A 115,343-nucleotide genomic window follows, 5' to 3' on the forward strand; every position below is an offset into this window, starting at 1 on the left:
AGTACAAACATGGGTAAAATCACGCCTGACGAAGAAGTTCAGCGCGAAATGGAAATCGGACCGAACCGCTGTGCAGTCCGTTAATTCTTAATCAAAAATTCAACTAAAAAAACAGAAACTCAAAGGAGAGAATACGATGAACGCAGATAAAGTATTAGATGCAAAAGGCTTGGCTTGCCCAATGCCGATCGTCAAAACAAGAAAAGAAATGAAAGACATGGAATCTGGCCAGGTGCTCGAAATTTTGGCCACCGATAAAGGGGCAAGAGCGGATTTGACTGCTTGGGCGAAATCCGGCGGCCATGAATTACTTGAAATTCAAGAAGAAGGCAATGTCCTTAAATTCTGGATCAAGAAAGGCTAAGAGTTGGAGGGCATCAATTCGATGCCCTTTTTCTTTTCGAAAGGTGGAAGTGCAATGACTATCGATTTTATCATCGTGATTTTCTTGATTGGGTTTATTGGATCCTTCATCTCAGGCATGGTGGGCATCGGCGGTTCCATCATCAAATATCCGATGCTTCTCTACATACCGGTGATGTTGGGGTACACGGCATTCAGCGCCCATGAAGTGTCCGGCATCAGTGCCATCCAAGTGTTTTTCGCGACGATAGCCGGTGTTTGGGCATACCGCGGCAGCGGCTATATCAATAAAACACTTATCGCCTATATGGGCGGCGCGATTCTGCTGGGGAGTTTTATCGGCGGCTACGGTTCTACCTTACTGTCAGAACAGGCGATCAACATCGTCTATGCGATTCTTGCGACCATTGCCGTCATCATGATGTTCATGCCGAAAAAAGGAGTCGACGATATCCCGCTTGATGAGGTCACGTTCAATAGATGGCTGGCTGCAGGATTAGCGTTTATCGTCGGAATAGCAGCGGGCATTGTCGGGGCAGCGGGGGCCTTTATCTTGGTGCCAATTATGCTCGTGGTCTTGAAGATTCCGACCCGCATGACCATTGCGACTTCACTCGCCATTACGTTTATTTCGTCGATCGGTTCGACGGTCGGAAAGATCGTGACGGATCAGATTCTTTATGGACCCGCAGCGGTCATGATTGTAGCGAGTATTTTGGCTGCACCGCTTGGCGCAAAAATCGGCCAGAAAATGAACACAAAGTATTTGCAGTGGATATTGGCACTCTTGATCCTTGGAACAGCGATTAAAATTTGGGCGGATATTTTGTAATTGGACAGAGGGTTATTGAAAAGGAGACAGCACATGGCTGTCTCCTTTTTATATTAGATTACGGTTTGCACTGTGTTTCTTCTTCGACAAATCCAGAAGGATAAACCACTTGGCCTGATTGTTCATAGTCGGCCGATGATTCGCCTGCATAGATGATTTCGTCGCCCTCATCTGCTTGTTTATACATGTCTCGGGCTAATTGGATCAACTCTTCTTCTGTTTGTGGAACCGGCACATCAGATTCATCGATCTCTAAAATTGTCGTCTGTCTAATCACAAATTGGGTTCCTTCCGAATTTGTTACAGTCTCATATGAGGTTAAAGCGTTTTCGGCACAAATCAGCTGCTCTTCATTTAATTGACTGTTGGAAATTAATGCGGAATCTTTAAATATAATCACGTAAAGAGCAGCCGATATAAATACAACAATTGCCCACCTAAACAATTTCTTCAAGCTATCCTCTCCATTTCTCTTTGGAAAATAGAAACGCTGCGAACCAACTGAACATCCAACTTATTGACCATGATCATACCATTTAAATGGATGGTATAGGAGGATTTCTAAAAAAATATTTGGTTCTAAGCTTTATCGATTAACGAAGAAAGGGCTTTCAATAATATTGTTATATATAAAATAGTAATTGAAAGACATAGTTATTAACGCGAAATTTGAATACAGGCAGATTAAAATTTACATAGGCCAAATACCCTTGATTTTCCTAATTATATAAAAGCTTTTATTATTTTATAGTTCAGGCTCTCAGGAAATGTATTGACAACGAAAGCTTAGAAAACTATAGTAACAATAATGATATTGATAATCATTATCAATGAGAAGAGGGGAATTACATAATCATGAATAAGTCTGGAAAATTTTTAGCAGCGGCAATAAGCTTAGCGATAGCGATTATACTAGGAGGCTGTTCGGACAATAAAGCCGAATCTGCTAGTGGAGCTTCAGCAGACAATTCCATCACAATCTCCTGGCCAAGGGATATCGGCACGATGAATCCCCATGTCTACAACCCATCGCAGCTATTGGCCCAATCAATGATTTATGAACCGCTGGTCAGCTATAATGAAGGCGGAGAAATTCAGCCGCATCTGGCAGAATCCTGGACGATTTCCGATGACGGGTTAGAATACACTTTTAAGATTCGTGAAAACGTTAAGTTTACAGACGGCTCGGAGCTTACAGCAGCTGTAGTCAAAAAGAACTTCGATGCAATTATGAAAAATTCAAGTTCCCACAGTTGGCTTGGCGTGATCAATGTGTTGGAAGGAACCGAAGCCGTTGACGATCAGACTTTTAAGATGGTGCTAAAAGAGCCGTACTATCCGGCACTTCAGGATCTGGCTGTTGTTCGTCCGGTGCGATTCCTGGGCGAAGCTGGATTTCCGGAAGACGGCGACACATCTAAAGGCATCACCGAGCCTGTCGGTACAGGACCATGGATGCTGAAGGATTATAAAAAAGACGAGTATGCGGTGTTCACCCGCAATCCCGATTATTGGGGAGAAAGCCCAGAGCTTGAAGAAGTGAAAATCAAAATTATCCCCGATGCTGAAACCCGGGTTCTGGCATTTGAAAAAGGCGATATGGATTTGATTTACGGCGAAGGCGTCATCAGCATGGATTCCTTTAATCAGTTGAAAGAATCCGGTGAATACCAAACCGCTCTTTCCGAACCAGTCGGAACAAGAAGCTTGCTGTTAAATACAACAAATGAAAAATTGGCCGATTTGCGGGTGCGGAAAGCTCTTCAGCACGGTTTCAACAAACAGGCGATGGTCGAAGGCGTCACATTGGGTTTGGAAGAAAAAGCGGACAATATCCTATCGACAAATTTCCCGTATACGGATCTTGAAGTAGAACCATTTGACTACGATGTGGAAAAAGCTGCGGAATACCTGGAAGAAGCAGGCTGGAAGCTGCCTGCCGGAAAAGCAGTCCGTGAAAAGGACGGCCAGCCTCTCGAATTGGAATTAATCTACGACAAGACCGATCCTATTCAAAAAGCGATGGCTGAAACATTGCAGGCCGAATGGTCAGCACTCGGCATTAAGCTGAATATTAGCGGGCTTGAATTGACCACTCAAATCGAACGCCGGAAAGCCGGAGATTTTGATGTCGATTTCTGGTACAACTACGGTGCACCTTACGATCCGCATTCGTTCATCAATGTTGTAGCAGAAAAAGGATGGGGCATTGCAGAAGCCCATTCGAACTTGCCGATGAAATCGGATTTGGACCAGCAAATAAAAGAAACGTTGGGGTCTACGGATGAAGCGAAGCGCCAGCAATTATACAGTTCGATTCTTGGAACCTTACAGGAACAATCTGTTTTTGTGCCCATCTCCTATATTAAAAAGTCGGTCATTTATCAAAACGATGTGGAAGAATTTATCTTCCCGGCAAACCGGGATGAACACCCTTTCAACGAAATGAAATCCAGCAAGTAACTGCGGGGAGGACAAGTCATGGCAACCTATATTACAAAACGGCTCCTTGCTGTCATCCCCATCGTTCTCTTTGCCATTTTTCTGATGTTCTTACTCATCCGCCTTTCGCCGGTTGATCCTGCAGAAGCGTATCTTTCCGCTGCTCATATTCATCCAACGGATGAAATTCTGGCAGAAAAAAGGCATGAATTCGGTTTGGACCAGCCGTTATGGATGCAGTATGTCCGAACGGTCAAAGGAATTGTCCTACTGGATTTTGGCAATTCGTTTGTAACGAATACTCCTGTTTGGCAGGAGATTGCAGCAAGAATGCCAGCAACCATCCAGCTCGCCCTCAGCAGTATACTGTTGGCCATTGCCATCAGCATACCGCTCGGCTTTTTGTCAGCGGTATACAAAAACGGGGCGATCGATCATTTTAGCAGGCTGCTTTCTTTTTTAGGTGCTTCCATCCCTCAGTTCTGGCTGGGGTACCTATTGATTTTTCTCTTTTCCGTCAAACTGGATTTGTTTCCGGTGGAAGGGAAAGGGACGTGGCAGCATTTTATCCTGCCCAGTCTCACTTTGTCCCTGGCATTGATTGCCGTCTACACCCGCTTGCTCCGGGCCAGTGTGCTGGAAGAGCTGGATCAGCAATACGTCTTATATGCGCGGACGCGGGGAATCAAAGAAAAAGCCATTATGGGCAAGCACGTCTTAAAGATTGCAATCGCTCCTATGATGACGGGACTTGGCATGAACCTTGGAAAACTTTTGACCGGTACGATTATCATCGAACAAGTTTTTTCATGGCCGGGTTTTGGCCGGTACTTTGTAGAAGCCATATTTAACCGGGACATTCCTGTTATTCAATGCTACGTGATGTTGGCTGTCTGCTTATTTGTCATATGCAACTTGATTGTGGATATTGTGCAAATGTATATGGATCCACGCATTGCAATGAAGGGAAGGGCTCAGTTTTGATTTCCAGCATACGAATCGCAAAAAAGAGCCAGGCGGCCATCCTCATTGGCTCTGTCACACTGGCCGCATTCTTCCTGATCGCTATTTTAGCTCCTTGGATTGCGCCGAATGATCCCATCCAAGTGAACCTGGCATTTAAACTGTCGCCACCTTCTTTGGACTACCCTTTGGGAACGGATCATTTAGGGCGCTGCAACCTGTCTCGACTTTTATATGGCGCGCGCGTCTCGTTAGGCTTTGCTTCTTTAATTTTTGTGGCTGCTTTAGGTTTCGGTTTGGTGATTGGCACAATTGCCGGATACAAAGGCGGCGTAATTGATGCTGTATTGATGAGATTTTGCGAAGGCGTTATGGCGTTTCCGAATCTTGTGCTTGTTCTTGGCATCGTCGGACTGCTTGGCCCCGGGCTGTGGCAGGTGGTGATGGCGCTGATGATGGTTCAATGGGTATATTACGCAAGAATGATCCGCAATATGATCGTCGGTTTGAAAGAACAGAATTTTATACTGGCTGCCCGCTTCAGCGGATCTTCTACAGGAAAAATAATCAGGCGCCACATGATTCCAAATGTGCTGCCTCCGGTTCTGGTTATGGGCACGCTTGAAATGGGATGGGCAATCATGGACCTGTCGGCACTGTCATTTCTCGGGCTCGGCGTCCAACCTCCGACTCCCGAATGGGGTGCCATGATTCTGGAAGGCAAAAACTTCATCCGCAGCCAGCCTGAATTGATGCTCTACCCAGGGATCATGATACTGCTCGTTGTGATTTCTTTTAATGTAGTTGGTGAATCTTTATCAGAGAAATACGGCATTAAAAAATGGTAGTGGAGAGGGATGATTGGATGGACAACCAGCATTACGTACTGCAGGCGAAGGATGTAAATATCTCAGTAAACTCAACTCAAGGAAGGCTGCCCCTCGTTCATGACCTGCATTTGAGTTTAAAACCCGGAAAAGTTCTGGGACTTGTAGGAGAAAGCGGGAGCGGCAAGACCATTACGTGTATGGCGCTGCTACAACTGTTAAATCCAAAAACCACCCGGATAGGCGGCAGCATCCAGCTCAATGGCCGTGAACTGAATGGGCTGAAGCCTAAAGAAATGCGCAACGTTCTCGGGAAAGAAATCGGCTATATTATGCAAAATCCCATGAATGCTTTTACGCCCGTTTATACAATCGGCAGCCAATTTGTAGAAACGATCCGCACGCATACACCTCTTACAAAAAAACAGGCGATTGAATTGGCGGTTTCGTCTATGGCCGCAATGGATTTGCAGGAACCCGATCAATTAATGCGGATGTACCCTTTTCAGCTGAGCGGCGGAATGCTGCAGCGGGTCATGATCGCGATTTCGATGTGCCTGCGTCCATCTGTGCTGATTGCGGATGAACCGACAACCGCACTTGACGTAACAAGCCAAATGCAGGTTCTTTCAGAACTGGACCGGCTTCGAAAAGAATGCGGCACTTCGATCTTGCTGATATCGCACGATTTAGGTGTTATTTCAGCTCTGGCTGACGAAGTGGCAGTGATGCAAAAAGGGCGGATTGTGGAAAAAGCGGATGTCTTCCAATTGTTCGATCAGCCGCAGCATCCCTACACGAAAAAATTGCTGCAGGCCAGACCTGTGTTGCCGATGGAATACGAACGTGAAAAGCTGGTCATATAAACTAATTGGCCGATAAAGTGAGATGAGGGACACGATGAATTTACTAGAAGTGGCAGGTGTGACGCATACATATGGCTCGTTCCGTTCGTTTCGCCGTAAAGAAAAAGCGGCGCCTGCCCTTTCCGATATATCCCTTTCTATCGGAGAAGGCATGTGCCTGGGGCTTCTCGGAACAAGCGGAGCCGGCAAAAGTACATTAGGGAAAGTGATTTTGGGTGTTGAAAAACCGACAAAAGGAACAATCCTATTCGAAGGCAAAGATCTCTATACAATGGAGGCTGCTGCCCGAAGGCATTTTCGCAGGGACCTGCAAGTCGTTTTCCAGGACAGTTTTTCATCGGTGAATCCGAGAATGACGGCGGAAAAGATTATCAGTGAGCCACTGGAAAACTATGAGAGACTTTCTCCTTCGGAACTGAAAAGGAATGTGGCGCAATTATTGGAAGTTGTCGGATTGCATGCGGAAGACATGAAAAAATTTCCGATGCAATTCAGCGGCGGACAGCTGCAGCGGATCAATATTGCGAGAGCAATTGCCCTAAAGCCGAAGATGCTCGTTTTGGATGAACCTGTCAGCAGTCTGGATATAGTCACCCAGGCAAATATCTTAACTTTATTGAACGAGTTAAAAGCTAAGTATGGCCTTTCGTATTTGTTTATTACACACGACATCAGAGCAGCATATTCGGTTTCTGATGCACTTGCAGTAATGGATAAGGGAAGAGTGGTCGAAATGGTTCAAGACAAGGACGAAATCTTTTCTTCCGAGCAGCCCATTGTGAAGAAATTGGTGTCTTCTATACTTCCTGAACATCCGCGAAACCGGACGCTATTAAACCGGGAAGTTTTTGTGTAATCAAGATGGGACCATTCAAAGTCATTAAGGCGTTTGGTCAATGAAGTAAAATGCAACTGAAAAGTGTATGGCTGCGAAAAGTGGACATTGCCAATAAACCGCCGAAGAGAAACAGACTTTGTTTTTCTTCGGCGGTTTTTCCTTTAACTACGGGTAGGAAATAAAAGGAATTATTGGTAATCTAAAATAGTACGAATATCCATTAAAAAGAAGTAGATTCAGTACGAAGTACAACGCAATTGCCGAATGGAGCTTAACTAGTCGTTTTTAGTAAAAAGGAGGAACTCATGAAGCAACGCCTGGAACTTTCAATCATTTATTTTTTTGTGTTAGGCTCGGTTTCGATTTCCAGTATGAAATTCATAGGCCAAACGGCAAAGTCTGTATTTTTTGGAATCGGCATGGCTGTCTTGATCGTCATTGGAATCATGAACATCTACAAATATATCCAAAAAACCGCTGATAATACTTAAGCGAGAGGCATCCAATGCAGATGCAAGCTAGGCTTTGAAGGAGGGAGGCTGAAATGGAAAGGTTCGAGATGAGTTTTAAGAACAAGCGGGTGCGGATCTGGTTTTCGGTGATTTTGCCAATAAGTGTCTTGGCAATTCTTTTAACCATTTTTCTTCCTGTCGAACTGCAAATCATACCTACACTGCTCTTATTGTTCACGTTAGTCATCTACTATGCCTGGGTTTTTATAAGCCAGAGAAAGAATAAAGGCTGAGCAAGAAAAAGGAGTAGCGCCTAAATCTTCCGAATAGAAAGTGTGATTTTAATAAGAAACAAGCTGAAAATATTTTTGATTTTCATAATGGGAATAATTGCAAGTTTTATCATATCGTATTTTTTTAGAATCTAAAAAATGGTGTTTCTTGATAAGCAGGAAGGGAGAATGCATTGAAGAGGATAGAAGAACAGTTTGGCATCTTGTTTTCCGCGGAGCAAAGCCCTTATTTTCAAGCGCAAGAAGAGCGCCGAATGGTTATCCTGCATCAGGAGTTAAAAGAATGTGCGGGTTTTATGCAGAGAATCATTACTTTCTTGTTTGAAGAGGATTCACGAATTGATTTGACCTTCCTTAAATCATATATGCCATACGGCTTTAAAAAGCCCCGCTTCTTTGAGAAGCAGGCCTTGCACCAGTCATTTGTTATCCGCAATTGGAAAGAGGAATACTTAGACAGGCAAGAAACCGAAGCAGTTTTGCATTACGCCACGGTAAAGTCAGTTTCTTCAGTAGAGGTTTTTCAATATGTAAAAGGAATAATAATAGGGAAGCAGCCCTCTTTGATCGCCTTCTATAATGACCACTACATGCTTGACGTGAACAGCGATGAGGTGGTCATCATTGCAAAAAATAAAGAAGACATCCATGCGCTGCGGAAATTTCTGCAGAAAGGATAAAACACATGAAAAATTATCAATTTTATCGTACCGCACTTATTATCTTATTTACTGCAGTCCTAATTTATGAACTAATGACGAAAGGTTTTATCTTAACTTTAAGTGCGGCCATCCTTTGTACCGTCCTATTAATGGCGATGGATAAGAAAAAGAAGAGCTCGAACAAGGCGGAGAAGCATTCTTAAATGAAAGCAAATGAGGATTCGGAGGAGGAAACGCAATGGACGGTCAAAGAAAAAGCTGGAATGGTGCAGCGGCGTTGATAATGCCGAAACATAAGCTGTTAATGATAAAAGCGAAGGAATCCGGCAAATGGAGCATCCCGTCTGGCGGAATTGAAGAAGGAGAGTCGCCTGAACAGGCTTGCATACGGGAAGTATGGGAAGAAACCGGCTTTACAGTACAAACGATTGGCTCCATACATACGAAGAAAGCCGTCATTAAAGATTACGACGTCACCACCTCATATTTTCAATGCAAATTAGTGAAAGGGCAGATAGCGTATCACGATCCGGACGATGCCATCGAAGAAATTGCCTGGAAAACAGATAAAGATCTGTTGCATCTGGACCTTGAATACCCCGAAGACCGGGAACTCCTGCTGTCCCACTTTAACCGCAAGGCTGTAGAAATGTGATCCTTTTGAAGAACTAGATAAGAAAAACTCACCTATCCTTATCAATCCAACGAGCCGCTTTAATCAAAGCGGCTCGATTTTTTTATTTAGATATGATGAATTTCATATATCTCTGTTCAACATGCGCAGCCCATTCAAAATCACCAGAATCGTGCTGCCTTCATGGCCGATGACGCCATAAGGAATGGTAATCGACTGCATAAAATTGAGGAATACAAGAACAATAATAACTCCCACTGAAAAGTACATATTCTGTTTGACGATTTTCTCCATTTTCCGGGCCAAGCGGATGGAGTAAGCGATCCGTGATAAATCGTTTTTCATCAAGATGACATCGGCTGTTTCCAGTGCCACATCGGTGCCTTCGCCCATCGCAATGCCGGTCGTAGCGGTTGCCAGTGCAGGCGCGTCGTTAATGCCATCGCCGGTCATGGCCACGAATTCGTAGTCGGTGATCAGTTTCTTCAGTTCTTTCACTTTGTCGCCCGGCATACAGCCGCCGACATAGGCATCCACGCCGCTTTCTTCCGCAATGGCTTTAGCTGTTTTCTCGTTGTCGCCCGTCAGCATAATGCAAAAAATGCCGGCTTCCTGCAATTCGTGAATGGTGCTTTTCGTGTTGTCCCGGATGGTGTCTTTTAAGGCAATTGCTGCCGCTATGCCTTGGCTGTCCCGGACAAACGTGACGGTTTTGCCTTCATTCGCCAATCGGGTTAATAAGCCCCCATGAAAAGCTTCGGCTTCATCCTCTCCGGCAAATGCCGGTTTGCCGATTTTAATTTCTTCCCCTTGAATGATCGATTTCAATCCGTTGCCGGGTACGTCCGTAATTTGGAGATTGGCCAGCGGTTCAATCTTTTGGGCCGTGATGTATTCCGTAATGGCTTTAGCCAGCGGGTGGTTGGATTGCTTTTCAATTCCTGCAATTTTCTCCATCAATTCCTTAGGAATGAGTCCTTCGCGCAGAACGAAATCCGTAACTTGCGGCCGGCCGCGTGTTAGAGTCCCAGTCTTGTCAAAAGCGATGGCCCGGACAGAACTCAGATTTTCCAAATGGACGCCGCCTTTAAAAATGATGCCGCTTTTAGCACCATTCGATATGGCTGCCAAAGTCGCAGGCATGATGGATGCCACAAGCGCGCAGGGAGAAGCCACAACAAGCAGGAGAATCGCCCGGTAAAAAGTGGTGTTCCAGTCCCAGTTGAATAGGTAGTGGGGAAGGAAGAGCATCAGCGCAAAGACCGCGAGCACAACGTTGACATAGTTTCCTTCAAAACGTTCGATAAATTGCTGGGAAGGCGGTTTTTCACTTTGGGCGGATTGTACGAGATCGATAATCTTTTGGACCAGCGTGTCAGAATTCGGCTTGGTCATTTCCATCGTGATGGCGCCGCTCAAGTTGACCGTCGATGCGAATAAATAATCAGGCGGATCTTTGGATACAGGAATCGACTCACCGCTTATGGTCGATTCATCGACTACGGTATGCCCCTTTACTAACTTGCCATCAGCCGGTATCCGTTCGCCCGGCTTCACAACGAGCTTGTCGCCTGGTTTCAGCGTTGAAATGCCGACGCGGACTGTTTCTTCCCCTTTCAACAGCCACGCTTCTTCCGGTTGGATTTTCATCAAAGCGGACAACTCATGCCGGCTTTTGTTGACGGTATAAGTTTCCAAGGCGCCGCTGAGCGAAAAAATGAAAATCAGGATGGCACCTTCTGTCCAATAGCCGATGAGAGAAGCTCCGATAGCAGCCAGTACCATCAATAGCTCGACATTGGGTTTTCGGTCTTCCAAGGTTTTTTTCAACCCGTACTTTGCTTTGGCATAACCGCCGATGCCAAAGGCAAGCAGATAGGTAACGGCCGACAAGCTGGCAACCCCCGAAGTCTCCAGCAGATAAGCGATGACAATTAAAACTCCGGACACCACGGCGGCAATCAGTTCAATATGCGTTCTCCAGTTTCGCATACAGCACCTCCTCGTTTATGATGGTTTTAAGTTCGCGTAAATAGACATCAGCGCTAAAGTGTTTTTAATATTCTGATTAAAAAATGTTATGTTCATCTTACTACGAATGAGCATAAAAGATAAGGAGGACTATAACAAATGGCGGGAAGATGCTGCCGAAAAGAAAGGGCGTAAAAGGAAATATCCTGTTGCACGAATTGGCAACGGTGGAGTGGAGAAATACAAGCCGTAACGATTATGAAAAATAAAAAACAGCGAAGCCACCTAATCGGTGGTTTCGCTGTTTCCTCTATACTATTCATTTTCAAAACCGAAACTGCTTAGTGAAGCATGGAAGAATCGGTTGAATCGGTCGTGCTCTTAGATGCGTTACTGCTATCGCCTTCTTTAGAGCTTGATACTTTATCTTTTACTTGATTTGTTGCGTCTGTCGCTTTTTCTTTCGCCTGTGTCGCGAGTTCAGTCGCTTTTTCTTTAACTTGGGCGATTTTTCCGCTGCCATCGCTTGAAGAATTGCTGCTGGCCAATTTATCTTTTACCGTTACTTGCAATTCCTTGCCGCTTTTTGGTGCCATTAGAAGGGCAAGGGTAGATCCAATTGCTGCTCCGCTTAAAAGACCCGCGAAGAAACCGCCGCCGGATTTGCCTTTTGCCGCGTTCGGCTGGCCGCTGATTTTTCCTGCCCGTTGAAGGCGCTCTTCCACTTCAGCCACAATTTCTTTAACCGAACTGCCGCTGACTTCTACTAAAGAACCTTCAAAGCTCAGGTAATCGTAGCTGTCTGAGTTCCGCACGACAATTACATCGTAGCGGATTGCGTCTGTTTTCTGATTGACCATATCGGCCTGATACCCTTTTTTCTGTAAAGCTTTTTGAATGTCTGTAAATGGATGTTCTACTGCAATTCTTACCATATTACCAACCTGCTTTCTATTTAGAGTCATGACTGTCTTTTTCCCTCTTTGACCCCCTTCTTAAACATAAGGCATGTTTTAAGATAGAAGAGCGGAAAAAGAAACAAAGGGAAAGACAATTCTTTTTCCCGAGTAAACAAATAAGAATTATAAAATTAGTTGTTGACTCTTAGTTGTTTTAATATTATGATTATTTTAACTTCATACATCTTATCCAGAGAAGCCGAGGGACTGGCCCGTTGACGCTTCAGCAACCTCTGACATTTGTCAGAAAGGTGCTACTTCCAGCAAGGATTTCATTCTTGGGAGATAAGAGCGGGACGGTAGCTATACTTAACCTTCTTTTCTCTTTCCGGGAAAAGAAGGTTATTTATTTTTGTCAAAACAACGCAACCAAAGGAGAGGGAAATTATGACACGCAAACGAATTTATTTGAACGCTTTTGACATGAACTGCGCCGGCCACCAGTCGCCGGGGCTCTGGACGCATCCGGAAGACCAGTCGCATCAATACAAAGACAGCGAATACTGGATCGAACTTGCAAAACTACTGGAAAGAGGCAAGTTTGACGCCATTTTCATCGCTGATGTACTTGGTACATATGATGTCTACAACGGTTCAAGAGACGCCGCAGTCCGGCAGGGAGCCCAGTCGCCGGTCAATGATCCTTTGCTTGTCGTGCCCCTCATGTCAGCAGTGACCAAACATTTGGGCTTCGGGGTCACTGCATCCGTCACCCATGAGCATCCTTACACCTTTGCCCGCCGGATTTCGACGCTCGATCATTTGACGAAAGGCCGGGTCGGTTGGAATATTGTTACTTCTTATTTAAAAAGCGCTGCGTTGAATATCGGCAAAGAAGACCAGATCAAGCACGACGAACGCTACGACATTGCCGATGAGTATTTGGAAGTTTGCTATAAGTTATGGGAAGGCAGCTGGGAAGATGGTGCGGTCATTGTGGACAAAGCGAATGGCATCTACGCCGATCCCGGTAAAGTGCACGATATCAATCATGAAGGAACGTACTATAAAGTGCCGGGTGCCCATTTGTCGGAACCGTCGAAACAACGGACGCCGGTATTGTATCAGGCAGGCGCATCCAAAAAAGGCGTGGCGTTTGCCGGGAAACACGCGGAATGTGTCTTCATCGGCCCGCCGAATATCGGTATTGCCAAACAAACGGTCACAAAAATCCGTACTGAAGTTGCAAATGCCGGACGTAATCAAGAGGACGTGAAAATTCTTTCCTTGATGACACCGATTGTCGGCAAGACGGAAGAAGAAGCCATTGCCAAATATGAAGATTATAAGAAACACATCAGCCATGAAGGGGCGCTGGCATTATTCGGAGGTTGGACGGGTGTGGATTTGTCCGGCTATGCTCCAGAGCAGCCACTGGAATATATCGAAAACGATGCCATCCAGTCCGCATTGGAGAACTTCACCAAAATACTGCCGGGCAGAAAACCGACCGTCAACGACATCAAGGAATACGTTGGCATCGGCGGACTGGGGCCATTTACGGTCGGTTCCCCGGAACAAGTAGCAGATACATTGGAACGATGGGTAAATGAAGCAGGCGTCGATGGCTTCAACATCGCCTATGCGATTACGCCGGGGACTTTTTCCGATTTTATCGAACTGGTCGTGCCGATTCTGCAAGAGCGCGGCCTTGTCCAAAAAGAATATCAGGGCAGTTCTTTGCGGGATGCCTTGTTCGAAAAAGGAGATCATCTTCTGCAGGCGCATACAGGGAAACAATACACGAGAGTGCCTATAACGGCAGCCAAATAAATAGATGCATAATAAAGAAGAGGCTCATTTTAAGGCTTCTTCTTTTTGTTGCTCTTTGACAAAGGAAGTTTATGCTAAAATTAATATAATGGATTTATTCTCGTTCAAACCGGTATAGGCCTTGCAATTAGCAGCAACAGGGGAAATCCTTACTCTTCAAAACAGGAGGAAACTATGTGCAGCTTATCAAATGATCTTGTAACACCGGAAAGTTTTGGTGAAACCTTTTTAAACGGAAAGCCGGAAACTATTTATGCACAATGTGTAAAAGAGTTTAAAGAAATGATTTCACTTCAGCAATTCACTGAACTTGTCAGAGACTTCAATGCTGGAGTAGAGCATTATGCTATAAACAGCACTTCAATGATTGGATTTCAAACACAGTATGTTTGGCTGGATAGCCGCCAAGAGAAAGCCGTTTGCGTGGTTTTTGATTCTGTCCATCAAATCCACAGGTTGCTGATCAAACCGTATTTGACTTTCCCAAAAAGCGATCAGCGGTACACACAAAACTTATATACGATGCCAATTCAGGAGGAATGGTTTGTTTTCTGGGGCGGCAAGGATGAATTTTTAAATTATCATTATTTATATGAATCTCAAAGATACGCATACGATTTAATCATGATGAAAAATTATCAGAGTTACAAAGACAATCCGATGCGCAATGAAAATTATTATGCATTCAATCAGGAAGTTGTAGCACCAGCGAACGGCCAAATTGTAAAAGTGATTAACCATCTAAAAGATAATGTACCAGGTGAAATGGATGAAACTCAGCCGGCAGGCAACTATGTAGTCATCAAGCACCTAAACAACGAATATAGCTTATTGGCTCATTTCAAACAAAACTCCATACAACCTAAAGAAGGCGAATTAGTACAACAAGGCCAATTTATTGGATTATGCGGAAATTCAGGGAACTCTTCAGAGCCGCATATTCATTTTCAAGTGATGGATTCGCCTGACTTGAACACGTGCAAATCGATTTGCATCCGTTTCGCCGATGGCACAGAGCCGGTTCAAGGAGATACCGTGAGTTTAATGACACCAGACAATGATTCGGGCCGCTCACAATCCAAGGGGTTGGATAAATTCGACAAAGCCGAAATCGCTTTTTCATTTACGGACGTATTGCTGATCATTCCTCGTTTATTTGCTCAACTGTTTAAATAGATCAAAAAAAAGCATTAATTCCGGTTGGAATTAATGCTTTTTTGTTGTGGAACTTATTATGTCGGCAATGTCTTGCCAATCGGATTAAGGCTTCTTTTGATACATCAAGTTGATTTGGTGGGCAATGTATTCGGAACTGTAATAAGTTCCGTCCTTGATCCACCACAAAATAACCCCCATCAGCGAAGCGGCAAGGAGGTCCAAGGACACAAGATCATCTGACTTCTCGATTCCTCTCGTATTTCTCCGCTGCTGGATAAACTCTTTAATCACTTCATGCATCTTCACTTTAAAACGGGGCCCTTCAAACAGCACGGCGAACAATTTCCGGTGCTGGTAGAAATAGTCGAGGAATGCCAAAAGGCGTTCTTCGTTTTTCAGCTCTTTCACTTCCAGCAATGGGGTTAAAGTCTGCGACAAATCGTTGAAGATATCCTGTGCTATATAACGCAGCAAATCATTGATGTCCTGGAAATGAAGATAAAAAGTTGCCCGGTTCAACTCGGCTTTGTCGGCTATTTTTTGGACAGTTAACGATGTCACATCAGGATTTTCATTGAGAATCGAGATGACGGCCTCTTTCAATACCCGTTTGGAACGGAGAGCCCGCGGGTCCGGTTTTTTGTGTGCCATTATATTACGCTCCTTTGTCTATAATCTGGCATTTCTGCGACAGTATTAGGCGGTTTGTTGTTTAGTTGACGGATTGTCCGGCATTGTTTATAGGCAGGATTAAAACGAATTGCTATTATATATTTTATTGACATTGTGTTGTAAAAGCAATGAAGAAAGGGATTTTATATGGCATCAACTATTAACAAAAAAGTTTTATTGACAGTTATGATTTTAGGCTGTTTTTTATCAACGCTTAACCAGACCTTGCTAAACGTCGCTTTAAGCAGCTTTATGGACATATTCTCTGTGGAAGCCTCTACTGTGCAATGGCTGTCGACTGGATTTATGCTCGTGAACGGCGTCTTGATTCCCGTTACGGCGTATTTAATGAAACGTTTTTCGACTCGCCAACTGTTCATCGCCTCCATGTTGTTTTTGCTGGCAGGTTCGATTCTTTGTGCTGTTGCGCCGAGTTTCTCGGTTCTACTGGCTGGCCGCATGATCCAAGCGGTGGGTGCGGGAATCATCATGCCGCTCATGATGAGTGTGGTCATGTTTATCTTTCCGGTGGAAAAACGGGGAAGTGCGATGGGGCTGATCGGTTTAGCGATTATTTTCGCACCAGCCATTGCCCCGACACTTGCCGGCTTTATCATTGAATATGTCTCCTGGCGCTGGCTGTTTATCGGATTGATCCCGTTTGTCGTGGTCATTATATTACTGGCGTTGAAGTATTTGATCAATGTCACGGAACCGCAAAAAGCGAAAATTGATGTAACAAGCGTTATTTTATCGACTTTCGGTTTCGGCCTCGTGCTTTACGGCGTCAGCACAGCGGGACGCGACGGCTGGAACGATGCCATTGTTCTGGCGTCTGCCATTGCCGGAGCAGCGATTATCGTGCTGTTTTGTTTGCGGCAAATCAAATCGGCAGATCCATTGCTGAACCTTGCTGTATTCAAAAACCGCACTTTCACAATGACATCACTGATCAATATTCTGGTGACGATGATGATGTATGCGGACATGACGCTGCTGCCGATCTATCTGCAGGACGGTCGCGGCTTTACAGCATTTGATGCTGGTCTCCTGTTATTGCCGGGAGCAATCATTAATGCGTTTCTGTCCCCTGTTACCGGCCGGCTATTTGACCGCTTTGGAGCGAAGCCGCTGTTCATCATCGGCTTGTTGTTCATCATTCCGTCGATGTGGGTCATCACGGATTTATCCAGTGATACCACATATTTATTCTTGATGATCCGGACGGTGTTCTTAAGAATCGGCTTGAGCTTCATCACCATGCCGCTGAATACTGCAGGGCTGAACGCATTGCCGAAAGAGTTGATTACGCATGGTACGGCAGTCAATAATACAGTCCGCCAAATTGCCGGATCTATCGGAACGGCTATTGTCATTACAGTATTCAGTACGCAGACATCGAATTATGCGTCAGAACTGACCCTTGAAATGCCGGATTTCCAGGCTGCAGATATTCTGGAAATGGCAACGGCTTCGGGTACAAGTGATGCGTATTACTTTATGATGATTCTCGCAATCGCTGCATTTATCATTACACTGTTTACGAAAACAAAAACTGCCGAGAAATCAGCATAAAAAACCCCTCACAATTAATTTTGTGAGGGGTTTCTTATGTTTATGTGCAAAGTATTACAATGCGTTCAGCAGAAGCCCAATCGAAGAATAAATAATCACCGTAGAGAAAATCATCATCATATGGACCAGGGAAAATAAGAACATTTTATTTGCCCAAACTTCTATCTTCATGCTGCGTGAGCCAAACAAACTCAGTCCCAGCCAAATCAATCCTAAGATCAGGGACATCAAAGTCAAGCCAAGGCTTAAAGGCAGGAACAAAAAGCTGGAGAGCACGAGCAGAACCAAGTAGATATTGCTTTGGATGTAAGTGCGTTTTGCGCTTTTGACGACGGGAAGCATCGGAATGCTTGCCGCCGCATAATCTTCTTTTTTGCGGATGGCGATGGCATAAAAATGAGGCATTTGCCAGATCACCATGATCAAAAATAATGCCCAGCATGCAGGGTGCCAGATGTCAGGAGCCACGGCAGCCCAGCCGATTAAAGGCGGAATGGCACCGGAAATGCTGCCTACTTCTGTATTCCAGATCGTGTGGCGCTTGGTCCACATCGTATAAGGTATGACGTAAAAAAAGACTCCTAAAAATCCTAGGAACGACGCCAAGGGAGATGCAAAATACAATAAGGCAAGCCCGATAAGCAACAGCAGAACAGCAGCTGACGCTACCCGTTTAATTGAAATGGATCCGGTCACCGTAGGGCGTACTTTAGTACGGGCCATCAAGACATCAATGTCGCGGTCGTAAATATTGTTGAAAGCTCCCGAAGCTGCAATAATAGCCGCAGTTCCTGTAAACGCCAGTAGGATGTTCGCGATGTTCTCAGTAAAGCTGTATTGATAGGTGTACAAAGCGAGCATCAATCCGGCCACCATTGGAATTAAATTCGACTTGATGATTCCGGTTTTTACAACTTGAGCCCATAACGCTTTTTGAGATTGTTTTGTCATTTATATTCTAGCCTCTTTCATATACACGAGGACCACTGTAACCCAGACGATTGTTTACATCCTGAAATTCTTTTTTTGTAAAATCAATTTCATGCAGTTCAGTAAGACTTCGTTCATACTCTTGCTTTCTATATCCAACAACTAAGTATACATGAAATAGCTGCTTAAGTTGGTTAAAACATATCGACAATTTCTAAAAAAGTATTCAAGTTACTTTCTTTATATTGCGAAGATTCATTTCATATAAAAAAGCAGCGAAATTAATTCGCTGCTTCATGGGGCACTTGTTTCGGCGTTTTCCAGGCCAAGGTCAAGGCAATGCCGATGGCAAGGGTAACCGTCGCAAAATAGAATGGATAGTTTAAATCGATATCGAAAAGAATGCCTCCGATAATCGGGCCGATAATGTTCCCGATGCTTGTGAACATCGAGTTCATACCGCCTACAAATCCCTGTTCATTTCCAGCAATACGGGACAGATACGTCGTAACTGCCGGGCGCATCAAGTCAAAACCGACAAAGACCACCATAGTGACGAGCAAAATCGCCCAATAGCTTGTCACATAAGTCAAAATCAGGACAAGGGAAGTAGAGACGATCAAACTGTAGCGGATCAAACGGATTTCTCCCCACCAGCGCGTAAAGCGGTCGAAAAAGCCGACTTGCACGATGACTCCGACAATCGCACCGAGTGAAATGACGACGGCGATATCCTGCGGCGTAAAGCCGAATTTATGGTCTACAAACAAAGCGAACAGCGACTCGAAAGATGCGAGTCCGAATGAGGAAATCAGGATGACCATAAAGGCAATAAAATATAGGGGTGAGAAAATACGGCCAAATCCCGTTTTCTGTTCACCGTATAAGTTCTCTTCCTGTATCTGGCGTTCAGGTTCTTTCAGCAGCAAGAGCGAGAGGAACATCGCAAACAGCCCGAAGCCTGCCGCAAAGAAAAAGGGAAGGCGTGTGCCGATTTCTGCCAGGAAACCGCCGATGCCCGGTCCGATGATAAAGCCGGTTGAAATGGCAGCCGACATATAGCCGAGCGCTTTCGGCCGTGTCTTGAGCGTTGTAATGTCCGCAATATACGCGGTAACTGCCGGCATGATAAAGGCCGCACTGACGCCGCCAAGCAGGCGGGACACAAACAGCACTTCAACCGATTGCCCGAGGCCGAATAACAATTCGGATATGCTGAAAACCAACAAGCCCAGTACAATCAATGGCTTCCGGCCGTACTTGTCGACGGCGCGCCCGGCAAGCGGGGAAACGACCAGCTGCGCCAGCGCAAAAGCGGACACCATATAGCCTACAACCGTCCCCGAAATATTCAATTCGTTCATGATGGTCGGAGTCACCGGGATGACCAAGCCGATTCCTAAAAATGCGATAAATAAATTCAACAGCAAAATAGATAAAACCAATTTGTAATTCTTCATAAATAAACCTCTTTTACATTTTTTCAATGACTAAAAACGAAGCTTTATGCGCGGACCAGGCCGCGCCAAAAAATCGGCCACACCGCTTCATACCGCTTCAAGTATGCAGCTTCGCCGCTGTACACCAATTCTGTGATGGTCCCTTCAATGACGGTGATAAATGCCAAAGCACAGCTGGAGAAATCATCGGAGTAAAGGATGTTTTCATGGCGTTCACGTTCTCTAATGACGCGGGTAAAGTGCCGGTGCATTTTGTCGAAGAGGGGGTTGATCAACTCGCCGATCTCTTTCTCAAGCCGGGCAGGCGGAAAATACATCGTCCGGAGGATGAACTTCATATAATCATTGTCTTCTAAGTCCTCGATAAACCATTCAAAATAACCACGGAGCAAACCTTCGAGCGGCTCATTTTTCATTCTCCTAAAATAACTCGCCAAATGGCTTCTTTCCATTTCCAAAGCGTATGTTAAGGCAGACAAGAACAATTCATCCTTGCCAGCGTAGTGGGCATAAATCGAAGGTTTTTTAATGCCTACGGCGTCTGCAATCTTGCCAAGCGAAGCGCCTTCGTATCCTTCATTGGCAAACTGGACAAGAGCCGTTTGCAAAATCACTTGTTTCATTTTTTCACCTTCCTAACGGTCGTTAGTCTACTATCGCATGTTTGCTTCCAAAGGTCAAAAGATAAAGCAATATCATCAAGCCGCGGCAATTATTAAAATATTAAATATCGAAATCCTAATTTTGGAAAAAGTGAAACACCATAGCAGTTCTGTCGTATACTAAGCAAGAAGGGAAATAGGAATGGCTTATAAGCAGAAGATAAAACTGGCATTAAATAGCCTGGCAATAATTAAGCAGCATGTGAAACTGTTGAAACTTAAGGGGGAGTTATAATGTCTGAGAAAGATTCCGGCGTTTCCATCATCTACATGATTTTTGCCACGTTCGGCATGATTTTGGTTGCGCTGGGAGGTATAAGTTTGATCCAAGTGGAAGATAGTTCTGCACGGGTAATGATAATCTTGATCGGAATTATTGTCGTGGTGAACTACGTTTATTATTTGGAACGAAAAGCAGGGGTGAGCAACAAGATGATCTGGGGACAGTCCGGCATCCTGATTGCCTCCATTATTGGATATGCTTTTTGGGTTCTCTAATACATATAAAACCAAGGGAGGGACGAAACAGTGGAGATAGCTAAAAGAATGAGTGATGCTAGTTTCTTTTTCGGGATTTTTCTCTGCTTCGGAGGGTTAATCCATGTTTTGGGCTTTTCCCATCACGAGATTTTTCGTCTTTCAGCGTTCTTCAGCTTTCTATTTATAGGGCTGGGAGTTTTGCTAAGTATCTTTACGACACCCGAAACAGGGCAGTTAAAAAGGAGGGAGGAAAACAAATGAAGTACTATCTGACAGAAATCATCATTTCGCTGCTGCTCTTTTTTGTAATGATGTATGTAGACCAGACAGTTTACCGAAATGTGATGCCGTTAAACGTAATCATGATGTTGTTGGTACTCCACGTCATTTTCTTTAAATATTTACTGACGGAAAAGCGTATCCTACCTTATATAGTGTTGCTGATCCTCCTGGTTCCTGCCGTTTACTTCTCGCTCCCGGCATTAACGTATGACGAAGCCGAACAGAAGATTCACAACAGCTATGATCTAGAAGAACTGGAATCGATTCTCGTACCGCTTGAAAACGATTCCTGGAATCCCTTTACCGCAACATCGGCTCATTTGTTTACCGGAAAGTCCGGATCGGAAGAAATCACCTTGCTGGTGAATACGATGACGGGCGAAATTTTGCCAAGTACGCTGCCATATTAATAAAAGCTTTTCAGATAATGTGATAACTTCCGGCGTTTTCTTCTATAATGAAAGTATAAACCTTAATTATTTGGCAACTAACTTTTAAGAACGGAGGGAGTTCAACATGAAAAATATCAAATATTTGGATTTACTGGCGCAAAAGTATGACAGTGAGGAAAAAGTGGCCACTGAAATCATCAAGCTGGAATCCATCCTGGATCTCCCGAAAGGAACCGAGCATTTTGTCAGTGACTTGCACGGTGAGTATCAGGCATTTCAGCACGTACTGCGCAACGGCTCCGGAAATGTGAAAGTGAAAATCCGTGACCTTTTCAAAGATGAACTGCAGGAAAAAGAACTGAACGAATTTGCAACCTTGGTTTATTACCCTGAAGAGAAGCTGCAAATGATCAAGAGTCATTTCAGCACCAAAAAGGAATTGCATGAGTGGTACATAGAAGTCATTGAACGGCTGCTGAAGCTGATCTCCTATGCTTCTTCTAAATACACCCGTTCCAAAATACGCAAAGCCTTGCCGAAGCAGTTTGTCTTCATCATTGAAGAACTGTTGTATAAAACTGATGAATTCACGAATAAAAAAGACTATTACGGGAAAATGCTGGAGCAGATCATTTCATTGGGCCAAGCGGATAAGCTGATTATTGGGCTAGCCTACACGACGCAGCGTTTGGTCGTGGATCATTTGCATGTGGTGGGCGATATTTACGACCGGGGACCGGATCCGCATAAAATTGTGGATACGCTGATCGATTATCATTCGGTCGATATCCAATGGGGAAACCACGACGTCCTTTGGCTCGGGGCATTTGCCGGCTCGAAAGTCTGTCTGGCGAATATCATCCGGATCTGTGCACGGTACAACAATTTGGACATCATTGAAGACGTCTACGGGATCAATTTGCGTCCGCTTTTAAACCTGGCGGAGAAATATTATGACGACAATCCTGCTTTTCGGCCGAAACGAATTTCCGGTGAACAATTGACCGAACAGGAACAGCTGCAGATCACCAAAATCCATCAGGCCATTTCCATTATTCAATTCAAGCTGGAAAGCCCGATCATCAAACGGCGCCCGTGTTTTGCGATGGAAGACCGCTTGCTGCTTGAGAAAGTGGATTATGAAGCGGACACTGCCACGTTGCACGGCATAACGTATAATCTGGAAAATACATGTTTTCGTACGGTCAATCCGGATCAGCCGGATGAATTGCTGGAAGAAGAACAGCAAGTGATGGACAAATTAATAGTGGCAGTCCAGCACTCCGAAAAACTCGCGCGCCACATGAATTTTATCATGAAAAAAGGCAGCCTTTACTTGAAGTACAACGGCAATTTATTGATCCACGGCTGTATTCCGCTGGATGAGAACGGCAATATGGAAGGCATGGAGATTGAAGGCAAAAATTATGCAGGGCGGGAGCTCTTGGATATTTTTGAGCATTACTTGCGCTATGCGTTCGCGCATCCGGAGGAAACCGATGATTTCGCGACCGATATGGTATGGTATCTGTGGACAGGCGAGTATTCATCGCTGTTCGGCAAACGGGAAATGACCACGTTTGAACGTTATTTCATCAAAGAAAAAGAGACGCACAAAGAACGGAAAAACCCTTACTATTATTTGCGTGAAGATGAGGACGTATGCCGGAAAATGCTGGAAGAATTCGACTTGAACCCGGATCAGGGCCGCATCATCAATGGCCATACGCCGGTCAAGGAAATTGACGGGGAAAATCCGATCAAAGCGAATGGCAAGATGATCGTCATCGACGGCGGCTTCTCCAAAGCCTACCAGTCGACTACGGGCATTGCCGGCTATACGCTATTGTACAATTCTTACGGCATGCAGCTTGTGGCCCATCAGCTGTTCAATTCCAAAGACGAAGTATTGAGCAATGAAACCGATGTATTATCCGTCAAGCGTTTGGTGGATGAAGAGCTGGAAAGAAAGAAAGTCCGGGAAACCAACATCGGCGAACAACTGATCCAGGAAATTTCCATTTTAAACAGCCTGCGGGAATACCGGTATATGAAATAACAACGAGAAAAACAAAAAACGGAAGCCCCAAGATAGATGTCTATCTTAGGGCTTCCGTTTTTACTTGTATTTATTTTTCAGATACATGCAGTTTATGGAATTTCATTGCATGGGCTATTTTGCTGTAAACTTCGATTTCGCCAAAATTGATGCCTAATTGGATGGCAGTTTGGGCAATGACCGGGCTGATTCCGGCAATCGCCGTTTTTACACCAATAATCTTTAATCCTTCAATCAGCTGGAAAATTTGGTGGGCTACCATTGTATCAATGATCGGAACGCCTGATAAATCAATGAATAGACGTTCGGTTGAATTGTTATGGCATTGCTGCAATACTTTTTCAAACATAATTTGGGCACGGTACGTATTGATTTCGCCGACCAGTGGAAGCAAGCCAATCTCTTTTGTCAATAGGATGACCGGTGCGCTCATTTCAACAATCATTTCCTGCTGTGCATTCAATCTCGTTTCTGCTGCTTTGGTGTTTTGAACCGTAAATTCCAAGATGATTTTATTAATCGTGTTTACGATGGCCTTGTTCCATTCATTGACTTGTGCCGGGGAAATGCGATTTTCCTGCATTGCTGCAAAATCTTCGATATGCTGCAAATATTGCTGCTGGGTTCTGAAAAATTCTTTTAAAACGGCTTCAAGCGGTGTAGCCAAATGCCCTTCGTCTTTTGCGACCTTTTCAATCCATCCTTCAAAATCTTTTACGCACTCCATATCGTCACGTGTAAACATGGCACACATTAGCTCATGAAACTCCTGGTTTTGCTGTTTCAGCTTTTCAATAACTTCTGGATTTGAAGATGCATATACTCCGCCAGCGCTTTTATCGAGTGTTTGATACCATTCATCTGTCATTTCTTTATTTCGTTCACATAAAAAATCGTGAAGTTTGTCATTTTTTAATGTCAGTTGCTCGTTCGGCATGGTGTCCTGCTCCTTATTTAGCTAGAGTTGCTTGGTTTCATGTAACTATAATATACGAAATCCTTAAGTTCTGCACTTATAGTTGCGCTGATTCAGATGGAATTCAAAATAAATCGAAGGAAAACACCAGAAATACGGTTAAAAGGAAGACGGCCGGTTTGGTATCCAGCGTTGCCATTCAGCTGATTTCAATATATGAGACTAAATAAGAAAACCCCGAACAGCCGAATGTTTTCTTCAACGGTTCGAGGTTCCATTATGATTAAAACAAATAACTGATCAATAAGCCTGCCGACAACAGGAAACCGAAAATGGTATTGGTCATAGCGGTTGATTTCATAGCCAATTTCATGAATTGAGGTTCTGTTGCGCCTTTGCGGAAGCCTTGAATAGCTGAAACCGGTTTTTTCAAGCTCAGGAAGACGACTAATGCCCAAGGGCTGATATAGCCCATCACGACAATGGCAACAATCCAAAGGTAAGCCACGGCAAAGGCGATGGCCAACCCAATAACAGCCTTGTCTCTGCCCAAAAGAATCGGAAGCGTTTTTCTGCCGCCTTTCGTATCTTCAACAATATCCCGGATATTGTTCGACATGTTGATGGCCCCGACCAAAATGCCGACCGGGATGGAAATCAACAAACTCTCCATCGTGATAAAGCCGGTCTGGATGAAAAACGCAATCAAGATAAAACCGGTTCCCATCGCAAGGCCGGAAAACAATTCACCAAATGGTGTATAGGCGATCGGAAGCGGGCCGCCTGTATACAAAAATCCGATAGCCATGCCGATAAACCCGATGGCCACAAGCCACCAGCTGCTGTTCATGCAGATATACAATCCGATAAATGCAGCAAAAACATATAAGGAGACGGCCACGCTTAGCACATTTTTCGGCTTTAATCCGTGGCGGACAATTCCGCCGCCGATGCCGACCGAATCCGCTGTATCCAAGCCGCGTTTAAAATCGTAGTATTCGTTGAACAAATTCGTGGCGATCTGCAATGCCAGGCATGCCACCATCATCGCAATAAATAGGGGCCAATCAATTTCCGTAACATATAGCGCTGCTACTGTTCCTAGAATGACGGGCGCAAATGTCGCCGTCAATGTATGCGGACGCGTCATTTTCCACATCAATTTGGCGGGACTGATTTCCATTGTGTTTTCCATAATCATTTCTTTTTCTCCCTGCTTAATTTAATCGTTAATGCTGACTACAGCATCTAACTGCTTCTTCTCTACAATTAATTATTATAGCAAATAAACACTCTTTTTAATTATTTGGTGTTTAATAAATTATAGAAGCATTTAGAGTTTACAATTGTCTGTAATAAAACAGCCACTTTTATAGAATGTGAAGGATGATTCTACAAATTGCTTGTTCATTTGTACTTCCAGTAGAATGGAAAGAAGAAAGGAAGTGTCCGATTATGGAAATGAAGATTTTCATCGTAGAAGACGATGCGGCCATATTTCAGTCACTGAAAGAAGGGCTGGAAAAGTGGGGCATGCAAGTAATGGCTCCGGCGAATTTCCAGGAAGTGCTCAGCGCTTTTTTGAAAGAGCAGCCGCATCTGGTAATTATGGATATCCAGTTGCCGATTTATGACGGATTTTACTGGTGCCGGGAAATCCGGGCCGTTTCCAAAGTTCCGATTATCTTCCTGTCTTCCCGCGACCATCCGATGGATATGGTGATGGCGATGCAGATGGGAGCGGATGATTACGTCCAGAAGCCTTTTAATTCGGATGTTTTAATGGCGAAAATACAGGCGACTTTGCGCCGCGTGTATTCATATGGTGAAGAAGCGCCAACGGATGTGATTGAATGGAACGGAGCGGTGATCGATTTGAAACGCGGCATGATCCGTATGGGAGACAGCGAAGCGGAATTGACGAAAAATGAGTTTTTCATTTTGACCGTTTTGGTTGAGTCAAAAGACAAAATCGTTTCTCGGGATGAGTTGATCCGCAAGCTCTGGGATGATGAACGTTTCGTCAATGACAATACATTGACGGTTAATGTCACTAGGCTTCGCCAGAAACTGGCTGAACTGGGCCTGGAAAATGCCATCATGACGAAAAAAGGGCTGGGCTATTTGGCAGTTACTTTGTAGAACGGAGGGTTTTTTTGTTTTTCACTTATTTAAAGGATATGAAAAGCTGGCTCTTTTTTTTCCTGTTTTCGCTTTTGGCAGCAGACCTTCTGCTTTTGCTGGATCCGGGTATTGTGGTGAAGATTTCATCTTTGGCATATCTCAATGTGTTAATCCTGATTGCTTTTTCCATCTTTGTATTCTGGCGTTACCAAAAAGAAACGGTTTATATGCGGCAATTGGAAAAACTGGCAGGCGAGACCGATTCCGATTGGCATGAAGCTTTGCCTGAAAGTGAGTTTGCACGGGACGAAGTGGTGAACGAGCTTTTGAAAGATGCCGGAATGGCTTTTGCAAAACGACTGGGTGACGTCCGGAGCCGCACAGTCGTGCAAGGAGAATATACGGCTGCATGGGTCCATGAAGTGAAAGCACCGCTTACAGCGATGAAGCTGTTGATTGATGCCAATCAGGATATACCTGTGATGCGCCGAATCGATGCAGAATGGCTGCGCGTTTTCTTATTGGTGGACCAGCAATTATACATATCGCGATTGCCATCGCTCGAACAGGATTATGTGCTCGAATCGGTTCCGTTAAAAAGCCTGGTCACGGCAGAAGTCCGGGAATTGATGTCCTGGTGCAGGGAAAAGAACATTGCCTTGGAATTGGACGGATTGGACAGGATCGTCGTAACAGATACGAAATGGGGCCGCTTTGTTTTTCGGCAATTATTGACGAATGCAGTGAAGTACAGTCCGGAGGGCGGGACAATCACAGTGGAAGCGCGTTTAGAAAACAACGGCCGAACCATTTTGTCAGTGAAAGACGAAGGACCCGGCATACCGGACCATGAAATGCCGCGCATTTTCGATAAAGGCTTTACTGGAGGCACTGGCCGTATTCAAAATGCGGCAACAGGACTGGGGCTGTATTTGGCGAAGACAGTTGCTGAAAAAATGGGCATCGCCTTATCGGCATTCTCTGCACAAAATCAGGGGACAAAGCTTGAGATGGCCTTTCCGCTGGAAAATGAATTTGAACGAATCCGTAAGTGACAACATTGTCACCTACAGCTCCCTGTTTGTCATGTAAATCAAACGACCTGCAAGAAGCAAGGCAGTAAGATAAGGATATAAGTAAACAGGGAGGCAATTGTATGACTATGTTAAAAACCGCAAAAAATGAAACCAGCCAAACAACGAAAAAACCCGTGCTGCATGCACAAAATGTCCGGAAATCTTTCGGATCACGAGGCAATGTCCAGCAAGTATTGAAAGGCATAGATTTGCGTGTCCAAGAAGGGGAGTTCGTCGGAATCATGGGGGCATCGGGAGCGGGCAAGACCACGCTGTTGAATGTATTGGCCACAATCGACCGCGCAACTGAAGGCACGATCTTAATCGGCGGGGCAGATATTTCACGCATGAAAGATGCTAAATTATCCGCATTCCGCCGCGATCAGCTTGGATTCATCTTCCAGGATTATAATTTGCTTGATACTTTAACTGTAAAAGAAAATATTTTGCTGCCGGTATCCCTCGGCAAAATGAAGAAAAATGAAGCAGAAGCGGAATTCCAGGCGATTGCGTCCATTTTAGGCATTACGGATCTGGCAAACAAATACCCACATGAAATTTCCGGCGGCCAAAAGCAGCGGACTTCCGCTGCGCGTGCACTGATCAATAAACCGTCGATGGTATTCGCCGACGAACCAACCGGTGCGCTCGACTCCAAATCGGCGTCCTCGCTGCTCGGCACATTGGCAGACGTCAACCAAAAACGCGAAGTCACGATTATGATGGTCACCCATGACCCGCTCGCTTCGAGTTATTGCAGCCGGGTTGTCTTTTTGAAAGATGGAAATATCTATTCCGAGCTTTATAAAGGCAGCAAATCGAGACAAGACTTCTTCCAGGAGATTATGAATGTCCAGGCTGTGCTCGGGGGTGACAGCGTTGACGCTCTTTGATCTGGTCATCCGCAGCATGCGCAAAAACATCAAGCATTATTACTTGTACTTTTTTGCGCTGATTTTAAGCGTCGTCTTGTATTTCGTGTTTGCCACCCTTCAATACGATTCGGCCATTCTGGAGTTGAGCGGAACGAATATGGGCACAGCATTCCAGGCAGCCGGAGTTCTGCTATTATTTATCGCCGGCATTTTCGTGGTTTACGCCAATTCGATTTTCTTGAAAAGAAGAAGCCGCGAAATCGGGCTCTATCAGTTGATCGGCTTGACGAAACGGGTGGTGGCCCGGTTGCTGATTGTCGAAAACATCCTTCTTGGAATCGGCGCTTTACTTATCGGAATCACAGTGGGTTTACTCGTTTCACGGGTATTTCTGCTGCTATTGATGAAGCTGATCGGCTATGACACGTTTATTGAAGTAAGTTTCTCTATGGCAGCTGTGACGCAGACAATCATCGTTTTTATCGGCATCTTCGCATTGACGACGATTCAAATGATTTTTACGGTTTTCCGCAACACGTTGCTGTCTTTGTTTAACTCGGACAAAGCAAGTGAACACCCTAAAAAACCGAAGACAGGTGTGTCAGCTGTGTTTGGCGCATTCGGTTTGCTGCTGGTCGGTTTCGGCTACTGGTTTTCGGGGCGCATGCTGAACGAGCTGTTTTTCTATAACATCCTGATCGTATTGGCCACGGTTATTGCAGGGACTTATCTATTGTTCCGTGTTACCATCAGCTGGCTTTTGTTTAAAATTCGAAGCCGCAAAGAAGGCCATCTCGGTTTATTGAACAGTTTATCTTTAGCACCGCTCATGCATCGTTTAAAAGGAAATGCCAATTCACTGACGATCATTACGATTCTGTCGGCGATGACGTTGACAATGGTCGCTTTTTCATACGCAATGTATTATGAAACCGAGCGGGAAACTCAAATCCGGATGCCGTTTGATTTTATGTTTGAGAACGACGAGGCACAAGCAAATGAGATTATGGGCGAGATGGATCAAAAGGGAGTGGCCTATCAGCACGGCAAAGTCGAACTGCTGATAGTACCGACCATGTTTGAACAAGGTGTGTTCCTAGGACAAAGGTTTGAAAGACCGACGGCAATCATCAGCGAAAAGCAGCTGCAAGCAGCAGGAATCGAGGTCATGGCTCCTAAAGACGGCTCAGCCAGTTACCACGATGCATCTTCCATTTCCCTGTTTGCGGATTCTGTAGAGTTGCCGATTCAAATTGAGATCCAAGACGAAGATCTCACAACCGTCGAGATAACAAAGATGGGCGAACGCAATGTCATCAACTGGTCCATATTTTATGGCCAGCTCGTGGTCAATGAAGAGACCTATCAGTCAATGAAAAACAAATTCTCCGGAATGGAAGACTCAAAAATTGAATTTATCGATGGCTTCCATATCTTAAATGAGAAAGACCAAGAAACTGCTTCAGCCCTTTTCCAGCAACCCAAATATGCTTCAGACGGGCCGCATGTGGATTATTATTCTTCTTATAAAGAAGCGGTGCAGGACAATGGCTTGATAATCTTTATCGCCGGCTTCTTGGGTCTGGTGTTCTTGATTTCGACAGGCAGCATTTTGTATTTCAAGCAAATGACTGAAGCCGAACAGGAAAAGAAAAGCTATGCAACCCTGCGCCAGCTTGGGTTTACAGGCAAGGAAATCATGAAAGGCATTATCCGCAAGCAGGCGTTTGTCTTTGGTTTGCCGCTTGCCATCGGATTGCTGCATTCCATCTTTGCGATGAAAGCCGCATCTTTCTTCTTCCAGTCGGACATTCTGGTGCCGGCAACCCTTGCAATGGGAATTTACACACTGATCTATGCAGTGTTTGCATTCCTGACAATCGGTTATTACCGCAAAACGGTGAATGCCGCTTTATAACATGAAAGCACGATTAGGGCCATTCCTATCGTGCTTTTTTTAATGTGTTAGCTTTTTTATGTATTATTCAAAGAATTGGGTATAGAAAATAGAGAGAGGTAACTAATCATCAAGAAGAATGATAACAACATAACCAGAAAGGGAGCGATGTGGATGAAAGCGAGATTGAATTGGGACGGCGGAATGGCGTTTAGCGGGAAAACGGAGTCTGGGCATGATGTGTTATTGGATGCCGGTGAAGAAAACGGCGGCGCCAACAAAGGGCCGCGTCCGACAGAAGTGCTTTTGAATGCGGCGGCTGTTTGTACCGGAATGGACATTGTCATGATTCTGGAGAAAATGCGTTTTACGATTGATGGTTTCCATATTGAAATCGATGGCACACGCGCTGAAAATCATCCGAGACGCTTTACTGAAATCACGATCACCTATCATATTGACGGCGAACTTCCGGAAGACAAGGTGGTCCGGGCTATCAAATTATCGCGGGATACGTACTGTACTGTTGTCAATTCCCTCAATGCTTCTATACACTATGGTTATATGTTGAATGGAGATGACGGGAAAACTATAAGCTAAATGGATGTACTCAGGAAGGAAAACAGAATGAGAAAGAGTTTTTTGAAACAGGAGAAATGGGAAATAGTGCTTTTTGTAGCAGTAATGTCCGCTGGATATATTTCAAGCGTCATTTTGATTGGAGGGCCGGTTACATATTCCGGTCCGGCAGGATGCGTAACCGGATTTTTACTGTATCAAGCGTGGAAATACAAACGCTTTAAAAAGGAATGGAAACTGAAGGAGCGGCTAAAGGTTTCAAATGGTCCCTTTTATTTTTAATCGTTTCCAATAAATAACCCACAGCCAAGCGGGCTGTGGGAAAAGGAAAGCAACTGCTTTTTCTGCCAGCCTGTTGAAGGCTGGCTTTTTAAATGACGCCAATCAGGACTGAGATAAGCAATAATACAATGCTGAATGCCCACATGATGAGCAGGGAGTAACGGATATGGCGGCCCATTTCGAGCCCGGCTAAACCGAGTGCCAGCCATAATGCCGGCGAGAACGGGCTGACAAATGTACCAATAATGTTTCCGATAATCATGGCATAGGCTGTAGACAGCGAAGAAACGCCGGCGGTTGAAGCCACTTGCTCAACGATTGGCAAGAGCGCGAAGTAGTAGGCATCTGTACTAAGCAGCAAATCAAACGGCACCCCGAAAAATCCAATAACTAAATGGATATATGGAATAACGAACGCCGGAAGAATGGTGACAAGGTCTTTTGCGAGCGAGTCGAGCATCAGCGTGCCGTTCAGAATGCCGAGGAAAGATCCTGCAGCCAGGATAATGGCTGCCATCAACAGCGCATTGGGCGCATGGTCTTTGATTCGTTCCATCTGGTCTTTCATATTCGGATAGTTTAAAGGTAATGCAATGCTGACACCGATCATAAAGGCAAAGCCGGCGGGCACGATGCCCCAGACCAAGATGCCAATAATGATCAAAGCTAGAAGCGTATTCACCCAAAGCAATTTAGGGCGGCGCAAGGCAGCTTGCTTTAAAGTGGCTTCGTCGTTTGCCCCGGCAACCGGAGGATTTGCTTCTTCATACAGTTCTTTATTGAAGTCTCCGCGTTTAGCAATCAAGCGCTTTTCCCGGATTGCCAGCAAAATAGCAAGTCCGACAAGCAGCACAAGCCCGATGACTTGGACTTTGATCAACGGTCGCCATAACTCTGTAACGTCCATTCCAAGTACCGCAGCAGTCCGTCCAAGCGGCCCGGCCCATGGCAGCATATTCATGATACTGGCTGATGTACCCACTAGCAACAGAAGCAGATAAGGGTTCATTTTCAGCCGTTTATAAAGCGGCAAGAGAGCGGGAATCGTAATCAGGAAAGTGGAAGCTCCTGATCCATCCAGCTGGGCGACGGCTGCGATCAAAACTGTACCAACTGCAACAGCGATGACATTTCCTCGAGAGACGGCGATCATTTTATTGATCAAAGGGTCGAATAAGCCGACGTCTTGCATAATGCCGAAAAACAGGATGGCGAAAATGAACATGATGACAACACTCATGACAGACTCAATGCCGCTGTTGAAGAATTCACCGATTTCGGCAAAGCCGAAGCCTGCGACAAATGCGGCCACAATCGGTACCAGTACAAGTGCGACAATCGGCGTCATTTTATTGCTGATTAATAGGCCGACTATAATGGCGATGGTTAATAATCCGATGATACTTAACATGAACGTTCCTCCCAGTATGTAAAAGATAAGAGCTGAGCAGATGAAAACGCATACAAAATATGCCTCAAATGAAAATCCCTCTGCTCTAAGTTATAGAAATAAACTTAGCACAGAGGGATTTGAAAAATAAGATTATTTAAGTAAGGGAACTAATGAACGTTTTGGGAGTTTTGTTCATTTTGTCCACGGGATGTACCTTCTTTCCGGCCGTCCAATTTCACCGTAATTCAGCTGCGCTTTTGCTTCTCCTGCCGAAACCAGGTGTTCCAGGTAGCGGCGCGCTGTAGAACGGCTGACGCCGACTGCTTTGCCGACTTCCATGGCATTCACCCCATCAGCGGCAGAAGCGCTCAATCTTTCCATGACGCCTTTTAACGTTAAATGATCAATGCCTTTAGGCAATGCTGCTTCATATTCCATACCGGAAAAAGTGGGAGGGAGATTGCCGAACAGCCGGTCGATCTCCGATTGTTCCATTTCTTTATTTGAATTCAGCAGCGCCTTTTGTTCACGAAAACGATGGAGGCTTTGTTCAAAACGCTTAAAGTCAACAGGCTTGATCAAATAATCCGAAATCCCGCCGCGCAAAGTTTCTTCAATTATTTCCGTATCTTTTGCTGCTGACAGCATAATGATGCCGATTCCGCGATAGGCGCTGCGGATTTCCCAAAAAAGATCGAGCCCTGACCGGTCCGGGATAAATACATCAAGCAAGATTAAATCCGGAAGCTCGCTCGAATGTTGAAGGAAGTCCATTGCTTCATCTCCGGTTTTAGCAATTGCATCCACTTGGAATCCATCCACTTGTTCAACAAGTTGCCGGTTAATATCCGCAACTCTGAAATCGTCTTCTATTATCAATACGTGAAGTTCCTGGTTCATATTGTGATCTCCTTTTTAGGCAACGAAACAACGAAGCAAGCTCCGCCCAGTTCGCTTTCTTCCAAAAGCAATTCGCCGCCGGCGCGGCTGACAAGCCGGCTGGCAGTGCTTAATCCGTATCCGCGATCCTTGCCGTTCTTTGAGGTGAATCCAGTTTCAAAAAGATGTACGATGTTTGCGTCCGGAATCCCATCGCCTGAATCATCGATTTCAAACAGGATGTCATCTCCCATATCCGTGAAAAAAAGCGAAATTTTCCGTGTGCCGTCGGGTTTGAGCTTTACCGCTTCAAAAGCATTGTCCACCAGATTGCCGATTGCCGACAATAATGCCTGCCTTTGCGTTTCCGTCAAAGAAGTTTTCAAACGGCTTTCCGGATCAATAGCCATTTGGATATGCTGTTCACTGGCTTGATGAATTTTACCGAGCAGGATGCCGCTGACCAGCGGATCCGACACTTTTTCAATCAACTGGCGGATTGCATCTTGCTGCACATCTTGTTCCATTTGAATGAAATCCAAGACATCTTCTTTTTTATTCAAATGAACAAGGCCAGAAATGGTGTAAAGCTTATTTGAAAATTCATGTGTTTGGGCACGCAGTGCATTCGCATACTGCTTTACTTGGGTCAATTCTTTCGTCAATTGATCGATTTCGGTTTTGCTGCGGAATGTCGAGACGGCACCGACTATTTTGTCTTCATTATAGATAGGCCCAGAGTTCACATAAACCGTATGCTTGCCAAAGAGACGTTCTTTATCGTATCGGCTCTCAGAGGTTTCCAGAATATGAGGGAGATCCGAATCCGGAAGCACGCGGCCGATCGGTTCGCCGATAAGTTTGTTCACCGAAACATCGCCATCAAATAATAGGCGCTGCGCCATCTGGTTAAGCAAAGTGATTTGCCCTTTTGCATTTACCGCAATGATGCCTTCATGCGTCGACTGCAAAATTGTTTCTTTCTGAAACAATAAATGCGAAATTTCTTCAGGTTCAAGTCCGTGCAAAGAGCGTTTAATATAAGTTGCAATTCCTATGGCCGCTGCGAACCCAACTAAACCGATAACCAAAAGCATCAGCCATAATTCCTGCTTGTAATTGCTTATGAGGGTCTGAATATCATCAGCCAAAAAACCGACCGACACTACACCGATAATTTCATTTCCGGAATACACGGGAACTTTGGCACGCAGAGATCTGCCGAGCGAACCGGTCGATTCCGAGACATAGGATTCCCCGTAAAGCAGCGCGAGGTCATTGTCTTCACCGACCATCTTTTTGCCAATCTGTTTGGGATTGGGGTGGGAGTAACGAATTTCCTCGGCATTTCCCACTACGATAAATTCAGCATCGATCGACTGCTGGATGGGGGAGATAAGCGGCTGAATAATTGCGGCCGGATCTTCTTCTTTAAAAGCTTCCGCAATAACAGGATTGAGGGCGACGGTGTCAGCCACACTTAAGGCCTGCTCACCCAGCTGGCTTTTCAGCGTATCTTCTACAAAGTAGTTCAGAAAGACACCCATTACGCTTACAATAGCAAAAATCAACAATCCAATTAACAAGATCATTTTCATTTTTAAATTTAGGTATTTTTTCGACTGAAGCAGTTGTTTTTGAATATCATTTTCATGGAATTGAATCATGTGAAAAGCCCCTTTGTATGTACCTGCCTTCGTTATAATATCACATATTAAAAGCTTGAGAAGGAGGAGGGGGAATTCAGGAATTAGCGGAATAAGAAAACCCCGAATCGATTCACTTTTTAAAAGTGGCACCGATTCAGGGCTCTGTTTATTCGATATTAATTACCAAGAAATGATTCTTCGTAGTACATTAACAGTGTCTCCAATGTAATCGGGTCGCTGTAAGTAGAAGCTTTTGTATTGATTTCAAACACTTGGCCATTTTTCACAGCGGGGATGTTTTTCCAAAGTTCGGTTTCCGTAAACGAGTTGTCTACATCCGGGTTTTTGCTGAAGATTACATAGTCTCCGGCAAAGTCAGGAAGCACTTCAGAAGAGAACGTATAAACGCCGGATTCAAGTGCCAGTTCTTCTACTTTAGCAGGCATTTTCAAGCCCATGCCCTGGTACAGGATTTCCGTTCCGCGTGCGTAGTTGTCGCCGAACACATAAAACTCTTTGTTTCCGCTTTCGATGACCGAAACTGTTGCGTCTTCACCGATTTTTGCACGGATCTTTTCACCGGCAGCGGCTGTGCGTTCCTGGAAGTCCGCTACCCAGTCCGTCGCTTCTTTTTCTTTGTTCAGCAATTTGCCGATTTCAACTTGCTGTTCCAAGTAATCCAGTTTGCCCCAAGTGTACACGACAGTCGGTGCAATTTCGCTCAACTTATCGATGTTTTTCATATGAGACCCGGCAATGATCAAATCCGGCTCCAATTCAAGAACTTTTTCAAGGTTGTCTTCAGTGACAATCTCTGCGTCTTTCAGTTTGTCTTCAAACAGGGGGTTGGCATTCGTCCACTCATCGATTCCCACAATATTCCCTTCAAGTGCAAGCACGTTTGGGCCGTTTGTCAAAGCGATGATGCGCTGTGGATCTTTTGGAACTTCGACAGGTCCGGTTTCAGACTCATATGTAATGGTTTCAGTGTCTTTTTCAGCTTCGGCTGATTGGCTTTCGTTTTCTTTTTCGCTGCAGGCACCTAAGATTAGGACCAATAAAAGCAGGAAGGGCAATAAAATTTTCTTCATCATGACATCTCCTTTTTGACAATGATAATCATTATCAATTATTGATATTATAGATATAATTTCGGATTGTCAATAAACTTTTTAATTGAACGAGAAGCTTAGCGAATGAAAACAACCCCTTCCGTTTAAAAGGAAAGGATTGTTTGGATTACCTTATTAAATTTTCAATCGAACTAAACATTAAACCGTTCCGGCTTCGAAAGATTCATCGCTGATTTCACCGACGATTTCTTCTAAAATATCTTCCATTGTTACGAGCCCTGCGGTTTTGCCTGCTTGATCCGTAACAACCGCCATGTGAATCCGATTTTTCTGCATGTAAGACAGCACTTTTTGGATAGGCGTGTTTTCTGTGAATCGCGGCATTGCATGCAGGAAGGATTCCGCTTTTTGGGCCCTGCCGGCTGCTATGCTGGTCAACAACTCTTTTGTATTGATAAAACCTGCCACATTGTTAATGTCATTTCCTTCGGTTACTGGGTAGCGGGTAAATTCATGGGCATCAATGACAGAAAAGAATTGGGATTGATCCAAGCTTTTATCAACTGTAATCATTTGGTTTTTGGGAACCATGATGTGTTTGACAATCCGCTCATCAAAATCAAAAATATTCTTCAAGTAGGTCAATTCGGTTTGATTGATTTCACCGCTCTTGTAGCTTTCCGCCATGATCAATTTCAGCTCTTCTTCTGAATGGGCTTCTTCATGTCCAGCGGGTTCCACTCCAAAAAGTTTCAAGAATAGACGGGCCGACCCGTTTAGTACCCAGATAAAAGGGCTTGTGATTCTCCCGAACCAGTAAAGCGGCGGAGCAAGCAGCAGAGTCATACGCTCCGCGTATTGGATTGCCAATGTTTTGGGTGCCAATTCGCCGATGACGACGTGCAGGAATGTCACAATCCCCAAAGCAATGGCATAAGAAAGGGCAGTGGCCAATGCGTCCGGTACTGCAAAATATTCAAAAACCGGGTGCAGCATTTTTTCGACCGTTGGTTCTCCTAAAGCACCCAGTATTAGGGCTGTAACAGTAATGCCGAGTTGGCAGGCAGACAAATAATAATCCAGGTTATTTGCGACTTCTTTCGCGCGTGCTGCTTTTTTATTGCCTTCTGATATTAGTTGGTCGATCCGCGACATGCGCACCTTCAAAATTGCGAATTCGGCACCGACGAAGAATGCGGTCGCTAGGATCATTAAAGCGACCAGTATTAAGTTAATTGTTATTTGTCCGTCCAATACGGTTCCCCCGAAATGGGGGATTCACCTCCATTAAGTAGTTAAGCGAATGATAAGGGGTTTCGGTTTATTTGCGGTTTTGATGAAACATGACTTGCTTGATTTGCTGATTGTCCATTTCCGTTACCGTCCATAAACCGGTTTCTTCTGTCAATGTTTCGCCGGTCTGCACTTCTCCGACTGTTTTGTAGTGGATCCAGCCACCGATCGTATCGATGTCATCGCTTTCCTCAAAATCTATGCCGAAGCGTTCTTCGAGATCTCTTAAAAGCATGCGGCCATTGATCAAATATTGATGGTCGGCGACTTTGCTGATTTCCGGCTGTTCATCCGCATCAAATTCATCGCGGATTTCCCCGACGATTTCTTCCAGGATATCTTCAAGCGTGATCATGCCGGCCGTACCGCCGTATTCATCTGCAACAATCGCAATATGGACACGGGCTTGCTGCATTTTCAGCAAGGCATCCTGCAAGCCGGTTTGTTCAAAGACTGTCGGCAATTCACGCACAAACTCCTCAAGCTGCCAAGGGCGTCCGGCAACAATATGGGGAAGCATCTTTTTGGCGCTGACAAAACCGATAATGCGGTCCTTGTCGCCTTCTTCCGTCACCGGGTAACGTGTATAGTTATTTTCATCCAGTGTCTCCACAATTTCTTCAAGCGGCATATCTTTATCAAGTGTCACCAATTCCGTACGGGGGACCATGATGTCTTTAGCGGCCCGTTCGTCAAATGTGAAGACGTTCTCCATATAAGACAATTCGGTTTCATTGAGTTCGCCGCCTTCATAGCTCTGTGCCATGACGATTTTCAGTTCGTCTTCGGAATAAGCTTGGTCATGTCCGGCCGGCTGGACGCCGAATGTTCTAAGCAGCACACGCGCCGCTCCGTTCAATGCCCAGATAAATGGTTTCATGATTTTACCGAACCAATAAAGGGGCGGTGCAAGCAATAGAGACATTTTTTCTGCAAACTCGATGGCCAGCGTCTTCGGTGCCATCTCGCCAATGACAACATGCAGATAAGTGACAAGCATGAAAGCGATGGCGTAGGAAGCGGCAGATGCGACTGCATCGGAAACCGCAAAATACTCGAAAATCGGATACATCAATCGCTCGACCGTCGGTTTTCCGAGTGCACCTAGTCCAAGTGCCGTTACGGTGATTCCGAGCTGGCAGGCGGACAGGTAATAGTCCAGGTCGCCTGCCACTTTTTTCGCCGTTATTGCTTTTTTATTGCCTTCTGCAATCAATTGATCAAGCCGGGACATCCGGATTTTTACGACCGCAAATTCCGACCCTACGAAAAAAGCGGTTAACGCAATTAAAATAACCAATAACCCTAAATTCAACAATGTAATTATGTCCACTAATTTTCCCTCTAAAGAGGGATTCACCTCCGATAATAGTTACAGCAGTGCAAGGAGGGAAGCGATGGCAACCATCTTGCTTTCCAGTGCTTTGCTGATTTGGAACTTCACATGGCTTGGCGCATCTTTCAGTTGCTCTTCCAACTTTGTGATTTTTTCTTGCAGGCATTCAAATTCTTCATAAACTTCTTCCACCAGCAATTCGGTTTGGGGGTTTTCGTTTGTTTCGAGAACATCTTTGATTTCTGAAATCGACATCCGCTGCTTTTTCAACAACTGAATCCGTTCGATTGTCTGCAAGGCAGACGCCGGGTACATCCGGTAATTGGTTTTCGTACGTTCTGCAGCAAGGAGGCCGCAATTCGTATAGTAATCAATTGTCCGAGTCGATACGCCGCTCAACTTTGCTATTTCACCGATTTTCATTAAATCCTTCCCAATGTGCACGCCTCCTTCTTCAAGTTAAAAAAATTTTATCACAAAGCATCGAAAACCATACAGTAATACGTTATACTATTGACTTGGTTTTTAAATGTTTTTTAATATCGTGACATGATTCCGCCATTCTTTAGGCCGGAAACAAGTTTGAACATTTCGTTTTCTGTAAAAGAGGAAACAAATGCTGATATGGAACGTTGTTATATAGAGCGGATAATACAAGGAGGACTTATGGGAGAATTAGATCTAATACTTATAATTAAAATGGTGATTATCGGAATCGTCCAAGGGTTCACGGAACCGATTCCGGTATCATCAAGCGGTCACGTTATGATTGCGAGTGAAATACTCGGGCTCGGCGAACAAGGCTTCACTTTCGCCATACTGACAAACACAGCATCGCTATTGGCCATCATGTTCATTTACCGGAATGATATTGCGCGTCTCGCAGTCAATTCAATCCAATACATAAGAACAAGAGAACAAACATACAAAAGCGATTTCCTTTTTGTCTGCTATATCGTCATTGGCACAATTCCAGCGGGTGTCCTGGGTGTTCTGTTGAGTGATGTCATAGCTGAAAGTGTCAGCATGACCACCATTGCCCTCATGTTGTTTGTGACAGGAATTGCGTTGTTCTTAATACGCAACATGAAAGGGAAGAAAGACGAGTCAACAATGACGGCTAAAGATGCAATCCTTGTCGGATTAGGACAGGCAGTTGCCTTAACGCCAGGGATCAGCCGGTCCGGCGCAACGATTATTACGTCGATAGCGGTCGGCTTAAAGCAGGATACAGCTTTGCGATTTTCGTTCATGCTTTACATCCCCGTCAGCTTAGGCGGCGTGGTTCTCGGATTTTCAGATTTTCTGGGAGAGCCGAACAAAGCAGATTTGGCGATTCCATATACGGCTGCTTTTATCGCGACGCTATTTATGTCCTATTTCGCGATGCGTTGGTTTATGGGCATCATGAAACACGGAAAATTGATTTATTTTACGTATTACTGCTTCTTAGCAGGAACCTTGCTGTTGATCTTTTTCTAATTGCAGGTACACAAAAGGCATCTTCGAATCAATTCGGAGATGCCTTTTTTATTTTGAAATTAATAAAATGAAATCTCAAAAAAATTCACACTTCTGTTAGGCATTATGTGCTAATATATGTAAGATATTTCATATTTAAGGGGAGGAAATAATGGATAAATCAAAAATCCAATCGGATAGAGAAACCATTTATTTTATTATCAGTTTGATTTTCAGTCTGTTGATTTATGTATTGGCTATCGTATCAATCATCGGTATTGCTATTGCTTTAAGCGTATTCGCACTTTTACTGTTTTCCAATGCCTTGATGCTCGGTTCGATCCGCGGAAACGGTATCCGAATCCACGAACGCCAATTTCCGGATGTCTATGAAAGTGTACAGGCATTGTCCAAGGAAATGGGCCTTAAAGCGGTGCCGGATGTTTTTGTCATTCAGTCGGAAGGCGCTTTAAACGCATTTGCCACCCGCTTTTTCGGACGGAATATGGTGGTACTGTATTCGGAAGTATTTGAGCTGGCGCGTGAACAAGGAATGGACGAGCTGAATTTTATCATTGCCCATGAGTTGGCACATGTGAAACGGCGCCATTTCTGGAAAAATATTTTAATCATGCCGGCCGGTTTTATCCCATTTTTAAGCCAGGCCTATAGCCGCTCTTGTGAATATACGTGCGACCGCCATGCGGCCTATGCCATCCAAAACGTTGGGGCATCCAAACGGGCACTGACTTTGCTCGGCGTCGGCAAGAAAATGTACACCGAAGTAAATGAAGATGCTTACAGAGAGCAGATTGCAACTGAATCAAACAGTTTTGTATGGCTCAGTGAAGTGCTGTCGTCGCATCCGCGATTGCCTAAGCGCATTCAGGCTCTTGAACAATTCGATAAAAGCGGAGTACCTGTCTATACCCAAAACCACGGCAAAATCGCTTTAGGGGCAGCTTTGATTTTCGGTGGTTTAATCGGTGTATACATTTTGACTATCGCACTCTTTACTGGCGGAGCAATGGCTTTTTCCCAATTGATGCCGGACATGCTGGAAGATAATCTATATGCTGATCCCTTTGCGATAGAAGAAGAAACGCCATTAATGACGGCTGCTTCCTTAGGCGACCAGACTGAAGTCGAAAGATTGATTGCCGAGGGTGCCGACATCCATGAAAAAGATTCTGCCGGTGCTGATGCGCTGATGTATGCCGTCTATGCAGGAGATATGGTTGTCGCCGCTTCCTTAATTGAAGCTGGCGCCGATCCGAATTCCTCCGACAATTATTCCACAGCGCTTGGCACTGCAGTTATGTACAGTGACTATGAAACAGCGAAATTACTCGTAGAAGAAGGGGCTGACCCGAGTCTTGCCGATCCTGATGGGATGTCGCCCATGGATTACATAGGTGCTTCTACAGAAGCGGAATTCCTTAAAATGGTGGAAGCTGAAAATTATTGATCGCTTGCGATAAAGAAATTTGCAACAGGAGATGCTCTATGAGTGGCTCCTGTTTTTTTATAATCAAATTGTGGATGAATAAAAGCTAAAGATTAAGGTTTAAGGCGCGAACGCAGATAAATGGCGAGAATCGCAGAAAAAATTGCAGGAACGCAGATAAAACTGTAGAAACGCAGATAAAGGATGAGAATAGCAGATAAATGTCTGCAGCCGCAGAAAACGATGTTTCGCCATTTAAATAGTTAGGAGGCTGATTCATGTACAACTATACGCTGCTGGAAAAGTTTCTTTTTATGCCGCGCCGCTTCAATTTAACGAATCTAATAAAGGAATTGGACGGAAAAACCGTTTTGATCACAGGGGCGAGCTCCGGAATCGGCAAGGAGCTGGCTTTGTTATTTGGAAAAGCACGCGTGCATTTGATTTTAGTGGCGAGAAGACAGGAAGAATTGCAGCGCATCGGGGCGGAAATCGAAAAAGGAAATGCCTCCGTCAGCATCTTCCCGGCAGATTTGCGGAATGAAAAAGACATGGGAAGTTTGCTGGCTTTTCTTCATGGGCTTCCAAATGGATTGGATATCGTCATCAACAATGCCGGTCTTTCGATCAACCGGCCGATTTTAAAATCGCTCGGACGCTACCATGATTTCACCCGTACCATGGCGATCAATTATTTTGCACCGGTGCAATTGCTGTTGTCTGCCATACCGCTGCTTGCAAAAAAGAATGGCCATATTGTCAATGTTTCAACCATTAACGCGCTGCTTCATCCGGTCCCGTACTGGGCTGCTTATCAGGCATCCAAAGGCGCGTTTGATACATGGCTGCGCTCAGCTGCACCCGAATTGAACGCTTCCGGGATTTCCATTTCCACCATTTATCTTCCGTTGGTGAAAACCCCGATGATTGCGCCAACTGCAGCCTATCTTGGAAAGCCGGCGATGTCGCCGGTGCATGTAGCGGACCTCATCGGCAATGCCATCTGCCGAAAAAGAAAAGTCTACAAACCCTGGTGGCTGGGGTTAGGGCAATTGGCTTCACTATTTTTTAGAACGCCGCTGGAAGTGGTTGTTTCGCGATTGGTAAGGAAAAAGGAGGTGGGAACAGATGGCGAGTAGCTTATTGAAAGTGTTGATCCAGCTTCAGCTCCTGTCGCCTGCAAAGCTTTTCCGTTTTGCACAGGCCGCTCGGCAAGACGGTATCAATTTGATGCTTTTATTTTCCTTAACCATTAAGTCAGGGAGCGGCAAAATAGCGCTTGTCGACAGCCGGGAAACGCTCACGTATGCTCAACTCAACGAACGGTGCGAAAATCTCTCGGTTCAGTTGAAAGAACAATACAATTTCGAAGCCGGCCAAAAAGTCGCTTTTTTCTGCCGCAACCACGCATCGCTGGTACAAGCCTTATTTGCGGCATCCCGTTTGGGGGCGAAGCTTTTTCTCCTTAACAGTTCAATGACCGTAAGTCAATTTAACCGGATGGTGGAAGAGCAGAACTTCGACTTTTTGATTTACGATGAAGAGTTTACGGGCCTGATCGAAAGCTCCAACTACGCTCGGGAAAAGCTGCTAAGCTACCATGAATACAAGCCGGCAGTCAGCTCGCTTGTACGCCTGAAACGGTATGGAAAGATGGGCTTAAAAGCGGTTTCCGGCAGCCAGATTGTTTTATTGACCGGCGGTACGACCGGGAAGCCGAAGCAAGTGGTTCACCAGCCGTCGATTTTCACATTTGTGCAGCCGTTTTGTGCGCTTTTGGACCGTTTGCGGCTATCCCGCTATCAAACGGCCTTTATTGCGACTCCGCTTTATCACGGCTATGGCATCGCCATTTTACTGGCTCTGTTTGCGCTTGGAAAGAAAGTGGTGATACAGGACCGTTTTGAAGTTGCTGCAGCCTGCAGCTTGATCCGTGAACATCGCGTTGAAGTCGCCACGGTGGTTCCGTTGATAGTCCATAAACTGCTCCAGCACAATGCAGAAGATTTGCGTTCGCTCAAGTGCATCGCCTCCGGCGGCGCAAAACTGAATCCGATTTTGGTTGAGGAAGTAAAACAACGACTCGGGAATGTCTTGTACAATTTATACGGTACGTCAGAAGCGGGGCTGAATATGATTGCTACACCGGAAGATCTCGCCTCTAACCCGGATACGCTCGGACGGCTGCTCCGCGGTGAAAAGCTGAAGGTAATGGCGGACGGAAAAGAAACGGAAAATGGAGTGGCCGGGAAGTTTGTCATCTTGAACAGCTGGTCGATGAAAAACCGGGGAGCACGCTGGATTGATACAGGGGACACCGGGTACCGGGACAGTCAGGGCTATTATTTTTTCTGCGGAAGAACCGATGATGTAATTGTTTGTGCCGGCAATAACATCCACCCTCTGGATGTCGAAGCGGCAGCCGCTGCCCACCCGTTCATCGCTGATATTGCGGTAATAGGAATTAAAGACGCTTATCGCGGGCAAAGCCTAAAAGCATTTGTGCAGTGTACTCCGGGCGGGACACTGGATGAAAAAGAGCTGACTGGATGGCTTCGCACGCAACTGGCCGATTTTCAAGTGCCGCGGGAAATCGTTTTTGTGGATGAACTTCCCTATACATCTGTCGACAAACTGGATCGCAAAAAACTGCAAGGCGGGGAACTTCATTTGCTTGAGAGACGCCTATAAGTATAGATGGTTTTACGAGTGGCGAAGGGAAGAGAGGGGATATTTTGCTGGAAAAGTGTGTTCGATCGGATCCGGATTTTGCTTTCTGCTGATGATTCTGCCGCTCGCCTTTCCATATTCTCCAGGCGGAGTGGACTGGCTTGATTTGCTTCTGTCTGTAAACTTTTATTTCCCCATGATGCTGGGAGCAGCCGGCATCGTACTGGGGTGGCTGGGCGTTAAAGGGAATGTCAGGTTTTATTTGGTTTTGCTGAACTCGCTTATTTTTGCCTTTTATGTCTTGGTAGCACTGGTAACTGTTTTTGGATTTCAAGAGCCTTAAAATGATGTGGCAGACAAAAACGGAACGGCGGGAAAGACCGCCGTTCCGTTTTGATTTGTCATCAAAAAACTATTCGTATTTCCTGAAGAAAGCCATCGTTTCTTCGATGATGCGCTGCTGATCGTTGTCCAGAGTGGCTACGTGGTAACTGTCGGGCATTTCAATGATTCTTTTTTCGGTGGATGAAATTCTGCTGAAAATCATTTGCGAGTTTTCGGCAGGCACGACATGGTCTTCGGGTGACACAAAAATTAAAGCCGGGCATGTGACTTTCGGCAAATCTTTGCGGACTTCATCCATGAACACAAGCAATTGCTTGACGGAAGCCACTGGTGTTTTTTCATATGCGAGCTCCGTAATTCCTTCTTTTTTGATGTCCGAACCGATGGCATCCATGAAGCGGACATCTTCCATGTCATGTACCGCCGCCATTGAAGGAACATCCACTGCGGCATTTATCAGCGATATGGCTTTGATTTCCGGGTGTTTTTGTGCCATATGGAGCGCCAATGTACCGCCCATGGATAAGCCGGCCATGAAAATCGAATCGCAGCGTTCGCTCAGCCAGCCGAACGCTTCCTCAATGGATGAGATCCAGTCGTGGTAAGTGGTTCCTTCCATTTCCTCATGATGGGTCCCGTGCCCCTTCAGGCGCGGCACCGTAACCGTATAACCTTGGCCAGCAAAGGCCTCTCCAATCGGACGCATGCTCTGCACCGTACCGGTAAAACCGTGAGAAACAAGGATGCCTGTCCGCCCGCCTTCAATTTGAAAAGGCTCCGCTCCGTGTAACACTTCAAAATTTGTCGTCATTAAAAAACCTCCTTTTTGTTAATGGAATCAAGGGAAAACTTACATTCATCTTTCTTAAAACCTGAAACAGGTCCGGTTCATCAGGAAAACTAGATCTCTTTTGCCTCTTTAAGTTCTGCGAAGGAACTCAGTACATCGTTGTGATGATCGATAATTTGTTTTGCAGTCAAGAGCTCAGAATCCCATGTCCCGTGCCCGTCTTTGGCCAGTGTCACGTTGTAGCCCAGACTGTAGGCGCGGCGGCAAGTCGTATCGATGCAATACTCGGTTTGGTTGCCGGCGAGGATGAGTTTTTGGATGTTTTTCGCTTTTAAGGTGTTTTGAAGCTCCGTCTGGTGAAACGAGTCCGGCGTCGTTTTTTGTATGACGGCTTCTCCGGTGAGCGGCTGAACAGATTCATGGATTTGCCAATCGTGGTTTCCGGCAACCAAAGCGCTGTCATTGTGCTGGACAAAGATGACGGGGACATTTGCAGACCGGGCCCCTTCAATTAATTTCTTCAGGTTTTCAAGCAGGGCATCTTTTTTGTAAACCGGGTTCTCTTCAGCGAACATCTCATTTTGGGCGTCTATAACTAGCAACGCAGTGTTGTTCATTCTGCTTCCCTCCATTTCAATTCTTCAATAGGATATTCGGCATTTTCTGGCAGAATCCTTTCTTTTAATTTTCGGATGCAGTGGAGTGCAAACTTAAGCAAAACAAACGCAAGAAAGGGATTTTGGCTGTACATAGCGAAAACTTAAAAAAGACTAAATTGACTACTGGAGGGATTGCTTTGTCTAGAAATGATTTTTTGCTTGAGCGTATGAACTGGCCGGTTATAAAAGAAAAAATAGATGGGGGAATAGACACCGTCATCATCTGTACTGCTTCGGTCGAACAGCACGGCTATCATTTATCCGAACTGACGGATACGCTGATTGGTGAAGCAACTGGACTTTTAGTTGCTGAAAAACTAGGGAATGCTTTAATGGCCCCGGTTATCCGGCCTGGCCTATCTGAACACCACATCCCGATGGCAGGCAGCCTGACGCTGCGTCCAGAAGTTTACCGGGGGCTTGTTGAAGACTATGTTGCCAGTTACAGAAAACACGGTTTTCAAAAAGTCGTTATTTTCTCGTCGCATGGCGGGAATTTCAATGAAAACGAAAAGATTGTGCAAAGCCTGAAAGAGCTGCATCCGGATATGCAATTCAGCAGTGCATTGACCTTGATGGAATTGATGGGGCTCATGGCGCAATTTGAACGACAGTATAACTTGGCAGAAGGCAGCTGCGGGCACGGAGGCGCAATGGAAACATCGGTCATGCTGCACATCGCTCCAGATCAGGTAGATATGGAAAAAGCGACGCCCGGCTTTATTGGGAAGATGAACGAAGAAGTCTTGGAGAAGTTATTTGAACACGGCATTGTCGGACTTTCTAAAGTGGGCATTATCGGCGACCCGCGGCAAGCAAAAGCGGAGTGGGGGGAGTGGTTTCTGGAACTGATGTCCGATGAAATCGTCAAAGCTGTGCAAAGGGATCTTAAAGGTTTATAAAAAACGGAAAGTTCTCATTCAAATAAAAGCTTTAAGCAACAAAGTGCGAAGGAATAGCCTGAAAATAAGGTGGGAAACCAGTGAAAGTCACTTACAAAATGATTGATAAGCAATTAAGGCTACGGGGATTTTTATACAATCTATTATTAAAGAAATCCAGTGAAGAAAAATACATTAAATTCATGCATACCATCAAAAAGCAGACGGAAAACCGCAAGGGGCAAAAAGTCGATGGCCTGCATTTCTCGGAACAATGGATGGCGCGAAAAGACGGAACCAAACTCCGCATCTGCATTTACAAATCGCTCGATCCAGTCCAAAGTGCTCCTGGGGTTCTATGGCTGCATGGCGGCGGATATTCACAGGGGATTCCGGAGCTTTTTTCGGCGACTTACAAAAGGCTGATCCAAGCCCGCAACTGTGTCGTCATTGCACCGGATTACCGGTTGTCGATTGAAGCGCCTTATCCGGCGGCTTTGGATGACTGTTACGACACGCTCCTGTGGATGAAAGACCATGCAGAAGAATTGGGCATTCGGGACGATCAGCTGATTGCGGGCGGCGAAAGTGCAGGAGCGGGGTTGACTGCCGCTTTGACTCTCTTGGCGAGAGACCGAGGGGAAGTGAATATCGCTTTTCAGATGCCGCTTTATCCGATGCTCGATGACCGCATGGCGACAGAGTCAGCAAAAGACAATAATGCACCCATCTGGAATTTAAACACAAACCGGTGGGCATGGAAGCTGTATCTGGGAGAGTTGTTCGGCAGAGAAGTGCCGGTTTATGCTGCGGCTGCTCGAGCAACAGATTACAGCAAGCTGCCGCCGGCCATAACATTTGTCGGCGATATCGAACCGTTCAAAGATGAAACAGTCGAATATGTAAAGAATTTGGAGCAGGCAGGCGTGCCGGTTAAATTTGAATTATTCAAAGGCGGCTACCACGGATTTGATATCATCAATCCGAACGCAGAACTGAGCAAAAAGGCCACTGCCTTTTTCATCGAATCCTTTAATTACGCAGTGGACCATTATTTCGCTGAACAAAACCAACCGGTGAAAGATTGACATGCATTCTAAAAAAACCTTCTACTCGGTGCCCAAGGTAATTGCCGGATCCTAAGCTTTTTTAAGAAGGGGAAGGATGGAGACACTCGCTTCAATTGGAAGCAGGAAGGGAACGGATTTTGGGAACAGCACCGGAGCGAACATGGACTGAAAATGAAAGAGCTATAGGATGCATCCGGTCCATCCACTTGAAAATAGAGGAGGAAAAGATGTGGTTATTGCTGCAGGTGAAACCATCACATTTGAACGCAATTTTTCGAAAAAAGATGTCGAATTGTTTTCACGGATTTCCGGAGACGAAGGGATTCATCACCTTGAGCCGGATGAACAAGGGAGGTTGGTTGTGCAGGGGCTGCTGACAGCGACCTTGCCGACAAAAGTAGGCGGGGACCACAATGTACTCGCCCGCCATATGGACTTTGAGTTTTTGCGGCCCGTATTTACCGGAGATACGATTCGCTGTGAAGTAACCATCAGCCATTTTGAACAACAGGAAAAACGTGCCCGCATTACTGCCCCTTTTTCCTGTACCAACCAGCATGGAAAAGAAGTGCTGAAAGGGAGCTTCTCAGGAGTCATATTACGATGAGACTAGCGCACGCTTTTTAGGGTAAGGAAAAGAGATGCTAAAGAAAGGAGGTAATCGTTATTGCTTCCGAATGGTGGAATTCTATTGATTGGTGGTATACAATCAGCACATTGTTTTTGATCGCGAATATTGTGCTGGCGTTTTTTGTTCTTTTTATTGAACGTAAAAAACCGTCTTCCAAATGGGCTTGGGTTATGGTTTTGCTGTTCCTTCCTTTTTTGGGAATGTTGCTGTATCTGTTATTTGGACAGCCCTATAGAAAAAACAAAAAACGCCATGAATCGGATGCTTCAATTTCGAATCTTCAAGACCTGACAGAACAGCAGCTGGCAGAAGTTGATGCAGGTTCTTTCGTTTATTCGTCTGTTGTAGCGGAGGACTGGCAGCACCTAGTGCGGATGAATTTAAGGAGCGAAACCACTCCGTTTTCACAAAACAACCGCCTTCAGATTTTTAATGACGGCAAGCGGAAGTTTGAGGCCTTATTCAACGACATTGAAGCGGCAAAAATCCATGTACATCTGGAATACTATATTATCAACAATGATGATATTGGAAATCGTCTGCTCAAACTTCTGACGAAGAAAGCGGAGGAAGGCATTCAAGTGTTGGTGCTGTATGACGACATCGGTTCAAAGTCGCTGCCCAGAAATTTTTTCAATGCATTTGAACGGGCCGGCGGCAGAACAGCCGCTTCACTCCCCTCCAAATTGCCTTTTGGAAATCCGCGCGTCAATTACCGGAACCATAGAAAGATAGCGGTCATCGATGGGAAAGTCGGTTATAACGGCGGGTTTAATGTGGGCGATGAGTATTTGGGCGAAGTCGAAAAGTTTGGGTACTGGCGTGATACGCATCTCCGCATTGAAGGGGATGCCGTACACTCCCTCCAACACTGGTTTATAAAAGACTGGAATGAAACTTCCAAGAAATATCCGCTTAAACAAGAAAAACATTATTTCCCGCCATTAAAAAATGAGAAAGGTGCGGGGATGCAAGTGGTCGTCAGCGGTCCGGATGAAGAAATCGATCAAATCAAAAACGGCTATTTGCGAATGATTTCTCAGGCGCGCAAATCGGTTTATATCCAGACGCCTTATCTAATTCCGGATTTAGGCGTATTGGATGCGCTTTTAACGGCAGCGCTCAGCGGAATTGACGTCCGGATTATGATACCGGATAAACCGGACCATATATTTGTGTACAGCGCCAGTTTGTCGTTTGCCAGAGAATTGGCGAGATCCGGCGTGAAAATATACGCTTATAATAATGGATTTCTTCACGCCAAAACCGTGGTAGTGGATGGGAAAGTGGCTTCGATTGGCTCGGCCAATATGGATGTACGCAGTTTTACATTGAATTACGAAGCCAATGTCTTCGTATACGATGAAGAAACGGCAGAGGATATGGTCCGTCTATTTTTAAACGACAGCAAGCTTTCTCAAGAACTCACTTCTGAATATTTTGAGCAGCTTTCGCTTTTCAAGCGTTTCAGGCTGCAGGTGGCCCAGTTGGTAGCGCCGATTCTATGAGAAAATCACAGTCGATTTGAGTGATGGGACGGAGTGAAGTGATGATTGTTTTTAGCCTCGGCTTTTTATTTCAATCAGTGCTGGTTCTCGGAAGTTTGTCGGTGTTCGTTTACTTCTGGAAGAACAAAAAAAGCCAGCCGAAAACGAAATCTGTTCTGGCCGGTTCAGCTTTGGTTTTAATGATCAGTTTGTATTTTTTTGTGCTCAGTTCTTTGGACTTTATTCATCTGTTGTCTGGAAATGCCGAAACGGCGAAAGGAGAATGCATCTGGACACATTATGACGGCGGGAAAAATTCATGGGTAGAGTTCACTGTCGGCGGGCTTGCTCTCCAAACAGGGACCAATGATTTTCCCGAAATCGAAGAAGGCAGTTTTTCATGTGAAGCAAAATATCTGCCCTATACGAAAAAAGTGATTGAAATCCAGGTGCACGACTGAGTTGGCAAGCAAACTGGTGCGCATGTTTGTGCTTAAAGGGCAAACAGGAAGCGGTGCATCAAACAAAAGGAAGTGAGAAGCCAATGGCAAGTCAGAGAATAAGCGCAGCCGGTAAGTTACCTGGAAAAATTTCAGCAAAAGAATTGAACATTGTTTAAATGAAAAGGAATAGCCATTCTATATTGAGTTTTGAAGTACAGAAGGTTTGGGGCTTATTTTCAATCCACTATTGTTTTCCTTTCTATAAACTGGTAATATTTTTTATCATAAGTAGGAGGAAAGACATTGGTCAAATTACTTTATTTTATAACAACAATTACCATACTGGCATTGGTAAACTTCATATCGTCTTCATATTTTCATCTTAGTTTTATTGATTTAGCATTGCCGGTCGGCGTTCTTGGCATTCTTGCAACTGCGCCAAACAATTTTTTAACTGATTATTTTAATAGCCAGCCGTATATGGAAGTTGAACCTGAACGGCATGCAAAATTCGGCAAAGCCCCAATTTTTGCTTCTAGTGCCTATACATTGTATGCAGTCGTTTTTATCTTCATTTATTATCGAAGCTACTTTTTTTAGATTTTTGTATTCTTGTTCAATGCTAAAGTTTTAAAAAAATATACGCTCATTTTAAACCTGTATTTCCACTGTGCTGTTTATTGTTATAAGTGATGATGTTTAGAGCATTTCTTGATTATTAAAATTCTATTTGACAAAAAATGGAGCGCCGATTATATTAAGTAAAAGATATTTTAAGTGCGATGACGAGGACATGAATTTTCCGGACAGTTGACAGAGAGGAAAGCAAAGCTGAAAGCTTTCTAACTTGAATGGATCACTTTACCGCCTCTGAGCCGTACAGGTGAAATGAACAGTAGCCTGTGCCGCAGAAGCTGCGATAAAGCCGAAACAGAGCCATTAGCAGTTGCATGCAAACGCTGATGGGAAGCTGGGTGGAACCACGGGTCCAAAACACACTCGTCCCTTTATCGGGATGCGTGTGTTTTTTTATGCCATTGAATAAAGAATGCCATGACAAGGACACGGATTTCTCTTAACGGTTTACAGAGAAGGAAAGCAGAGCTGAAAGCTTCCTAACGCTGCAGAGAAAGTCACCCCCTTAGAGCAGTACCCGTGAACCACCAGTAGCGGATACCGCAGAAGCTGCGATAAAGCTGAAACAGAGCCGCCGTCTTTTGTTAGTGGAAGTTGGCGGGAAGCTGGGTGGAACCACGGGTTTAAAACACACTCGTCCCTATTTAGGGATGCGTGTGTTTTTTTATTCTAAAAAAGGGGTGTTCAGGATGAGCAGAAAAGACGTGAAGGTCAAGTTTCCAAACGGTGGACAAAAGAGTTTCGAACAAGGGATATCGCTGAAGGAAGTTGCGGAATCCATCAGTTCCAGTCTGAAAAAGAAATCGGTCGCAGCGATCGTAAACGGTTCAGCTATGGATCTTCAAAGAACGGTTGAAAGTGACGCGGAAATTAACTTTGTAGACTTGCATTCACCCGAAGGCGTTGAAATTATGCGGCATTCGGCGGCCCATATTATGGCCCAGGCTGTCAAAAGGCTTTACGGAAAAGTGAATTTTGGTGTGGGACCGGTGATCGACAACGGCTTCTACTACGATTTCGACTTGCCGCATTCGCTGTCGGAACTGGACTTGGAAAAGATCGAAAAAGAGATGAAAAGGATTGTTTCGGAAAACGTGAAGATTGAACGGCAAGAAGTGCCACGGGAGGAAGCAGAAGAGATATTCAGAGAAGATCCATTGAAATTGGAATTGCTGGCGGATATTCCGCAAGAAGAAGCCATAACTGTGTACCGGCAAGGCGAGTTTGCTGATTTATGCCGCGGGCCGCATGTTCCGTCCACTCATTTTTTGAAAGCTTTTAAACTTACTCATGTTTCCGGTGCCTACTGGCGCGGCGACAGCAGCAACCAAATGCTGCAGCGGGTATATGGTGTGGCTTTTGCCGAACAAAGCGAATTGGACGCGTATTTCCATGGGCTTGAAGAAGCGCAGAAACGGAATCACCGCAAACTCGGGAACGAATTGGAGCTGTTCATGTTTTCAGAAGAAGCGCCGGGCATGCCGTTCTATTTGCCGAACGGCCATGTGGTTCGCAATGAGCTGGAACAATTTTTGCGCGGGCTGCAGCAATTTTACGATTACCAGGAGGTCCGGACTCCCATCATGATGAACCGGCGGCTTTGGGAAAATTCAGGGCACTGGGAACATTACAAAGAAAACATGTATTTCTCCGAAGTCGATGACCAGGCGTTCGCACTGAAGCCGATGAACTGCCCTGGCCATATGCTGATATTCAAGGATAAGCTCCATTCCTACCGGGAACTTCCCATCCGGCTGTCGGAGTTCGGCCAGGTCCACCGCCATGAGTTCAGCGGGGCTTTGAACGGCATGCTTCGCGTCCGGGCATTCTGCCAGGACGATGCACACCTTTTCGTAAGGCCGGATCAGATTGAGCAAGAAATTACAGCCGCCTTGAAATTGATCAATGAAGTTTATTCGGCTTTCGGTTTCGAGTATGCCATCGAATTGTCCACTCGGCCGGAGAAGTACATGGGAGATGAAAAACTTTGGGAGGAAGCGGAAGGAGCTTTGACAAACGTCTTGGACAAACTGGGCTATGACTACCGCATCAATGAAGGCGACGGTGCTTTTTATGGACCTAAGATTGATATCCATATTAAAGATGCGTTGAACCGGAGCCATCAATGTGCGACAGTCCAATTGGATTACCAAATGCCGGAGAAGTTTGATCTATCTTACATCGATGCCGGCAACCAGAAAGTGCGGCCGGTTGTCATTCACCGTGCTGTATTCGGATCGATTGACCGTTTTCTCGGGATTCTGATCGAGCATTTCGGCGGCGCATTCCCTGTCTGGCTGGCGCCTGTCCAAGTCCAGGTCATTGCTGTTTCAAACGAGCACCATATGGAATATGCAGAAGAAGTCCGGATGGCTTTAAAGAAAGCAGGCATCCGGGTGAACCTGGATGGGCGCAATGAAAAGCTCGGCTATAAAATGAGGGATGCCCAAATGAAGAAAATCCCTTTCATCCTGGTCGTCGGGGATAATGAAAAAGACAGCGGGAAAGTAAATGTCCGCTCTCGCGGAAATGTGGAATCAAGTGCAATGGCTGTCGAAGAATTAATTCAGCAAGTGACGGCTTTAGCCCAATCAAAAAGCTTATACGTCAAGCAGGAGCAGCCTGAGTTTCATTAAATATTGATTGATGATTTTTTAAGCTCTGGATATGCCTATTGAAGATGAGGATTTCCTCTAAAAAAAGATGGAAATCCTCTTTTTTTGAGGTTTATAATAAAAAAATAAGGGAATTCAGAATATTAAGAACATATGTTCCGTTTAGGGATTTTCAATTTACATATTGCTGCGCCAATAGACCAAACAAATGGAGAAGGTGAGAATGTTGGAATCTGCAAAGCAGTTGCCCAGACCAGACTTCCTGGCCATTGAAGCAAAAGGTCTTGTGAAAATTTACGGAAAGCAGCGCGCCGTTGATGGAGTGGATTTAGCCATTCCTAAAGGAATGGTTTACGGATTTTTGGGGCCGAATGGTGCGGGAAAAACAACGACCATCCGCATGCTGGCCACATTATTAAAGCCAGATGCTGGAGTCGCCCATGTTCTTGGCCATGACCTCGGCAAGGAAAATGATGAAATCAGAAGCCGCATCAGCTTGACTGGACAGTACGCATCGATTGATGAAGATTTGACGGGGATGGAAAACCTCACCATGATGGCGAAACTGATGGGCTATAGCCGTCGGGAAGCAAAAGCGCGGGCAAGTGAATTATTGAAAGCTTTTGGGTTGGAAGAAGCCGCCAAACGCCAAGTGAAAAAATATTCAGGAGGAATGCGCCGCCGCATTGATATTGCTGCGAGTATCGTTGTAACGCCGGATTTGCTGTTTCTGGACGAACCGACCAGCGGCCTGGATCCGAGAAGCCGCAACCAGGTTTGGGATATTGTCCGCATGCTTGTCGGTTTAGGGACGACGGTGCTGCTGACTACTCAATACTTAGAAGAAGCGGATCAGTTGGCTGACCGGATTGCCGTTATCAATAAAGGGAAAATCATTGCTGAAGGGACAAGCAGTGAACTGAAAGCCGCCGTGGGCAGCGGCACATTGAATATACAGCTCATCCATCCGGAGGACCGTATAAGGGCAGTGAAGCTGCTCCAAGAAAAGATGTCAACAAGCGTCCACCATTCCGGGGATGCTGCATCAGTGACTGCACAAATCAATGACCCGGCCCTTGTCGCTGAAGCCGTAAGTGAACTGGCAAGAGAAGGAATAGCCATCAGTGACTTTTCATTCGGTAGACCCAGTCTTGATGAAGTCTTTCTTTCCTTGACCGGGCATAGTGCTGAAGGAGAAGCGGATGCTGAGGAGGAGACATCATGACGGATTACATCGAACAAGATGCTTCAAGAACAGTAGAGTTTCCCTTGTCTGAAACCATAGCTTCAAGCAAACGCCCTGCTCGCCCTACCGTATTATCGACCATTGGAGCTTTCGCCACTCGTGCATTATTGCGCATTAAACATGTGCCGGAGCAGATGTTTGATGTGACGTTATTTCCCGTTGTTTTCCTGCTTATGTTCACGTATTTATTCGGCGGCGCCATTGCGGGTTCAACCGCTGAATACCTTCAATTCCTGCTGCCGGGGATTCTGGTCATGACCGTGTCGCAGATTACGATGTACACCGGCATTGATCTGAACAACGATATCCGTAAAGGCATTTTTGACCGCTTCCGCACTTTGCCGATCTGGCTGCCTGCTGCGTTGATCGGGGCATTGCTGGTTGATGTCATCCGCTATTCCATCGCTTCTATTATCATGATTGGCCTTGGTTTGCTTCTTGGATTCCGGCCGGAAGGCGGATTGATCGGTGTACTTGGTGCTCTTGTATTAATTCTCATTTTCTCATTCAGTTTTTCATGGATTTGGACAGCTTTCGGATTGATTGTTCGCTCCGAAAAATCATTGATGATGCTCAGCTTTCTGGTCATGATGCCATTGACCTTTATCAGCAATGTCTTTGTGGACCCGTCCACGTTGCCATCCTGGCTGCAAGGTTTTGTAAATGTAAATCCGATTTCCATCCTTGCCACGGCCGTCCGCGGGTTTATGCATGGAACGGTAACGGCCGAACAAATCATTTGGGTGCTGATTGTTTCGGTGATCCTGACTGCCATCTTTGCGCCGTTCACGATGTATTTGTATCGGAATAAAGAATAGGGAAGCAGACGGCTATCGGGATTAAAGCAAGTTGATGTCAGCTACCTAAAGAACAAAAGCTCAGGCATAAAATTATGTCTGAGCTTTTTTATTTTTGTCACAATTTAAGGAAAATTAACGCCAGCCCCTTAATGAAGGATTGATTTTTTAAAAGGATAAGCGTAGAATTCCAAAAGTGGTCAATAAAAAGTACTTTAATTAAAGTACTTTAATTAAAATAAAATTCGATGTTGAAAGAAGGAAAACGATGATGAAGTTTACACAGTTTTTAAAAACAAAAGGAGCCATTGCGTCCATTTTCATGGGAATCTTTTATGCGGTCGCCATGCTTGGCATCTTTATCCCCGGTTATTCGGCTATCCCAAATAATATCGATCAAATGCCGATTGCTATGGTCAACGATGACAGCGGCCAGTACGGTACAATGATTTCAGAACAGCTGACGGAAAAACTGCCCTTCAAAGAAATCGAAACAGGTTTGACCAATAAGCAGGCAACCGAACAATTGGAAAAAAACATGCTGGCATTGGTTATCCATATTCCTGAATCTTTTTCGGCTGATATGCAAAACGGAGAAACTTCTTCCAGCATTGATTTTACAACGAACGGGGCCAGCTCCACAGTCGTTTCATCTACCATGACGTCAATTGTCAATCAGATTAACATACAATTAAGCAACCAATTATCGACTCAAACTGCACAAGGGGTTTTGATGAACTTGAACATCCCGGAAGCGCAAGCCACAGAGATGGCGGAAATAATTGAAACGGCTTATGTAGGAAATATGGTCACCATCAACGAAGTTCCTGCAGGCATGCACAATAATATGCTGCCGATGTTCTTGACGATGGCCGGCTATACAGGAGCGATGATCGGCGCGATGCAATTGGTCTCCGCATTCCGGGAAAGCCGCGGCAAAGCGAGCAAGACGCGCCTGTTCCTGTATGTTCAATTAACTGCCTTGTTAATCGCTGTGGTGTCCTCAGTAATCGGTGTCAGTGTCGCCTACTTGGTGAGCAGCCACGGAGCAGAAATGTTCGCAGGCCTTGCCGCCCAGCAAGTTTTGAATTATATGGTCTGCTTTAACTTCACGGCAATCACGATTTTCCTTTTGGGTGAAGGCGGCATGGTTTTGAACTTGCCGATTCTTTTGATCCAAACATTGGCGAATGGTGCGACCATGCCGCGGGACATGATGTATTTGCCATATGAATGGATGAGTTACATTTCGCCGATGTATTATTCGGTCCAGGCCTACATGGCAAACTTATACGGCAGTGTGAGTGCTGAGCCGTTCCAAGTAATGATGGCAACAATTGGCGGTGCAGCTTTAATCATCAACATCCTGATTGTGGCCTTGTTCCACAAACCGGTTCCAGTTGCAGAGGCAGAAGCAAAGGCAGACACTGTGCCGGCTTCGGCTGAAATCACGGTCTAAAACTGCTACAATGGGCTTAAGTCCCGCTGAAGGAGCAAACCTTATGTCCATCCAAATATACATTTTGAGCAAATTGATTGAAGGAAATAATTATCCGTATGAATTGAAACGGCAGCTTTCAGAACCGATACCATTTGATGAGTTCACAGGGCTTACGGAAAGCAAGCTTTATTACCATTTTGATTCGCTGGCGAAAAAAGGATTAATCGAGGTCGTGGAAATCGTCAAAGAAGAACACCGCCCGGATAAACAAGTATTCGCCATCACTGAAAAAGGCCGGAAGGAACTGCCTGAAAAAATATACAAGCTGTTCGAAAACACAACAGAGATCAACGAAATGATGGTCGGCCTTGTTAACCTGAAACATGTGGACTGTGAACGGATCGTCAATACCTTGGAAGAGAAGCTGCAAAAACATAAAGAGAAATGGGAGCTCATCAGAGATTCTGCAAACCAACTGAATGTCGACGGCTCAAAACAAGGATTGGTTGACTTTATCTCCGACTATTCCATAAGCAAGTCGAAACAAACCGAGCAGTGGTTAGAAGAATTGATCGAGCGGATCCAGAATCATAAGTTGTAATGCGTGCAGACAAATAAAAAATGCAGAATAAGAAGCCGGCTGATTTCAACAATCAGCCGGCTTTTTCGATTAGGCAGCCGCTTTTCCGGCTTAGGCTGCAGGCAATTTTCTTATAACAAATCAGGCAATCGGCTCCATGGGATTTCTTTTATCCCGGTAGCCATTTGCTATCGCAACACAGGGATTCTGTTGTTTTATCATATCTCTTTTATAAAGATTTAAAAGTGAGAAACCGAATATTTTGAAACTTATTCCACATTTTCCAGTATAATAAGAGTAAGTTATTGGAAACGGATAGACAGCAGAAATAGGAGACTTTTGAATAGAAGGGGCGTAGCGTTGGATGAGCAAAAAATGGTTTTGGTTATTGTTGTTGCTTCTTTTGATACCTATAGGACTTGCAGCAAATTATTTCAATCAATATACAATAGAAAATAACGAAGCGGACATTGAATCAGCATTAATAAAGTGGCAATCCAGAGGGAATAGCACCGAATTCCGATTAAAGATCAAGGACACCGCCCAGCTGGAGAACACAAATTCTAAAATCGTTTTATTCGAAACACCAGATGAAAATATCGGATATGCCCATTTGATAAAAGGCTGGAACGGCAACTATAAAATCAACGTTTCCGGATGGGGCACAAATATGGTGTCCTATCATGACATCAAAACGGATAAAGGAATGTACGGCGTCTTCATTGGGAAAAATCCGAAGTCCGAGATAAAGCACGTGACCGCAAAATTAAGCAAACAAGATTCCGATTTTTCTTCAGTGGTTCCTGAAGGCAAACAATTTATTATTTACAAAAAATTGCCTGCTCGCCTTAACGGAACGAACCTTCTGGAAATTTATCTGTTCGACAAGAATGGCAAGGAAATTATCCCGTTGTTAAAGTGAGGAGCAGAACGGTTTTGACACCGGTTGTTTGGAAGGGGTGGTTAAATGGGATGGATGATTATAGTCGTACTGGCTTATTTGCCGATTTTGTACCGGATCCACAAGCGCTTAGATTTTCTTGAATCCGAAGTTGACAGGCTGAAAAACGAAAAAAAGCGGTGAAACAGACATGTTAAACAAGATTCCTGCGCTTATGGAAGTTATAAGGTAAGAATCAATGAATCAAGACTCGCCTGGATACTGCCCAATATTTTTGGGTTGGATGATAGGAGGTAGCAGGATCAAAACGATAATTAAATCATAAAGAGAAAGAAAAGACATAGTTGACGCTGGAAAAAAGAAATGTTATGATTATCTCGAATTAAAGATAAATGGAACATTTAAGCGCTTCACTATTTTTTTAATTATATATCTCGAATTCGAGATAATAAAAAAGGATTAAAGGGAGAGAATAACATGAACGAAATTAAAGGAATCCACCACGTAACCGCTATTACTAGCAGCGCAGAAAAGAACTACGAATTTTTCACTTATGTTTTGGGGATGCGTTTAGTGAAAAAAACGGTCAACCAGGACGATATTCAGACCTACCATCTATTTTTTGCGGATGACAAAGGATCCGCTGGAACAGATATGACATTCTTTGATTTCCCGGGCATTCCAAAGGGCGTGCACGGTACGAATGAAATCTACAAAACGGCATTCCGTGTGCCGACGGACGAGGCACTGGCATACTGGGTCAAGCGCTTTGATAAATACGAGGTGAAACATAAAGGCATCCAGGAGTTGTTCGGCAAGAAAACATTGTCGTTTGTCGATTTTGACGATCAGCAATACATGCTCGTTTCCGATGAACACAACGAAGGCGTTGCATCCGGTACCCCGTGGCAAAATGGTCCGGTGCCATTGGAGTTTGCCATTACCGGACTTGGCCCGATCCACGTCCGGATTGCGGAATTCGACTACTTTAAAGAAGTGCTGGAAAAGGCGATGCTGATGCGCGAAACAGCAAAAGAAGGCTCGCTTCACCTTTTTGAAGTGGGAGAAGGCGGAAACGGTGCACAAGTGATTGTCGAACATAACGTCATCCTGCCGGCCGGCCGCCAAGGCTTTGGCACTGTCCACCACGCAGCATTCCGAGTAGCGGACACAGCCGTCTTAAAAGAATGGATCGACCGCATGGAAGGTTTCGGCTTTGGCACTTCCGGCTACGTAGACCGCTTTTTCTTTGAATCGCTTTATGCACGTGTAGCAAATGGCATCTTATTTGAATGGGCGACAGACGGCCCCGGGTTCATGGGAGATGAGCCTTATGAAACGGTAGGAGAAAAACTGTCGCTGCCTCCATTCCTGGAGCCAAAACGCGAACAAATTGAAAAAATGGTGCGCCCGATTGATACGGTACGCAGCACACGCACGTTTGAAAAAGAATATCTCTAAAGAGGCATAATTCATAAGATCGAAAGCTCAATAAAAGAGCTTTCGGTCTTTTCATGTTTTTTGCGAAACAGTTAATATAAACTCCGGACAACGGGTAAAGGACACCATAAAGCCCGTTTTATACATATATCTTTTAAAAGTCCGGAGGTTGAAGTTTATGTCATATGTTTATTTATTGCTTGCCATCATCGGTGAGTTGTTCGGCTCATCGCTGTTAAAAGCATCGGATGGATTTACAAAAATCCTGCCGACAATCAGCATGCTGATTGCGTTCGTGTTTTCGTTTTTCTTCTTATCTTTGGCGTTAAAATCCATTCCACTCAATGCCGCTTACGCCATTTGGTCCGGACTTGGAATGGTCGCGACAACCGTGATCTCCGTTTTGATCTGGAAAGAAAAAATCAACTTTGCGAGTGTGTCCGGAATCCTTCTAATTTTGATTGGAGTTGTCATTTTAAGTTATTTTGGTCCTGGACACAGCGAAGCGAAGACTGAAAGCCACACAGAAAAAATTACGGGTGAATAACTTTTCTAATCTGACACTCTAGGGGGATTTTTTCAGGCATTTTCCAATCATATAACAGGATATAGCCACTCATGCTGAAGCATCCCAAGTATGCTGGATAAAACTCTGAGGATGGAGCTTATCTTTAATAATTCAGTTTGACAGCCAAGCACTTTCATTAGTGCTTGGCTTTTTGTTTGCCTTTTCTGGAGATAAAAACAGCTTCGCTGTTTGAAGAGAAGGTATTAGAAAATTTTAAAAACCTTGTGGTTATAGATGAAAATACTGATATACTAAAATTTAGGTGAAAGTGAAAATAATGGTAACTAATTGAAGTTGTAAAAGAGGTGTAGAAATGAAGATAGTTTTACAAGCTTTACTTGCCTCGACCACAATCCACTTAATTTATTTTTTGACGAAAATGGCGGTCGGCTATGTCAAAACAGCTCTTTACCGGCCGAATATGGTGGAAGCATGGGAAAACGCTGAAACGCTTCAAAGTGAAGTGGCGTTTGGCACAACCGTCTCACCCTGGCTCCACGTTGCTACATTTCTAAGCATTGCTTTCATATGCTGGATCCTCTTGTTTGCGTGCAAAAAAATGAGTCCTGAAACGAAGCGGAAAGAAGTAAAATAACTAGAAAAGCCAGCGAGACCGAAAGTCGCTTAAGAGTTACTCTACGCGGCAGCTAAGCCCAGGGTATCAAGAATCGTTGGATGCAGGTGAACAAATCGATCAGGTTATTCGTCGTCTGCAAATTAAAGAAAATGTGATCTAATGCCTTGAAATCGGACTTTGGATTAGAAGGCCGGTCTGATTTTGATAATGATTTTTAGGCTAATCCTTATGAAGAAGAGCTCAACGAGTAAAAATCAGGCGGTGAATTTCAATGAACGTTACTCAGAATCATGGTTTTGAATTTCTTGGCTTTGTAGCTGCCCAAGAACAGGAAATGGGCGAGTATCAGCCGCTTGCGGGATCGTTTGCGGTTATAAAATGCAAAGGGAAATACTTGATGTGCTTCAACAAATGGCGCAAGCAATGGGAATTGCCAGCCGGAAGCCGGGAAGGAAATGAGACGCCCCGGGAATGCGCAAGCAGGGAACTATATGAAGAAACCGGGCAAGTGGTGGACCAGTTGAAATTCAGGGGACTGTTGAAATTAAAGAATGAACGGACGGGTTCTGTCAAATACAATCCGGTTTTTTACGCAGAAATCGAAGCGCTGCAGCCGTTCATTGAAAACGATGAAACAACCCAAATACAGTTATGGGATCTGGAAGAAGAACTTGGCACGATTGATGGAATAGACATAAAAATTTTTGATTATCTTTAGTTGCGTTTTGGGCGGATTTAAGAATATTCTTTAACATCGCCACATCAAATTTATGAAGTGTTCGAGGCAGCTGAAATTACAGCTGCCTCTTTTTAAATATTTTGAAAACTAATATTGTACTTATTGCCATCTCCTGCTACCTTAACAGTAAGTAAATAAAACCGGACAGGGGTGTATTCATGGGGAAACAGATGAAAGCCGCAGTTTTGCACCGTTTTGGCGGGCCTGAAGAATTTAGGATTGAACAGGTTCCCGTACCTGAAATCGCAGCGAATGAAGTGCTGATCAAACTCAAGTATTCAGCGGTCAGCACTTGGGATGTGTATGAACGGGAAGGGGGCTATGCAGAAATGCTTGGGCTGGAACCGTCATTTCCGTATATCCTCGGTTCAGAAGGTGCTGGAACCGTAGAAGCTACTGGAAAAGATGTTGATCAATTCAAGACGGGTGACTCGGTTTATACGGCTTCTTTTCTGAATGCAAATGGAGGGACCTACGCTGAATACGCGGCTGTGGGTGCAGAGTATGTTTCCCTGATCCCGAAGCTGCTTGGGATGAAAGAAGCAAGTGCTATCTTAGGGGTTGGCTTAACAGCGCTTAGAGGCCTGGAAGATGTCTTGAGGCTTCAAAGGGGCGAAACAATTTTGATCATGGGTGCCAGCGGCGGAGTCGGCCACATGGCGGTGCAGCTTGCCAAATTGATGGGAGCAGAGGTAATTGCGGTTGCCTCAGGCGATGATGGCGTAACCTTGGTCCAGCAATTGGGAATTGAAAAAGTGGTGGATGGCCACAGTGAAAATGCTATGCAGCACATTAAGTCACTTGCACCGGAGATGGTGGATGCCGCCTTCTTCACGGCAGGCGGCAAACTGGTGCAGGACCTTCTGGAACTTGTGCGGAGCGGAGGGCGTATTGCTTATCCGAATGGCGTCCAGCTGGACGTCAATACTGCTGCAGATTTGAAAGTCAGTGCCTATAACGGAGAGCCGGACGGAGAAATCATCGCCCGGTTAAGTCATTATATTGAGTCAGAGGGGCTAACAGTACACATAGCAAAAGAGTTTTAACTTGAAGAAGTCCGATCAGCGCACGAAGCGCTCGCAAATCAGTATTCAGGAAAGCTGGTGGCGAGGATAACGGCAAATGAATGATTAGTGAATAAAAGTGAATAGAATTTCACCGATTTATTCGTTTTTAATCACCACTGTCCTAAACATTTTTTGTGCAAAGCGATACGATGCTACTGTGATCTTGGTTATTGAAATTCATTCGATATAAAATGAATGAATATTGAAGGATTCTTATTCAATTTCTAGTTTTGAATATAAATAAATGATTATTCATTATGGGTACGTTCTCCTGAAAAGCTATTCATCTTATTCATGGTTTTGTGATTTCTGCAATTAGATTCCAAAAGGAGATGAATGAAAATGAAGGAAGCGTCAAAAACCGTTGTTTTTGAAATTGAACGCAGGAACAGCACCAACGAAAAGTCATACTGGCAAAAGTTCGAAGTGCCGTACCGCACGAATATGAATGTCATTTCAGCTTTGATGGAAATACGCAGAAATCCGGTGAATGCAGAAGGTGAAAAAACGGCGCCCGTGGTTTGGGATATGAACTGCCTGGAGGAAGTTTGCGGTGCATGTTCGATGGTCATCAATGGCAAAGCGCGCCAGTCATGTACAGCACTTGTTGACCAATTGGAGCAGCCGATCCGCCTTCAGCCGATGAAGAAATTCCGGGTCGTCCGCGACTTGATTGTCGACCGCAGCACCATGTTTGATACGCTCAAGAGATTGAAGGCTTGGATTCCGATTGACGGAACTCATGACCTTGGTGAAGGGCCTCGCATGCCTGAACGCAAGCGCCAATGGACGTATGAATTGTCAAAGTGCATGACCTGCGGTGTTTGTTTGGAAGTGTGCCCAAATGTAAACGATAAATCTGAATTTATCGGTGCGGCTCCAATTTCCCAAGTGCGGTTGATGAATGCTCATCCGACAGGCGCCATGAACAAAGATGAGCGGTTGAATTTGCTGATGGCCCCAGGCGGAATCCAGCAATGCGGGATGGCGCAAAACTGTGTAGTATCTTGCCCGAAAGGCATTCCGTTGACGACTTCCATAGCAGCCATGAACCGGGATACAACCATCCAGATGTTCAGGAACTTCTTCGGCAGCGACAACATGGTTGGGTAGAAAAAATACTATTTTTAAAATCATAAATCAAGCCTGGACGAATCGATTAACCATTCGTCCAGGCTTGATTTTGTATAAAAAGGAACATCATTACATTCTGGATAGATTTCTACCACGATTTAAATTACAGCAAACAGTGTTTGTTCAGATACCTGGATATTCCCGGGCGTTTGTTGACGGCACTCCGAGAGAAGCGGTATCCTTATTTTCAATCAGGTAAAGTGATTTCTTTCAATAGAATGAAAGGCAATCCAAAGCCGCTCCATTTAGAAAATTTATCTGTTTTCATTGTCGCGAATTGCGAGATGAATCCCGGTTTATCCGAAGGAAGGGTGATGAATGGTAGATGAGAAAAATAATACCCTTATTGGCGGCCGTTTCGCTGTTGTCAGCTTGCGGCGGGACCTCAGCCGACAGCGACGGGGAACTGCTCATTTCGTCGGCATCCAGTTTGACAGAAGTGATGCTTTCTGCTGAAAAAGAGTTTAACAAGACTCATCCCGAAGTGGATGTGGCCTTTAATTTTGGATCCTCCAGCAAGCTTCGGAACCAGATCGAGCAAGGCGCGCCAGTAGATCTATTTTTATCGGCGAGTGCCAATGACATGGATATCCTGCAACAGGGCGGTTTGGTGCAAGAACAGACCATCCGAAATTTTGCGGAAAACCGGCTGGTGTTGGCGTCCGTTGATCGATTAGAGAAAACCGATCCGGAACAGCTGCTGAAGGATTCAAGCGGCATAGTGGCGGTTGGAGAACCGGAAAGCGTACCGATTGGTTTTTATACCAAAGAAGCGCTTAGCAGTATGGGGATATGGGATGCTTTGGCGGGCAAGTTGATTTTGGCAAAAGATGCACGCCAAGTACTGAGTTATATTGAAAGCGGCAATGCGGAAATGGGCATCGTCTATTCATCCGATGCCGCACGTTCACCAAACCTCCAAACAGCAATCGATTTGCCGCAGGGCAAACTGGAAATTGTTTACCCTGCAGCTATCACAAGTGAAGCAAAAAACATAGAAGCCGCGGAAGCTTTTTTGGCTTTCTTAACGAGTGAAGAAGGGCAAAAATTGTTGGAGGAATACGGCTTTGTGCCAGTTGAAGGAGCGCAGCCGGATGCCTGATGATTTATCGCCTTTTTGGCTATCGTTAAAAGTGGCTTCCATTTCCACTTTTTTTGTATTTATGGTCAGTCTTTTGCTTGCCCGTTTTATGGCCAGACGAAATTTCTTTGGAAGAAGTTTTGTGGAAGCGCTCATTCTTTTGCCGCTCGTTTTGCCTCCCACGGTCATCGGTTTCGGCCTGATTTATATGTTCGGGATAAACGGACCGCTCGGCAGTCTGTTGGAAGAGTGGTTCGGCATTCGCATTGTGTTCACTTGGGCAGGGGCGGTTATTGCGTCTTTTGTCGTGTCATTGCCGTTGATGTACCAAAGCACACTTGCCGCGTTTGAAAAAGTGGATCCGCGCTGGGAAAATGTCGCACGGACGATGGGGACATCTGAATGGCGGATTTTCCGGACCATCACCTTTCCGCTTGCCTGGCCGGGCATTTTTGCCGGGCTGATTTTGTCTTTTGCCAGGGGAATTGGGGAGTTCGGGGCAACGTTGATGATTGCCGGCTATATTCCGGGACAGACCGAAACAGTGCCGCTCGCCATTTATTTTGCTTATGAAGCGGGGCAAATGGAAAAAGCCGCTTTCTGGGTGCTGACGATTTCAGCACTGGGACTGGCCGTGATGTCGTGGTTGAATTATTGGCGCAAAAAGAATGAAGTCCGGCTCGGAAGGGAGTAGTAGCCATGTTGACAGTGAACATCAGCAAGCAGCTCGAACAGTTTGAACTGAACGCGGACTTTGGGATGAATCAGGAAATACTGGCGTTGATCGGTTCATCAGGCTCCGGAAAAACCACGTTGCTGAACTGCATTGCCGGCATTGTCCAGCCGGATAATGGAGAGATTTCTTTGAACGGGCAGCATTTTTACCGAAAAGGCCAAAAACCGCTAAAGATCCAAAAGCGGAAAGTCGGTTATCTGTTTCAGGATTATGCCTTGTTTCCGCATTTTACGATAGAGAAAAACATTCTTTTCAGTTTGGGCAGGAACGCTGATTTGTCCCATGTGAATGAATTGACCCGGCTTTTAGGAATCCAGAAACTGCTGTCGAAATATCCGCATCAAATATCAGGCGGCGAAAAACAGCGGGTGGCATTGGCGCGTGCGCTTGCCGCAAAACCGGACATCCTGCTCTTGGATGAGCCTTTTTCCGCGCTCGATGACGCGACGCGCAGCCGCTGCCATGACGAACTTCTGCGCATCCACGAACTTTGGAAGATTCCGGTGATCCTGGTGACTCACCGCATTGCCGATGCAGAAGAACTCGCCAATCGCATCGTCCGGATCGAAAAAGGCGTGATGAGTGAACAAGAATTGAAACAAGCATCCCTTATTTAAGAGAGATGCTTGTTTTTTTATATTTATGAAGCTTTGTTAACTGATTGAATATTATGATTTGATTCGCTGCTTTCCTTTCTTTTAATGCCGCTTTTTATTAAGATTAGAATAAGGCGTGATCAGCAACAGTTTTTTAAAAGAAGAACTGCGGAATAATGAACAAATTTGAATGCAGAAAAGAGGTGGCTGACTGTGGAAGAACGCTATTCCCGGCAAGTCCTGTTTAAACCGATTGGATCGTCCGGACAAGGAAATTTGGGTGAATCTTCAGTAGCCATCATCGGCTGCGGTGCTTTAGGGTCCGCCATTGCAGAAACACTGGCAAGAGCAGGCGTCGGGGAAATCCACCTCGTAGACCGGGATTATGTGGAACTGTCCAATTTGCAGCGCCAACAGCTTTTCACCGAAGAAGATGCGGAGCAGCTGACACCGAAAGTGGTTGCTGCTGAAAAAAGGCTGAAAGCGATCCGAACCGACCTCCGCTTGACCACGTATTTGGCGCATGCGGACGCACCGTTAATGGAAAAGCTGGCCGCCAGCTGCAGGTTGATCATGGATGCGACTGACAATTTTGAAACGCGGCTTCTGATCAATGACGCCTCCGTCAAATTCGGGGTCCCCTGGATATACGGGGCTTGTGTAGGCAGCTCGGGCGTCGTTTTTCCTTTTATCCCGAAAGAAACCCCTTGTTTCCGTTGTCTGCTGCCGGTATTGCCGGCAGTCAATCAAACCTGTGACACGGTCGGCATCATCCCGCCGGCAGTCCAAGTGACAGCCGCTCTTCAATGTACAGAAGCTTTGAAATGGCTAAGTGGAAACCGCGAGGCTATGCGAAAAAAAGTCCATTACTTTGATTTATGGGACAATATGCAGCACGATTTAGGCGTTTCACGCATAAAGAATCCCGAGTGCGCAACTTGCGGAGAAGAACCGGTCTTTCCGGCACTGGAGGCAAGAGGGCAAGGGTCGTATGCCGTTTTATGCGGCCGGGACGCCGTGCAGGTACTGCCGGATCCAGACCGTCCCATTTCGATGAATGCCGCTGAAAATATCGGCCGGCAAATGGGCGGCTCCGTTAACAGCACGCCGTATTTCGTGGAACTGAATGTGCACGGCAAAAGGGCCGTCCTGTTTAAAGACGGCCGCTTGCTGATCCACGGCATCCGGAATGTTGCCGAAGGCCGGAAATTTTATCATCAGTTGTTTGGCTGAAGCAAAAAGGAGAATTTGAATGTCGGAATCATTTGATCTGGAAAAGAACATCCGCATTGCCGTCTTGACGGTCAGCGATACCCGCACACCGGAAACCGATACAGGCGGAGCATTGATGAAAACCTTGGCAGAAGCGGCCGGCATCGAAGTGGCCGGCTACCGGATTGTGAAAGATGACCAAGCGGAAATCAAACGAGCGGTGGCAGAGTGGCTGGAAGAAAAGGATCTTGACGCTATTGTTTCAACTGGCGGCACGGGCATTGCCAAGCGCGATGTATCGATTGAAGCGATTGAACCCTTATTCGAAAAAGAAATTCCGGGTTTCGGCGAATTATTCCGTTTCTTGAGTTTTAGGGAAGACATCGGCACGAGAGCACTTTTAAGCCGCGCATCGGCAGGCGTGGCTTCAGATAAAGCCATTTTTGTCCTGCCGGGTTCACGCGGTGCAGTGAAGCTTGCAATGGAGCGGCTGGTGTTGCCGGAACTCGCCCATATCACTTTTGAACTGAACAAACACCGTCAGGCGCGTTCGTAATCGCCCGACTTGCCGCCGGTTTTCTCAAGCAGCATCGTCGGTCCGATGACCATTTCCTTGCCGGCTGCTTTGCACATATCGTAAATGGTGAGCGCAGCGGCAGAAGCGGCAGTCAACGCTTCCATTTCCACGCCGGTCGGGCCTTTCGTTTTGACCGTTGCGTAAAGCAGCACTTCGTAATGGGCGTTCGCTTCATCGACATTCCATTCGAATTCAATATCGACGCCGCTCAGTGCGAGCGGATGGCACATCGGGATGATTTGGGCGGTGTTTTTCGCCGCCATGATGCCGGCCACTTGGGCCACCGCAAACACGTCGCCTTTTTTATTGGTGCCGTCTTTGATTTGCTGGTAGATGACTTCGTTCAGAAGGACAGCCGTTTTGGCGCGTGCCGTCCGCACCGTATCGTTTTTTCCGGAAACGTCGACCATTTTGGCCCGTCCTTGTTCGTTAAAGTGTGTCAGTTCAGACATGTTTATCATCCTTTCCGGTTCTTAAAGTTAAGTATATCAGGAAAAATCGAGGAGTAGATATAGATGGTGGAACACCGAAAACCGATTCCGGTTTCAGAAGCTGTACAAAAAGTGATTGACCAAGCGCATCTGTTGGAGACGGAAACAGTGCCGCTCGAACAAAGTTACAACCGCATACTTGCAGAACCGATTGTCGCGGGACACCCCGTACCGCCTTTTGACCGCTCGCCGTATGACGGATTTGCGATCATCTCCAAACATTCAGCCGGCGCTTCCGGCGACAACCGAATCTGTTTCGATATCGTCGACCATATCGGCGCCGGAGCGGTGTCGGAAAAAACCTTATCCGGCAATCAAGCAGTGCGGATCATGACCGGTGCGCCGCTTCCTGAAAATGCTGATGCCGTCGTCATGTTTGAGCAGACGGTGGAATCGGACGGATTTTTTACCATCCGCAAACCGTTTGAACCGCTGGAAAACGTGTCGCTCCAAGGCGAAGACGTCGAGCAAGGCGAAACGGTCATTGAAAGCGGAAATTTGATCCATCCCGGTACCGTCGCCTTGCTGGCAACATTCGGCTACGCAACGGTCCGTGTAGCCAAGCACCCGGTCGTCGGCATTCTTTCTACCGGTACCGAACTGCTGGATGTATCCGAGCCGCTCGTACCCGGAAAAATCCGCAACAGCAACGGTCCGATGATCGCTGCACAACTGGCACGCATGGGAATCCCCTGCAAAACTTACGGCTTGTCGGTCGACAATCTGGACGAGAGTTTTGACATTGTAAAAAGGGCCGCTGAAGAAACGGACTGCCTGATCACCACCGGCGGCGTATCGGTCGGCGACTTTGACTTTCTGCCGGCCATCTACGAGCGCCTCGGGGCGAATGTCCTGTTCAATAAAGTCGCCATGCGCCCCGGAAGCGTAACGACTGTTGCGGTAGCGGATGGCAAATTTTTATTCGGCTTATCCGGCAACCCATCCGCCTGTTTTACCGGTTTTGAATTGTTCGTTCGGCCGGCCCTGTTAAAAATGATGGGAGCACAAAAATTGTATTTGCCGCAGACAACCGCCGTTTTAGCGGAAGACGTTCCGCAAGCGAATCCATTTACACGCTTTATCCGGGCAGTATATGATGGCCACACCATCAAACCCGCCGGCTTCAACAAATCGAACGCTGTGGCATCCATTGCAAAAGGCAATGCGCTGATTGTGTTGCCGGGCGGCACGAGGGGCTTTACAAGCGGAGACACAGTGGACGTCCTGCTGCTTGGCGTCGAGGAAGGCAGCGCTGCATGGAAGCTGTAAGGATTCTGCAAGTTGTCGGCTTTAAAAACAGCGGCAAAACGACGCTCATGAAGCGGTTGATTGAACTAACCCGTACTTCAGGGATGAAAGTCTCGGCAATAAAACATCACGGACACGGCGGCAGACCTGAGCTGCCGCCGCAGGAAACCGACAGTACGCAGTTTCTCGCAAGCGGCGCAGCCAGTTCGCTCGTTTACGGCGATGGATTGGTCCAGATGCATCTCGAGGAACCCGAAGCGGATCTGGAAAAATTCATCCGGTTCTCTCTATTGGCCAATCCGGATTTGATTTTAATTGAAGGTTTTAAGGCAGCTCCTTATCCGAAAATTGTGCTGGTCCGAAGCCCGGAAGATTGGCGGGAACTTGAAACCCTGTCGAATATCCAGCTGGTCATTGTGCATACAGGCGTGAAATTGGAAACTACCGCAACGCTGGAAGCGGATAATATAGAAGCAATCGCCCGTTTTTTTATCGAGTGGATGGAAGGTGAAAACGATGAAAGCATATAGTATAGTGACCGAACCGATCAACCCGCAACTTTACGCCGATTACGTGCTGCGTCCGGAAGCCGGCGCCGTAACGCTTTTCACCGGACACGTCCGGGAATGGACCAAAGGCGTAAAAACCTTGTATTTGGCGTACGAAGCCTACGTGCCGATGGCAGAGAAAAAATTGGCGCAGATCGGCCGGGAAATCGAAGAAAGATGGGAAGGGACCCAGGTGGCGATCGCGCACCGCATCGGCGAACTTCAAATCAGCGACATTGCGGTCGTAATTGCGGTATCCTCGCCGCACCGGAAAGCGGCTTATGAAGCGAATGAATACGCAATTGAACGCATCAAGGAAATCGTGCCAATCTGGAAAAAGGAAATCTGGAATGACGGCGAGGAATGGATCGGCGACCAGAAGAAAAAACCGGAAGGAGAAATGATATGATTACCATTCATTATTTCGCTGGAATCAAAGAACTGACCGGAAAGGCTCAAGAGACGCTGCAGTTTGCCGGGCAGACCGTGGATCAGCTGCGAAAAGAGCTTGCCGGCAAATATCCCGGTATGGATGAGAACTCAGTCCAAGTCGCGGTGAATGAAGAATATGCTTTGCCGGATGACGTCCTGTCAGAAGGCGATGTCGTCGCATTGATTCCGCCGGTCAGCGGCGGATGAGCCGGACGGTCGGAATTCTGCTTGCCGGCGGACTGTCCAGCCGCTTCGGATCGCCAAAAGCGTTTGCTGAAATAGATGGCCGCCTCTTTTATGAACGGGTTTACCAAGCGCTCGCCGCGGCTTGTGATCAGGTTGTCATCGTGACACGCCCAGAATTGATCGGCCGTTTTCCGGCCGGACTGGACGTCATAGCTGATTTGCCGGAAGTGGCTGGAAAAGGTCCGCTCGCAGGCATTTGTTCGGCAATGGAAGAGCGGCCGGCTGAACGGTATCTCGTGCTTCCATGTGATATGCCTTTCATCGGACCGAATGAAACACAGGCGTTGATGCAGCTGTCATCACGGGCTGACGTCACGGCGGTTCAGACAGCAGCAGAAAAAATTCCCCTGTTCAGTGTATGGAATGGCAATTCGAGCCAGGAATTAAGGAAATTTATTGAATTCGGCAATTTGAGCGTATTCGCTTTTTTGGAAACGATCCATACGGAATGGGCAGTGTCTTCGCTAATCCATAAAGACCCTGCCGTATTCCAAAATATAAATACCCGCATCAACTAGAAAGGGAGGGCGTTAGCATGGAAAGGCAAGCACTAAAAGACCAGCTGGGACGTCCGATACGCGATTTGCGGATTTCTGTCACCGACCGCTGCAATTTCCGCTGTTCATACTGCATGCCAAAAGAAGTGTTCGGCGACGATTATGCATTCTTGCCGAAACAGGAATTGCTGTCCTTTGAAGAAATTCACCGGCTGACCCGAATCTTCGTGTTGATGGGCGTCAAGAAAATCCGGTTGACCGGAGGAGAACCTTTGCTGCGCCGCGGCCTCCCGGAGCTGGTGAAGAAAATCTTCTCGGTTGAAGGTGTGGAAGACGTAGGGCTGACGACGAACGGGTTATTGCTGAAACAGCACGGACCGGCGCTGTTTGATGCGGGGCTCCGACGGCTGAATATCAGTCTGGATGCACTCGAACCGGATCTGTTCGGAAAGCTGAACGGCCGTGGTGTCGGCTCTTCACCGATCCTCCAAAATATCGACTTTGCCAAAGAGCTGGGTTTTGAAATCAAAGTCAATATGGTGGTACAAAAAGGCGTCAACGAAGCGGAGATTCTGCCAATGGCTGCCTACTTCAAGGAAAAAGGCATTACGCTGCGCTATATCGAATTCATGGATGTCGGCACCGACAATGGATGGAGCTTTGAAAAAGTCGTCACCAAAAAAGAGATTTTGGAAAAGCTCCTGTCTGCCTATGAACTGGAACCCGTCGATCAGGATTATTTCGGAGAAGTGGCGAAACGCTACCGCTATAAAGGCGGCGACTCGCAAGTCGGCTTTATCACTTCTGTTTCGGAATCCTTCTGTTCATCGTGCACACGCGCCCGCCTGTCATCTGACGGCAAATTCTATACGTGCCTGTTTGCCACCGAAGGGTTCGATATCCGCGAACTTCTTCGGAGCGGCTTGGAGGATCCGGAACTGCTGGAAGCAATCAGCCGTGTATGGGAACGCCGGAGTGACCGGTATTCGGATGAACGGACGGAACAGACAGCGAAATCGCGCAAAAAGATTGGCATGTCGTATATCGGCGGGTAAGGAGTGGCATAAAAACTTCCTCCTGCTTGGTAGAAAGTGAATTCACTTAATAAACGATGAGAAACGAGGCGTATTTCTAATGGAAATATTCCTCGTTTTTTTTATTTTGACTTGCAAGTGAGGTGTCCGGAAAAGCAGGTGAAGTTTGGCGAACGTTCGGAATGCGTTTTGACATGTTTACGAACGGTCTTTAAATTACATATAAATTAATTATAAAGCGCTTTGAAATTTTCTGATTATTGGTAATATAGCTATATACATATTGGGATTAGATAGAGGATGAATGCAGTCCGTATAAAGGAAATTAAACAGAAAGTAGGAGAATTAAATGAAAGCTAAAGAAATCGTAAAGAATTTTGGTTTTGAAACAGAAGATGAACCAGTTAGCATCTATCCGTTTTCGCCAGTTTACCGGATGATACGACCTGAAGGCGACTTTATAGTCAAAAAAACGCAGCACCCAATCGAGAAAGCAAATCGCCTCATGAGATATACAAAAACATTAAACGAACAAGGTGTAGATGTGGTAATTCCGTCAAAGATTCAAGCAGAAAATCCAAGGACTTTCGGTGAAGAAACCTACGTCGTTTATCCTTTTGTTCAAGGAGTGCCTTATACGGGAAAGGAGTGGGAGATCAAAGAAGCAGGAAGGTTGCTTGGGCGAATTCACGCATTATCTCCAACTGATAATAAATATGAATTGGATATATACGATGTATTTGATTTCACTGAAAATGAAGTTAAAGAGAGCTTCCAGCATATTGTGCAAAATGCAGCTCCTTACGGATTAACTATTAAACCAGAATTAGAAATCCAGCTTCTGCAAGCGGTTCGTCAACAAGAGGAATTGAAGCAAGCCGGATTGTTTTCCGTCGCAACACCGCACGATTTCAAAGCGAATAATCTTATTTATACCCCACAGCCTTATTTGATTGATCCGGATAATGCTGGATGGGTTCCGCGAATATTTGATCTGGCACTCGTCCTGCTGCTGTTTCATAATGAACTGGCCTCTGCTCCAGACCGACCGTTTACCGAACAGCAATGGCATTTGTTTCTAGCGGGATACGGGGAATCCGTAAACTTATCGCATGAGGAGAAAATGAATTGGCCGAAAGCACTGGACCACGTTTTCCTGGATGAAGTGATATGGCTGATGGCGGATGTAGAAGAAGATTGGCAGAATCCGGCGCAGCGCGCTTTATTTAATCGCCTTATTCAAGTGTTCTTGAACTCGGAAGAATTCGACTTAATTTAAGTGATGTGCAGTGGATCGAATCAAAGGGAAGTGGGAGTTGAATGTAACTTAAGTGCAGTTAAGTTACATTCAAAATAAATATATTATCTTTTATAAAAGTTTAAGAGAAAATGAAATTACTAGGAAAAAGCACTAAATCGAAGGGGGAAAAGATGGTGTCTAAAATAAACATTACTCTAGAAGCTTTAAAGAAGCGCCTGGATTCAAAAGGCCTTCTGGAAGTTCAACAAGAAGATGGATATGTTACAAAAGTGAAAATGAATTTTAATCCCCCGGCAACAGAAAGTGAACTGCAGAAATTGCCATTTACTGTACCCGAAGACTACAAAGAGTTTCTGCGGCTGCACAATGGCGGACTTATTTTTAGCCATCCCCAATATGGTAGCGGATTTGAACTTTTTACCATTGATGAGATATTGGAATACAGAGCCATTCCGGGTTATGACTATCCGGATAATTGGTTTCCAATCGCCTATGGATATGATGGCTGTTATTTGATTGTGACAGACAAAGTGGTGGGCAATGGCTATCTCTACGTGATGGATACCGGTTATAACTTCGAGGATAATATGTATATTGGCATGAACTTCGAGGACTGGCTTGAAAAGTTCGTCATCGCGCAAGGATCGAAATTCTGGGAATGGGGATTCATTATTCCATAAATAACCGAGTACGAATCGCTTTGACGAACGAATAACGGCTTTTTTGGAAGTTAACATTGAAAAATCGGTCATCACGGATGTGGAAGTGGATTCCTTTAGAGGGCTAAAAATTCTGATGTCGGAAAGTTACGTACTGGAAGTGTTCCCGGACTCATCGAATGGAAGCGAGATCGGGAATTCTGGCGACTTTTCAATCGTCGGAAAGGTAGTCCACATTTTGTCGTTTCCGGCAATGGAGTAGAATATATCTGAGTTAGGTTAAAGTACGTAAGATAAGTAAGTCATTCAATCACCCAATTCCATTCGCTGTGTTAGAAAATCCATCGAAACTGATTTCAAACGAAAATAGGATACATTCAAGTGGCTATACCATAGGGGTTGAAAACTCGCATTTCAATAGGAGTTGGGTTTACCCATCAAGCGTTATGGAAGGAAAAAAGCTTGTATAAATCCAGAGTTGGAAATATTTTAACCGTTAGTAACCAGCTTCGTATTTGCAGGGAAATGATCGCTGCTTAGGAGGTAATTCCAAAAACACTATATGATTGGAGGTAGGTTGCTTATGAAAAACATAAACACCCAAGCGTTATGAAGGTAACTGAAAAACAAAAAAATATTTTTGTTTTAGTGCTGGCAATCCTTGCACTTATCTACTCCATTACGGGGATTATACATGAAATAGTATTATCATGGTTTGTGTTTATTTACAGCCTGTCGATTATTCTCTATATTATCTTCACATTAAAGGACTGGAATAAAACCGAATAATGTAGAAAATGCCTTTCCAATTGTTGGCGGAAGGGCATTTATGTATTTTCTTAACGAGCAGTGACATGGCTTAGCAGAAAAAAACTGACTGGGTAACCATAATTATATTAAACATGGCTTCACAGGCTTTGTAAGATCTCATTTAAAATGAATTAGGTTTACATATCTTCACTTATACGAAGATGAAATTTAATAAGATAAGATAAGAAAAGCAGAGGAACTGAACTTTTGAAGAGGATCCATCTGCTTTTTGCGTTCCTTTATTTTTTTACTTCGACTCCATTATGCAGGTTTTCTATCCGTTCTTTTCAGGAAAACGACGGTGAACAACGCCAGGATACCAATTGTTACGGACAAAATAGCGAATTTAGCAGACAGAAAAGGATCCCATACCGGCGGCTGGAAGAGGAAGATGTGCGGCCACGGCATGTATTCGCCCAAGGTCACCACTTCCAGAACCGTGAAAATCAGGCCCACTGTGAGTGCAATCTCGATATTCTTGATCCAGACGATCAGAGAAGTGCCTAAAAACTGATAAAACAACAGCAGCAAAAAGAAATGGAAAAAGTTGATTAAAGGCAGTTCCCCGATTCCATACTTCAAGATGAGAGCGACACTTAGAATCAGGACGCCGATGGCATTCACGACATAATAACGGATAAAGTCCACAGGGAATCGCTTGGCGTAATAAGGAGCCAAGGTTTCCTGTGCACCTTCTTCGTATAGTTCGCTTAGGCGGTACATGAGCCACCAACATGAAAATGGAATGAATACGCCTTGGATAATAATCACATTGTTATAGATTCCTGCTTCTTCCCGTGGAAAAAAGAGGATGAAAAGCAAGGCGGTGATAAACACGAGAATTGGGACGAAGAATGTCAAACCCATCGTTTTCCGGTCAAAGAGGAAAGATTGGTAGATAGTTCCGATGAAGTCTTTCATCGGTTCATGCCTTTGACGACAGCCAGATAGCCATCCACCAATCGGGGTTCGACGGATATTGCATCGCTTTCGCTTTTCGTTGAATAGACCCGAAGGCACATCCCGTTGCTTTCTTCTGTGATTTGCACCACTTCTTTTTGGTTCATGATGGCGTCCAAGTCGCTCGGCGCAACTTGGTATTCCCATACCTGCCCTTTGGCGCGGGCTTTCAGTTCTGCCGGCGATCCTTCGAATAACACGCGGCCTTCTTTCAACACGCCGATTTTCGTGCATAGAAATTCGATATCTTCCACGATGTGCGAGGAAATGACGACTGTCCGTTCCGTTCCGAGATTGCGGAGAAGGTTCCGAAACCGAATCCGTTCTTCGATATCCAGCCCAGCCGTCGGTTCATCGAATAGCAGAATCGAAGGGTCTCCCATCAGTAGCTGGGCAATCCCCACCCGTTTCCGCATGCCGCCGGAAAGCTCAATCATCTTTTTGTTCTCGTGGCCCTGCAGGTTTACTTGTTGGATTACTTGCCGGACTTTCACTTGCCGTTCTTGTTTGTTCATCATCCCTTGCAGCATCGCAATATGGTCTAACGCTTCTTCCAAGCCGATATTGGGGTAGACCATGAAGTCCTGCGGCAAATAGCCAATCAATGTGTTCTGTTTGACGTACTTGCCTTTCCGGTAATTTTCTCCCTTCATTTCCACCTGTCCGGCATTCATGGAGATCAGGCTCGACAGGATTTTCATCAACGTCGTTTTTCCGGCGCCATTCGGACCAATCAAGCCGTAGATGCCTTCCAGCTGCAACGAAACATCCGACAGAATGTGGTGTTTTTTTATCCGCTTCGATACGCCATTGATCTTTATCATCTTTTTCCTCCCTTGAATTCTTGCAGGAGCTGTGCGGTGTCGATCCAACTGCCGGACACTTGCTCCATCTCTTTGTACCACAGAACCAAAAATTCGGTTTGCTCGTTTTTTTCCATCGAATAGAAGTCTGCATAGATTCGGGCAATCACCTTTTGGATTTCTTCATCGTGCTTCTCCATCACTGTGAAAGAAGGAACGACTGGAGGTGTAAAATCTGCATCCAACACAAGCCCTGTTTCATTTTGCAGATGAAGCGTAAGCAGTTCATTGAAAACTAAGATTTGTTCGGGTGACATCCCTAGCCGTTTATCATGGTTCCACAGCAGTGCATTCAGATAAATGCCGGGAATTTCATGGGTTGTGGAACTGACGTTGATATTCGAACCGCTAAAGTAAAGCAAATGATCACTGCTCAAGTAACCCGTGTTCCATTCCTGCCGGAGCGCCAGCAAAGCGATTTGGTTTGGCAACTCCCCAGCATCTAAGTGGAACATTTCAAGCAATTCCTGGTGGACGCGAGCTAAAGACGGTTCGAACATCTTCCAATCGGCGGAAATGTCGGACCAGGAGTTGGGATGGAGGACGGTTTGTTCGCCCAATTCTGCCTCCGTCAGCATGCCCCCGAGAACGGAAACGCCGCCGGCCACTTCGCCGCTGTACCGGTTTTTCCCGTCTGCCGACAAATTGGTGTAAAGCGGCAAATCGCCTTCCACCGCCAGCGTGTAGGAAATGACTTGGTCTGTCTGAACGGAATGCAGGTCAACACCTTCATCGTAAATGGTGTCGAAGACAAACGGCGGATGGTCTGTTTTGGTTGGAATCCAGCTGAACGCATTCGGAAGGAACAGGTAGTCTTCCGAAACCGGCACCAGCGCCGAATCGTTCAGGGTATAGGAAAACGTCAGTTGGTCCGTCAAGCGCTCCCCGTCCCGTTCCACGAAGACAAAATCGCCTTGATTTGTATACGGCAGCGTCTGTCCCTGCTGGTCCGTTACCTGGGTGACTTCGAATCCATGATAAAGGACGAATCCAAGGGTCGTTGTGCGGATATCCGAGAGGGCCACCGTTGTTTGAGCTGTTACCGGCCCTCGGGCATCCAGCTGAATGGTGTAATCCTCCACTTCATACTGCAGAAAAACCGGCTCCATCTCGTCGGGAATATCTTTGTAATACTGAGCTTCCGCTTCCAAATCCGCAAAGCTGAACGCAAGTTTGCCGCCGGTAAAAATATACGGGAAAAGAAGCGTATTGATCGAGACTAGCGAAACGCACAAGAGCGTTAGTGTGAATTTTTCCCAGGAGGTGCGGGTGGTTTTCATCAATATCAACGCCATGAGAAGCACAACCGCCAGAATCCAAAAAATGATCTTTGCATAGACGGAAAGCGACACATTATATCCCAGCAAGTCAATAAAAGGCGATTCACTGCTCAACGGACCGATATACAGTAAGCTTCTCGGATCAGAGAACGGGATTTGATGAAAATACTGATGAAACAAAGTTGTATTCATGGGACCAATCACCAACCAGACGACAATCATGAAGACCAGCCCCAATTTGTGTTTTCCGAACAGCAGCGCGGTCAGGATTCCGATGCCAAAAGCGAGCAGAAACGGCAAGTACCAGTAGACGGTCATGTAAGATGCCGTCTGCGTGTAGAAAGAAGAATACGGAATGCCGGATAACCGGAAATAGAGGGAGATCAAGACGAACTGCAGCCCGATGCAGCCGGCCGTGAACAAGGCATGGATGCTAAACAATGCGCCGATTTTCAGTAAGGTGATACGGAACGTCCCCATGAACAGGTTGCACGCTCCAAAACGAAATTCGTTGGAGAAGGCCCTGTAAAAGTAGACAAACAGCAGTAACAGGACGGCTTGTACAATCATCATCATTTCGCCGACAAAACTGCCGTAGCGCATGTAATCGAACGGTTCCAGGATACCGAGTACAATGCGGGTCAGCAGCATCCCGACCATAAAGATCAGGGTTCCCATGTAAAAAGGGCTTTTCAATAATTGCTTGGAATAAAAGACAAAGAGGTTCAGGAATAACTTCATAAACTGGAGACACCCGCACTTTCTTAGAAATCGACCGAAATGTGATGATTCAGATCCGGCTGGTAGAAAGCACCGGTTATTTCAGCTGAATTTATAAATTCCGTAATTGTGAAATTGCTTTATTGGAAAACTTTGAACTTCTGTCTTGAATATGTATTCGTTTTCTTAATAGGATTTTCCAACTACATACTCTCTTTATCATGTTGGTTATTTCTAGAAAAATCAATATTTTTCTAGAAATAGGAAATAAGAGGAGGGAAAGAAGGAGTTGGATTTCTCTAAATAGATTTTTCGAATTATTGCTAGGGCACTAGGAAAATTGCGGAAGACTTGTTTTTATTATGAAGGAAAGAATTTGGACACATCTTATTGGATGTTTCGGTTTATATATGGGGATTATTAGTAGCAGCAGAAAATAGAATGCAATTGAAGGAAGAAGAAAGAGAAGATGCTTTTATTTGATCATTATCTCTTCCTTTTTGTAAGTTAATATTGGCTTTTAAAAACAGTTATCCATATTCATACTCGGCTCAAGAAACTTTTGTGAATTTAAATCGTTCCTAGTAAAGTATGTAAATTTTTTACCAAATGACCGGTAAAAGGATAGAGGCTTAAGTTATTTGTGTCAGCTTTTAGGAGAAGACATTAATGGAGAATATACATAGGTGAATCAGGGCACATACATCGTGTGTGGAGCTGCTGAATCAGGCAGCATCGAATTTGAGGATAACGAAATTGCGTTTGGGTCTTAAGTTAACAATTTAGGAATGTTTACACTTCCTTAAGAAATATAGGCACAAATATAGGAACTGCTGAGGAGTGTCTTACTAAATCGGTCAAAGTACCAAATTATCCATCATAAGCCATTGCCTTTGAGTAATTCATACAGCTAATTCCTCGATCTAATTTGAGAAAGGACGGATTATTTATGAACTATTCAAGTCAGGTTGAAGCAGAGCAAGCGCTAGTGGGCGTGCTAAGCGGAAAGAGTGGAGATAATCCATTTCCGATATTTGAGCAGTTAAGACAAATTGGATCAGTTGTACAGTTGCCATTTCCTATGGGAGAAACGAATAACCGCGCATGGGTGGTTACACATATGGAAGAAGCGCTGAAAGTTCTCAAAGATCAAGACCACTTTTGTGTAGATCCGAAGTCGATTGATCGAAATAGTACCATCAAGGAATCTTTAACAGGAAGTTCAGACTCGGCTGGTTCGAATATGTTTTTAACTAACTCCTTAAACGCAATTGACCAGCCGGACCATAGACGGCTGCGCGCACTCGTATCTAAAGCGTTCACACCGAGATACATGGAAGGTTTGCGTCCCCGTGTCCAAGAATTAGCAGATGAATTGCTAGATCAGGTACAGGACCGGGGAGAAATGGATTTGGTAAAGGATTACGCCAACCTTTTACCGATTAACGTTATTTCCGATATGATCGGGGTCCCTAAATCGGATCATTCATTAATCCATAAGTGGTCGGAGGGAATTGCTAACGGTCTTGGTGTAGGGACAGTTGATCCAAAAACTGCTGAAAACCTAAAAGACTTCGGCAACTATATCAAGCAGCTTACAGAAGACAAACGAAAGCAGCCCTCTGATGATTTGATCAGCCAATTAATCTCAATTGAAGAGCAGGGAGATCGGCTGGATGAAGCGGAGTTGATCTCGCTTGTTCAGCTGCTGATTTTTGCAGGACACGAGACCACTTCAACCTTAATTTCTACGGGTACTTTACTCTTGTTGGATCATCCGGAGCAATTAGAAATACTTAAGGCAGACCTTAGCCTGGTACCGTCTGCAGTAGAAGAATTGTTGCGTTTTCATGGCCCTTCAACAACCGCTGGGCCACGGTATGCCCTTAAGGATCTCGAACTTAGCGGGCAGGAGATAAAAAAAGGAGACATGGTTTTCCCATTATTGAAATCAGCCAACCGTGACGAGCGACAGTTTGAAAATGCAGAAGAGCTGGATATTACTCGTGGTATTAAACGCCATCTTGCTTTTGGGCAAGGTGTCCATATGTGTTTAGGTGCACCTCTGGCACGAGTGGAAGGGAATATTGCATTCACCACACTGCTAAAGCGCATGCCGAACTTGCAGCTCAACGTCCCACGGGAGGATGTTCACTGGAAATTTAAGCTTGCCGCTCAAAGTCTGGCCTCTCTTCCAGTAAAATTTTAAGAAGGAAGCTTTGGAATTACAGAATGATCTCTTCATGTGGTTGTGAAATCCTTGCTCCGGCATCACTCCGCTAGCTTTATCGTTCCTTCACACTGTCAGCTGGAGGTGGAAACGAAGTGCCGAAACCCCACTCATTAGGCGGCTAATTGCTGCGAAGGCAGTGGGTGCTGCAACTTAGAGAGAAATGGTCTGCATACGAAGTCTTAACGAAAGACAAGAAAATTCATAATAGAATTTTCTTGTCTTTTTAATTTGGAAAGCATACGATACAAACACTTGAACACAGTTACATGTAGATTATGAAAAGAATGTTAGTTTCATTGTCCAAAAATTTGTAGGCGATCAGTGGCGGAGGTGAAATATTCCATCATGAAATCAGAGCAAAGAATAATGATTATCCAGGGATTTCTCGAGCAGGCTGGTCCGGATGCCATTGAGAACATTGCCGCCTTTCTAAAAGATGAAGATCCTTACGTTATGTGGATGGCCATCGAAGCTCTTGGAACATTACCGATCAGCGAAAAAATCAAAAACATCCTGCTTCCCCTGACCGACAATCCGGATGAAGAAATTCGGTTTAAAACACTCGAAGCACTGTGGGGTTATACGCGAGACGCTGTTTTAAACGCCGTGGTCAATCGATTGAAAGATGACGATGAACTCGTGCGTATTTCAGCGGTGGAAGCAATTGGTTCTAATGAATTGGTCAGAAGACGAATCGAAATGGCTCTTGCAAGAAAAAATGATAATTTCAAAAGACGACTTTAGGTAGTTTTAGAGTCGGAATTGTAAAATGCGTACATATCACCAAGTTTTCGGTAGGCGCTGTAATTTCAATCAAAAAAACGAAAGAGGAAGAAGGACGCCGAATGGCATCCGTCTTCCTCTTTCGTTTGCTATAGTATAGCATTTTCCTTTTAGCTAAAGGCAGGGCTGTCAGTTAAGAAACTTGCAATTCTCTGTTAATCTTTCCAGTCAAAATGCTTTTCGTTCGTAAATAACAGTTGAAACAGTCCAGGATGCTGCGTAGATTACTAGGATTATGAAAGCAGGAACACCGTATAAAGCAGGCGCAGACACGCTTGCGATAAAATCGGTTATCGATGGAATATGTTCCGCTGCATTTGATAGGATCCATTGCATCAACCACGTCAACAAAACAAAGCTGATTAAAATGACAGTAGTGATAGAGCCTGGTTTGAAAACCTGAAACAATGGAAATGTCAACGCAGCAAACAGGAGGAATAACCCAGTGCCGATAGCAATATCTGTTAGCGCAAAAGGCTTGTTGAAGATGAACATCACCAAACTAGCGAGCCCGATGGAAAGCACCATATATATGACCGCGCCAAGATAGCGCGCTGTGATGATTTCCTTGCGGGTATAGGGGAGTGAATTCAAAAGAATATTCGTTTCCGCTTTTTCATCATAGGCATAAGCATTGAAGGGGATGAAAATACTGGCGACAAGGAAGATGAAAATCGGGTTCATCCCCAGCACCACAAAAAACAGAATGAACGGCAGGAAAATGAATAACTGTTTTTTTTGCAAAATGGCATCGCGCCTGATCAGATTAAGCACCTCGTATGTCCCCTTTCGCATAATACATAATGTCTTCTAAAGAAGCCGGTTCGATGACCACGGTGTCACCAAAGATTGTTTTTACTGCAGGCGGGTCGTCTGTCAATGCCTCGAATCCTGTTGGGGCGCGGTGTACTTGGACAAAAGCCTTTTCTGTATCCCGATCCAACAGATTCAGTCCACCTTTAACGAGCGCATAGTTTTCTGCCACTTCATGGATGGATTGATTGAATATCAATTCGCCGTCCTGCAAAAAGGCGATATAGTCTGCGATGCGATTGAGGTCGCTCGTGATATGCGTCGAGAAGAAAATCGTCCGGCTGCCATCAATCAGCAATTCCTGAAGCAGATCCAGCAACTCCCTTCTGAATACCGGATCCAGTCCTGCTGTTGGTTCATCCATAATTATCAGTTCCGCATGATGCGACAGAGCGATGGCAAGTGACGCCTTCATCTGCATGCCTTTTGAAAAAGTCTTCACTGCCTTGTTCATCGGCAGTTCGAACTTTTCAATATAATGATGGAATAATTCATCATCCCACCGCTCATATGCAGGCCCGACGATACGTTTGATGTCTTTCAGATTCAGTCCTTCAAAAAATACATTGCCGTCGTAGACGAAGCCGATGCGTTCTTTGATTTCCTTTTCATGAGTTTTGTAATCCATGCCGAAAACTTTTACTTCACCAGCATCCGGTCGCAGGAGGTTCATCATCATTTTGATCGTCGTTGATTTGCCCGTCCCATTCTTTCCGATAAATCCGGTGACAAAACCTTGTTTCACTTGTAGATTCATCCCTTCTATAGAAAAACCTTTGAACCGTTTTGTGATATTATTCATTTCCACTGCGTATTCCATCGTTTCACCCCTCGTATAAAATCTTCATCAAATCCTGTAGTTCTTCCAGTTCCAATCCGATTTCATTGCTGTTTGCAATCACTGCGCCGAGCTGTTCTTCGATGACCTTCAGTTTTTTCTCCCGTACAACCTCCAGGTTTTGTTCTGCTACAAAAGAACCTTTGCCGACGATTGAGTAAATAAATCCCGACTTCTCCAATTCCTCATATGCACGCTTTGTGGTAATAACGCTGATCTGCAGATCTTTTGCCAGTTTGCGCATGGAAGGGATGGCTTCTCCTTCCTGTAATTCGCCGGACAGGATGAGTGATTTCACCTGATGTACAATTTGTTCGTAAATAGGGCTTTTCGAACTGTTGGAAATAATGATTTGCATACTCTCCATCTTCTTTCTTCCTGCACTTATCGATCTTGTCGCTTGAAACCAGTTTCAATTCAATTTTAACCAAAAACCAATAGTGTATATACTCTATATATACAATATATACATATGTAAATAAGTTTGCAACTATTTATTGAAAGGATATGGGCTTTATTTAGATAATTTTAGGAATTCCGGTTTTTTAACTTGTCATTTCCAAAAAAATAGGTGTAGGAGATACTAGTTGTCTGAAGTTTTATTTCCTGATTAAATTTATTGAATGTTTAATCTTTCTGTAACTTCACATGTTAATATTATTTACAATAAAGCTTTAGCAATTTATGAAGTTACAAGCCTGAAGATAAAGTTCAATACACAGGTTTCTGGTTAAAAATTTTAAATAGCATAATAAAGTTTGACACTGAAATTAGAGTGGGAGGTATTTTGCGATTGTGAAGAGTTTACCCGATGAATACGATTTACTGGCATTGTTCGAATGCGAACCGGTCTTGCGTGATACCCAAACAAAGAATCTGCCTTTTTACTATAACCAAGCCACATATCGGTTTTCGAATGAGGAAGAAGCTTTCCTGGTAATCCTAGAGCCCGCATATGGAGAAGTTAAAATACAAGTGAACCAGAAATCGACAAACAGGCTGATTTCCCGCCTTGATTTGAAAAGGGTGGATTCGCTTGAAATCAAGGCGGATTCTAAAAAATCCTCAAGTATTTTGCTGACCTTGGGAAGCGATGAAACCTTTCAAACCCTAGAGATTCAATTTAAGCCGAATTTCAAATTAATTCTTCAAGACCATCTGGAATACTAATGGTTTCAGGTGAAATGCATGCAGTTATTCGACTGTATTAAATGAAGATGGATTGCTTTCCAATTTACATAAACGGTTATAAATCACTGCAGTTATACCGTATGGAGAAAGGGATGATTTGATGATCTGGTTTAGTTCTATAGTGCTTTTTGTTTTTATTGGCTCATTTGTATATGGGTTGATAAAACAACTCCGTTATTCTGCTTTGCTAAAACGAACGGTCGTGCCATACACTGAAGCCGGCAAAAGATTGCTTTACGGCAACTATTTATACAGCTTTACATTTGCCGGTTTCATGGTTTTTGTCTTGTTGAATGCTTTTGTTTTTTGGGGGATTTTTCCCCGAATGCAAAGCATGGGCAATGCAGCCAGCCTCATCGCTATGTTATTTCTTTTGTTGATGGCTGTTTCCAAATTTGTTTTGATTCCTAAAAGCGATAAAAACTTCCTGGCGTAAACGGAATTCAATTGTGACTGGTTTCTATTCAGGAAATGATTTCAATTTAACAAGGAAAATGCACTAATGATGCTAAGCAATAATGGGAAAATCAAGCTTCAAGTCATAAAGAAAATGGTGAAATGGAATGGATCCAAGCAAAAAATTTGTATTTAATATCGAAAACCAAGAATGGCTTTATGAGAAGGAGGAAGAAGATTTATGTTCCCACGGAGAAATCCACCTCAGCGTTAACGGAACTATCATTACCCAATCCGGAATAGAAGAGGAATGGGGAATCAGCGAATCCGCTTTAGCTTTATTGCGGACCATTGATAACGATTATGTGTGCCATCCCGCTGATGAGGAAGGGTTAATACTTCATGGATGCGGAGCGATTTTGATGATGGGCTGCCCGATTTCCATCCATTGGACAGTTAAACATACGGGGGATCAAGTCCTATTATCGGATTTTGTGAAAGTCGCGACAAGCAATCCTGAAACAGGAAGTGTTTATTACCCGGGGCTACATGCAGCTCTGGGTAAAAACGAATATAAAAAGCAAATTGTTCAGTTCGCTTTACAAGTGAAGAAGTTCTTTGATGCCTCAAAAGACAAGCGGATTACAGACGATTATGACCGTGAAACATATCAAGAATTCTGGGATGAATACAATCGTTTATTGGAAAATAATTGGCTTGATCCAAATGGCGACTTGTAAAGGGAATCTCCTTCAAATCTCCTTAAAAGCAAAATATGCGGACGATTGTTCGAAGTTCGCTATCGGAAAAAGGTGTAGAATTCATGAAGAAAATTAATAAAGACTTTGCAGAAAGAGCTTTGAAAAGGCTTCTTATTGGAAGCCAATTGGACGGTTTGCAATTTGGCGCTGGTCCCGGAGCAGTACGTGCCTGCTTTGCCCATTATTCTGAGCAAGATCCAGATACGTTGTGGTTGAACATTGAGGTAAGAAAAATAGCAGTTATCTCTGATCAGAATCGATTGATGTCAATTTCCACAGAAAAATTGAAAGAGCTGAATGAGGAAGATTCCTTTCAATTGCTGCTGAAACATCGGAGAGAAAGAGTGGATGATGTCTGGCTGGGGGAAGATTCCCCGCATTTGTATCTTTCGTTTGAGTCCGGGAAGGTCTTATATATAAACGGCCAAGATGAGGATTACGAATGCTGGCAAGTTGGAGATCAATTTGGGTATGGGGACGGTGACTGGTTGATAGTAGCCGTTCCAGAAAATGAGATCGCTGCCTGGAGTCCGGAAGAGTTTAAGTGAGTGTGATTTTGCAACTTTTATCCAGAATGCTTTAGCAAGACAAGCAAACAGAGATTTCACATGCACAAGGAGGTAAAACTATGGAGAAAAACAACTTGCTCCGAATGGATAATGTTGGCATCGTGGTAGAATCGCTGGATGGCGCAATCTCATTCTTTGAAGAAATTGGCTTGAAGCTTGAAGGACGATCCATTATTGAAGGAGAATGGGCAGGACGCGTAACCGGATTGGGTTCTCAGCGTGTCGAAATTGCGATGATGGTTACCCCGGATGGCCACAGCCGGCTTGAACTGTCGCGTTTTCTTACCCCGCCGATGATTTCAGACCACCGGACCGCTCCTGTAAATGCCCTCGGCTATTTGCGTGTCATGTTCACCGTTGAAGACATTGACGAAATGGTAGCCCGGCTCTTGAAGCACGGCGCGCAGCTCGTTGGCGAAATTATCCAGTATGAGGACGCCTACCGGCTCTGCTACATTCGCGGTGCCGAAGGGCTTTTAATCGGTTTGGCAGAACAACTCGGTAGTAAGTAAGGAACAGCCCATCTTAGTCTTACCTGAAAATTTTTCGGATTTCTTTTGTACGTTTTAGAACCCTTCCCGAACGTTCATGAAAGAAGACCGGATAAAATTCGGCTGCATGAACATGTCGGGTAGGGTCTGTGCAACTAAACATGAGAGGATGAACATCAGTGAATATCACTCCAACATTCCTAAACACTGTTAAGACCGTAGAAGAACTGCGGGAAATCACCGGCCAGCCGAGCCAACTGGTGAACAATAAAGTCATTTCCTATTTGGATGAACATTGTATGGACTTTATCGCCAAATCTCCTTTTCTCACGATTTCTACAGCGGACGCCTCCGGTAGATGCGACGTCTCGCCGCGCGGAGACGATGCCGGGTTTGTCTATGTGCTGAATGAAAAACAATTGATCATTCCCGAACGTCCTGGAAATAAACGGATGGATTCCATGCGAAACATTTTAGCGAATCCGAATGTCGGGTTGTTGTTCCTGATTCCGGGACTCGGCGAGACTTTGCGGGTGAACGGAAAAGCCAGCGTCATCCAGCACGAAGAATTGCTGGAGAAAATGGCGGCACATGGCAAAAGGCCGCTTCTTGGAATCGGCGTGGATGTAGAGGAATGCTTTATTCATTGTGCCAAGGCGTTCCGGCGTTCGGGACTGTGGGAGCCTGAGAGCTGGGGAGACAAAGAGGAACTTCCAAAAGGCGCGAAAATCCTGGCAGCCCACGCGAAGTTGCCGAATACCGACGAAGAAGCCGTGGGTAAAATCTTGGAGAAAAGCTACCGGGAAACCTTGTACTGAAAAGCTTGAAGCAAGGACAAGTCCACCATGTCCCAATAGTTCAAATGAAAAAAATGAAAATTTTCCGCTTGGAAGGAAGGCCATGTTTACTTTTTAAGCTTTCCCGAAACAATAGTGAAGAGGATAAGCAGAGTGTGATAAAATATATCTGATAATGGAAAAAGTGTGGTTATACTCTGATACATACGGATTAATCAGGAGGCATTGAATAGCTGAAGTATTTAACGGGCGTGAAAGTTTTTCCGAATCGTCCTGCATATAGATCATTACATGTTACAAACGAGAGGGGCTAGTTATATGTTGGGTGACAAAAACGAAGAGTTGTTTTCGGAAAAACCGAGAGAGAAACGCAGGCTCGGCGAACCGACCGCTGCGTTTAAAGGGGCGGCTTGGGGCGCTTTGCTGATTGGGGTAGCGAGTTATTTAATCGGATTGTACAATGCGGCGATGGAACTGAATGAAAAAGGCTATTATATTGCTTTATTGATCCTCGGGCTCTATTCCGCCGTTTCGCTCCAAAAAGCCGTTAGAGACCGCGACGAAGGAATCCGGGTTACGAACCTGTATTACGGCATCAGCTGGTTTGCCTTGATTGCAGCAATTTCACTTATGGCCATCGGGCTGTTTAACGCAGGAAGCATCATTTTAAGCGAAAAAGGCTTTTACGGCATCTCGTTCGTCTTGAGCTTGTTCGCCGTAGTCACTGTACAAAAGAACGTCCGGGACACGGAAGAAGCGAACCAGGACAAGTAATAAATAAATGCCTAACCTGAAAAGGGTTAGGCATTTTTATACGGTGAATTTATAGTGAACAAGAGATTTTTCGCTGATGGAGATGAAGTATGCTAACCTTTTTAAAGGACAAAAATGACAAGCTTTCCAATCGAAAAATAGAAGGAGTGGGAATACGATGGATATCAAACGGATCAGCCAAAAGGAAGAAACTGAATTGCCGCGATTTCAAAACCATGAAGAAGCGATTGATTATTTTGAGAAGACCTACGGAGAAAAATTCGTCTTTGAAGAGTCCTCAGGGACTGATGAAGGAAGTTGTTTTTTCTATCGCTTGATTACAGACGAAAAAGCATATATTAAAGGCTCAACGGAATTGAATGCGAATGGCCATGTAGGGCTGGAATTTTTGAGTAGTTTTCAGCCGATTCAAATTATGGATAACGGCGACATTCGAATTGGCCATTAACAACCGGCTTGTTCCATGATTCATTCAGATGGATCGCATTCAATTGCTTCATAGAAGATACTTCACTCTTGGCGGTTTTCGCCAGGAGTTTTTTTGCTTTAGACTCCCCTGCAATTGATGGAAAAACAAAAGAGCAGTGGTGAAATATTTCTCCTGATAATAATTCAGAAAAATCTATTGCACCCTATAATTTTCCAACATATAATTAATCAACTGCACATTAAGCAGGGGGATAAGGGAGAGAAAAAGAATGGTCATCGACTTGAAAGCACATGAAATTCAAACTGCCAATCAAATGATTCAAGCCATTCGCGGGTTATGGGCCGGACGTTCCATCAAACGGCTTCGCGAGTGGCTCGGGGAAATTGAAACGGAAGAGGAATACTACCGGCTGATGCGGCTTGCCGATGAAGCGGATTTATATAATTACAGCAATCTGTTGGCAACCCATGCTTACAAACGTTTCGGGACGCTGCGCCCCTTTGCCTGGCATTGCGGCCGGCTGCTTGAAACCGGGAGAAGCCTGGAAGCGGAAGAAAAGATGCTCGGCCGGCTGCAAGGCGCAGCCGCTTCCACTTATAAAGCGGAGGAACTCGCATCCGCCCACCAGTTGCTGGTCCGTGTCTTTTGCCAGTTAAACCGGCTGCCGGAAGCGAAAGAGCAATTGGACAAAATTGCACAAGTGCGCGGTTCCGTATGGCCGGATTTGACCGGCTATTACTATATGCACAGCGGGGAATGGGACAAAGCCGAACAGGTGCTGAAAACGGTGATGAACGAGGAGTCGAATGACCGGGACAGCTTTGCCCGGCTGTTTTATGCAGATGTCTTGTCGATGCTCGGCCGGCAAGCCGAATCGTTGGCCGTGCTTGAAGAAGGCGCTGCCTTGGAAGCGGACAGCTGGGCCTATGAGACGGAACAAGTGAGCCGCCTTTTCCATCTGGAGCGCTATGCGGATGCGCTGCGTGTGATGGATGCGTTTAATGAAAAAAATCCTTTCCATGTTCACCGGGACCATTTTGCTTATTTGAAAGCGGTGTGTTTGTACCGGCTTGAGCAATGGGATGATCTGGAGTCTTGGGTTGGCGAGCACCGCGAACTGTTAAAAGACAGCATCTACGGAAAAGCAGAGATTCGCCGGGATGAGAAACAGGTCCTGCTGAAAACAACGCCGAAAGTCCAGAAGATGAACTATTGTGTGCCGGCTTCATTGTCGCTCATGCTGGAAGTGTACGGCAAAAACATCGGACAGGACGAAATCGCTTCGCATGTCTTTGATGTGACCGGCACGAAGCTTCGGACGACGATGAAATACATGGAATCGCTTGGACTCCATGCCCGGTATTTCAAAGGGAACGTCGCGCTCTACAAGCAATTTATCGATGCGGGTGTGCCGATTCTCCTCAGCATGATGATCGAAAACAGCGCGCATGTCCAAGTGGTCGTCGGCTATGACGACCGGCTGCAAGGGCTCATCATCCAGGATCCGAACGATTTGGCGCCGTATTTATTGGCGTATGAAGACGTCCAAAAAACATACCGGATGTCCGATGCGCTTAGCATGGTTTTTGTAAAAGAAGCCCAGAAACACCTCCTAAGCTCACTGAATGAAAGCGAGCACGGATTCTTCACAGAGTTGTATGAGTTTTTGGAGGATGAAGAAGGAGAAGTGGAAGAAAGCGATGCATTCCTGGCATTCTTGACTGCCCATATTGAGGAGCGCTACGCAGCCGTCATTGGCTTGTCGTCGCTTTTTACAGACCGTGCAAAAGCCCTGCATCCCCAGTGGCTGGAGCGGCTTTATACGGAATTCGGCGTAGAAGATGCCGAAGTGGCTTTATTGGCTGCCCACATGCATTTTGTGAGCGACCAATTGCCGGAAGCTTTGCAATGCCTGACGCATGTCGAGACGAAAACTAGTCCATATGCGCAGTATTTAAAAGGCGCCATTTTGATGAAACAGGACGCTTTTGACAAAGCCGTTCCCTTACTGAAACGCTCCATTGAAATGGATCCCGTCCAGCCGGACGCCTATAGCCGCCTTGCCCGCTGTTATACGGAAATGGGCAAGGTCTACCAGGCGTTTAAATGGTCCAGCATCGCGCTTGCTCAGCTGCCAAGCAGCGTTTCCGTCCAAATCAACCATGCCTTGATCCAGTCTGAATCCGGTGCACATGAAAAGGCGTTAGAACGCTTCCAGAAACTGGCCGAAAGCGAGCCGAAAGACGAATTCTTCATTTACCAGATGGGCTGCTGCCTGCAGCAGTTAGGACGAGACGGCGAGGCGCTTGATGCATTCCGGCGGTCAATCAGATTGGAGTCCAGCGAGCCTTTTCCATATTTGCGGATGGCTGAAATCCATATGGAAGCGGAAAACTGGACGGAAGCAAAAGCGGTCCTTGAAGAAGGGATTGCCCATTCTGGCACGCATGACGTCTTGCATCTGTATCTCGGCCATGTAGCCATGGAACAGAAGGCGTATCCAAAAGCGGAAGCGGAGTACCGGAAAGCATTGGAACTGGATACAAAAGATTTGTTTGCGGTATCGCATGTCGCCCATGTGTTGATCAAACAGGAACGCTATCTGGAAGCGCACAACTGGATTAAGGGTTATGCCAAAGAAGGCGATGCCGGCTTCTTCATCCGGATCGCTTCCCTGCTGTGGGAAGAATGGGCAGATGATTCCGGCAAAGCAAAGGCGCTCAGCCTGCTTGAAGAAGGGCTCTCCGACAGAGAACGGGACGGCTTTCATGACTTGGCCGTCAAATACGCTGAATTCGGAGCTGAAATGCCGCTGCACCGGACGCGGGTGCTGGAACACATTCAAACCCTGCGCGAAACGCAGCCCGATGAAATTCTGCTGTGCCTGGAAGGCGAACTGCACGAAGAAGCCGAAAACCACCGCTATGCACGTAAGCTGTACAAGCAGGCGCTCGACCTTGCCAACCATGCTCCGGCATACTACCGCCTCGGCCTCCTGGAAGAAAAGCGGGAGAAAAATGAACAGGCCATCTTGAATTATCGCCGCTGCATTGAGTTGGATCCGAGCTTTAGCGCCGCCCATACAGCGATGATGCGGGCATATGCGGCGAGCGGCAATCCGGAGCGCGCATTTACCGAAGCGCTGCATGTATTGGAGCACGATCCGCAGGAACTGGATTTTGAGGAATTGTTTGCACTGGCGGATTCCGAAAAAGCGGTTCAACGGATCGCTGGAACGTTAGAGAAAATTTCCGAAAAAGTGCCGGAAGAATGGCTGCTTTCAGCAAAAGCGCATTGCGCTGAAAAAGAAGGGCACTTAAAAGAAGCAGACGCATTGTTTATTCAAGCAAAAGCAACGAACGGCGCGCATGCTTCCTATTTTGACCACGTCGAGTTCTGCGAGCGCCAAGGCGACTTTAAACGTGCAGCGGTCCTGTTGGAAGAAATGATTGCTGAACATCCGGAGATTGTCGGGCTGTATGAAAAATACGTCTCGATGCTCACTAAAATCGGCAAGTCAGCGGAAATCGAAAAACGGTTGAAGCGGCTGCTTTCTGGAGAGGAACTGGCCATCGCCAAAGCACATTGTGCGCAGTTTCTTGCGCTTTGGTTCGAGGAAATCGAGCAGGAAGAGCCGAAAGGGATGCTGAACAAATTCCGGCATAATACGCGGTCGTTGCGCACCATCTCTCAAGTCATTTCGCTGTATGAAGAAGCTTCCAAGCGCCTCCCGGACAACGAAATGCCGGTCATGCAGTTGGCCTCGCTCTATTTAGCTCGAGATATGGCCAAAGAAGCGGTTGATGAGCTGAAGCCGTTTGTGGAACGCACCGGAAACTACGAGGCGGCGCTGTTATTGATACAAGCGACGCTTCAGCTTGCGGATGAAAAAGAGTCGTATAAGCTTGCCCGGTCAGCTGCAGTCGCAGCGCGGAAGCTCCACGAACAACAGCCTTCCGATACCCGCGTCCTACTGTTGCGGGGGGAAGCCTTGGCAGTAATTGATGAAACCAAAAAAGCACGGGAACAGTTTGAAGAAGTGATCCGGTTGGAGCCTTTTCATGCAGAAGGCTATACCCGTCTGCTGCATTTACTGGCCGAACGTCGCCCGGGAGAAGTGCTGGCGTTCAAAGACCGCTTGCCGGAGCAGCTGAGAGACCATGAATGGATCCGGTTGAACTTAAGCCTTGCCTATATCGAAGTGGAGGAAGTCGCGCTTGCAAAGGAAACGCTGCTGTCGTTGATCGAAGACGAAGACGATTATTTGCCGGCATACTATGAACTGGCGCGCTGCGAGATGCTGCTTGGCCATAATCAGGCTGCTCTAAGCTATTTCAAACAGCTGCTGAAACGGGAAGAAGGGCGCCATTATCTCTTTGCCGCTGCCGATGAGCCGGCATTCGAAGATGTATTTGAGGAGCTGGAAGCCATGGCCGCAGCATACGCCTGATGGAACAGTTGAGAGGAGAAATCGGATGAAACCGCTGCTTTGGGGTATGCTCGGAATGTTCACCACTTGGCTCATACTGAATGTTATCAGCGGTTCCTGGGACATGCAGGAGCTGATCTATTTGGCCATTGGCCTCGCTGTAATCTTCAAAAACAAGAAGGGCAAAGAAGAAGAATTGGAATAAAGCCGCAAAGCCGCTCAAGTTTTATTGAGCGGCTTTGCTTTTTTCTTTTCCGGAAAGATTGCTCATCACGTCCATTCCATATTTTTTCGTTTATAGAGCGCTTACATCAAAATCCGGCGGTTCCTCCGTTAAAAAGCATGTTACGCTAAACGAGGAAAATAAAGAGAGAATTCGTGTTGAAAGGTTTTGATCTCCATGTTGCATAATCCTACTGGAAAAGCACGGCTCGGGCTGGCGTTTCTCCTCGCCATGCTTGGCATTTTAGCGCCTCTGAATATTGACATGTACTTGCCGAGCTTCCCCGGCATCGCAGGCGATTTAAACGCTTCGGCGTCTCTTGTGCAGCTGAGCTTGACGACCTGCCTGATCGGCCTTGCAGTGGGCCAGATTGTGGTCGGTCCGATCAGCGACGCACAAGGCAGAAGAAAGCCGCTGCTCATCGCCATTTCCCTGTTTGTGCTGTCGTCGATTCTTTGCGCACTCGCTCCGTCGATTGAGATGCTTGTCGTGGCCCGCTTTCTACAAGGCTTCACGGCTTCTGCCGGCGTCGTCTTGTCGCGTGCAGTGGTGCGGGATGTCTTCAGCGGCAAAGAACTCACAAAATTTTATTCGCTGTTGATGGTCATCAATTCGGTTGCACCGCTCGCAGCACCGCTTGCCGGCGGTGCAATTCTTGCCTTGCCGTTTGCCAACTGGCAGACCATCTTTTATTTCCTGGGGTTTCTTGGCATCCTGATTGTAGTGACCATCGGTTTGAAACTGCCGGAGACCTTGCCGGCTGACAAACGGATTCCGAGTTCCATCGGCGAGTCCGTCCGGACGATGTTAGGCCTGTTAAAAGACCGCTCCTATACGGGCTATACGCTGATCGCCGGATTTGTCCACGGCGGCAGTTTTGCCTATGTGGCAGGAACGCCGTTTGTGTACCAGGGAATTTACGGCGTGTCGCCGCAAGTGTTCAGTATTCTTTTTGGCATCAACGGCATTGCCATCATTTTGGGCAGCTATTTGATCGGGCGGTTCGGCGGCATTGTCCCGGAAAAGCGCCTGCTGCAAATTGCGGTAACTGCGGCCGGTGCCGCGACATTCGTATTGCTTATGGCCACCATCTTGCAAGGGCCGCTTGCAACGATTGTCATTCCGATCTTCATCTACATGATCACGATCGGCATGATCTTGACCAGTTCGTTCACGCTCGCGATGCGCGAACAAGGCCACCGGGCAGGCAGCGCCAGCGCGGTCATCGGCATGCTGCCGCTATTGGTAGGCGCCGCTGTATCGCCGTTAGTCGGCATTGACGAAACCACGGCCGTCCCAATGGGCGCAATTTTATTCGCCACTTCATTGATTGGCTTGATCGCATATTATTCCTTGCCTAAACAAAAAGAAGAAATGCATCGTTAAAACACAAAAGAGCAATCGCCTTTTTTCGGCGATTGCTCTTTTTGATGTTCTCAAAGCTTATTCCGCAATCAATGTTTCCAGCAGTTCCTGCGGCGTGTGCACAACAAATTTCGGACGTTCTTTTTCAATCAGCTCAAAACCGTCGAGCCCCCAGCTGACCCATGCAAACGGCACGTCTACTTTGTTGCAGGCCACGATGTCCCGCACTTCATCTCCGACATACAACAATTGCTCGGCTGAAACATTCTGCTGCTTCATGTATTTCCGGATGACCGTGTCCTTGCCGAAAATACGGCTAGACGTCAGCACTTGCGACACCGACTCGATGCTTTCCTGCTTCAAAAACAATTCAATGTTTTCTTTGGCATTGGATGAAATGATGACAATGCGGTAACCGTTATGGGCTAAAGCGTCCAGCATTTCCTTGATGCCGTCAAACAGGGCGACTTCGTTCATATGGGTTTTGAAATACTGGTAAACCTTTGGCAGAATGACAGGGATTTTGTGCATCGGAAAGCCGTACTTTTTTGCACGTTGCTGAATGGTTAAATTGCGGGATGCCGCCAAATCTTTTTCGCTGACCGGCAAGTAATTGAACTGTCCGGCGTACGTATTCCAAGCCTGCATAAAAAGCGGCATGGAATCGGCTAACGTGCCGTCAAAATCAAAAATGATTGTTGTCATAAGCCAACCTCTTTCCAGTGAATGATCGTTGCTTTTAAGTATAAGCTGTAATCCGAACGATTCCAACTTCCATCTCTTCGACTGTGACAAGAACAAAGGCCATGGAAGGGCGGCAGAGGGGAAAAATTCCATGGCTATTTTTCAGTTAATTCTGTTAAAATGAAATTATGTTCGGATTCCTAAGTATTAGCCTACAGAAAAAAGTCAGGAGGATTCCAATGAATGACCCGAAAAAAGTGAGCTTCATCGTTCCTGTTTACAATGCTGAAAAGTATTTGGAGAAAAGCATCAACAGTATCCTCCACCAAACCCATCCTCATATCGAACTCATTCTTGTAGATGATGGATCAACTGATGACAGCGGAAAGATCTGTGACGAGTGCGCGAAACAGGACAACCGCGTAAAAGTGATCCATCAGCCAAATGCCGGGCCATCCGCCGCACGAAACCGTGGAATTGCAGAAGCAAGCGGCTCGTATATCCAATTTGCGGACTCGGATGATTTTATCGATCAGCATATGACGCGCCGGCTGGTGCAGGCGATGGAGGACGGCAGCGCCTTGGCCATCTGCGGCTATCAAAAAATCGTAACGCGCAATGACCATATCATTCAATCAGAAGTCCACCGCATTCCGTTAATGGGCGGTTTTACGAAAGAACAATTCCTGACCCATTTCGGTGAATTGTATCAGTACTACTACATCCATTTTAATTGGAACAAGCTCTATGATGCGAAGCTCTTGAAGGACTCCGGGCTGAGTTTTGATTTGGACGTCAACTGGGGAGAGGATTTGCTGTTTAATCTGCGTTATATCGACAAATGCCGAAACATCAGCCTCATTCCGGATGCCTTCTATTACTACATCGATTCCAACGCCGCGTCCATCACGAGCCAGTTCCGCGCAGACCTTTACAGCAATATGCAATTGATGCAGGGAGCGGTAAAGGAATTTCTGCAGCAAAACAATGCGTATGCCGGCAAAAACAAAGTGCTGTTTGAAAATTTTTATACGTCCCGGGTCATGACTTGTTTCTGGAACTTATTCCATCCAAGCAGTACGCTGACGCCGGATCTGGCAAAAAAACAGATGGGCGAAATCATCCACAATGAATGGCTGCATAAACGGGCCAGCTATTTTCAGTCAGGCAATTTCGAAAAGAGACTGATCGGGACCTTGATTAAGCGGCAGGCGGTCGGCGCCTTGTACCGCTATTATTCATGGAAAAGCCTTGTGAAAAGAAGACTGCTGCCAAAAGAAAAGAAATGGGTGTAACGGGCAGATAGAAGCGAGTGAATGAGCGGATACAAAAGTGTCAATTATTTTAAGGGAGTGGAGCATTTGAAAGCCGTCATTAGAAAAGCGCAAAAAAAAGATATCCAGGCCATCCAGCACGTGGCAAAAGAAAGCTGGCACGATACCTATAAGGAATTGATCCCTGAAGCAATCCAGGACCAATTCCTGGAGCAGGCCTACTCCGATGAAATGATGGCAAAACGAATCGACCACAGCCTTTTTCTCGTCGCTGAAAACGATTCGGACGTTATTGGCTATGCCGCCGCTTTCCAAAAAGAAAACGAAGCTGACCTCAGTGCCATCTATTTACTGCCGGACGCGAAAGGCAACGGAGTTGGTACGCAGCTGCTGGAAGGCGTGCTGGAAGCGTTGGACAGTGTGAAGGAACTATACGTAGAAGTGGAAAAAGGAAATACCAGCGGAGAAACGTTTTACGAGGCAAAAGGCTTTGCCGTGGTCGATGAATACGAAGATGACTTATTCGGACATGTGCTGCAGACAAAGAAAATGGTTCTGGTGATTTAACGAAGACGCCAGCGGAATAATGACTAGTCATTTTGTATAAATGAATAAAAATTCATGAATGGAATCGGATGAATGACAGAGAATAACCCCTGAAACGCTTTTTGAATAAGCGTTTCAGGGGTTATTCGTTATTCTTCGAGGAACATTTCTTCCAGTGACGGTTCGTTGACTTCTACGCGGAAAACGTCCACTTGGCATTTGGTGAACGCCCGGATGATTTCAGCGATTTTCCGTTCACTGCCGATAGTCAAACTGCTCGAGGACGCCGTCGTTTTCAAATCGCTGCCGGCTGTTTCGAGCCATTCATACAGGTTTTCGGCTTCGCTTTCCGGAATGGCCGAGTGCTTGAATTTCACTTCCAAGGTGGAGCGGTAATACGAGCGCAATTCTTCCATGCTGCCTTTTTTGACAATCGCGCCTTCTTTCATGATGGCAATGGTCGAGCAAAGCTTCTCGACTTCAAATAAATTATGCGAGGTCATAAAAACGGTTTTGCCGCTTGCCTGTAAATCCCGGATAAGCTGATGGATCTGGAGAGCGGATTCCGCATCCATGCCGGAAGTCGGCTCGTCCAAAAAAATCAGTTCCGGGTCGTGGATGATGGCTTGAGCGATGCCGAGTTTTTTCTTCATGCCGAACGAGTACTTCCCGACTTTTTTGGTAAGGTCCTGTTCCAGTCCGACCATTTTCAGCACCGCTTTGCACTGCGCGGTGGAAACCGGCATACCCGAAAGGGAGGAAAGAAATTTCAAATGCTTGATGGCATTCATTGAGTTATAAAAGCTGGAGTAATCCGGCATGACGCCGATGTGTTTTTTCAGCCGTTGGTTTGGCCCTTCTACGCCGAGCAATGAAAAGCTGCCGCTTGTCGGACGAATGATGCCCGTCAGCATATTGATGAATGTTGATTTACCCGCGCCGTTGCGGCCGAGAAAACCGAATATATCCCCTCGTTCGACGGCTAAATCGATGCCGTGGATAACTGGAATGGCCCCGTATGATTTTTTAAGGTTTTTCGTTTCAATGACGTTCATTAACATTCCCTCCTATTGAACAATGCGAGTGCAGCCGCCAGAACCAGTCCCGCCAACCCGAAAATGACTAAAAATGAATAATCATCGTTGATCAGGTAATAATAAGGGCTGACAAACTTTAACCAGGAAACCCAAAGGTTATTGGTGAAGGCGACCCATACGCCAAGAATCGGCAAGGCGATTCCGAGTACGACGCCGAGAAACATGGTGTAGGATGGCTTTGGAATCAGGACTGACAAAAGGACGGCCAACGCAATTTGGAACGTCACCAGCGAGATGGTTTGCGAAAAGATGAACAAATCGATTTTTAAAGAAAACAAACTGATGATGAGAAAGGAAATCGAAATGCACACGAACCAAAACAGCCAGATGCCTAAATATTTTCCAAGCACAATCGAAATTCTGGAAGTCCGGGTGACCAAAAAACGCATCGTGCGTTCGTGTAGCTCCCGGTTGATGGTGTCGTGCGACAAGCCAATCACGAACAATTGGCCGAAGCCTACCAATAGAAATAGAAGGCCTGCGGTATGGACATCTTCCGCTTCACTCGCCGTCAGCCCTGCGCCGACCGTCAATAAATCGGAAAACTTCGCAGAATAATAAGATGTAACGAGCAACAGGGCGATGATGAGCAGCGATAGGATGCTTTTGAATAAAATTGAAAACTCTTTTTTGCCAATGGCGAACATCGACTTTCCTCCGTTTCATAACTTGCGTGGATTTCTGAAGCTGACTTCAGTATAAATGCCTTAGCTTAAGTGAATGAAACCTGTTCCTTAATTTTTCCTTAATTCCGCTTTTTTCCTTTTTGGAATGATATGATTATTTACATGAAACGGTACAGAAAGGATTTTTACGATGCATGAACCGCACTTATTAATTGTAGATGATGAACCCGCCATTTTACATATGCTGACAACGATTTTAACAAAAGAAGGTTTTCGTTCGATTGATACGGCGGGATCTGCCGAAGAAGCGCTGGCGCTCACTAAGCAAACGGCATATGATTTGATCCTGCTCGATGTCATGCTGCCGGAGCGCAGCGGTTTTGATATCTGCCCGTTGATCCGGGAAACGACGGACGCGTCCATCTTTTTCTTGACTGCCCGGTCGTCGGATTTGGACAAGCTGTCGGGATTTGCAGTCGGAGCGGATGATTACATCACCAAGCCGTTCAATCCACTGGAAGTGGCGGCGCGCGTGAAAGCCCACCTGCGGCGGCGGAGCGGCAGAACCCCTGTCCAGGCCCAACAGACGGTTTACAATGTCGGCCTTTTATATATCAACACGCAGTCTGCCGAAGTGAAGCTTGACGGCAAGCCAGTAGATCTGCCGGCGCAAGTATACCAATTGCTGCTGTTTTTCTGCCGCCATCCCAACCGGCTCTTCAGCAAAAGCCAATTGTACGAAAACGTCTGGGGGGAAGAATTTCTGGGCGAGGACAATACGGTGATGGTCCATATCCGGAAACTGCGCGAGAAAATTGAACAAGACCCCAGCAGCCCGAAACTGATTGTGACGGTGCGGGGTCTGGGCTATAAATTTGTGCCGGCAGGTGGCCAATGAATCTGCACAAGCGCTTTATGCTGCAATTTTTTATCCAGCTTCTTTTGTTGTCGGCAGTTTTCTTTGTGACCATCCTGACCATCTGGGCCATCATCGGATTTTCGCTGACTGAACAAGATGCCCGCCAGGATCTTGCCAAAGCCGAAAGTTCCTATTTTACCGGAAAAATATCGGTTAACGGAAAAAACGTGTCCATCGAGCCGCAATTAAAAGAAATGGCCAAACGGCAAAATGGCTGGCTTATGGTTGTGGATGCCGAAGGGGAAGTGCTGGATGCATTCGGTGCGCCGGAACAAGCTCCTTCCCGCATGCAGGCAAATGAGGTGGCCGCTTGGCTGCTCGAGACAGATACGGCAGGCAAAGAACGCGCTTATTGGAAACTGGAATACTTTGATGAGGATCCGCTGTATTTATTGTTCGAAAAAGAAAACAAAGCCGCGGGCTTAACGGCCGCTTTGGAACCCGGTGTGGATTGGGGCCAAAAGCAACTCAGGTTGACCGCGGACATGGAAAAGAAGCTGCAGGCGGAAAACGCCTGGGTCCAGCTTGTGGATGCAAACGGAGTAGTGGTGGACAGCTTCGGGGAAGAGGCGCCCAAGTTTACGGCTTCCATTGACGGGATTGACCGGCTGGCTGTGGAATGGCCGATGCTGTCTGTATCGGTGGACGAAGCCACCCAGACCGCACTCTATATCGGGGTAGCCGAAATGCCTTCCTCTTTTTTGGAGGACAGTTTTGCCGACCGCAAACTCATTTACGTTTTTCTGCTGCTGCTTTTGCCATTAGTCCTCGGAACGTTTTGGTATGCCCGGAAGTTCGGGATGCCGCTTTTGGTCATGATGCAGTGGATTCAAAACCTCGGCAGCCGCCAATACGAAGCGCCGCAGGATGCAAGCGGCCAGCCGGCCCTTTACACCAAAAAAGGCAAGCTGAAGCGGAAATACCGGCTGTACAAGGATTTAATCGGGACGCTAGAGCAATTGACCGATACCTTAAAGCAGCACAAACTACAGCGCCGCGAACTCAACCAGACGCGTGAAGACTGGATCAGCGGACTGTCGCATGACCTGAAGACGCCGTTGTCTTCCATTTCCGGCTATGCGCAATTGCTGGAAGCGGAAAATTACGAATGGTCCAAAACCGAAGCAAAAGAGTTTGCCGGCATAATCCACGAAAAATCAGGCTATATGATGGAACTGCTGGAAGACTTGACGTTGACGTTCCGATTAAAAAACAATGCCTTGCCGCTCTCAAAAGAACCGGTGGAACTGAACGAATTCATGCGGCGCACCATCATTCAATTCATTAATGAACCGGCGAACGCCGATTTTGAATTTGATTTTCAGCCGGCTGCACAAGCTATTGCCGCTGATATCGACCCGAAATGGTTCCAGCGCATCGTCGACAATTTAATCGCCAATGCCGTGAAGTACAATCCCCCGGGAACGACAATCACGGTTGCTTTGTCAACGATCGAGCAGCATTTATTCATCGTCCGGATCGAAGACGACGGAACCGGCATGGATGCAAAGACGCTCAACAAATTGTTTGATCGCTATTACCGCGGTTCGAACACCCTGGATTCCGGCAACGGCTCCGGCCTTGGAATGGCAATCACGAAGCAATTGGTCGGGCTGCACGGCGGATCGATCAAAGTGACGAGCGAAGTCGGCCGTGGTACAACCGTGCGGCTTATGGTGCCGATGCAATAAGTTTCAAGAGTGTAAGACAATGGAAAAAATCCCGCCCTAAGCGTTTTCATAGGAAGCGGGATCTTTATTTTCTTTAATAAAAGAGGGGATAGGAACGTTCGGCTTTGGATGCAATCGGGTGTCAGGACATCCGATTGTCGAGCCTGGATTACTTGAACGTGTTGAATTGGGTGGTGCTGAATATGAACGGATAGCCAATAGAAAAAATCGTTGTTCAATAAAATAGCGTTGTAAAGAGATTTAGCGCACCGGCGATTGCATAAAGAACGGCACTGACGACTAAACCGCCGGCAAGGAAATAGCCGATTAATTTCAAATTATCAATAACAGCACCAACAAGATCATCCATGAATTTAATCAAATCAATTCCTCCTAGTGGAACGCACGATAGAAAAGTAATTGCTATAGCTATATCCTAACACTAACTGAAAATCTAATAAATGGAAATTATGGCTATTAATTGAGCGAGTATTTCAGTACGATCAAGAAAGAGAAGGGAAGCGTTTTAGTTGTCGGCTTTTAAGAAGTTTTTGGGTTTTTATTTCCTTAAATACATCATTACATAAGTGTTATTAAAATCAAAAAAAAACAGCAAGCAACAAAAACGAGAACTTAAAATAACTGAATAACAGTGCCAGTACAAAGAAATGGGGGAAAAACCGCAGTGTCTGTGAAACCTGAAATTATTTTAGTCGGTACATTTCATTTTGAACAACAAGGAGAACTTATCAAAGAGCGTGAATTTGAAATTGAAAAACTAGCTGGATATCTATCTGAATTTAAACCTTCTAAGATTGCTGTTGAATGGCCACAACATTTACAAAAGGATTTAACGAAGCACTTTTTAGAAACCGAGAAAAGCTATGGTCAGAATGAAATTGAACAAATAGGATTTCGAGTAGCAAAAAAACTGAAGTTGAAAAACGTACAAGCCATCGATTATGAAGGCGACTTGACACCTGAAGACATGGAAAAGTTGTATAGTGCAATTTCTTCACATTATCCGGCCATTCAGAAAAAACTCACTGATTTTGCGGAAAAAGAGGCTCAAATGGATGAAAAGGGCTCACTCTATGACATTTTTAAAGGGTTGAATAATCCATCGCAGCTATCCGCTTTAGAAAGGATTTACCTTTCATTTATCTCGGTCGAAGAGAACGAAGAATTGATCGGAGCTGAATTTCTCCGAAAATGGAATTGGCGGGAACTCATGATTTTTAAACATGTGGTTGATGTGATTGACACTCCTAAGGAACGAGTTTTGCTTTTAATCGGCCGTGATCATCTGTGGAGCTTGAAAAAGCTTTTTGAAGGACGGGGTTACCGAGTGATTAATCCATTCGCTGCTTCTTTAGAAGGGAATGAAATTAATGAACTTCATACGAATTGACTTAGAAACACAGCGCGAAACTTTAATACAATTTCGAAAAGATTCCTTTGCCGTAAGTTTTGGTTCAATCGAAAAATTCGGAGATGAAGAAGATTACCTCAAATGGGTCGCGGCAAAATCCATTCAATTTCCTGACGGGTTTATACTGGTTATGGAAGACGAACGGCCAATCGGCCAACTGGAACTAACGCTTACCGAATATGAAGGTCGAATTATTGGATATGTAAATTTGTATTATTTGATTCCGGATAAAAGAGGCTGCGGTTTAGGAAGAAAATTGCATGAATATGCCATGGGCTTTTTCGCGAAAAACGGAGTGAAGGAATACCATCTTCGTGTTTCTCCGTCGAATTTGGCGGCTCTTTCGTTTTATCGAAAGGCCGGAATGGAAGAAATCGGGCCAGAGCTTGACGAAAAAGTAATTCGGATGAGGGGTTTCCTGACGTAACGGCTTCTGGCAGGAAAATACACCACTAATACCTAAGCGAGGAGTGGGAAGATGGACGCAGCATTAAATAAAGCGATTCAATTACGGGGTGCTGGAAAGTTCGAAGAATCCAAAGAGATTTTGATGCAATTGGCAGAAGAGTACCCTGATTTTTCTCTGATCCATTATCAATGTGCTTGGAGTCTGGATCTATTAGGTAAAGAAGCAGAGGCTGTTGCTTATTACGAACGGGCAATCGGGATGGGGTTAGCCGGCAATGAGTTGGAAGGCGCATTGCTAGGGCTTGGAAGCACGTACCGGACACTTGGCGCCTATCACAAATCAAAAGAGGTCTTTTTAAAAGGAATAAAGCTTTTTCCGGAGAACAAAGCGATTCAAACATTTTATGCTATGACTTTATTCAATCTCGAAGAGCATGAAACTGCTATGCAATTATTGCTTGAATGCTTAATCGAGACGACTCATGATGAAGAGATCGTCAAGTACAAAAACGCCATTCGTTTTTATTCGGATAAGTTAAATGAAGTTTGGGAGTAAAAACGCAATCACAACCCGTATTCCGAGGAGCAACAAATTCCGGGATTTTACGAAACAAACGGTGTCATAAACAGCAGCAGAGGGTTCAACTTAAACTTAACAGCCATACAGAATTCACATTTTATGATTGGAGTTTCGAAGAATGAATAGATTCGTCATAATGACTGTCGGTAAAACCCATAGCGGAAAAACCACGTTCGCTAATGAATTGGAAAAGAAATTGGTGCATTCCGTAATGGTTGATCAGGACGCTCATGCGGAGTTTCTCCAGACGCATTACGCACGTTTGTTGCCAAAAGAGGGGCCGAATCTGATTAAATACGCCCTGACCCGTACAATTGTCGATTATGCAGCGAACGAAACAGATCGCCACATCATTTTAAGCAATTCGAACCTCAGCATCAAAAGCCGCACACAGCTTCTTGCAGAATTTCACAACAAAGGTTTCACGAGCATCCTTGTACATTTCGACATAGCGGATTCGATTCTGCAAGAACGAGTAGCTGCAAGCCGCCGCTCCACTGAAATCCTGCGGACCGCCGTTTCTTTTCAAGAAGTGCTGAACAAGCAACAGACAAACGGAGTTGCCCCTTCAGAAAGTGAAGCGGATATTTTAATTTCCATCAAGCAGCCGGATGAAACGCCTGCTGCCATTAACCAAATCGTTAGGCTTGTGATGCATGAGGAAGAAAAATGAGAGAAGAGGCGAGCACATGTCGATCTTTTTTAAGAACATGAACGAAAAAGAAATAGCAAGCTGGACCAAAGCGGCCGTTACCGGGTTCTATGCCATGGTGCTGCTGTTAACCGCAGACTTGGCATATGGTGTCCTGTATGAACGCGAACTTGTTTCAAAATCCGCCGTTCTTTGGACCGGTATGGGGGCAGCATTCGGTTCCGACTTGCTATATCGGTGGATATCCGCCGCACGGGCGAACAAGGAGAAGAAACCCTCCTGAGGTTTGCTTCAGTCGTTTAAGACAATTACTTGCTCGGGGAACACGCGATCCGCGAGCCACCGTTCAATGACGCGGTTGAACAGCTCGGGCTTTGCCAGTGAAATGCCATGGCCGACATCGGGAAAGACGATCCCCCGGCAATTTGGATTGCTTTTTAGAATTTCCGTCAATGAGGATTTCATGACACCGCGTTCTTTTTCGCCGACGGTTACCAGAATGTCCGCCTGGGCGTATTTGAAGTTCTCCGGCAGGACAAACGACATATTCTCTTTTAACATACGGAACAGTTCCCGCTTTTTCATGCGGCAACTGTCGCGGTAGTAGGCTTCAAAGTAGCTGTCTCCTATGTAAAGCGATTTCGCCTGGAGTTTAGAGAACGTTTTATTTTGAACCAGGGGCTGGAACAAGGCAGACGATCTGGCAATGGTGTTTTTAAATGGCAGGGGTTTTACCAGGGCACTGTTGAGCATAGCGTAATCCACCAAATCCGGTTTCTGGCCGATTGCACTCAAGAGCACTTGCGCCCCGAGCGAAAATCCGATGGCGATGACCGGTTTGTTTTGCCGCTTTTCTTCAATCAACGCAATCAGCCGCCCCGCACTTCCGGCAATTGAAAAAGCAGCGGCGTTTTCCGCACAGTTCAATTCCGGCACCACGACGTGGTAGTTTCTGAAATGGCGGATTTGCCTGTCCCACATCCAACCGCCAACCCCGCCGCCGTGCACAAAAATCACCAACGGTGCCCGCAAATTCCCGTATTCTTGATAAGGCAAGCTCATATTATTACTCCTTTCTTAAAAAATACATGATTTTACATTTATGTCTATTGTCATCTTCTATACATACGTTTTTTTCAGGAGAAAAGTTTCAGGAAAATGCGACTATTTCCGAAATTATTACACGTCTGAACTTACATACAAACTTTCGACACATAAAAGATTAAATCCGAGCTTTTTCAGAGTGATGTAACGGAATTAATGCCTTGTTCCAAATGAACTGTTCTGTTTAGCGGCATAAAAAGAAATGCTTTTGTCCAGCTAATATACAACACGCTCACAAGGAGTCTGAAATCCGGTTAATGCACCCAGCCGCAAAGAACAAAATTCCAGGAAATAAGCTGCTTCTCAGGAAATCCACCTGCTTTTTATGCGAATAATTCACTCAATTCCAAAAACTCATTTGACACACATTCCCGCTCTACTTATACTGTGTTATAACACATGTTAGTAAAAAACAGAGTTGGAAGGGGAATTGCCATGTTTGCTGCTTTAACGCCATTAGACTGGAAACGCCGCGCCATCAAATACTACCCGGAAAAAATTGCGGTGATCGATGAAGAGAAACGCTTTACATACAAGGAATTCGGCAAGCGCACCGATCAGTTGTCCATCGCTTTACATAACGCAGGAATCGAGCCGGGCGACCATGTGGCAGTCATGCTCCCGAATACCCATTATATGCTGGAATGCTTTTACGGCATCTGTCAGCTCGGCGCGGTCATGGTGCCGCTCAACTACCGCCTGACGGCCAAAGACCTGGAATACATCATCAACCACAGCGATGCGAAAATGCTCATTGTCGATGCGGAGTTCGGAAAACTCATCGAAGGCATCCAGGACCAGCTGCCGATTGAAAAGTTCATTGTCGTCGAAGTTGCGGGATGCGAGTCGGCCATTAACGGCGTGACTTACGAAGACTTTATCGGTGATATACCGGAAGAGATCCAGCTGCCGGAAATCGACATCGATGAAAACCAAATGCTGACCTTGAATTACACTAGCGGCACCACGTCCAATCCAAAAGGCGTCATGCTGACGCACCGCAGCAATTACCTCAACGCGGCGAACTTCCTGCATCACTTGAATGTCGTGCACGACGACGTTTACCTGCACACCTTGCCGATGTTCCATGCGAATGGCTGGGGCGGCATCTGGGCGATCACAGCAGCGGGGGCGACGCACGTCTGCCTGCGAAAAGTCGATCCGCCGCTCATTTTGGATTTATTCGAACAGCACAAGATTTCCATTCTCTGCGGTGCGCCGACGGTCGTCAACATGCTCGTCAATGAACCGAAAGCGAAAGACATCAAGATTAGGACCAACCCGCGCATGGCGACGGCCGGTGCGCCGCCTGCTGCAGCACTCATCGGCAAAGCGCAGGCAATCCTCGGACTCAACATGATCCACGTGTACGGGCTGACGGAAACCTCTCCGTTCATCCTGTACAACGAATGGAAAAAGGAATTTGAGGCGAAATCGCCGGAAGAGCAAGCGACCATTAAAGCACGCCAAGGCATCGAACTCGCCTTTAACGGCGAAACGAAAGTCGTCAACCAGGAAGATGGACGCGAAGTCGCCTGGGACGGCAAAGAACTTGGGGAAATCGTCACCCGCGGCAATGTCGTCATGAGCGGCTATTACAAAGACCCGGAAAAAACGGCGGAAGCGATCCGCGACGGCTGGTTCTACACAGGCGACCTTGCTGTAACTTATCCGGACGGCTACATCGAAATCCAGGACCGCATCAAAGATATGATCATCTCCGGCGGGGAGAACATTTCCTCGACCGAAATCGAAGGCGTGCTTTATAAGCATCCGGACGTCATGGAAGTGGCCGTCATTGCGGTGCCGGATGAGAAATGGGGCGAAGTGCCAAAAGCAATCATCGTCCTTCAGCCGGGTGCACAAGTCACGGAACAAGACATCATTTCCTACACGCGCGAGAAGATGGCGCATTTCAAAGCGCCAAAATCGATTGACTTTGTAGAAGCCTTGCCGAAAACCGCTACCGGCAAACTGCAGAAGTTCCGCTTGCGCGAAATGTACTGGAACAGCGCGAAAAAAGTGAATTAAAACCACCAACACTCTTCGGACCCGGCATCGGGTTCGGGGAGTGTTTTTTTAGGGAGAAAGGCGAAATGTTTCATTTTTCTCGAGTAACGGGAAACAAAGAGAATGTATGCAGAAAAACTGAATTCAAGGAAGGGGCAAGTCATTCATGAAGGCAATTGTTATTGAAGAATACGGTGGAAAAGAACAATTAAAGGAAAAAGAGATCGAGCGTCCGGCGATTTCACAGGATCAGGTGCTGCTGGAAGTGTACGCGACGTCCATCAACCAGATCGACTGGAAACTGCGTGAGGGCTATTTGAAAGAGCGGCTGCCGTTCGAATTTCCGATCATTCTCGGCTGGGACGCAGCAGGCGTCATTGCCGAAGTCGGTGAAGCGGTACGGGATTTCAAGGTCGGTGAGCGGGTATTCGCCCGCCCTGCGACGACCCGTCAAGGCACCTATGCAGAATTCGTGCCGGTGGAAGAGAATTTGCTCGCCCGCATGCCGGAGAACATGACGTTTGAAGAAGCGGCTGCGATTCCGCTCGCCGGGTTGACGGCCTGGCAGGCACTTGTCGATGTGGCAAAAATCAAGGAAGGCGACCGCGTCCTGGTCCATGCGGGTGCAGGCGGTGTCGGAAACTTCGCCATCCAGATCGCCAAAAGCTTCGGCGCCTACGTGGCAACGACCGCCAGCAAGCAAAACGAGGAATTTGTCAAATCACTCGGGGCGGATCTCGTGATTGACTATAAAACGGAACAATTTGAAGACGTCGTGAGCGATTACGATATCGTCCTGGACGCACTCGGCGGCGATGTGCTCGAGAAAAGCTACCAGGTCTTAAAAAAAGGCGGGCACTTGGTGTCCATCGCCGGGATGCCGTCCGAAGAAGACGCCGCAAAATACGGTGTAGAAGCAAGCTCCTACTGGCTTGAACCGCAAGGCGACCAATTGCAGCAACTGGCCGAGCTGTATGAGAAGGGCCAACTAAAGCCGGTCATTGGCGAAGTGTTTGAACTGAGTGAACAAGGGCTGCAAGACGCCCATGCATTGAGTGAAACGCACCACGCTAAAGGCAAGATCGTCATCCGGGTGAAATGAACCGAAACGGCTTGTAAAGCGATCCTGTAGGAAAAACCAGAAGCTTAAGACTTCTGGTTTTTCTATTTTGCTGCATGGGAAATGTGTCTTCTTGAGTCATAAACTTTTGGCAATTTGCGAAAGGAAGCGGAAATGCCCCCGCTAAGCGACGGAAATGGTGTAGAATCGAAGAAAAGAGACAAGCCGTCTACACATAAAGGAGAATGCACTCGTGAACGACACATCCAGTTTTCAAATGATCGCCGCTGTTGCGATTTTTGCCTTAATGGTCGGCGTCCCGCTCATCATGGTATTTGTAGTCTATAAGTTCAATAAGCGCAGCAACAAGTAAGGACAGCGGATTTCCGCTGATGCAGTACCATTTTAACCGATAAGGGGATGATGAAATGGAACAGCAAGAACAGCCAAAAACGGCAGCGAGCCAAATGAACGCAGCTGAAAAGTTGAAGCTCGCAGCGATTGCCACCGCTGCAAACGGCGCACTCCATGCGACGAAGAACGAAGGAACGAACGGTTCTTCTGATTTGATCGGCCTGGAACTCGTCGACAAGGTGCTCGCCCGCTGGCCAAAAGCTGCCAAAGCGGCGGCACAAAAAATCATCGATTATTACGGCGCACCCAATGAGATCACACCGAGCCGCCTGTTCTGGTACAATAATGGCCCCTGGAAACGGACGATCGCCTACCGGGAAGAAGCGCCGCACGATTTCCCGGTGCCGCATACCGATGTCCTCGAACAGACCATCAATTACCACGTACCGGCTGAAAAAGTAGGAGACATTGGTCTGTTTGACGGCAGCCTCATCGTTGCCCGGACCAAGGGGGAAGTGACGGCCAACTGCGACAACGAAGGCGCCAATATCCTGGCGCTGAATTTGATGCACGAAATCGTCACGGGCATCAGGACGCCGCAGGCAGCCCGTGATTTCGCTAAAGAAGAAATTGCCGCTTTCCTGATGGACCGTTCGGCGCCTTATGCAGAACATTTCCAGTTCGATTTGCCGCAAGGCGTACAATGGGATTCGGATCATGTCGCGGCAGCGGATGAGCTGTTGAAACAAGCCGTCAAAAAAGCGGCGGATGGCCTCGGATTGGGCGATAAAGAGTAAGTGTAGGACAGGAGCGAAAAGGCTTCTGTCTTTTTTTATGCGGTAAATGGAAAGGATGAACCGCAAGAAAGTAATCGCATGCTGAAGGGACCATACATCACAAATAGGATGTAGTAGCCGTTACGATGGGCCACAACCGAAATTGTGTTTTAAAAACAGAATAGTATGATAAATCAAAGGAACTTATTATAATAAAAGTGTCTCCTGTAGCCCGTCCTACATACTTTTGAAAGGTGATGACCTAAAGTGGCAAGGATTGATGAAATCGCACCGGATGTCTTTCGTATTTCCATTTATGTACCGGACTTTGGCATGCAATTTAACCATTTTTTGATTCAAGACGAGGAACCTTTATTGTTTGCGACCGGTTTTCGAATGTTCTTCCCGGAAATGCAGGAAGCGGTAGCCAAAATCATGAATCCGGCCAAACTGCGGTGGATCGGGTTCAGCCATTTCGAGTCCGATGAATGCGGTGCGTTGAATCAATGGCTGAAAATTGCTCCGCATTCAGAAGCAGTTTCCGGTTTTGTCAGCGGCATGGTCAACATCAATGACTTTGCCGACAGACCGGCGCATTTGCTGCAAAACGGAGAAGTGCTGAATATCGGGCAAAAGAAATTGCGTTATATCAGCACACCGCATGTGCCTCATGGTTGGGATGCAGGACTGTTTTTTGAAGAAAATGACCGGACCTTATTAACTTCTGATTTGTTTCACCAGAATGGCGACACAGCACCTTTGTCGAAGGAAAGTCTGGCGGAGCGGGCACGCGAAACATTATTGGCATTTGAAGAAGGCCCACTCGCCGGTTATGTGCCTTATAACCGAAAAACCGATAGAATTCTGCAGAATTTGGGCGAGCTTGAACCAAGAACGCTGGCCGTCATGCACGGGTCATCATTCTCAGGCAACGGCAAGCAGGAAATCCAGAATTTACGGGAAGTTTGGAAAAGCGTCATGGAAGAAACGAAAGACCAAACCCGCTTCGGCAATTAGATAGAGGCTTCATGAATTGTACCTATTTACTAAAAGAAATGGCCATCTAAAATGGGCTATTTCTTTTTATTGTGTAAAAAGTGTAAAATTCTGGAGAAAAGAGCATTTTTATCGGAAAGTGTCGTAAACTAATCTTAGGTAGTAAAAATTATCCCAAAAGGGAATGGGTGCCTTGGGATTAAAGATGAAGATTGGACTGCTGTTCTGTATTGCTCTTTTCTTGCTGACAGCTTGTGGGAGAACAGGAGACGAAGATGTTCAAACAGAAGATGTGGAAACAAAATAGACGCCGCGATATAACGATGAGGAACTGATTGGTACGGTCGCTGATTTTCTTCCGGACGGCAAATCATTTTATGTGAATCACGCCGAATGGCTTAAAAGAAATTCTCCAGGCGGAATGGGTACGGATGAAGGCCGTGGTTTCCATGCGGTGATTACGGACAAAACCGTTTTACAATTCGAAAACGGAGCTCCGGCGGAACTGGCTGATTTCAAGCACGGCCAAATAGTTAAAGTATTGCCGCCGACGGAAGAAGATTTGCCCGTCGAGGTTGATGAAATCACCATACTGGAAATGACATATGAGGAAAAATACGAACGCTTTCTCACCCATATAAAAGGCCATTACAATCTTGTAGTGATGTATGAAGAAGGCAATACCGGCGGGTTGGACGTGGAAAAAATGTTCGATAGGTTAAGTGACGATGTCGAACTGAATGCCGCTCAATTTCCTTATCCTGAGTATTGGGTAGTGGATTATAAAAAAGAACTAGACATTGAGAAATTTCCTGTCATTCTGGTGTTCGATACAGAAGGGCTGATCTTTAAAACCTATCAGGAAAAAGAAGCCTACAAATTTTTTGATGAACAGAAAGAGTAAATAAAAACAAGCTGCCTTCGGTAAAGTGAAAGCAGCTTGTTTTCATGTGTTTCCTATGTATGGTTATGTGTTTCTTTGGTAGCCGTGCGGTACTTGCCTGGCGTCTGTCCAGTTGCTTTTTTGAACGCCTGCTGGAAGTGTGTTTCGCTTTTGTAGCCGGTACGTTGAGCAATTTGCCTGATGGAGGCATCTGTATGCTGCAGCAAATAACGCGCCAACTGGATGCGGCATTGAATGGCGTACTGAATCGGGCTCATGCCGGTCTGTTCTTTAAATACATGGGCAAGGTAGTATTTGCTCAAGCCAATTTCTGTAGAGAACAGTTCCAGCGTTAATGCCCGGTGTGCGTTTTCTTCGATAAACCGTTTGGCCATCCTGATAAGCTGCCTGTGGTCGGTTGCTGTCCGGAGTGGCTCATTCAGGGAGCGTTCCAACACTTCAAAGAACAATTCCAGGAAAAGAGCAACCGTCTGCTGCTTATTGGCATAGGAGCTGCTGTTTTCTTCGATCAGCTGCAGAACAAGGGTTTTTAACCGTTCAAACTCCGCCGGCTGTTGCACCGGAGCCGCATGATGCGCTCGTACTTGGTTCATTTCAAGCTGCTTCACCAAATGGCCGGAGCAGTTAAGGGACAGGCAACTGTAGGCTTGGCCTTTAACGGAAGCTTCTGCATGCCAGTCGCCGGCATTGCAAAGAACCAGTGAACCGGCAGTGGCGGTGTAGGTTTTCTGGTTGATGGAAAAGCGGCTTTGGCCTTCCAGCACGAGAATGATTTCACACGATTCCGGATGGACGTGGAGCGGCTTGATATGCCGTCTGTCGCTCGTACAGTGGATCATGTCGGCGGAATGAAAAATAAAGGGAAGCTGAAAGTGGTTCGGGTCCATGGCAAGCACTCGTTTCTAAAAAGGATAATACATCCATTATAGCAAGAATTAATATAAAATATTGTAAAAAGCGGGGAAAATAGAAGTTTTGTTCTATTCGACAGCAAGAATTAATAGAATCCAACTTATAACTGAATCACTTTAAGCAGCAGAAGTGTTGATATCTGAAAATTTAAATAAATAAACCGGATACGGTAGTAAAACACATAAATCAGCACTATAATGGCGATACACCCAGCGTCCACAAACGAAAAATTTAAATGACAGAAAGGATGAGCGGAATGGCAACGGATTTTTGGATCAATTTGCCGGTAAAAGATTTGAACAGATCAAAGGAGTTTTTCCAGAGCTTGAATTTTACGGTAAACGAGCGGTTTTCGGATAGTGAGCAGATGGCGGGTGTTGTGGTTGGTGAACATAATTCCATGATTATGCTATTTCCGGAAGCGACTTTGGAAGGATTTGCACGAAATCCGATGACGGATACAGCAGCAAGCACGGAAGTATTGCTGTCGATTTCAGCAGATTCGCGTGAAGAAGTCCAGGAGATGTGCGAGAAAGTGATTCAGGCAGGCGGCAAGATATTTAGCGAGCCTGGAGAAACAAATGGCATGTACGGAGCAGGATTTTGCGATTTGGATGGACACCGATGGAATTTGCTGGTGATGTAAAGACAGCAAGCAATACTAATGATGAAGAACTGAACTTGTATGAGATTAGTTCAACTACTAGTTAAAGATGGTTCAATGGCACAGAAACATTAACAGAAAGAAATCTCACAGCAACCAAATGATTTCAATGAGACGAAATCGACTTAATTTTTCTGTAAGACAACTCAAACAAAAATCAACGTGTCGATCGAGTTGAATAAGTAAATTGAAGTAAAATGTACCAAAACAGCAAAAAAACAAAAACGTCGAAAATAGCTCAAAATCAGCCGAAAAATCGGTTTCGTCTCACTGTCTTAAGTATACTTACTAAATGAAACGCTACTTCCGATAATTTATATTATGTAAACTTAATTATTTTTTAAGAATTTAGGCCGTTGTTTTCTTACACTCTCCTCTTGTTGCGTCTATGAGAAGTCTTTAAAACGATTCATACACGCAGATCACTACCTTCGGCTTTTTCATCAGCTAAGGAGAGTCATTCTATTCGTTGGGCTTAAATAGGTTTCCTACTAACCCTCGTACGCTCCCGTATAGTGCGGAACATAATGTCACCATTAACCAGAACGAATAAGCATCCATTACGTACATGTAAATAATCGCGTAGATTGAAAAACCGACCAGGCCAATGCTCAGTGCCACATCAATGATTGGTGAAAACATTTTCCAAAGACTTTTCAGCTTCATCACAAAGAACCTCCCTAATGTCCTTCTGTTAATGACCAGCATTTCGCGATTGAACTTTCGGTGCCGCGGCGATATATGGAAAGTTGCTAGGTTCAGATAGCCTCTCCAATTTCTTAATGACCC

The 115,343-nt window shown here is 45.6% G+C and carries 120 protein-coding genes and 1 riboswitch (1 of these 121 running past the window's edge); of the genes, 89 read left to right on the forward strand and 31 right to left on the reverse strand.

The features are described 5' to 3' along the window. The 3 genes in view from HU147_RS11190 to HU147_RS11200 are tightly spaced (at most 54 nt apart) and all read left to right on the forward strand, a layout consistent with a single transcriptional unit that may run on beyond the window. Positions 1-84 carry the final stretch of an MBL fold metallo-hydrolase gene (locus HU147_RS11190; protein ID WP_224076309.1) on the forward strand. It extends 1,038 nt beyond the left edge of the window, so 84 of the gene's 1,122 nt are visible here — the last part of the coding sequence; the start codon falls outside the window, past its left edge; the stop codon is at positions 82-84. A 52-nt stretch (positions 85-136) separates the two neighbouring features. Beyond that, positions 137-364, forward strand: a complete 228-nt coding sequence (locus HU147_RS11195) for a sulfurtransferase TusA family protein (protein ID WP_224076310.1) — start codon at positions 137-139, stop codon at positions 362-364. Positions 365-418: 54 nt separating this feature from the next. After that, positions 419-1,195: a sulfite exporter TauE/SafE family protein gene (locus tag HU147_RS11200; RefSeq protein ID WP_224076311.1), complete on the forward strand. Its 777-nt coding sequence runs from the start codon at positions 419-421 to the stop codon at positions 1,193-1,195. A 58-nt stretch (positions 1,196-1,253) separates the two neighbouring features. Here HU147_RS11200 and HU147_RS11205 read toward each other — a convergent pair whose 3' ends face one another. Beyond that, complete coding sequence (locus HU147_RS11205; RefSeq protein WP_224076312.1) at positions 1,254-1,472, reverse strand: hypothetical protein; 219 nt, start codon at positions 1,470-1,472, stop codon at positions 1,254-1,256. Positions 1,473-2,050: 578 nt separating this feature from the next. Between HU147_RS11205 and nikA the strand changes: the two genes are divergently transcribed. From nikA to HU147_RS11245, 8 genes are all read left to right on the forward strand, one after another. After that, positions 2,051-3,658, forward strand: a complete 1,608-nt coding sequence (gene nikA / locus HU147_RS11210; RefSeq protein WP_224076313.1) for a nickel ABC transporter substrate-binding protein — start codon at positions 2,051-2,053, stop codon at positions 3,656-3,658. A gap of 18 nt (positions 3,659-3,676) precedes the next feature. After that, positions 3,677-4,621 carry a nickel ABC transporter permease subunit NikB gene (gene nikB, locus HU147_RS11215; RefSeq protein ID WP_224076314.1) on the forward strand — a complete coding sequence of 315 codons (945 nt, stop codon included), beginning with the start codon at positions 3,677-3,679 and terminating at the stop codon, positions 4,619-4,621. After that, positions 4,618-5,448 carry a nickel ABC transporter permease subunit NikC gene (nikC, locus tag HU147_RS11220; protein WP_224076315.1) on the forward strand — a complete coding sequence of 277 codons (831 nt, stop codon included), beginning with the start codon at positions 4,618-4,620 and terminating at the stop codon, positions 5,446-5,448. Before nikB ends, nikC begins: the two co-directional genes overlap by 4 nt. Beyond that, positions 5,442-6,293 carry an ABC transporter ATP-binding protein gene (locus HU147_RS11225; RefSeq protein WP_224076316.1) on the forward strand — a complete coding sequence of 284 codons (852 nt, stop codon included), beginning with the start codon at positions 5,442-5,444 and terminating at the stop codon, positions 6,291-6,293. The genes nikC and HU147_RS11225 overlap by 7 nt, the downstream gene beginning before the upstream one ends. Positions 6,294-6,327: 34 nt before the next feature. Beyond that, on the forward strand, positions 6,328-7,149 hold the full coding sequence (gene nikE, locus HU147_RS11230; protein WP_224076317.1) for a nickel import ATP-binding protein NikE: 822 nt from the start codon (positions 6,328-6,330) through the stop codon (positions 7,147-7,149). 287 nt (positions 7,150-7,436) lie between these two features. After that, on the forward strand, positions 7,437-7,622 hold the full coding sequence (locus HU147_RS11235; RefSeq protein WP_224076318.1) for a hypothetical protein: 186 nt from the start codon (positions 7,437-7,439) through the stop codon (positions 7,620-7,622). A 508-nt stretch (positions 7,623-8,130) separates the two neighbouring features. Beyond that, a complete protein-coding gene (locus HU147_RS11240; RefSeq protein WP_224076319.1) occupies positions 8,131-8,556 on the forward strand; it encodes a hypothetical protein in 426 nt (141 codons plus the stop codon). A gap of 220 nt (positions 8,557-8,776) precedes the next feature. Next, entirely contained in the window at positions 8,777-9,193 is a 417-nt protein-coding gene (locus HU147_RS11245) for an NUDIX hydrolase (protein WP_224076320.1), read from the forward strand. Between the two features lie 102 nt (positions 9,194-9,295). Here HU147_RS11245 and HU147_RS11250 read toward each other — a convergent pair whose 3' ends face one another. Continuing rightward, the gene (locus HU147_RS11250) at positions 9,296-11,164 is read right to left on the reverse strand and encodes a heavy metal translocating P-type ATPase (RefSeq protein WP_224076321.1); all 1,869 of its coding nucleotides are present in this window, start codon (positions 11,162-11,164) and stop codon (positions 9,296-9,298) included. 106 nt (positions 11,165-11,270) lie between these two features. Here HU147_RS11250 and HU147_RS19425 point away from each other — a divergent pair, with 106 nt between their 5' ends. Beyond that, positions 11,271-11,396: a hypothetical protein gene (locus tag HU147_RS19425; protein ID WP_263427825.1), complete on the forward strand. Its 126-nt coding sequence runs from the start codon at positions 11,271-11,273 to the stop codon at positions 11,394-11,396. Between the two features lie 88 nt (positions 11,397-11,484). Here HU147_RS19425 and HU147_RS11255 read toward each other — a convergent pair whose 3' ends face one another. Continuing rightward, positions 11,485-12,078: a YkuS family protein gene (locus tag HU147_RS11255; RefSeq protein WP_224076322.1), complete on the reverse strand. Its 594-nt coding sequence runs from the start codon at positions 12,076-12,078 to the stop codon at positions 11,485-11,487. Between the two features lie 207 nt (positions 12,079-12,285). Continuing rightward, positions 12,286-12,394: riboswitch (SAM riboswitch) on the forward strand. A 95-nt stretch (positions 12,395-12,489) separates the two neighbouring features. Here HU147_RS11255 and HU147_RS11260 point away from each other — a divergent pair. Next, positions 12,490-13,875 carry an LLM class flavin-dependent oxidoreductase gene (locus HU147_RS11260; protein WP_224076323.1) on the forward strand — a complete coding sequence of 462 codons (1,386 nt, stop codon included), beginning with the start codon at positions 12,490-12,492 and terminating at the stop codon, positions 13,873-13,875. 174 nt (positions 13,876-14,049) lie between these two features. Further along, entirely contained in the window at positions 14,050-15,051 is a 1,002-nt protein-coding gene (locus HU147_RS11265; RefSeq protein ID WP_224076324.1) for a M23 family metallopeptidase, read from the forward strand. A gap of 84 nt (positions 15,052-15,135) precedes the next feature. Here the strand turns inward: HU147_RS11265 and HU147_RS11270 are convergent, their stop codons facing one another. Further along, positions 15,136-15,684: a TetR/AcrR family transcriptional regulator gene (locus HU147_RS11270; protein WP_224076325.1), complete on the reverse strand. Its 549-nt coding sequence runs from the start codon at positions 15,682-15,684 to the stop codon at positions 15,136-15,138. A 168-nt stretch (positions 15,685-15,852) separates the two neighbouring features. Here HU147_RS11270 and HU147_RS11275 point away from each other — a divergent pair, with 168 nt between their 5' ends. After that, on the forward strand, positions 15,853-17,280 hold the full coding sequence (locus HU147_RS11275; protein ID WP_224076326.1) for a DHA2 family efflux MFS transporter permease subunit: 1,428 nt from the start codon (positions 15,853-15,855) through the stop codon (positions 17,278-17,280). A 54-nt stretch (positions 17,281-17,334) separates the two neighbouring features. Here the strand turns inward: HU147_RS11275 and cyoE are convergent, their stop codons facing one another. The 3 genes from cyoE to HU147_RS11290 form a co-directional block, all read right to left on the reverse strand. Then, positions 17,335-18,231, reverse strand: coding sequence for a heme o synthase (gene cyoE, locus HU147_RS11280; protein ID WP_224076327.1), 897 nt, complete (start codon positions 18,229-18,231; stop codon positions 17,335-17,337). Positions 18,232-18,491: 260 nt separating this feature from the next. Then, complete coding sequence (locus HU147_RS11285; RefSeq protein WP_224076328.1) at positions 18,492-19,670, reverse strand: MFS transporter; 1,179 nt, start codon at positions 19,668-19,670, stop codon at positions 18,492-18,494. A gap of 44 nt (positions 19,671-19,714) precedes the next feature. Next, the gene (locus HU147_RS11290; protein ID WP_224076329.1) at positions 19,715-20,293 is read right to left on the reverse strand and encodes a TetR/AcrR family transcriptional regulator; all 579 of its coding nucleotides are present in this window, start codon (positions 20,291-20,293) and stop codon (positions 19,715-19,717) included. A gap of 273 nt (positions 20,294-20,566) precedes the next feature. On the opposite strand from HU147_RS11290, the gene HU147_RS11295 reads away from it, so the two are divergent. From HU147_RS11295 to HU147_RS11305, 3 genes are all read left to right on the forward strand, one after another. Then, positions 20,567-20,830, forward strand: coding sequence for a hypothetical protein (locus HU147_RS11295; protein ID WP_224076330.1), 264 nt, complete (start codon positions 20,567-20,569; stop codon positions 20,828-20,830). A 239-nt stretch (positions 20,831-21,069) separates the two neighbouring features. Continuing rightward, a complete protein-coding gene (locus HU147_RS11300; RefSeq protein WP_224076331.1) occupies positions 21,070-21,504 on the forward strand; it encodes a hypothetical protein in 435 nt (144 codons plus the stop codon). Positions 21,505-21,610: 106 nt separating this feature from the next. Beyond that, positions 21,611-23,545, forward strand: a complete 1,935-nt coding sequence (locus HU147_RS11305; protein WP_224076332.1) for a fructose-1,6-bisphosphatase — start codon at positions 21,611-21,613, stop codon at positions 23,543-23,545. A 70-nt stretch (positions 23,546-23,615) separates the two neighbouring features. Here HU147_RS11305 and HU147_RS11310 read toward each other — a convergent pair whose 3' ends face one another. After that, positions 23,616-24,482 (reverse strand): STAS domain-containing protein, encoded by an 867-nt coding sequence (locus HU147_RS11310; RefSeq protein ID WP_224076333.1) that lies wholly within the window; start codon positions 24,480-24,482, stop codon positions 23,616-23,618. A 262-nt stretch (positions 24,483-24,744) separates the two neighbouring features. After that, on the reverse strand, positions 24,745-25,656 hold the full coding sequence (locus tag HU147_RS11315) for a 1,4-dihydroxy-2-naphthoate polyprenyltransferase (RefSeq protein WP_224076535.1): 912 nt from the start codon (positions 25,654-25,656) through the stop codon (positions 24,745-24,747). A gap of 260 nt (positions 25,657-25,916) precedes the next feature. Between HU147_RS11315 and HU147_RS11320 the strand changes: the two genes are divergently transcribed. The 6 genes from HU147_RS11320 to HU147_RS11345 all read left to right on the forward strand — a co-directional run bounded on the left by HU147_RS11320 (position 25,917) and on the right by HU147_RS11345 (position 31,294). Continuing rightward, a complete protein-coding gene (locus HU147_RS11320) occupies positions 25,917-26,603 on the forward strand; it encodes a response regulator transcription factor (RefSeq protein WP_440137302.1) in 687 nt (228 codons plus the stop codon). A 74-nt stretch (positions 26,604-26,677) separates the two neighbouring features. Next, on the forward strand, positions 26,678-27,640 hold the full coding sequence (locus HU147_RS11325) for a sensor histidine kinase (protein WP_224076334.1): 963 nt from the start codon (positions 26,678-26,680) through the stop codon (positions 27,638-27,640). Between the two features lie 101 nt (positions 27,641-27,741). Continuing rightward, entirely contained in the window at positions 27,742-28,554 is an 813-nt protein-coding gene (locus HU147_RS11330) for an ABC transporter ATP-binding protein (RefSeq protein WP_317985516.1), read from the forward strand. Then, positions 28,511-30,454, forward strand: coding sequence for an ABC transporter permease (locus tag HU147_RS11335; RefSeq protein ID WP_224076335.1), 1,944 nt, complete (start codon positions 28,511-28,513; stop codon positions 30,452-30,454). Before HU147_RS11330 ends, HU147_RS11335 begins: the two co-directional genes overlap by 44 nt. A gap of 153 nt (positions 30,455-30,607) precedes the next feature. Continuing rightward, the gene (locus HU147_RS11340) at positions 30,608-31,033 is read left to right on the forward strand and encodes an OsmC family protein (RefSeq protein ID WP_224076336.1); all 426 of its coding nucleotides are present in this window, start codon (positions 30,608-30,610) and stop codon (positions 31,031-31,033) included. 27 nt (positions 31,034-31,060) lie between these two features. Then, positions 31,061-31,294 (forward strand): hypothetical protein, encoded by a 234-nt coding sequence (locus HU147_RS11345; protein ID WP_224076337.1) that lies wholly within the window; start codon positions 31,061-31,063, stop codon positions 31,292-31,294. A gap of 88 nt (positions 31,295-31,382) precedes the next feature. On the opposite strand, the gene HU147_RS11350 is transcribed toward HU147_RS11345, so the two are convergent. The 7 genes from HU147_RS11350 to HU147_RS11380 all read right to left on the reverse strand — a co-directional run bounded on the left by HU147_RS11350 (position 31,383) and on the right by HU147_RS11380 (position 39,340). Then, a complete protein-coding gene (locus HU147_RS11350) occupies positions 31,383-32,705 on the reverse strand; it encodes a CitMHS family transporter (RefSeq protein ID WP_440137299.1) in 1,323 nt (440 codons plus the stop codon). 174 nt (positions 32,706-32,879) lie between these two features. Then, positions 32,880-33,587, reverse strand: a complete 708-nt coding sequence (locus tag HU147_RS11355; RefSeq protein WP_224076338.1) for a response regulator — start codon at positions 33,585-33,587, stop codon at positions 32,880-32,882. Continuing rightward, positions 33,584-35,158 carry an ATP-binding protein gene (locus HU147_RS11360; RefSeq protein WP_224076339.1) on the reverse strand — a complete coding sequence of 525 codons (1,575 nt, stop codon included), beginning with the start codon at positions 35,156-35,158 and terminating at the stop codon, positions 33,584-33,586. Before HU147_RS11360 ends, HU147_RS11355 begins: the two co-directional genes overlap by 4 nt. Before the next feature lie 233 nt (positions 35,159-35,391). Next, complete coding sequence (locus HU147_RS11365) at positions 35,392-36,306, reverse strand: iron-hydroxamate ABC transporter substrate-binding protein (RefSeq protein WP_224076340.1); 915 nt, start codon at positions 36,304-36,306, stop codon at positions 35,392-35,394. Positions 36,307-36,486: 180 nt separating this feature from the next. Next, entirely contained in the window at positions 36,487-37,542 is a 1,056-nt protein-coding gene (locus HU147_RS11370) for a hemolysin family protein (protein WP_224076341.1), read from the reverse strand. 67 nt (positions 37,543-37,609) lie between these two features. Further along, the gene (locus HU147_RS11375; RefSeq protein ID WP_224076342.1) at positions 37,610-38,914 is read right to left on the reverse strand and encodes a hemolysin family protein; all 1,305 of its coding nucleotides are present in this window, start codon (positions 38,912-38,914) and stop codon (positions 37,610-37,612) included. A 39-nt stretch (positions 38,915-38,953) separates the two neighbouring features. After that, positions 38,954-39,340 (reverse strand): MerR family transcriptional regulator, encoded by a 387-nt coding sequence (locus tag HU147_RS11380; protein ID WP_224076343.1) that lies wholly within the window; start codon positions 39,338-39,340, stop codon positions 38,954-38,956. Between the two features lie 243 nt (positions 39,341-39,583). Between HU147_RS11380 and HU147_RS11385 the strand changes: the two genes are divergently transcribed. The 5 genes from HU147_RS11385 (at position 39,584) to HU147_RS11405 (ending at position 44,838) form a co-directional block, all read left to right on the forward strand. After that, positions 39,584-40,399, forward strand: coding sequence for an undecaprenyl-diphosphate phosphatase (locus HU147_RS11385; protein WP_224076344.1), 816 nt, complete (start codon positions 39,584-39,586; stop codon positions 40,397-40,399). 151 nt (positions 40,400-40,550) lie between these two features. After that, positions 40,551-41,846: a M48 family metallopeptidase gene (locus HU147_RS11390; protein WP_224076345.1), complete on the forward strand. Its 1,296-nt coding sequence runs from the start codon at positions 40,551-40,553 to the stop codon at positions 41,844-41,846. A gap of 257 nt (positions 41,847-42,103) precedes the next feature. Then, entirely contained in the window at positions 42,104-42,964 is an 861-nt protein-coding gene (locus HU147_RS11395; protein ID WP_224076346.1) for an SDR family NAD(P)-dependent oxidoreductase, read from the forward strand. Continuing rightward, a complete protein-coding gene (locus tag HU147_RS11400; RefSeq protein WP_224076347.1) occupies positions 42,954-44,516 on the forward strand; it encodes an AMP-binding protein in 1,563 nt (520 codons plus the stop codon). Before HU147_RS11395 ends, HU147_RS11400 begins: the two co-directional genes overlap by 11 nt. A gap of 55 nt (positions 44,517-44,571) precedes the next feature. Then, complete coding sequence (locus HU147_RS11405) at positions 44,572-44,838, forward strand: hypothetical protein (protein WP_224076348.1); 267 nt, start codon at positions 44,572-44,574, stop codon at positions 44,836-44,838. A 69-nt stretch (positions 44,839-44,907) separates the two neighbouring features. On the opposite strand, the gene HU147_RS11410 is transcribed toward HU147_RS11405, so the two are convergent. Together HU147_RS11410 and HU147_RS11415 are read right to left on the reverse strand one after the other, a co-directional pair. Further along, positions 44,908-45,651, reverse strand: coding sequence for an alpha/beta hydrolase (locus HU147_RS11410; RefSeq protein WP_224076349.1), 744 nt, complete (start codon positions 45,649-45,651; stop codon positions 44,908-44,910). An 89-nt stretch (positions 45,652-45,740) separates the two neighbouring features. Continuing rightward, entirely contained in the window at positions 45,741-46,247 is a 507-nt protein-coding gene (locus HU147_RS11415; RefSeq protein WP_224076350.1) for a cysteine hydrolase family protein, read from the reverse strand. Positions 46,248-46,426: 179 nt separating this feature from the next. On the opposite strand from HU147_RS11415, the gene HU147_RS11420 reads away from it, so the two are divergent. The 23 genes from HU147_RS11420 to HU147_RS11530 all read left to right on the forward strand — a co-directional run bounded on the left by HU147_RS11420 (position 46,427) and on the right by HU147_RS11530 (position 68,723). Next, positions 46,427-47,191 (forward strand): creatininase family protein, encoded by a 765-nt coding sequence (locus tag HU147_RS11420; protein ID WP_224076351.1) that lies wholly within the window; start codon positions 46,427-46,429, stop codon positions 47,189-47,191. A gap of 80 nt (positions 47,192-47,271) precedes the next feature. Then, on the forward strand, positions 47,272-48,258 hold the full coding sequence (locus HU147_RS11425; RefSeq protein WP_224076352.1) for an alpha/beta hydrolase: 987 nt from the start codon (positions 47,272-47,274) through the stop codon (positions 48,256-48,258). Between the two features lie 211 nt (positions 48,259-48,469). Beyond that, on the forward strand, positions 48,470-48,847 hold the full coding sequence (locus HU147_RS11430; protein ID WP_224076353.1) for a hotdog domain-containing protein: 378 nt from the start codon (positions 48,470-48,472) through the stop codon (positions 48,845-48,847). A 101-nt stretch (positions 48,848-48,948) separates the two neighbouring features. Then, entirely contained in the window at positions 48,949-50,379 is a 1,431-nt protein-coding gene (gene cls, locus HU147_RS11435; protein WP_440137303.1) for a cardiolipin synthase, read from the forward strand. Positions 50,380-50,402: 23 nt separating this feature from the next. After that, on the forward strand, positions 50,403-50,819 hold the full coding sequence (locus tag HU147_RS11440; RefSeq protein ID WP_224076355.1) for a hypothetical protein: 417 nt from the start codon (positions 50,403-50,405) through the stop codon (positions 50,817-50,819). 285 nt (positions 50,820-51,104) lie between these two features. Further along, the gene (locus tag HU147_RS11445) at positions 51,105-51,401 is read left to right on the forward strand and encodes a hypothetical protein (protein WP_036808707.1); all 297 of its coding nucleotides are present in this window, start codon (positions 51,105-51,107) and stop codon (positions 51,399-51,401) included. A gap of 725 nt (positions 51,402-52,126) precedes the next feature. Further along, the gene (thrS, locus tag HU147_RS11450) at positions 52,127-54,073 is read left to right on the forward strand and encodes a threonine--tRNA ligase (RefSeq protein ID WP_224076356.1); all 1,947 of its coding nucleotides are present in this window, start codon (positions 52,127-52,129) and stop codon (positions 54,071-54,073) included. Positions 54,074-54,275: 202 nt separating this feature from the next. Continuing rightward, entirely contained in the window at positions 54,276-55,277 is a 1,002-nt protein-coding gene (locus HU147_RS11455; RefSeq protein WP_224076357.1) for an ATP-binding cassette domain-containing protein, read from the forward strand. Continuing rightward, on the forward strand, positions 55,274-56,116 hold the full coding sequence (locus HU147_RS11460; RefSeq protein ID WP_224076358.1) for an ABC transporter permease: 843 nt from the start codon (positions 55,274-55,276) through the stop codon (positions 56,114-56,116). The genes HU147_RS11455 and HU147_RS11460 overlap by 4 nt, the downstream gene beginning before the upstream one ends. Before the next feature lie 247 nt (positions 56,117-56,363). Further along, on the forward strand, positions 56,364-57,554 hold the full coding sequence (locus HU147_RS11465) for a YhgE/Pip domain-containing protein (protein ID WP_224076359.1): 1,191 nt from the start codon (positions 56,364-56,366) through the stop codon (positions 57,552-57,554). 43 nt (positions 57,555-57,597) lie between these two features. After that, positions 57,598-58,137, forward strand: a complete 540-nt coding sequence (locus HU147_RS11470) for a PadR family transcriptional regulator (protein WP_224076360.1) — start codon at positions 57,598-57,600, stop codon at positions 58,135-58,137. 343 nt (positions 58,138-58,480) lie between these two features. After that, complete coding sequence (locus HU147_RS11475; RefSeq protein ID WP_224076361.1) at positions 58,481-59,038, forward strand: hypothetical protein; 558 nt, start codon at positions 58,481-58,483, stop codon at positions 59,036-59,038. A 456-nt stretch (positions 59,039-59,494) separates the two neighbouring features. Continuing rightward, positions 59,495-60,478, forward strand: a complete 984-nt coding sequence (locus HU147_RS11480; RefSeq protein WP_224076362.1) for a ring-cleaving dioxygenase — start codon at positions 59,495-59,497, stop codon at positions 60,476-60,478. A 157-nt stretch (positions 60,479-60,635) separates the two neighbouring features. Beyond that, entirely contained in the window at positions 60,636-61,004 is a 369-nt protein-coding gene (locus HU147_RS11485; protein WP_224076363.1) for a DMT family transporter, read from the forward strand. Between the two features lie 334 nt (positions 61,005-61,338). Then, positions 61,339-61,620, forward strand: a complete 282-nt coding sequence (locus HU147_RS11490; RefSeq protein WP_224076364.1) for a hypothetical protein — start codon at positions 61,339-61,341, stop codon at positions 61,618-61,620. A gap of 253 nt (positions 61,621-61,873) precedes the next feature. After that, positions 61,874-62,320, forward strand: a complete 447-nt coding sequence (locus HU147_RS11495; protein WP_224076365.1) for an NUDIX domain-containing protein — start codon at positions 61,874-61,876, stop codon at positions 62,318-62,320. Positions 62,321-62,499: 179 nt separating this feature from the next. Beyond that, positions 62,500-63,387: a quinone oxidoreductase family protein gene (locus HU147_RS11500; protein ID WP_224076366.1), complete on the forward strand. Its 888-nt coding sequence runs from the start codon at positions 62,500-62,502 to the stop codon at positions 63,385-63,387. A gap of 363 nt (positions 63,388-63,750) precedes the next feature. Next, on the forward strand, positions 63,751-64,521 hold the full coding sequence (gene sdhB, locus HU147_RS11505; protein WP_224076367.1) for a succinate dehydrogenase iron-sulfur subunit: 771 nt from the start codon (positions 63,751-63,753) through the stop codon (positions 64,519-64,521). 346 nt (positions 64,522-64,867) lie between these two features. After that, positions 64,868-65,644, forward strand: a complete 777-nt coding sequence (gene modA / locus HU147_RS11510) for a molybdate ABC transporter substrate-binding protein (protein WP_224076368.1) — start codon at positions 64,868-64,870, stop codon at positions 65,642-65,644. Next, positions 65,637-66,317 (forward strand): molybdate ABC transporter permease subunit, encoded by a 681-nt coding sequence (modB, locus tag HU147_RS11515; protein ID WP_224076369.1) that lies wholly within the window; start codon positions 65,637-65,639, stop codon positions 66,315-66,317. The genes modA and modB overlap by 8 nt, the downstream gene beginning before the upstream one ends. A 5-nt stretch (positions 66,318-66,322) precedes the next feature. Beyond that, entirely contained in the window at positions 66,323-66,976 is a 654-nt protein-coding gene (locus tag HU147_RS11520; RefSeq protein WP_224076370.1) for an ATP-binding cassette domain-containing protein, read from the forward strand. Between the two features lie 192 nt (positions 66,977-67,168). Beyond that, complete coding sequence (locus HU147_RS11525; RefSeq protein ID WP_224076539.1) at positions 67,169-68,188, forward strand: ThiF family adenylyltransferase; 1,020 nt, start codon at positions 67,169-67,171, stop codon at positions 68,186-68,188. A 19-nt stretch (positions 68,189-68,207) separates the two neighbouring features. Beyond that, on the forward strand, positions 68,208-68,723 hold the full coding sequence (locus tag HU147_RS11530; protein ID WP_224076371.1) for a MogA/MoaB family molybdenum cofactor biosynthesis protein: 516 nt from the start codon (positions 68,208-68,210) through the stop codon (positions 68,721-68,723). Here the strand turns inward: HU147_RS11530 and moaC are convergent. Then, positions 68,708-69,196 carry a cyclic pyranopterin monophosphate synthase MoaC gene (moaC, locus tag HU147_RS11535; RefSeq protein ID WP_224076372.1) on the reverse strand — a complete coding sequence of 163 codons (489 nt, stop codon included), beginning with the start codon at positions 69,194-69,196 and terminating at the stop codon, positions 68,708-68,710. The two genes, HU147_RS11530 and moaC, sit on opposite strands and share 16 nt — an antisense overlap. Before the next feature lie 63 nt (positions 69,197-69,259). Here moaC and HU147_RS11540 point away from each other — a divergent pair, with 63 nt between their 5' ends. From HU147_RS11540 to HU147_RS11580, 9 genes are all read left to right on the forward strand, one after another. Then, positions 69,260-70,504, forward strand: a complete 1,245-nt coding sequence (locus HU147_RS11540) for a molybdopterin molybdotransferase MoeA (RefSeq protein WP_224076373.1) — start codon at positions 69,260-69,262, stop codon at positions 70,502-70,504. Further along, a complete protein-coding gene (gene mobB / locus HU147_RS11545) occupies positions 70,492-71,013 on the forward strand; it encodes a molybdopterin-guanine dinucleotide biosynthesis protein B (protein ID WP_224076374.1) in 522 nt (173 codons plus the stop codon). The genes HU147_RS11540 and mobB overlap by 13 nt, the downstream gene beginning before the upstream one ends. Next, positions 71,000-71,440 (forward strand): molybdenum cofactor biosynthesis protein MoaE, encoded by a 441-nt coding sequence (locus HU147_RS11550; protein WP_224076375.1) that lies wholly within the window; start codon positions 71,000-71,002, stop codon positions 71,438-71,440. The genes mobB and HU147_RS11550 overlap by 14 nt, the downstream gene beginning before the upstream one ends. Further along, positions 71,437-71,670, forward strand: a complete 234-nt coding sequence (moaD, locus tag HU147_RS11555; RefSeq protein WP_224076376.1) for a molybdopterin converting factor subunit 1 — start codon at positions 71,437-71,439, stop codon at positions 71,668-71,670. Before HU147_RS11550 ends, moaD begins: the two co-directional genes overlap by 4 nt. Next, the gene (gene mobA / locus HU147_RS11560; protein ID WP_224076377.1) at positions 71,667-72,227 is read left to right on the forward strand and encodes a molybdenum cofactor guanylyltransferase; all 561 of its coding nucleotides are present in this window, start codon (positions 71,667-71,669) and stop codon (positions 72,225-72,227) included. Before moaD ends, mobA begins: the two co-directional genes overlap by 4 nt. 17 nt (positions 72,228-72,244) lie before the next feature. After that, positions 72,245-73,261: a GTP 3',8-cyclase MoaA gene (gene moaA, locus HU147_RS11565; RefSeq protein ID WP_224076378.1), complete on the forward strand. Its 1,017-nt coding sequence runs from the start codon at positions 72,245-72,247 to the stop codon at positions 73,259-73,261. A 328-nt stretch (positions 73,262-73,589) separates the two neighbouring features. Next, a complete protein-coding gene (locus tag HU147_RS11570; RefSeq protein ID WP_224076379.1) occupies positions 73,590-74,519 on the forward strand; it encodes a phosphotransferase in 930 nt (309 codons plus the stop codon). A gap of 155 nt (positions 74,520-74,674) precedes the next feature. Further along, positions 74,675-75,181: an SMI1/KNR4 family protein gene (locus HU147_RS11575; RefSeq protein WP_224076380.1), complete on the forward strand. Its 507-nt coding sequence runs from the start codon at positions 74,675-74,677 to the stop codon at positions 75,179-75,181. A gap of 43 nt (positions 75,182-75,224) precedes the next feature. Then, positions 75,225-75,422 (forward strand): hypothetical protein, encoded by a 198-nt coding sequence (locus tag HU147_RS11580; RefSeq protein WP_224076381.1) that lies wholly within the window; start codon positions 75,225-75,227, stop codon positions 75,420-75,422. Between the two features lie 809 nt (positions 75,423-76,231). Here the strand turns inward: HU147_RS11580 and HU147_RS11585 are convergent. The 3 genes from HU147_RS11585 to HU147_RS11595 are packed head-to-tail and all read right to left on the reverse strand — an operon-like array spanning position 76,232 to position 79,751. Beyond that, a complete protein-coding gene (locus HU147_RS11585) occupies positions 76,232-76,891 on the reverse strand; it encodes a hypothetical protein (protein WP_224076382.1) in 660 nt (219 codons plus the stop codon). After that, complete coding sequence (locus HU147_RS11590; protein WP_224076383.1) at positions 76,888-77,754, reverse strand: ABC transporter ATP-binding protein; 867 nt, start codon at positions 77,752-77,754, stop codon at positions 76,888-76,890. Before HU147_RS11590 ends, HU147_RS11585 begins: the two co-directional genes overlap by 4 nt. Further along, on the reverse strand, positions 77,751-79,751 hold the full coding sequence (locus tag HU147_RS11595; RefSeq protein ID WP_224076384.1) for an ABC transporter permease: 2,001 nt from the start codon (positions 79,749-79,751) through the stop codon (positions 77,751-77,753). The genes HU147_RS11590 and HU147_RS11595 overlap by 4 nt, the downstream gene beginning before the upstream one ends. 991 nt (positions 79,752-80,742) lie before the next feature. Here HU147_RS11595 and HU147_RS11600 point away from each other — a divergent pair. Both HU147_RS11600 and HU147_RS11605 read left to right on the forward strand, forming a co-directional pair. Next, entirely contained in the window at positions 80,743-82,002 is a 1,260-nt protein-coding gene (locus HU147_RS11600) for a cytochrome P450 family protein (protein WP_224076385.1), read from the forward strand. A gap of 369 nt (positions 82,003-82,371) precedes the next feature. Then, a complete protein-coding gene (locus HU147_RS11605; protein WP_224076386.1) occupies positions 82,372-82,770 on the forward strand; it encodes a HEAT repeat domain-containing protein in 399 nt (132 codons plus the stop codon). 207 nt (positions 82,771-82,977) lie between these two features. On the opposite strand, the gene HU147_RS11610 is transcribed toward HU147_RS11605, so the two are convergent. The 3 genes from HU147_RS11610 to HU147_RS11620 are packed head-to-tail and all read right to left on the reverse strand — an operon-like array spanning position 82,978 to position 84,818. Next, positions 82,978-83,583: an ABC-2 transporter permease gene (locus HU147_RS11610; protein ID WP_224076387.1), complete on the reverse strand. Its 606-nt coding sequence runs from the start codon at positions 83,581-83,583 to the stop codon at positions 82,978-82,980. After that, positions 83,576-84,442 carry an ABC transporter ATP-binding protein gene (locus HU147_RS11615; protein WP_224076388.1) on the reverse strand — a complete coding sequence of 289 codons (867 nt, stop codon included), beginning with the start codon at positions 84,440-84,442 and terminating at the stop codon, positions 83,576-83,578. Before HU147_RS11615 ends, HU147_RS11610 begins: the two co-directional genes overlap by 8 nt. A 4-nt stretch (positions 84,443-84,446) precedes the next feature. Beyond that, positions 84,447-84,818 (reverse strand): GntR family transcriptional regulator, encoded by a 372-nt coding sequence (locus HU147_RS11620; protein ID WP_224076540.1) that lies wholly within the window; start codon positions 84,816-84,818, stop codon positions 84,447-84,449. A gap of 437 nt (positions 84,819-85,255) precedes the next feature. Between HU147_RS11620 and HU147_RS11625 the strand changes: the two genes are divergently transcribed. From HU147_RS11625 to HU147_RS11675, 11 genes are all read left to right on the forward strand, one after another. Beyond that, positions 85,256-85,630, forward strand: coding sequence for a hypothetical protein (locus tag HU147_RS11625; protein WP_224076389.1), 375 nt, complete (start codon positions 85,256-85,258; stop codon positions 85,628-85,630). Positions 85,631-85,835: 205 nt separating this feature from the next. After that, the gene (locus HU147_RS11630) at positions 85,836-86,087 is read left to right on the forward strand and encodes a hypothetical protein (RefSeq protein WP_224076390.1); all 252 of its coding nucleotides are present in this window, start codon (positions 85,836-85,838) and stop codon (positions 86,085-86,087) included. A 127-nt stretch (positions 86,088-86,214) separates the two neighbouring features. Beyond that, the gene (locus HU147_RS11635; RefSeq protein WP_224076391.1) at positions 86,215-86,787 is read left to right on the forward strand and encodes a hypothetical protein; all 573 of its coding nucleotides are present in this window, start codon (positions 86,215-86,217) and stop codon (positions 86,785-86,787) included. An 83-nt stretch (positions 86,788-86,870) separates the two neighbouring features. Beyond that, positions 86,871-87,356, forward strand: a complete 486-nt coding sequence (locus HU147_RS11640) for a hypothetical protein (RefSeq protein WP_224076392.1) — start codon at positions 86,871-86,873, stop codon at positions 87,354-87,356. A gap of 80 nt (positions 87,357-87,436) precedes the next feature. After that, positions 87,437-87,889: a VOC family protein gene (locus HU147_RS11645; protein WP_224076393.1), complete on the forward strand. Its 453-nt coding sequence runs from the start codon at positions 87,437-87,439 to the stop codon at positions 87,887-87,889. A gap of 158 nt (positions 87,890-88,047) precedes the next feature. After that, positions 88,048-88,686 (forward strand): pyridoxamine 5'-phosphate oxidase family protein, encoded by a 639-nt coding sequence (locus HU147_RS11650; RefSeq protein ID WP_224076394.1) that lies wholly within the window; start codon positions 88,048-88,050, stop codon positions 88,684-88,686. Between the two features lie 297 nt (positions 88,687-88,983). Next, positions 88,984-89,439, forward strand: a complete 456-nt coding sequence (yiaA, locus tag HU147_RS11655; protein ID WP_224076395.1) for an inner membrane protein YiaA — start codon at positions 88,984-88,986, stop codon at positions 89,437-89,439. A gap of 157 nt (positions 89,440-89,596) precedes the next feature. Continuing rightward, entirely contained in the window at positions 89,597-89,887 is a 291-nt protein-coding gene (locus HU147_RS11660) for a hypothetical protein (RefSeq protein ID WP_224076396.1), read from the forward strand. A gap of 250 nt (positions 89,888-90,137) precedes the next feature. Next, positions 90,138-94,319, forward strand: a complete 4,182-nt coding sequence (locus HU147_RS11665) for a tetratricopeptide repeat protein (protein WP_224076397.1) — start codon at positions 90,138-90,140, stop codon at positions 94,317-94,319. 25 nt (positions 94,320-94,344) lie between these two features. Beyond that, positions 94,345-94,503, forward strand: a complete 159-nt coding sequence (locus HU147_RS11670) for a hypothetical protein (RefSeq protein ID WP_224076398.1) — start codon at positions 94,345-94,347, stop codon at positions 94,501-94,503. Between the two features lie 195 nt (positions 94,504-94,698). Next, entirely contained in the window at positions 94,699-95,907 is a 1,209-nt protein-coding gene (locus HU147_RS11675) for a Bcr/CflA family efflux MFS transporter (protein ID WP_224076399.1), read from the forward strand. A 57-nt stretch (positions 95,908-95,964) separates the two neighbouring features. Here the strand turns inward: HU147_RS11675 and HU147_RS11680 are convergent, their stop codons facing one another. Further along, positions 95,965-96,591 carry an HAD-IA family hydrolase gene (locus HU147_RS11680; protein WP_224076400.1) on the reverse strand — a complete coding sequence of 209 codons (627 nt, stop codon included), beginning with the start codon at positions 96,589-96,591 and terminating at the stop codon, positions 95,965-95,967. Positions 96,592-96,809: 218 nt separating this feature from the next. Between HU147_RS11680 and HU147_RS11685 the strand changes: the two genes are divergently transcribed. Beyond that, positions 96,810-97,865, forward strand: a complete 1,056-nt coding sequence (locus HU147_RS11685) for a glycosyltransferase family 2 protein (protein ID WP_224076401.1) — start codon at positions 96,810-96,812, stop codon at positions 97,863-97,865. A 21-nt stretch (positions 97,866-97,886) separates the two neighbouring features. Continuing rightward, positions 97,887-98,411, forward strand: a complete 525-nt coding sequence (locus HU147_RS11690) for a GNAT family N-acetyltransferase (RefSeq protein ID WP_224076402.1) — start codon at positions 97,887-97,889, stop codon at positions 98,409-98,411. A 128-nt stretch (positions 98,412-98,539) separates the two neighbouring features. Here the strand turns inward: HU147_RS11690 and HU147_RS11695 are convergent, their stop codons facing one another. Together HU147_RS11695 and HU147_RS11700 are read right to left on the reverse strand one after the other, a co-directional pair. Beyond that, complete coding sequence (locus HU147_RS11695) at positions 98,540-99,445, reverse strand: ABC transporter ATP-binding protein (RefSeq protein ID WP_224076403.1); 906 nt, start codon at positions 99,443-99,445, stop codon at positions 98,540-98,542. Continuing rightward, positions 99,445-100,134, reverse strand: a complete 690-nt coding sequence (locus tag HU147_RS11700) for an ABC transporter permease (RefSeq protein WP_224076404.1) — start codon at positions 100,132-100,134, stop codon at positions 99,445-99,447. The genes HU147_RS11695 and HU147_RS11700 overlap by 1 nt, the downstream gene beginning before the upstream one ends. Positions 100,135-100,303: 169 nt before the next feature. On the opposite strand from HU147_RS11700, the gene HU147_RS11705 reads away from it, so the two are divergent. Both HU147_RS11705 and HU147_RS11710 read left to right on the forward strand, forming a co-directional pair. Beyond that, positions 100,304-101,011: a response regulator transcription factor gene (locus HU147_RS11705; RefSeq protein WP_224076405.1), complete on the forward strand. Its 708-nt coding sequence runs from the start codon at positions 100,304-100,306 to the stop codon at positions 101,009-101,011. After that, positions 101,008-102,723 (forward strand): sensor histidine kinase, encoded by a 1,716-nt coding sequence (locus HU147_RS11710; RefSeq protein WP_224076406.1) that lies wholly within the window; start codon positions 101,008-101,010, stop codon positions 102,721-102,723. The genes HU147_RS11705 and HU147_RS11710 overlap by 4 nt, the downstream gene beginning before the upstream one ends. Before the next feature lie 214 nt (positions 102,724-102,937). Here the strand turns inward: HU147_RS11710 and HU147_RS11715 are convergent, their stop codons facing one another. Continuing rightward, positions 102,938-103,084 carry a hypothetical protein gene (locus HU147_RS11715; protein WP_224076407.1) on the reverse strand — a complete coding sequence of 49 codons (147 nt, stop codon included), beginning with the start codon at positions 103,082-103,084 and terminating at the stop codon, positions 102,938-102,940. Between the two features lie 270 nt (positions 103,085-103,354). On the opposite strand from HU147_RS11715, the gene HU147_RS11720 reads away from it, so the two are divergent. From HU147_RS11720 to HU147_RS11740, 5 genes are all read left to right on the forward strand, one after another. Then, the gene (locus tag HU147_RS11720) at positions 103,355-104,113 is read left to right on the forward strand and encodes a DUF5694 domain-containing protein (RefSeq protein ID WP_224076408.1); all 759 of its coding nucleotides are present in this window, start codon (positions 103,355-103,357) and stop codon (positions 104,111-104,113) included. Beyond that, positions 104,094-104,561, forward strand: coding sequence for a GNAT family N-acetyltransferase (locus HU147_RS11725; RefSeq protein WP_224076409.1), 468 nt, complete (start codon positions 104,094-104,096; stop codon positions 104,559-104,561). The genes HU147_RS11720 and HU147_RS11725 overlap by 20 nt, the downstream gene beginning before the upstream one ends. A 51-nt stretch (positions 104,562-104,612) precedes the next feature. Next, complete coding sequence (locus HU147_RS11730) at positions 104,613-105,098, forward strand: tetratricopeptide repeat protein (protein WP_224076410.1); 486 nt, start codon at positions 104,613-104,615, stop codon at positions 105,096-105,098. Between the two features lie 142 nt (positions 105,099-105,240). Continuing rightward, a complete protein-coding gene (locus tag HU147_RS11735) occupies positions 105,241-105,795 on the forward strand; it encodes an ATP-binding protein (RefSeq protein WP_224076411.1) in 555 nt (184 codons plus the stop codon). 16 nt (positions 105,796-105,811) lie between these two features. After that, positions 105,812-106,057, forward strand: coding sequence for a hypothetical protein (locus HU147_RS11740; protein ID WP_224076412.1), 246 nt, complete (start codon positions 105,812-105,814; stop codon positions 106,055-106,057). An 8-nt stretch (positions 106,058-106,065) separates the two neighbouring features. On the opposite strand, the gene HU147_RS11745 is transcribed toward HU147_RS11740, so the two are convergent. Further along, complete coding sequence (locus HU147_RS11745) at positions 106,066-106,836, reverse strand: alpha/beta fold hydrolase (RefSeq protein ID WP_224076413.1); 771 nt, start codon at positions 106,834-106,836, stop codon at positions 106,066-106,068. A 477-nt stretch (positions 106,837-107,313) separates the two neighbouring features. On the opposite strand from HU147_RS11745, the gene HU147_RS11750 reads away from it, so the two are divergent. The 5 genes from HU147_RS11750 (at position 107,314) to HU147_RS11775 (ending at position 112,978) form a co-directional block, all read left to right on the forward strand. Beyond that, positions 107,314-108,909 (forward strand): long-chain-fatty-acid--CoA ligase, encoded by a 1,596-nt coding sequence (locus HU147_RS11750; RefSeq protein WP_224076414.1) that lies wholly within the window; start codon positions 107,314-107,316, stop codon positions 108,907-108,909. Positions 108,910-109,054: 145 nt separating this feature from the next. Next, positions 109,055-109,990, forward strand: a complete 936-nt coding sequence (locus HU147_RS11755; RefSeq protein ID WP_224076415.1) for an NADP-dependent oxidoreductase — start codon at positions 109,055-109,057, stop codon at positions 109,988-109,990. A 386-nt stretch (positions 109,991-110,376) separates the two neighbouring features. Further along, positions 110,377-111,099: a hypothetical protein gene (locus HU147_RS11760; protein ID WP_224076416.1), complete on the forward strand. Its 723-nt coding sequence runs from the start codon at positions 110,377-110,379 to the stop codon at positions 111,097-111,099. A 246-nt stretch (positions 111,100-111,345) separates the two neighbouring features. Further along, positions 111,346-112,095: a hypothetical protein gene (locus HU147_RS11765; protein WP_224076417.1), complete on the forward strand. Its 750-nt coding sequence runs from the start codon at positions 111,346-111,348 to the stop codon at positions 112,093-112,095. A gap of 400 nt (positions 112,096-112,495) precedes the next feature. Next, positions 112,496-112,978: a hypothetical protein gene (locus tag HU147_RS11775; RefSeq protein ID WP_224076419.1), complete on the forward strand. Its 483-nt coding sequence runs from the start codon at positions 112,496-112,498 to the stop codon at positions 112,976-112,978. 53 nt (positions 112,979-113,031) lie between these two features. On the opposite strand, the gene HU147_RS11780 is transcribed toward HU147_RS11775, so the two are convergent. Next, entirely contained in the window at positions 113,032-113,865 is an 834-nt protein-coding gene (locus HU147_RS11780) for an AraC family transcriptional regulator (protein ID WP_224076420.1), read from the reverse strand. Between the two features lie 281 nt (positions 113,866-114,146). On the opposite strand from HU147_RS11780, the gene HU147_RS11785 reads away from it, so the two are divergent. Next, positions 114,147-114,536 (forward strand): VOC family protein, encoded by a 390-nt coding sequence (locus HU147_RS11785; RefSeq protein ID WP_224076421.1) that lies wholly within the window; start codon positions 114,147-114,149, stop codon positions 114,534-114,536. Positions 114,537-115,343 lie beyond the last annotated feature (807 nt).

The sequence above is a fragment of the Planococcus chinensis genome (genome assembly GCF_020071995.1).
Classification (GTDB): domain Bacteria; phylum Bacillota; class Bacilli; order Bacillales_A; family Planococcaceae; genus Planococcus; species Planococcus chinensis_A.

Excerpts from the sequence above, each read along its gene's own strand:
- HU147_RS11785 (WP_224076421.1), top strand. The coding sequence starts at position 114,147 with ATGGCAACGGATTTTTGGATCAATTTGCCGGTAAAAGATTTGAACAGA.
- HU147_RS11595 (WP_224076384.1), bottom strand. The coding sequence starts at position 79,751 with ATGGGAACCCTGATCTTTATGGTCGGGATGCTGCTGACCCGCATTGTA.
- HU147_RS11250 (WP_224076321.1), bottom strand. The coding sequence starts at position 11,164 with ATGCGAAACTGGAGAACGCATATTGAACTGATTGCCGCCGTGGTGTCC.
- mobB (WP_224076374.1), top strand. The coding sequence starts at position 70,492 with ATGGAAGCTGTAAGGATTCTGCAAGTTGTCGGCTTTAAAAACAGCGGC.
- HU147_RS11780 (WP_224076420.1), bottom strand. The coding sequence starts at position 113,865 with ATGGACCCGAACCACTTTCAGCTTCCCTTTATTTTTCATTCCGCCGAC.
- HU147_RS11600 (WP_224076385.1), top strand. The coding sequence starts at position 80,743 with ATGAACTATTCAAGTCAGGTTGAAGCAGAGCAAGCGCTAGTGGGCGTG.
- HU147_RS11475 (WP_224076361.1), top strand. The coding sequence starts at position 58,481 with ATGAGCAAAAAATGGTTTTGGTTATTGTTGTTGCTTCTTTTGATACCT.
- HU147_RS11245 (WP_224076320.1), top strand. The coding sequence starts at position 8,777 with ATGGACGGTCAAAGAAAAAGCTGGAATGGTGCAGCGGCGTTGATAATG.
- HU147_RS11255 (WP_224076322.1), bottom strand. The coding sequence starts at position 12,078 with ATGGTAAGAATTGCAGTAGAACATCCATTTACAGACATTCAAAAAGCT.
- HU147_RS11310 (WP_224076333.1), bottom strand. The coding sequence starts at position 24,482 with ATGCCGAACGAGCAACTGACATTAAAAAATGACAAACTTCACGATTTT.
- HU147_RS11690 (WP_224076402.1), top strand. The coding sequence starts at position 97,887 with ATGAGCGGATACAAAAGTGTCAATTATTTTAAGGGAGTGGAGCATTTG.
- HU147_RS11395 (WP_224076346.1), top strand. The coding sequence starts at position 42,104 with ATGTACAACTATACGCTGCTGGAAAAGTTTCTTTTTATGCCGCGCCGC.
- HU147_RS11460 (WP_224076358.1), top strand. The coding sequence starts at position 55,274 with ATGACGGATTACATCGAACAAGATGCTTCAAGAACAGTAGAGTTTCCC.
- HU147_RS11550 (WP_224076375.1), top strand. The coding sequence starts at position 71,000 with ATGAAAGCATATAGTATAGTGACCGAACCGATCAACCCGCAACTTTAC.
- HU147_RS11570 (WP_224076379.1), top strand. The coding sequence starts at position 73,590 with ATGAAAGCTAAAGAAATCGTAAAGAATTTTGGTTTTGAAACAGAAGAT.
- HU147_RS11400 (WP_224076347.1), top strand. The coding sequence starts at position 42,954 with ATGGCGAGTAGCTTATTGAAAGTGTTGATCCAGCTTCAGCTCCTGTCG.
- HU147_RS11645 (WP_224076393.1), top strand. The coding sequence starts at position 87,437 with ATGGAGAAAAACAACTTGCTCCGAATGGATAATGTTGGCATCGTGGTA.
- HU147_RS11260 (WP_224076323.1), top strand. The coding sequence starts at position 12,490 with ATGACACGCAAACGAATTTATTTGAACGCTTTTGACATGAACTGCGCC.
- HU147_RS11665 (WP_224076397.1), top strand. The coding sequence starts at position 90,138 with ATGGTCATCGACTTGAAAGCACATGAAATTCAAACTGCCAATCAAATG.
- HU147_RS11685 (WP_224076401.1), top strand. The coding sequence starts at position 96,810 with ATGAATGACCCGAAAAAAGTGAGCTTCATCGTTCCTGTTTACAATGCT.
- HU147_RS11335 (WP_224076335.1), top strand. The coding sequence starts at position 28,511 with ATGTCCAGGCTGTGCTCGGGGGTGACAGCGTTGACGCTCTTTGATCTG.
- HU147_RS11470 (WP_224076360.1), top strand. The coding sequence starts at position 57,598 with ATGTCCATCCAAATATACATTTTGAGCAAATTGATTGAAGGAAATAAT.
- HU147_RS11290 (WP_224076329.1), bottom strand. The coding sequence starts at position 20,293 with ATGAAACAAGTGATTTTGCAAACGGCTCTTGTCCAGTTTGCCAATGAA.
- HU147_RS11305 (WP_224076332.1), top strand. The coding sequence starts at position 21,611 with ATGAAAAATATCAAATATTTGGATTTACTGGCGCAAAAGTATGACAGT.
- HU147_RS11700 (WP_224076404.1), bottom strand. The coding sequence starts at position 100,134 with ATGTTCGCCATTGGCAAAAAAGAGTTTTCAATTTTATTCAAAAGCATC.
- HU147_RS19425 (WP_263427825.1), top strand. The coding sequence starts at position 11,271 with ATGAGCATAAAAGATAAGGAGGACTATAACAAATGGCGGGAAGATGCT.
- HU147_RS11365 (WP_224076340.1), bottom strand. The coding sequence starts at position 36,306 with ATGAAGAAAATTTTATTGCCCTTCCTGCTTTTATTGGTCCTAATCTTA.
- HU147_RS11705 (WP_224076405.1), top strand. The coding sequence starts at position 100,304 with ATGCATGAACCGCACTTATTAATTGTAGATGATGAACCCGCCATTTTA.
- HU147_RS11740 (WP_224076412.1), top strand. The coding sequence starts at position 105,812 with ATGTCGATCTTTTTTAAGAACATGAACGAAAAAGAAATAGCAAGCTGG.
- mobA (WP_224076377.1), top strand. The coding sequence starts at position 71,667 with ATGAGCCGGACGGTCGGAATTCTGCTTGCCGGCGGACTGTCCAGCCGC.
- HU147_RS11530 (WP_224076371.1), top strand. The coding sequence starts at position 68,208 with ATGTCGGAATCATTTGATCTGGAAAAGAACATCCGCATTGCCGTCTTG.
- HU147_RS11415 (WP_224076350.1), bottom strand. The coding sequence starts at position 46,247 with ATGAACAACACTGCGTTGCTAGTTATAGACGCCCAAAATGAGATGTTC.
- HU147_RS11200 (WP_224076311.1), top strand. The coding sequence starts at position 419 with ATGACTATCGATTTTATCATCGTGATTTTCTTGATTGGGTTTATTGGA.
- HU147_RS11500 (WP_224076366.1), top strand. The coding sequence starts at position 62,500 with ATGGGGAAACAGATGAAAGCCGCAGTTTTGCACCGTTTTGGCGGGCCT.
- HU147_RS11750 (WP_224076414.1), top strand. The coding sequence starts at position 107,314 with ATGTTTGCTGCTTTAACGCCATTAGACTGGAAACGCCGCGCCATCAAA.
- yiaA (WP_224076395.1), top strand. The coding sequence starts at position 88,984 with ATGTTGGGTGACAAAAACGAAGAGTTGTTTTCGGAAAAACCGAGAGAG.
- HU147_RS11490 (WP_224076364.1), top strand. The coding sequence starts at position 61,339 with ATGAAGATAGTTTTACAAGCTTTACTTGCCTCGACCACAATCCACTTA.
- HU147_RS11540 (WP_224076373.1), top strand. The coding sequence starts at position 69,260 with ATGGTGGAACACCGAAAACCGATTCCGGTTTCAGAAGCTGTACAAAAA.
- HU147_RS11360 (WP_224076339.1), bottom strand. The coding sequence starts at position 35,158 with ATGATCTTGTTAATTGGATTGTTGATTTTTGCTATTGTAAGCGTAATG.
- HU147_RS11285 (WP_224076328.1), bottom strand. The coding sequence starts at position 19,670 with ATGAAGAATTACAAATTGGTTTTATCTATTTTGCTGTTGAATTTATTT.
- HU147_RS11270 (WP_224076325.1), bottom strand. The coding sequence starts at position 15,684 with ATGGCACACAAAAAACCGGACCCGCGGGCTCTCCGTTCCAAACGGGTA.
- HU147_RS11620 (WP_224076540.1), bottom strand. The coding sequence starts at position 84,818 with ATGCAAATCATTATTTCCAACAGTTCGAAAAGCCCTATTTACGAACAA.
- moaA (WP_224076378.1), top strand. The coding sequence starts at position 72,245 with ATGGAAAGGCAAGCACTAAAAGACCAGCTGGGACGTCCGATACGCGAT.
- HU147_RS11240 (WP_224076319.1), top strand. The coding sequence starts at position 8,131 with ATGGTTATCCTGCATCAGGAGTTAAAAGAATGTGCGGGTTTTATGCAG.
- HU147_RS11330 (WP_317985516.1), top strand. The coding sequence starts at position 27,742 with ATGACTATGTTAAAAACCGCAAAAAATGAAACCAGCCAAACAACGAAA.
- HU147_RS11300 (WP_224076331.1), top strand. The coding sequence starts at position 21,070 with ATGAAGTACTATCTGACAGAAATCATCATTTCGCTGCTGCTCTTTTTT.
- nikE (WP_224076317.1), top strand. The coding sequence starts at position 6,328 with ATGAATTTACTAGAAGTGGCAGGTGTGACGCATACATATGGCTCGTTC.
- HU147_RS11660 (WP_224076396.1), top strand. The coding sequence starts at position 89,597 with ATGGATATCAAACGGATCAGCCAAAAGGAAGAAACTGAATTGCCGCGA.
- HU147_RS11340 (WP_224076336.1), top strand. The coding sequence starts at position 30,608 with ATGAAAGCGAGATTGAATTGGGACGGCGGAATGGCGTTTAGCGGGAAA.
- HU147_RS11355 (WP_224076338.1), bottom strand. The coding sequence starts at position 33,587 with ATGAACCAGGAACTTCACGTATTGATAATAGAAGACGATTTCAGAGTT.
- HU147_RS11225 (WP_224076316.1), top strand. The coding sequence starts at position 5,442 with ATGGTAGTGGAGAGGGATGATTGGATGGACAACCAGCATTACGTACTG.
- HU147_RS11680 (WP_224076400.1), bottom strand. The coding sequence starts at position 96,591 with ATGACAACAATCATTTTTGATTTTGACGGCACGTTAGCCGATTCCATG.
- HU147_RS11320 (WP_440137302.1), top strand. The coding sequence starts at position 25,917 with ATGGAAATGAAGATTTTCATCGTAGAAGACGATGCGGCCATATTTCAG.
- nikA (WP_224076313.1), top strand. The coding sequence starts at position 2,051 with ATGAATAAGTCTGGAAAATTTTTAGCAGCGGCAATAAGCTTAGCGATA.
- modB (WP_224076369.1), top strand. The coding sequence starts at position 65,637 with ATGCCTGATGATTTATCGCCTTTTTGGCTATCGTTAAAAGTGGCTTCC.
- thrS (WP_224076356.1), top strand. The coding sequence starts at position 52,127 with ATGAGCAGAAAAGACGTGAAGGTCAAGTTTCCAAACGGTGGACAAAAG.
- HU147_RS11735 (WP_224076411.1), top strand. The coding sequence starts at position 105,241 with ATGAATAGATTCGTCATAATGACTGTCGGTAAAACCCATAGCGGAAAA.
- HU147_RS11410 (WP_224076349.1), bottom strand. The coding sequence starts at position 45,651 with ATGACGACAAATTTTGAAGTGTTACACGGAGCGGAGCCTTTTCAAATT.
- HU147_RS11480 (WP_224076362.1), top strand. The coding sequence starts at position 59,495 with ATGAACGAAATTAAAGGAATCCACCACGTAACCGCTATTACTAGCAGC.
- moaC (WP_224076372.1), bottom strand. The coding sequence starts at position 69,196 with ATGTCTGAACTGACACACTTTAACGAACAAGGACGGGCCAAAATGGTC.
- HU147_RS11465 (WP_224076359.1), top strand. The coding sequence starts at position 56,364 with ATGATGAAGTTTACACAGTTTTTAAAAACAAAAGGAGCCATTGCGTCC.
- HU147_RS11520 (WP_224076370.1), top strand. The coding sequence starts at position 66,323 with ATGTTGACAGTGAACATCAGCAAGCAGCTCGAACAGTTTGAACTGAAC.
- HU147_RS11440 (WP_224076355.1), top strand. The coding sequence starts at position 50,403 with ATGGGACGGAGTGAAGTGATGATTGTTTTTAGCCTCGGCTTTTTATTT.
- HU147_RS11710 (WP_224076406.1), top strand. The coding sequence starts at position 101,008 with ATGAATCTGCACAAGCGCTTTATGCTGCAATTTTTTATCCAGCTTCTT.
- HU147_RS11235 (WP_224076318.1), top strand. The coding sequence starts at position 7,437 with ATGAAGCAACGCCTGGAACTTTCAATCATTTATTTTTTTGTGTTAGGC.
- HU147_RS11605 (WP_224076386.1), top strand. The coding sequence starts at position 82,372 with ATGAAATCAGAGCAAAGAATAATGATTATCCAGGGATTTCTCGAGCAG.
- HU147_RS11195 (WP_224076310.1), top strand. The coding sequence starts at position 137 with ATGAACGCAGATAAAGTATTAGATGCAAAAGGCTTGGCTTGCCCAATG.
- HU147_RS11745 (WP_224076413.1), bottom strand. The coding sequence starts at position 106,836 with ATGAGCTTGCCTTATCAAGAATACGGGAATTTGCGGGCACCGTTGGTG.
- HU147_RS11670 (WP_224076398.1), top strand. The coding sequence starts at position 94,345 with ATGAAACCGCTGCTTTGGGGTATGCTCGGAATGTTCACCACTTGGCTC.
- HU147_RS11485 (WP_224076363.1), top strand. The coding sequence starts at position 60,636 with ATGTCATATGTTTATTTATTGCTTGCCATCATCGGTGAGTTGTTCGGC.
- HU147_RS11495 (WP_224076365.1), top strand. The coding sequence starts at position 61,874 with ATGAACGTTACTCAGAATCATGGTTTTGAATTTCTTGGCTTTGTAGCT.
- HU147_RS11615 (WP_224076388.1), bottom strand. The coding sequence starts at position 84,442 with ATGGAATACGCAGTGGAAATGAATAATATCACAAAACGGTTCAAAGGT.
- HU147_RS11345 (WP_224076337.1), top strand. The coding sequence starts at position 31,061 with ATGAGAAAGAGTTTTTTGAAACAGGAGAAATGGGAAATAGTGCTTTTT.
- modA (WP_224076368.1), top strand. The coding sequence starts at position 64,868 with ATGAGAAAAATAATACCCTTATTGGCGGCCGTTTCGCTGTTGTCAGCT.
- sdhB (WP_224076367.1), top strand. The coding sequence starts at position 63,751 with ATGAAGGAAGCGTCAAAAACCGTTGTTTTTGAAATTGAACGCAGGAAC.
- HU147_RS11725 (WP_224076409.1), top strand. The coding sequence starts at position 104,094 with ATGAACTTCATACGAATTGACTTAGAAACACAGCGCGAAACTTTAATA.
- HU147_RS11350 (WP_440137299.1), bottom strand. The coding sequence starts at position 32,705 with ATGTTAAGTATCATCGGATTATTAACCATCGCCATTATAGTCGGCCTA.
- HU147_RS11640 (WP_224076392.1), top strand. The coding sequence starts at position 86,871 with ATGAAGAAAATTAATAAAGACTTTGCAGAAAGAGCTTTGAAAAGGCTT.
- HU147_RS11775 (WP_224076419.1), top strand. The coding sequence starts at position 112,496 with ATGGGTACGGATGAAGGCCGTGGTTTCCATGCGGTGATTACGGACAAA.
- nikB (WP_224076314.1), top strand. The coding sequence starts at position 3,677 with ATGGCAACCTATATTACAAAACGGCTCCTTGCTGTCATCCCCATCGTT.
- HU147_RS11590 (WP_224076383.1), bottom strand. The coding sequence starts at position 77,754 with ATGATAAAGATCAATGGCGTATCGAAGCGGATAAAAAAACACCACATT.
- HU147_RS11695 (WP_224076403.1), bottom strand. The coding sequence starts at position 99,445 with ATGAACGTCATTGAAACGAAAAACCTTAAAAAATCATACGGGGCCATT.
- HU147_RS11275 (WP_224076326.1), top strand. The coding sequence starts at position 15,853 with ATGGCATCAACTATTAACAAAAAAGTTTTATTGACAGTTATGATTTTA.
- HU147_RS11455 (WP_224076357.1), top strand. The coding sequence starts at position 54,276 with ATGTTGGAATCTGCAAAGCAGTTGCCCAGACCAGACTTCCTGGCCATT.
- HU147_RS11675 (WP_224076399.1), top strand. The coding sequence starts at position 94,699 with ATGTTGCATAATCCTACTGGAAAAGCACGGCTCGGGCTGGCGTTTCTC.
- HU147_RS11295 (WP_224076330.1), top strand. The coding sequence starts at position 20,567 with ATGTCTGAGAAAGATTCCGGCGTTTCCATCATCTACATGATTTTTGCC.
- HU147_RS11635 (WP_224076391.1), top strand. The coding sequence starts at position 86,215 with ATGGATCCAAGCAAAAAATTTGTATTTAATATCGAAAACCAAGAATGG.
- HU147_RS11315 (WP_224076535.1), bottom strand. The coding sequence starts at position 25,656 with ATGGAAAACACAATGGAAATCAGTCCCGCCAAATTGATGTGGAAAATG.
- HU147_RS11380 (WP_224076343.1), bottom strand. The coding sequence starts at position 39,340 with ATGAAAATCGGTGAAATAGCAAAGTTGAGCGGCGTATCGACTCGGACA.
- HU147_RS11730 (WP_224076410.1), top strand. The coding sequence starts at position 104,613 with ATGGACGCAGCATTAAATAAAGCGATTCAATTACGGGGTGCTGGAAAG.
- HU147_RS11755 (WP_224076415.1), top strand. The coding sequence starts at position 109,055 with ATGAAGGCAATTGTTATTGAAGAATACGGTGGAAAAGAACAATTAAAG.
- cyoE (WP_224076327.1), bottom strand. The coding sequence starts at position 18,231 with ATGACAAAACAATCTCAAAAAGCGTTATGGGCTCAAGTTGTAAAAACC.
- HU147_RS11265 (WP_224076324.1), top strand. The coding sequence starts at position 14,050 with ATGTGCAGCTTATCAAATGATCTTGTAACACCGGAAAGTTTTGGTGAA.
- HU147_RS11760 (WP_224076416.1), top strand. The coding sequence starts at position 110,377 with ATGGAACAGCAAGAACAGCCAAAAACGGCAGCGAGCCAAATGAACGCA.
- HU147_RS11385 (WP_224076344.1), top strand. The coding sequence starts at position 39,584 with ATGGGAGAATTAGATCTAATACTTATAATTAAAATGGTGATTATCGGA.
- HU147_RS11390 (WP_224076345.1), top strand. The coding sequence starts at position 40,551 with ATGGATAAATCAAAAATCCAATCGGATAGAGAAACCATTTATTTTATT.
- HU147_RS11585 (WP_224076382.1), bottom strand. The coding sequence starts at position 76,891 with ATGAAAGACTTCATCGGAACTATCTACCAATCTTTCCTCTTTGACCGG.
- moaD (WP_224076376.1), top strand. The coding sequence starts at position 71,437 with ATGATTACCATTCATTATTTCGCTGGAATCAAAGAACTGACCGGAAAG.